The sequence below is a fragment of the Acinetobacter sp. YH12205 genome (assembly GCF_013418125.1).
GTDB lineage: Bacteria > Pseudomonadota > Gammaproteobacteria > Pseudomonadales > Moraxellaceae > Acinetobacter > Acinetobacter towneri.
The window spans coordinates 230,687-343,810 of sequence record NZ_VPCQ01000001.1 but is presented as its reverse complement, the minus strand read 5'-3'; the positions used below and the strand labels follow the sequence as shown (position 1 = coordinate 343,810).

Annotated in this window: 122 protein-coding genes and 6 pseudogenes (2 of these 128 only partly in view); 88 read left to right on the top strand and 40 right to left on the bottom strand. The window is 42.3% G+C overall.

Features of this window, described 5'->3' with window-relative positions; translation table 11 throughout:
- From aroB to FTU92_RS01620, 9 genes and pseudogenes are all read left to right on the top strand, one after another.
- Positions 1 to 878: the 3' portion of a 3-dehydroquinate synthase gene (gene aroB / locus FTU92_RS01660; protein WP_180095416.1), read on the top strand. Its footprint begins 202 nt before the window's first position; 878 of the gene's 1,080 nt are visible here — the last part of the coding sequence; its start codon lies off the left edge, out of view; it ends in the stop codon at positions 876 to 878.
- A gap of 10 nt (positions 879 to 888) precedes the next feature.
- A complete protein-coding gene (locus tag FTU92_RS01655) occupies positions 889 to 1,734 on the top strand; it encodes a hypothetical protein (RefSeq protein WP_136143922.1) in 846 nt (281 codons plus the stop codon).
- 543 nt (positions 1,735 to 2,277) lie between these two features.
- Positions 2,278 to 6,753: a glutamate synthase large subunit gene (gene gltB / locus FTU92_RS01650; RefSeq protein WP_180095413.1), complete on the top strand. Its 4,476-nt coding sequence runs from the start codon at positions 2,278 to 2,280 to the stop codon at positions 6,751 to 6,753.
- Positions 6,754 to 6,844: 91 nt separating this feature from the next.
- Complete coding sequence (locus FTU92_RS01645) at positions 6,845 to 8,266, top strand: FAD-dependent oxidoreductase (protein ID WP_180095410.1); 1,422 nt, start codon at positions 6,845 to 6,847, stop codon at positions 8,264 to 8,266.
- A gap of 291 nt (positions 8,267 to 8,557) precedes the next feature.
- Positions 8,558 to 9,148 carry a LemA family protein gene (locus tag FTU92_RS01640; protein ID WP_019836149.1) on the top strand — a complete coding sequence of 197 codons (591 nt, stop codon included), beginning with the start codon at positions 8,558 to 8,560 and terminating at the stop codon, positions 9,146 to 9,148.
- A gap of 19 nt (positions 9,149 to 9,167) precedes the next feature.
- Entirely contained in the window at positions 9,168 to 10,271 is a 1,104-nt protein-coding gene (locus FTU92_RS01635; protein ID WP_180095407.1) for a YgcG family protein, read from the top strand.
- Positions 10,265 to 10,825 (top strand): TPM domain-containing protein, encoded by a 561-nt coding sequence (locus FTU92_RS01630; protein WP_180095404.1) that lies wholly within the window; start codon positions 10,265 to 10,267, stop codon positions 10,823 to 10,825. Before FTU92_RS01635 ends, FTU92_RS01630 begins: the two co-directional genes overlap by 7 nt.
- Positions 10,826 to 11,421 (top strand): annotated as a pseudogene (locus FTU92_RS01625) (hypothetical protein); the annotation flags it as partial. It lies immediately after the preceding gene.
- 3 nt (positions 11,422 to 11,424) lie between these two features.
- Positions 11,425 to 11,784 (top strand): hypothetical protein, encoded by a 360-nt coding sequence (locus tag FTU92_RS01620; RefSeq protein ID WP_180095401.1) that lies wholly within the window; start codon positions 11,425 to 11,427, stop codon positions 11,782 to 11,784.
- A 22-nt stretch (positions 11,785 to 11,806) separates the two neighbouring features.
- Here the strand turns inward: FTU92_RS01620 and FTU92_RS01615 are convergent, their stop codons facing one another.
- From FTU92_RS01615 to FTU92_RS01605, 3 genes are all read right to left on the bottom strand, one after another.
- Positions 11,807 to 12,244 carry a pilin gene (locus FTU92_RS01615; protein WP_180095398.1) on the bottom strand — a complete coding sequence of 146 codons (438 nt, stop codon included), beginning with the start codon at positions 12,242 to 12,244 and terminating at the stop codon, positions 11,807 to 11,809.
- 351 nt (positions 12,245 to 12,595) lie between these two features.
- Positions 12,596 to 12,739, bottom strand: coding sequence for a type II toxin-antitoxin system Phd/YefM family antitoxin (locus FTU92_RS14020; protein ID WP_373687279.1), 144 nt, complete (start codon positions 12,737 to 12,739; stop codon positions 12,596 to 12,598).
- A 119-nt stretch (positions 12,740 to 12,858) separates the two neighbouring features.
- Positions 12,859 to 13,128, bottom strand: a complete 270-nt coding sequence (locus FTU92_RS01605) for a DUF1778 domain-containing protein (RefSeq protein ID WP_180095395.1) — start codon at positions 13,126 to 13,128, stop codon at positions 12,859 to 12,861.
- A gap of 288 nt (positions 13,129 to 13,416) precedes the next feature.
- Between FTU92_RS01605 and FTU92_RS14015 the strand changes: the two are divergent.
- From FTU92_RS14015 to FTU92_RS01590, 4 genes and pseudogenes are all read left to right on the top strand, one after another.
- A pseudogene (locus FTU92_RS14015) lies at positions 13,417 to 13,539 on the top strand (type IV pilin accessory protein); the annotation flags it as partial.
- Positions 13,540 to 13,692: 153 nt separating this feature from the next.
- A complete protein-coding gene (locus FTU92_RS01600) occupies positions 13,693 to 15,324 on the top strand; it encodes a PglL family O-oligosaccharyltransferase (protein WP_180095392.1) in 1,632 nt (543 codons plus the stop codon).
- Positions 15,325 to 15,542: 218 nt separating this feature from the next.
- On the top strand, positions 15,543 to 15,785 hold the full coding sequence (locus FTU92_RS01595) for a type II toxin-antitoxin system ParD family antitoxin (RefSeq protein WP_004974509.1): 243 nt from the start codon (positions 15,543 to 15,545) through the stop codon (positions 15,783 to 15,785).
- Complete coding sequence (locus tag FTU92_RS01590; protein ID WP_070153485.1) at positions 15,778 to 16,071, top strand: type II toxin-antitoxin system RelE/ParE family toxin; 294 nt, start codon at positions 15,778 to 15,780, stop codon at positions 16,069 to 16,071. Before FTU92_RS01595 ends, FTU92_RS01590 begins: the two co-directional genes overlap by 8 nt.
- Before the next feature lie 165 nt (positions 16,072 to 16,236).
- Here FTU92_RS01590 and bfr read toward each other — a convergent pair whose 3' ends face one another.
- From bfr to gmk, 6 genes are all read right to left on the bottom strand, one after another.
- Positions 16,237 to 16,701: a bacterioferritin gene (bfr, locus tag FTU92_RS01585; RefSeq protein WP_131260631.1), complete on the bottom strand. Its 465-nt coding sequence runs from the start codon at positions 16,699 to 16,701 to the stop codon at positions 16,237 to 16,239.
- A 513-nt stretch (positions 16,702 to 17,214) separates the two neighbouring features.
- Positions 17,215 to 17,409: a bacterioferritin-associated ferredoxin gene (locus FTU92_RS01580; RefSeq protein WP_167846362.1), complete on the bottom strand. Its 195-nt coding sequence runs from the start codon at positions 17,407 to 17,409 to the stop codon at positions 17,215 to 17,217.
- 172 nt (positions 17,410 to 17,581) lie between these two features.
- The gene (locus tag FTU92_RS01575) at positions 17,582 to 17,965 is read right to left on the bottom strand and encodes a RidA family protein (RefSeq protein WP_004809961.1); all 384 of its coding nucleotides are present in this window, start codon (positions 17,963 to 17,965) and stop codon (positions 17,582 to 17,584) included.
- A 122-nt stretch (positions 17,966 to 18,087) separates the two neighbouring features.
- Positions 18,088 to 20,190: a bifunctional (p)ppGpp synthetase/guanosine-3',5'-bis(diphosphate) 3'-pyrophosphohydrolase gene (locus tag FTU92_RS01570; RefSeq protein ID WP_180095388.1), complete on the bottom strand. Its 2,103-nt coding sequence runs from the start codon at positions 20,188 to 20,190 to the stop codon at positions 18,088 to 18,090.
- A 222-nt stretch (positions 20,191 to 20,412) separates the two neighbouring features.
- Positions 20,413 to 20,694 carry a DNA-directed RNA polymerase subunit omega gene (gene rpoZ / locus FTU92_RS01565; protein ID WP_004809957.1) on the bottom strand — a complete coding sequence of 94 codons (282 nt, stop codon included), beginning with the start codon at positions 20,692 to 20,694 and terminating at the stop codon, positions 20,413 to 20,415.
- A 76-nt stretch (positions 20,695 to 20,770) separates the two neighbouring features.
- Positions 20,771 to 21,394: a guanylate kinase gene (gene gmk, locus FTU92_RS01560; RefSeq protein WP_180095385.1), complete on the bottom strand. Its 624-nt coding sequence runs from the start codon at positions 21,392 to 21,394 to the stop codon at positions 20,771 to 20,773.
- Between the two features lie 133 nt (positions 21,395 to 21,527).
- Here gmk and ispH point away from each other — a divergent pair, with 133 nt between their 5' ends.
- The 12 genes from ispH (at position 21,528) to rplS (ending at position 32,325) form a co-directional block, all read left to right on the top strand.
- Complete coding sequence (gene ispH / locus FTU92_RS01555; protein WP_180095382.1) at positions 21,528 to 22,478, top strand: 4-hydroxy-3-methylbut-2-enyl diphosphate reductase; 951 nt, start codon at positions 21,528 to 21,530, stop codon at positions 22,476 to 22,478.
- A gap of 164 nt (positions 22,479 to 22,642) precedes the next feature.
- A complete protein-coding gene (locus FTU92_RS01550) occupies positions 22,643 to 23,092 on the top strand; it encodes a Tfp pilus assembly protein FimT/FimU (RefSeq protein ID WP_180095379.1) in 450 nt (149 codons plus the stop codon).
- A complete protein-coding gene (pilV, locus tag FTU92_RS01545) occupies positions 23,092 to 23,640 on the top strand; it encodes a type IV pilus modification protein PilV (protein WP_180095376.1) in 549 nt (182 codons plus the stop codon). The genes FTU92_RS01550 and pilV overlap by 1 nt, the downstream gene beginning before the upstream one ends.
- Before the next feature lies 1 nt (position 23,641).
- The gene (locus FTU92_RS01540) at positions 23,642 to 24,679 is read left to right on the top strand and encodes a PilW family protein (RefSeq protein WP_180095373.1); all 1,038 of its coding nucleotides are present in this window, start codon (positions 23,642 to 23,644) and stop codon (positions 24,677 to 24,679) included.
- Positions 24,676 to 25,443 carry a pilus assembly PilX N-terminal domain-containing protein gene (locus FTU92_RS01535; RefSeq protein WP_180095369.1) on the top strand — a complete coding sequence of 256 codons (768 nt, stop codon included), beginning with the start codon at positions 24,676 to 24,678 and terminating at the stop codon, positions 25,441 to 25,443. Before FTU92_RS01540 ends, FTU92_RS01535 begins: the two co-directional genes overlap by 4 nt.
- Positions 25,444 to 25,458: 15 nt before the next feature.
- A complete protein-coding gene (locus FTU92_RS01530; protein WP_180095366.1) occupies positions 25,459 to 29,091 on the top strand; it encodes a pilus assembly protein in 3,633 nt (1,210 codons plus the stop codon).
- 10 nt (positions 29,092 to 29,101) lie between these two features.
- Positions 29,102 to 29,554 (top strand): type IV pilin protein, encoded by a 453-nt coding sequence (locus tag FTU92_RS01525; protein ID WP_131260621.1) that lies wholly within the window; start codon positions 29,102 to 29,104, stop codon positions 29,552 to 29,554.
- Positions 29,548 to 30,015, top strand: a complete 468-nt coding sequence (locus FTU92_RS01520) for a type IV pilin protein (RefSeq protein ID WP_180095363.1) — start codon at positions 29,548 to 29,550, stop codon at positions 30,013 to 30,015. Before FTU92_RS01525 ends, FTU92_RS01520 begins: the two co-directional genes overlap by 7 nt.
- Positions 30,016 to 30,153: 138 nt before the next feature.
- Positions 30,154 to 30,411, top strand: a complete 258-nt coding sequence (gene rpsP, locus FTU92_RS01515) for a 30S ribosomal protein S16 (RefSeq protein ID WP_004974526.1) — start codon at positions 30,154 to 30,156, stop codon at positions 30,409 to 30,411.
- A 28-nt stretch (positions 30,412 to 30,439) separates the two neighbouring features.
- Positions 30,440 to 30,988, top strand: coding sequence for a ribosome maturation factor RimM (rimM, locus tag FTU92_RS01510; RefSeq protein ID WP_096901260.1), 549 nt, complete (start codon positions 30,440 to 30,442; stop codon positions 30,986 to 30,988).
- A gap of 42 nt (positions 30,989 to 31,030) precedes the next feature.
- Positions 31,031 to 31,780 (top strand): tRNA (guanosine(37)-N1)-methyltransferase TrmD, encoded by a 750-nt coding sequence (gene trmD / locus FTU92_RS01505; protein WP_154320275.1) that lies wholly within the window; start codon positions 31,031 to 31,033, stop codon positions 31,778 to 31,780.
- A 173-nt stretch (positions 31,781 to 31,953) separates the two neighbouring features.
- Complete coding sequence (gene rplS / locus FTU92_RS01500) at positions 31,954 to 32,325, top strand: 50S ribosomal protein L19 (RefSeq protein WP_004974529.1); 372 nt, start codon at positions 31,954 to 31,956, stop codon at positions 32,323 to 32,325.
- Between the two features lie 68 nt (positions 32,326 to 32,393).
- Here rplS and FTU92_RS01495 read toward each other — a convergent pair whose 3' ends face one another.
- The 3 genes from FTU92_RS01495 to FTU92_RS01485 form a co-directional block, all read right to left on the bottom strand.
- On the bottom strand, positions 32,394 to 33,362 hold the full coding sequence (locus tag FTU92_RS01495) for a triacylglycerol lipase (RefSeq protein ID WP_179994092.1): 969 nt from the start codon (positions 33,360 to 33,362) through the stop codon (positions 32,394 to 32,396).
- Positions 33,363 to 33,538: 176 nt separating this feature from the next.
- A complete protein-coding gene (locus tag FTU92_RS01490) occupies positions 33,539 to 34,456 on the bottom strand; it encodes a triacylglycerol lipase (protein WP_257218727.1) in 918 nt (305 codons plus the stop codon).
- 413 nt (positions 34,457 to 34,869) lie between these two features.
- Positions 34,870 to 35,901: a lipase secretion chaperone gene (locus FTU92_RS01485; protein ID WP_180095357.1), complete on the bottom strand. Its 1,032-nt coding sequence runs from the start codon at positions 35,899 to 35,901 to the stop codon at positions 34,870 to 34,872.
- 142 nt (positions 35,902 to 36,043) lie between these two features.
- Here FTU92_RS01485 and truB point away from each other — a divergent pair, with 142 nt between their 5' ends.
- Both truB and FTU92_RS01475 read left to right on the top strand, forming a co-directional pair.
- Positions 36,044 to 36,949: a tRNA pseudouridine(55) synthase TruB gene (gene truB, locus FTU92_RS01480; RefSeq protein ID WP_180095468.1), complete on the top strand. Its 906-nt coding sequence runs from the start codon at positions 36,044 to 36,046 to the stop codon at positions 36,947 to 36,949.
- A 208-nt stretch (positions 36,950 to 37,157) separates the two neighbouring features.
- Positions 37,158 to 37,616, top strand: coding sequence for a hemerythrin domain-containing protein (locus tag FTU92_RS01475; RefSeq protein ID WP_104852619.1), 459 nt, complete (start codon positions 37,158 to 37,160; stop codon positions 37,614 to 37,616).
- A gap of 13 nt (positions 37,617 to 37,629) precedes the next feature.
- Here the strand turns inward: FTU92_RS01475 and FTU92_RS01470 are convergent, their stop codons facing one another.
- Both FTU92_RS01470 and serA read right to left on the bottom strand, forming a co-directional pair.
- On the bottom strand, positions 37,630 to 38,508 hold the full coding sequence (locus tag FTU92_RS01470; RefSeq protein ID WP_004974539.1) for a DMT family transporter: 879 nt from the start codon (positions 38,506 to 38,508) through the stop codon (positions 37,630 to 37,632).
- A gap of 160 nt (positions 38,509 to 38,668) precedes the next feature.
- Entirely contained in the window at positions 38,669 to 39,901 is a 1,233-nt protein-coding gene (gene serA / locus FTU92_RS01465; protein WP_180095354.1) for a phosphoglycerate dehydrogenase, read from the bottom strand.
- A gap of 341 nt (positions 39,902 to 40,242) precedes the next feature.
- On the opposite strand from serA, the gene FTU92_RS01460 reads away from it, so the two are divergent.
- The 4 genes and pseudogenes from FTU92_RS01460 to FTU92_RS01445 all read left to right on the top strand — a co-directional run bounded on the left by FTU92_RS01460 (position 40,243) and on the right by FTU92_RS01445 (position 43,881).
- On the top strand, positions 40,243 to 41,652 hold the full coding sequence (locus tag FTU92_RS01460; RefSeq protein WP_004974544.1) for an FAD-binding oxidoreductase: 1,410 nt from the start codon (positions 40,243 to 40,245) through the stop codon (positions 41,650 to 41,652).
- Positions 41,653 to 41,850: 198 nt separating this feature from the next.
- Positions 41,851 to 42,222, top strand: a complete 372-nt coding sequence (locus FTU92_RS01455) for a hypothetical protein (RefSeq protein ID WP_004974545.1) — start codon at positions 41,851 to 41,853, stop codon at positions 42,220 to 42,222.
- 138 nt (positions 42,223 to 42,360) lie between these two features.
- Positions 42,361 to 42,470 (top strand): annotated as a pseudogene (locus FTU92_RS01450) (pirin family protein); the annotation flags it as partial.
- 181 nt (positions 42,471 to 42,651) lie between these two features.
- Positions 42,652 to 43,881, top strand: a complete 1,230-nt coding sequence (locus tag FTU92_RS01445) for an MFS transporter (RefSeq protein ID WP_178319399.1) — start codon at positions 42,652 to 42,654, stop codon at positions 43,879 to 43,881.
- Positions 43,882 to 44,004: 123 nt separating this feature from the next.
- On the opposite strand, the gene FTU92_RS01440 is transcribed toward FTU92_RS01445, so the two are convergent.
- The 4 genes from FTU92_RS01440 to FTU92_RS01425 form a co-directional block, all read right to left on the bottom strand.
- Positions 44,005 to 44,301, bottom strand: coding sequence for a DUF3817 domain-containing protein (locus FTU92_RS01440; protein ID WP_004974548.1), 297 nt, complete (start codon positions 44,299 to 44,301; stop codon positions 44,005 to 44,007).
- Positions 44,302 to 44,641: 340 nt separating this feature from the next.
- Complete coding sequence (gene sodC, locus FTU92_RS01435; RefSeq protein WP_154320285.1) at positions 44,642 to 45,184, bottom strand: superoxide dismutase family protein; 543 nt, start codon at positions 45,182 to 45,184, stop codon at positions 44,642 to 44,644.
- 163 nt (positions 45,185 to 45,347) lie between these two features.
- Positions 45,348 to 46,487: an AI-2E family transporter gene (locus FTU92_RS01430; protein ID WP_131260611.1), complete on the bottom strand. Its 1,140-nt coding sequence runs from the start codon at positions 46,485 to 46,487 to the stop codon at positions 45,348 to 45,350.
- A gap of 108 nt (positions 46,488 to 46,595) precedes the next feature.
- Positions 46,596 to 47,240, bottom strand: coding sequence for a ParA family protein (locus FTU92_RS01425; protein ID WP_004974554.1), 645 nt, complete (start codon positions 47,238 to 47,240; stop codon positions 46,596 to 46,598).
- Positions 47,241 to 47,355: 115 nt separating this feature from the next.
- On the opposite strand from FTU92_RS01425, the gene FTU92_RS01420 reads away from it, so the two are divergent.
- Positions 47,356 to 47,829: a Holliday junction resolvase-like protein gene (locus FTU92_RS01420; protein ID WP_004974557.1), complete on the top strand. Its 474-nt coding sequence runs from the start codon at positions 47,356 to 47,358 to the stop codon at positions 47,827 to 47,829.
- Here FTU92_RS01420 and FTU92_RS01415 read toward each other — a convergent pair.
- Positions 47,826 to 48,452, bottom strand: a pseudogene (locus tag FTU92_RS01415) (class I SAM-dependent methyltransferase). The gene FTU92_RS01420 and the pseudogene FTU92_RS01415 overlap by 4 nt on opposite strands.
- A 171-nt stretch (positions 48,453 to 48,623) precedes the next feature.
- Here FTU92_RS01415 and FTU92_RS01410 point away from each other — a divergent pair.
- Both FTU92_RS01410 and FTU92_RS01405 read left to right on the top strand, forming a co-directional pair.
- Complete coding sequence (locus tag FTU92_RS01410; protein ID WP_179991508.1) at positions 48,624 to 49,190, top strand: hypothetical protein; 567 nt, start codon at positions 48,624 to 48,626, stop codon at positions 49,188 to 49,190.
- 9 nt (positions 49,191 to 49,199) lie between these two features.
- A complete protein-coding gene (locus tag FTU92_RS01405) occupies positions 49,200 to 49,610 on the top strand; it encodes a protease inhibitor I42 family protein (RefSeq protein ID WP_180095351.1) in 411 nt (136 codons plus the stop codon).
- Positions 49,611 to 49,759: 149 nt separating this feature from the next.
- Here FTU92_RS01405 and FTU92_RS01400 read toward each other — a convergent pair whose 3' ends face one another.
- The gene (locus FTU92_RS01400; RefSeq protein ID WP_136144551.1) at positions 49,760 to 50,092 is read right to left on the bottom strand and encodes a HopJ type III effector protein; all 333 of its coding nucleotides are present in this window, start codon (positions 50,090 to 50,092) and stop codon (positions 49,760 to 49,762) included.
- Between the two features lie 234 nt (positions 50,093 to 50,326).
- Between FTU92_RS01400 and crcB the strand changes: the two genes are divergently transcribed.
- On the top strand, positions 50,327 to 50,704 hold the full coding sequence (gene crcB / locus FTU92_RS01395) for a fluoride efflux transporter CrcB (RefSeq protein WP_180095348.1): 378 nt from the start codon (positions 50,327 to 50,329) through the stop codon (positions 50,702 to 50,704).
- Between the two features lie 213 nt (positions 50,705 to 50,917).
- On the opposite strand, the gene FTU92_RS01390 is transcribed toward crcB, so the two are convergent.
- Positions 50,918 to 51,166 (bottom strand): type B 50S ribosomal protein L31, encoded by a 249-nt coding sequence (locus FTU92_RS01390; protein ID WP_004974599.1) that lies wholly within the window; start codon positions 51,164 to 51,166, stop codon positions 50,918 to 50,920.
- A 278-nt stretch (positions 51,167 to 51,444) separates the two neighbouring features.
- Here FTU92_RS01390 and FTU92_RS01385 point away from each other — a divergent pair, with 278 nt between their 5' ends.
- Positions 51,445 to 51,726 (top strand): type II toxin-antitoxin system RelB/DinJ family antitoxin, encoded by a 282-nt coding sequence (locus FTU92_RS01385; RefSeq protein ID WP_136144463.1) that lies wholly within the window; start codon positions 51,445 to 51,447, stop codon positions 51,724 to 51,726.
- Entirely contained in the window at positions 51,726 to 52,046 is a 321-nt protein-coding gene (locus tag FTU92_RS01380; RefSeq protein ID WP_131260605.1) for a type II toxin-antitoxin system PemK/MazF family toxin, read from the top strand. Before FTU92_RS01385 ends, FTU92_RS01380 begins: the two co-directional genes overlap by 1 nt.
- A gap of 158 nt (positions 52,047 to 52,204) precedes the next feature.
- Here FTU92_RS01380 and FTU92_RS01375 read toward each other — a convergent pair whose 3' ends face one another.
- The 3 genes from FTU92_RS01375 to FTU92_RS01365 all read right to left on the bottom strand — a co-directional run bounded on the left by FTU92_RS01375 (position 52,205) and on the right by FTU92_RS01365 (position 55,513).
- Positions 52,205 to 53,503: an AarF/ABC1/UbiB kinase family protein gene (locus tag FTU92_RS01375; RefSeq protein WP_180095345.1), complete on the bottom strand. Its 1,299-nt coding sequence runs from the start codon at positions 53,501 to 53,503 to the stop codon at positions 52,205 to 52,207.
- Between the two features lie 145 nt (positions 53,504 to 53,648).
- Positions 53,649 to 55,013 (bottom strand): MATE family efflux transporter, encoded by a 1,365-nt coding sequence (locus FTU92_RS01370; protein ID WP_373687278.1) that lies wholly within the window; start codon positions 55,011 to 55,013, stop codon positions 53,649 to 53,651.
- A gap of 38 nt (positions 55,014 to 55,051) precedes the next feature.
- Positions 55,052 to 55,513: a DMT family transporter gene (locus FTU92_RS01365; protein ID WP_131260603.1), complete on the bottom strand. Its 462-nt coding sequence runs from the start codon at positions 55,511 to 55,513 to the stop codon at positions 55,052 to 55,054.
- A 122-nt stretch (positions 55,514 to 55,635) separates the two neighbouring features.
- On the opposite strand from FTU92_RS01365, the gene hemW reads away from it, so the two are divergent.
- The 4 genes from hemW (at position 55,636) to FTU92_RS01345 (ending at position 59,713) form a co-directional block, all read left to right on the top strand.
- Positions 55,636 to 56,790 carry a radical SAM family heme chaperone HemW gene (gene hemW, locus FTU92_RS01360; RefSeq protein WP_131260602.1) on the top strand — a complete coding sequence of 385 codons (1,155 nt, stop codon included), beginning with the start codon at positions 55,636 to 55,638 and terminating at the stop codon, positions 56,788 to 56,790.
- Between the two features lie 141 nt (positions 56,791 to 56,931).
- A complete protein-coding gene (locus FTU92_RS01355) occupies positions 56,932 to 58,041 on the top strand; it encodes a DNA cytosine methyltransferase (RefSeq protein ID WP_004974609.1) in 1,110 nt (369 codons plus the stop codon).
- Positions 58,025 to 59,113 (top strand): HpaII family restriction endonuclease, encoded by a 1,089-nt coding sequence (locus tag FTU92_RS01350; protein WP_131260601.1) that lies wholly within the window; start codon positions 58,025 to 58,027, stop codon positions 59,111 to 59,113. Before FTU92_RS01355 ends, FTU92_RS01350 begins: the two co-directional genes overlap by 17 nt.
- A gap of 81 nt (positions 59,114 to 59,194) precedes the next feature.
- Positions 59,195 to 59,713 carry a DinB family protein gene (locus tag FTU92_RS01345; protein WP_004974616.1) on the top strand — a complete coding sequence of 173 codons (519 nt, stop codon included), beginning with the start codon at positions 59,195 to 59,197 and terminating at the stop codon, positions 59,711 to 59,713.
- A gap of 194 nt (positions 59,714 to 59,907) precedes the next feature.
- Here the strand turns inward: FTU92_RS01345 and FTU92_RS01340 are convergent, their stop codons facing one another.
- Entirely contained in the window at positions 59,908 to 61,731 is a 1,824-nt protein-coding gene (locus FTU92_RS01340) for an acyl-CoA dehydrogenase C-terminal domain-containing protein (RefSeq protein WP_004974621.1), read from the bottom strand.
- Between the two features lie 225 nt (positions 61,732 to 61,956).
- Here FTU92_RS01340 and FTU92_RS01335 point away from each other — a divergent pair, with 225 nt between their 5' ends.
- Positions 61,957 to 64,350 (top strand): hypothetical protein, encoded by a 2,394-nt coding sequence (locus FTU92_RS01335; protein ID WP_180095340.1) that lies wholly within the window; start codon positions 61,957 to 61,959, stop codon positions 64,348 to 64,350.
- 102 nt (positions 64,351 to 64,452) lie between these two features.
- On the opposite strand, the gene aroE is transcribed toward FTU92_RS01335, so the two are convergent.
- The 3 genes from aroE to hemF form a co-directional block, all read right to left on the bottom strand.
- Complete coding sequence (gene aroE, locus FTU92_RS01330) at positions 64,453 to 65,241, bottom strand: shikimate dehydrogenase (protein WP_104852603.1); 789 nt, start codon at positions 65,239 to 65,241, stop codon at positions 64,453 to 64,455.
- Between the two features lie 96 nt (positions 65,242 to 65,337).
- The gene (locus FTU92_RS01325) at positions 65,338 to 65,544 is read right to left on the bottom strand and encodes a hypothetical protein (RefSeq protein ID WP_004974627.1); all 207 of its coding nucleotides are present in this window, start codon (positions 65,542 to 65,544) and stop codon (positions 65,338 to 65,340) included.
- A gap of 318 nt (positions 65,545 to 65,862) precedes the next feature.
- On the bottom strand, positions 65,863 to 66,807 hold the full coding sequence (gene hemF, locus FTU92_RS01320) for an oxygen-dependent coproporphyrinogen oxidase (protein WP_179989898.1): 945 nt from the start codon (positions 66,805 to 66,807) through the stop codon (positions 65,863 to 65,865).
- Between the two features lie 231 nt (positions 66,808 to 67,038).
- On the opposite strand from hemF, the gene hemN reads away from it, so the two are divergent.
- On the top strand, positions 67,039 to 68,412 hold the full coding sequence (gene hemN / locus FTU92_RS01315; protein ID WP_096901232.1) for an oxygen-independent coproporphyrinogen III oxidase: 1,374 nt from the start codon (positions 67,039 to 67,041) through the stop codon (positions 68,410 to 68,412).
- A gap of 44 nt (positions 68,413 to 68,456) precedes the next feature.
- On the opposite strand, the gene ribA is transcribed toward hemN, so the two are convergent.
- Positions 68,457 to 69,059 (bottom strand): GTP cyclohydrolase II, encoded by a 603-nt coding sequence (ribA, locus tag FTU92_RS01310; protein ID WP_004974633.1) that lies wholly within the window; start codon positions 69,057 to 69,059, stop codon positions 68,457 to 68,459.
- A 308-nt stretch (positions 69,060 to 69,367) separates the two neighbouring features.
- Between ribA and dxs the strand changes: the two genes are divergently transcribed.
- The 8 genes from dxs to FTU92_RS01270 all read left to right on the top strand — a co-directional run bounded on the left by dxs (position 69,368) and on the right by FTU92_RS01270 (position 78,161).
- Entirely contained in the window at positions 69,368 to 71,278 is a 1,911-nt protein-coding gene (dxs, locus tag FTU92_RS01305; protein ID WP_180095337.1) for a 1-deoxy-D-xylulose-5-phosphate synthase, read from the top strand.
- 104 nt (positions 71,279 to 71,382) lie between these two features.
- Positions 71,383 to 72,213 carry an inositol monophosphatase family protein gene (locus tag FTU92_RS01300; RefSeq protein ID WP_019836885.1) on the top strand — a complete coding sequence of 277 codons (831 nt, stop codon included), beginning with the start codon at positions 71,383 to 71,385 and terminating at the stop codon, positions 72,211 to 72,213.
- A gap of 485 nt (positions 72,214 to 72,698) precedes the next feature.
- Complete coding sequence (locus FTU92_RS01295) at positions 72,699 to 74,549, top strand: DEAD/DEAH box helicase (RefSeq protein WP_004974640.1); 1,851 nt, start codon at positions 72,699 to 72,701, stop codon at positions 74,547 to 74,549.
- A gap of 389 nt (positions 74,550 to 74,938) precedes the next feature.
- Positions 74,939 to 75,757 (top strand): ABC transporter ATP-binding protein, encoded by an 819-nt coding sequence (locus FTU92_RS01290; protein WP_180095334.1) that lies wholly within the window; start codon positions 74,939 to 74,941, stop codon positions 75,755 to 75,757.
- Entirely contained in the window at positions 75,754 to 76,533 is a 780-nt protein-coding gene (gene mlaE / locus FTU92_RS01285; protein WP_180095330.1) for a lipid asymmetry maintenance ABC transporter permease subunit MlaE, read from the top strand. Before FTU92_RS01290 ends, mlaE begins: the two co-directional genes overlap by 4 nt.
- Positions 76,533 to 77,210: an outer membrane lipid asymmetry maintenance protein MlaD gene (locus tag FTU92_RS01280; RefSeq protein ID WP_180095327.1), complete on the top strand. Its 678-nt coding sequence runs from the start codon at positions 76,533 to 76,535 to the stop codon at positions 77,208 to 77,210. Before mlaE ends, FTU92_RS01280 begins: the two co-directional genes overlap by 1 nt.
- A gap of 15 nt (positions 77,211 to 77,225) precedes the next feature.
- Positions 77,226 to 77,861 (top strand): phospholipid-binding protein MlaC, encoded by a 636-nt coding sequence (locus FTU92_RS01275; protein ID WP_004974651.1) that lies wholly within the window; start codon positions 77,226 to 77,228, stop codon positions 77,859 to 77,861.
- Between the two features lie 12 nt (positions 77,862 to 77,873).
- Positions 77,874 to 78,161, top strand: coding sequence for a lipid asymmetry maintenance protein MlaB (locus FTU92_RS01270; RefSeq protein ID WP_004974653.1), 288 nt, complete (start codon positions 77,874 to 77,876; stop codon positions 78,159 to 78,161).
- Between the two features lie 100 nt (positions 78,162 to 78,261).
- On the opposite strand, the pseudogene FTU92_RS01265 reads toward FTU92_RS01270, so the two are convergent.
- Positions 78,262 to 78,402 (bottom strand): annotated as a pseudogene (locus FTU92_RS01265) (transposase domain-containing protein); the annotation flags it as partial.
- Here FTU92_RS01265 and FTU92_RS01260 point away from each other — a divergent pair.
- Positions 78,391 to 78,864 (top strand): annotated as a pseudogene (locus FTU92_RS01260) (transposase); the annotation flags it as partial. The pseudogenes FTU92_RS01265 and FTU92_RS01260 overlap by 12 nt on opposite strands.
- Before the next feature lie 45 nt (positions 78,865 to 78,909).
- On the opposite strand, the gene FTU92_RS01255 reads toward FTU92_RS01260, so the two are convergent.
- Positions 78,910 to 79,923, bottom strand: coding sequence for a CorA family divalent cation transporter (locus tag FTU92_RS01255; RefSeq protein WP_096901036.1), 1,014 nt, complete (start codon positions 79,921 to 79,923; stop codon positions 78,910 to 78,912).
- 154 nt (positions 79,924 to 80,077) lie between these two features.
- Here FTU92_RS01255 and FTU92_RS01250 point away from each other — a divergent pair, with 154 nt between their 5' ends.
- Both FTU92_RS01250 and FTU92_RS01245 read left to right on the top strand, forming a co-directional pair.
- A complete protein-coding gene (locus FTU92_RS01250) occupies positions 80,078 to 80,680 on the top strand; it encodes a TIGR00730 family Rossman fold protein (protein WP_179995236.1) in 603 nt (200 codons plus the stop codon).
- Between the two features lies 1 nt (position 80,681).
- On the top strand, positions 80,682 to 81,095 hold the full coding sequence (locus FTU92_RS01245; RefSeq protein WP_180095323.1) for an NUDIX domain-containing protein: 414 nt from the start codon (positions 80,682 to 80,684) through the stop codon (positions 81,093 to 81,095).
- A gap of 74 nt (positions 81,096 to 81,169) precedes the next feature.
- Here FTU92_RS01245 and FTU92_RS01240 read toward each other — a convergent pair whose 3' ends face one another.
- A complete protein-coding gene (locus FTU92_RS01240; RefSeq protein ID WP_180095321.1) occupies positions 81,170 to 81,805 on the bottom strand; it encodes a ComF family protein in 636 nt (211 codons plus the stop codon).
- 18 nt (positions 81,806 to 81,823) lie between these two features.
- Complete coding sequence (gene recG, locus FTU92_RS01235) at positions 81,824 to 83,869, bottom strand: ATP-dependent DNA helicase RecG (RefSeq protein ID WP_167846341.1); 2,046 nt, start codon at positions 83,867 to 83,869, stop codon at positions 81,824 to 81,826.
- 36 nt (positions 83,870 to 83,905) lie between these two features.
- Between recG and FTU92_RS01230 the strand changes: the two genes are divergently transcribed.
- Both FTU92_RS01230 and FTU92_RS01225 read left to right on the top strand, forming a co-directional pair.
- Positions 83,906 to 84,727: an NAD-dependent epimerase/dehydratase family protein gene (locus FTU92_RS01230; protein WP_180095319.1), complete on the top strand. Its 822-nt coding sequence runs from the start codon at positions 83,906 to 83,908 to the stop codon at positions 84,725 to 84,727.
- A 68-nt stretch (positions 84,728 to 84,795) separates the two neighbouring features.
- Positions 84,796 to 85,497 carry an IS1 family transposase gene (locus FTU92_RS01225; RefSeq protein WP_004282345.1) on the top strand — a complete coding sequence of 234 codons (702 nt, stop codon included), beginning with the start codon at positions 84,796 to 84,798 and terminating at the stop codon, positions 85,495 to 85,497.
- Between the two features lie 78 nt (positions 85,498 to 85,575).
- Here the strand turns inward: FTU92_RS01225 and plsB are convergent, their stop codons facing one another.
- Positions 85,576 to 88,140, bottom strand: coding sequence for a glycerol-3-phosphate 1-O-acyltransferase PlsB (gene plsB / locus FTU92_RS01220; protein ID WP_180095317.1), 2,565 nt, complete (start codon positions 88,138 to 88,140; stop codon positions 85,576 to 85,578).
- Between the two features lie 304 nt (positions 88,141 to 88,444).
- Between plsB and FTU92_RS01215 the strand changes: the two genes are divergently transcribed.
- A complete protein-coding gene (locus FTU92_RS01215; protein WP_096901357.1) occupies positions 88,445 to 89,317 on the top strand; it encodes an acyl-CoA thioesterase II in 873 nt (290 codons plus the stop codon).
- Between the two features lie 165 nt (positions 89,318 to 89,482).
- Complete coding sequence (locus tag FTU92_RS01210) at positions 89,483 to 90,724, top strand: dicarboxylate/amino acid:cation symporter (RefSeq protein ID WP_004974680.1); 1,242 nt, start codon at positions 89,483 to 89,485, stop codon at positions 90,722 to 90,724.
- Positions 90,725 to 90,802: 78 nt separating this feature from the next.
- Here FTU92_RS01210 and FTU92_RS01205 read toward each other — a convergent pair whose 3' ends face one another.
- The 6 genes from FTU92_RS01205 to FTU92_RS01180 form a co-directional block, all read right to left on the bottom strand.
- Positions 90,803 to 91,216, bottom strand: a complete 414-nt coding sequence (locus FTU92_RS01205; protein WP_019836869.1) for a VOC family protein — start codon at positions 91,214 to 91,216, stop codon at positions 90,803 to 90,805.
- Between the two features lie 216 nt (positions 91,217 to 91,432).
- Positions 91,433 to 92,275 (bottom strand): ribosome biogenesis GTP-binding protein YihA/YsxC, encoded by an 843-nt coding sequence (yihA, locus tag FTU92_RS01200; protein ID WP_131260590.1) that lies wholly within the window; start codon positions 92,273 to 92,275, stop codon positions 91,433 to 91,435.
- 130 nt (positions 92,276 to 92,405) lie between these two features.
- Entirely contained in the window at positions 92,406 to 92,849 is a 444-nt protein-coding gene (locus FTU92_RS01195) for an Rrf2 family transcriptional regulator (protein ID WP_004974689.1), read from the bottom strand.
- 92 nt (positions 92,850 to 92,941) lie between these two features.
- Positions 92,942 to 94,153 (bottom strand): NO-inducible flavohemoprotein, encoded by a 1,212-nt coding sequence (hmpA, locus tag FTU92_RS01190; protein WP_004974691.1) that lies wholly within the window; start codon positions 94,151 to 94,153, stop codon positions 92,942 to 92,944.
- Between the two features lie 239 nt (positions 94,154 to 94,392).
- Positions 94,393 to 95,976, bottom strand: coding sequence for a helicase HerA-like domain-containing protein (locus FTU92_RS01185; RefSeq protein ID WP_180095315.1), 1,584 nt, complete (start codon positions 95,974 to 95,976; stop codon positions 94,393 to 94,395).
- 51 nt (positions 95,977 to 96,027) lie between these two features.
- Positions 96,028 to 97,218, bottom strand: coding sequence for a PLP-dependent transferase (locus tag FTU92_RS01180; RefSeq protein ID WP_180095312.1), 1,191 nt, complete (start codon positions 97,216 to 97,218; stop codon positions 96,028 to 96,030).
- 148 nt (positions 97,219 to 97,366) lie between these two features.
- Here FTU92_RS01180 and FTU92_RS01175 point away from each other — a divergent pair, with 148 nt between their 5' ends.
- From FTU92_RS01175 to FTU92_RS01030, 30 genes are all read left to right on the top strand, one after another.
- Positions 97,367 to 98,110 carry a type 1 glutamine amidotransferase gene (locus tag FTU92_RS01175; RefSeq protein ID WP_180095310.1) on the top strand — a complete coding sequence of 248 codons (744 nt, stop codon included), beginning with the start codon at positions 97,367 to 97,369 and terminating at the stop codon, positions 98,108 to 98,110.
- A 424-nt stretch (positions 98,111 to 98,534) separates the two neighbouring features.
- Positions 98,535 to 98,846: a 30S ribosomal protein S10 gene (gene rpsJ / locus FTU92_RS01170; protein ID WP_000070912.1), complete on the top strand. Its 312-nt coding sequence runs from the start codon at positions 98,535 to 98,537 to the stop codon at positions 98,844 to 98,846.
- Between the two features lie 59 nt (positions 98,847 to 98,905).
- Positions 98,906 to 99,544, top strand: coding sequence for a 50S ribosomal protein L3 (gene rplC, locus FTU92_RS01165; protein ID WP_026438075.1), 639 nt, complete (start codon positions 98,906 to 98,908; stop codon positions 99,542 to 99,544).
- A gap of 11 nt (positions 99,545 to 99,555) precedes the next feature.
- A complete protein-coding gene (gene rplD, locus FTU92_RS01160; protein WP_004974702.1) occupies positions 99,556 to 100,158 on the top strand; it encodes a 50S ribosomal protein L4 in 603 nt (200 codons plus the stop codon).
- Entirely contained in the window at positions 100,155 to 100,475 is a 321-nt protein-coding gene (rplW, locus tag FTU92_RS01155) for a 50S ribosomal protein L23 (protein WP_004974703.1), read from the top strand. The genes rplD and rplW overlap by 4 nt, the downstream gene beginning before the upstream one ends.
- An 11-nt stretch (positions 100,476 to 100,486) precedes the next feature.
- Complete coding sequence (rplB, locus tag FTU92_RS01150; RefSeq protein ID WP_004974706.1) at positions 100,487 to 101,311, top strand: 50S ribosomal protein L2; 825 nt, start codon at positions 100,487 to 100,489, stop codon at positions 101,309 to 101,311.
- A 19-nt stretch (positions 101,312 to 101,330) separates the two neighbouring features.
- Positions 101,331 to 101,606, top strand: a complete 276-nt coding sequence (gene rpsS, locus FTU92_RS01145) for a 30S ribosomal protein S19 (protein ID WP_004673001.1) — start codon at positions 101,331 to 101,333, stop codon at positions 101,604 to 101,606.
- Positions 101,607 to 101,617: 11 nt separating this feature from the next.
- The gene (rplV, locus tag FTU92_RS01140) at positions 101,618 to 101,947 is read left to right on the top strand and encodes a 50S ribosomal protein L22 (protein ID WP_001982638.1); all 330 of its coding nucleotides are present in this window, start codon (positions 101,618 to 101,620) and stop codon (positions 101,945 to 101,947) included.
- A gap of 1 nt (position 101,948) precedes the next feature.
- Positions 101,949 to 102,701, top strand: a complete 753-nt coding sequence (gene rpsC, locus FTU92_RS01135; protein WP_004974711.1) for a 30S ribosomal protein S3 — start codon at positions 101,949 to 101,951, stop codon at positions 102,699 to 102,701.
- A gap of 3 nt (positions 102,702 to 102,704) precedes the next feature.
- Positions 102,705 to 103,118 carry a 50S ribosomal protein L16 gene (gene rplP / locus FTU92_RS01130; RefSeq protein ID WP_004691317.1) on the top strand — a complete coding sequence of 138 codons (414 nt, stop codon included), beginning with the start codon at positions 102,705 to 102,707 and terminating at the stop codon, positions 103,116 to 103,118.
- A complete protein-coding gene (rpmC, locus tag FTU92_RS01125; protein WP_004650482.1) occupies positions 103,118 to 103,315 on the top strand; it encodes a 50S ribosomal protein L29 in 198 nt (65 codons plus the stop codon). Before rplP ends, rpmC begins: the two co-directional genes overlap by 1 nt.
- The gene (gene rpsQ / locus FTU92_RS01120) at positions 103,312 to 103,569 is read left to right on the top strand and encodes a 30S ribosomal protein S17 (RefSeq protein ID WP_004974714.1); all 258 of its coding nucleotides are present in this window, start codon (positions 103,312 to 103,314) and stop codon (positions 103,567 to 103,569) included. The genes rpmC and rpsQ overlap by 4 nt, the downstream gene beginning before the upstream one ends.
- Positions 103,570 to 103,660: 91 nt before the next feature.
- Positions 103,661 to 104,029, top strand: coding sequence for a 50S ribosomal protein L14 (rplN, locus tag FTU92_RS01115; protein ID WP_001982634.1), 369 nt, complete (start codon positions 103,661 to 103,663; stop codon positions 104,027 to 104,029).
- Positions 104,030 to 104,038: 9 nt separating this feature from the next.
- Entirely contained in the window at positions 104,039 to 104,356 is a 318-nt protein-coding gene (gene rplX / locus FTU92_RS01110) for a 50S ribosomal protein L24 (protein WP_004974717.1), read from the top strand.
- Positions 104,357 to 104,372: 16 nt separating this feature from the next.
- Complete coding sequence (gene rplE, locus FTU92_RS01105; protein ID WP_004974719.1) at positions 104,373 to 104,909, top strand: 50S ribosomal protein L5; 537 nt, start codon at positions 104,373 to 104,375, stop codon at positions 104,907 to 104,909.
- A gap of 9 nt (positions 104,910 to 104,918) precedes the next feature.
- The gene (rpsN, locus tag FTU92_RS01100; protein ID WP_004825185.1) at positions 104,919 to 105,224 is read left to right on the top strand and encodes a 30S ribosomal protein S14; all 306 of its coding nucleotides are present in this window, start codon (positions 104,919 to 104,921) and stop codon (positions 105,222 to 105,224) included.
- Between the two features lie 12 nt (positions 105,225 to 105,236).
- The gene (rpsH, locus tag FTU92_RS01095; RefSeq protein WP_004974720.1) at positions 105,237 to 105,632 is read left to right on the top strand and encodes a 30S ribosomal protein S8; all 396 of its coding nucleotides are present in this window, start codon (positions 105,237 to 105,239) and stop codon (positions 105,630 to 105,632) included.
- A 16-nt stretch (positions 105,633 to 105,648) separates the two neighbouring features.
- Positions 105,649 to 106,182: a 50S ribosomal protein L6 gene (rplF, locus tag FTU92_RS01090; RefSeq protein WP_004974722.1), complete on the top strand. Its 534-nt coding sequence runs from the start codon at positions 105,649 to 105,651 to the stop codon at positions 106,180 to 106,182.
- 14 nt (positions 106,183 to 106,196) lie between these two features.
- Complete coding sequence (rplR, locus tag FTU92_RS01085; protein WP_004281497.1) at positions 106,197 to 106,547, top strand: 50S ribosomal protein L18; 351 nt, start codon at positions 106,197 to 106,199, stop codon at positions 106,545 to 106,547.
- Between the two features lie 2 nt (positions 106,548 to 106,549).
- A complete protein-coding gene (gene rpsE / locus FTU92_RS01080; protein ID WP_004974725.1) occupies positions 106,550 to 107,047 on the top strand; it encodes a 30S ribosomal protein S5 in 498 nt (165 codons plus the stop codon).
- A 6-nt stretch (positions 107,048 to 107,053) separates the two neighbouring features.
- Positions 107,054 to 107,230: a 50S ribosomal protein L30 gene (rpmD, locus tag FTU92_RS01075; RefSeq protein ID WP_004786899.1), complete on the top strand. Its 177-nt coding sequence runs from the start codon at positions 107,054 to 107,056 to the stop codon at positions 107,228 to 107,230.
- Positions 107,231 to 107,233: 3 nt separating this feature from the next.
- Positions 107,234 to 107,674 carry a 50S ribosomal protein L15 gene (rplO, locus tag FTU92_RS01070; protein WP_004974728.1) on the top strand — a complete coding sequence of 147 codons (441 nt, stop codon included), beginning with the start codon at positions 107,234 to 107,236 and terminating at the stop codon, positions 107,672 to 107,674.
- Positions 107,675 to 107,719: 45 nt separating this feature from the next.
- Positions 107,720 to 109,039 carry a preprotein translocase subunit SecY gene (secY, locus tag FTU92_RS01065; RefSeq protein ID WP_171257418.1) on the top strand — a complete coding sequence of 440 codons (1,320 nt, stop codon included), beginning with the start codon at positions 107,720 to 107,722 and terminating at the stop codon, positions 109,037 to 109,039.
- Positions 109,040 to 109,059: 20 nt separating this feature from the next.
- Positions 109,060 to 109,176, top strand: a complete 117-nt coding sequence (gene rpmJ / locus FTU92_RS01060; protein ID WP_000867907.1) for a 50S ribosomal protein L36 — start codon at positions 109,060 to 109,062, stop codon at positions 109,174 to 109,176.
- A 107-nt stretch (positions 109,177 to 109,283) separates the two neighbouring features.
- On the top strand, positions 109,284 to 109,640 hold the full coding sequence (gene rpsM, locus FTU92_RS01055) for a 30S ribosomal protein S13 (protein ID WP_004974734.1): 357 nt from the start codon (positions 109,284 to 109,286) through the stop codon (positions 109,638 to 109,640).
- 19 nt (positions 109,641 to 109,659) lie between these two features.
- On the top strand, positions 109,660 to 110,046 hold the full coding sequence (rpsK, locus tag FTU92_RS01050; protein ID WP_001040166.1) for a 30S ribosomal protein S11: 387 nt from the start codon (positions 109,660 to 109,662) through the stop codon (positions 110,044 to 110,046).
- Between the two features lie 12 nt (positions 110,047 to 110,058).
- Positions 110,059 to 110,685 (top strand): 30S ribosomal protein S4, encoded by a 627-nt coding sequence (gene rpsD, locus FTU92_RS01045; protein WP_004974744.1) that lies wholly within the window; start codon positions 110,059 to 110,061, stop codon positions 110,683 to 110,685.
- Between the two features lie 17 nt (positions 110,686 to 110,702).
- Complete coding sequence (locus FTU92_RS01040; protein WP_004974745.1) at positions 110,703 to 111,710, top strand: DNA-directed RNA polymerase subunit alpha; 1,008 nt, start codon at positions 110,703 to 110,705, stop codon at positions 111,708 to 111,710.
- An 18-nt stretch (positions 111,711 to 111,728) separates the two neighbouring features.
- Positions 111,729 to 112,094 carry a 50S ribosomal protein L17 gene (gene rplQ, locus FTU92_RS01035; RefSeq protein ID WP_004974746.1) on the top strand — a complete coding sequence of 122 codons (366 nt, stop codon included), beginning with the start codon at positions 111,729 to 111,731 and terminating at the stop codon, positions 112,092 to 112,094.
- 201 nt (positions 112,095 to 112,295) lie between these two features.
- Positions 112,296 to 113,124, top strand: partial view of an NAD(P)/FAD-dependent oxidoreductase gene (locus FTU92_RS01030; RefSeq protein ID WP_179989874.1) — the 5' portion only. Its footprint extends 662 nt past the window's final position; only the first 829 of its 1,491 coding nucleotides appear in the window; it begins with the start codon at positions 112,296 to 112,298; the stop codon falls past the right edge of the window.

The window sequence follows — 113,124 nt, the reverse complement described above, 5'->3', positions numbered from 1 at the left end:
TGCCTGATGGAGAAAAATACAAAGATATTCAGCATCTCACTCTTATTTTTGATGCCTTGCTGGAAGCTGGTTTTAACCGTGATTGTACGGTGCTGGCTTTGGGCGGTGGCGTGATTGGCGATATGGCAGGTTTTGCTTCGGCAAGTTTTCAGCGTGGAGTGTACTTCATTCAAGTACCGACCACTTTATTGTCGCAGGTCGATTCAAGTGTCGGTGGCAAAACAGGGATTAATCATCCGCTGGGTAAAAACATGATTGGCGCGTTTCAGCAACCCCAAGTGGTGTTGGCAGATATGTCGCAACTGAATACTTTACCTGAGCGCGAGTTGTCTGCAGGCTTAGCCGAAGTCATTAAATATGCGCTTTTGGGTGATGTCGAGTTTCTAGAATGGCTTGAAACGCACATGGAAGCATTAGTGGCGCGTGATCCTGCTGTACTGGCAGAAGCGGTATATCGTTCATGTGCACATAAAGCACGTATTGTTGCTAATGATGAAAAAGAGCAAGGTGAACGCGCTTTATTGAATCTTGGGCACACCTTCGGACACGCGATTGAATCTTATTTGGGCTATGGTAAATGGTTACATGGTGAAGCTGTTGCGACAGGGATGGTGATGGCAGCCGATTTATCACAGCGTATGGGCTGGATTTCTGTCGCAGATGTAGAGCGTACAAAAAATATCATTTCTCGTGCCAATTTACCGATAGTATGTCCGCAAATTCCACTGGATCAGTTTTTGGCTTATATGGCACACGATAAAAAAGTGCTGAATGGTCAATTACGTTTGGTGCTCATGAAGCAATTGGGTCAAGCCATCATCACCAAAGAGTTTGACTTAGAATTGATGAAACAGGCGATTTTAGCCAATCAAGCATAAAAGGCAGCATATGACAGCACTGCGTACACACTGGCAAAAAATTCAACAGTCAATTTGGTTGCTGGGCGCGGTGCTGTGTTTATTGGCGGCACTGATTTTTTGGGCGGTGACAGACCGTGAAGAACTGGTTGAAATTGAAAAACAACCAGAGTCTGAAATTGAATTACAAATTCAACCCGAGAAGGTTGCTGCAACCACCTATTTGGGTGGCTTGCAAGAAGAAGTCAGACCTTTGGAACTCACCACGCGTTTAACGGCTTCTGGTTTGCATGAGGCTGAGTTTCGCGGTACTAAATTTATTCAGGAACAAAAAAATAATAGCACGATTGAACTGTTTCGGGTCAATGATGAAAACATCATTAAAAGTTTTATTAAAAAGCAAACAGATCGGAGCAAGCTGTTTTATATCCGTTTAAGCGGTGAGGGGCAGGCTGAACAATATGTGATGTTATATGGCAGTTTTGGCAATAAACGCGACGCTGCACAGACTTTGACCGCATTGCCATTCAAATTTCCTGAAACGATTCAGCCTGTTGTGGTGCAATTTGCTGACTATCGTCCTTATGTCAATGATTTAGGGGCGGATGAAATGGGGCTGAGCACTAAGCTATATGCGGTAAATTTACGTCCAGCAGCTGTGCCTAAAATAGATGAAAGTGCTTTGGCACGTCCACCTGCAACCACAACGACTGCACCGACTACGCAGGCAGTTGCACCGCAAAATAGTACCACCAGCACTACAATTACCCGTCGTGATCAGGAGGGTAATGTCGTTGATGTACAAAAATCACAAAGTGGTACAGCACCTGCTCAGCCAGATGCACCTGAACCTGAAGTGCGCGATCCTTTTAACTAATCATAAACACTTCCAATATTCTTTTAGCTTCATTTTAGTCATTCAAACCATCGCTTGCCTTTATTTGTTCTATTCTTTTTGTCTATGATTCGCATTGAGCTATTCTGGCTCAGTTGCACCAATTTGATCTAAAAATACTATTCTTCTCATACATAAATGCGTTCTAAAATGGCGCAGCATGGTGTATAAAAATAATGAAGTGCACAAAAACAGTGCGAATTTGACTTAAAAATGTGATTTTATTTTACATTTATGCGGTGAATGCTGAAATTTGGTTATGGTTGAATAAAAAAATAAAGTTGGCATTGTTTTTGCTTTTATTGGTGCGTGAATTGAGTTGTTGTCCCTATTTTGGCGCAAAAAATTCAATGATTGTGCGAAACTGTCAAATTTGCCTGCTACATTCAAGTGTAAAAGTTGCGTAAATGAGAGATAGGTCATTTACTCTAAGTTGATGTTTAGAGTTGTAAATTGAGTTAAATCGCAAAAACAGATTGTTTAATTGGCCCAATTGGGCAAGTAAAAGAAGGGTACGCTATGCACATGCCATCGCCTAATACTGTAGCTCCCACTCAAGGTTTATACCAACCAGATGAGTTTAAAGATAACTGTGGTTTCGGTTTAATTGCCCATATGCAGGGTGATGCAAGCCATGATCTCGTCAAGACTGCCATTCATAGTTTAAGTTGCATGACCCACCGTGGTGGTATTGCCGCAGACGGTAAAACGGGCGATGGATGTGGTTTGCTGTTGGCAATGCCAAAGCAATTTTTCCGCGAAGAAGCAAAACGCTTAAGTGACATTACCCTGAGCGAAATTTTTGCAGTGGGTACGGTCTTTCTGAACCTTGACCCTGCCTTAGCGACATATGCCAAAAATATCCTGACCAAAGAAATTGAAGCAGAAGGCTGTAAAGTATTGGCTTGGCGTGTGGTGCCAACCAATAATGAGGCATTGGGCGAAATTGCCATGCAGTCTTTGCCTGCTTTTGAGCAAATTATTGTCAATTGCCCATTGGGTGTGACTGAGGTTGAATTTAACCGCAAATTATTCTTGGCGCGTCGTCGTGCCGAGCAGCAATTGACTGCCGATCCATATTTTTATGTGACCACGCTATGCTCAACCGTGATCAGCTATAAAGGTTTGATGATGCCTGCAGCTATTGCAGACTTCTATACCGACCTTGCCGATGCGCGTTTGGCATCACATATTGTGGTGTTCCATCAGCGTTTCTCGACCAACACTTTGCCACGTTGGCCGTTGGCGCAGCCGTTCCGTTATTTAGCACACAATGGTGAAATCAATACCATTACTGCCAATCGTAATTGGGCAATGGCACGTACCCCTAAATTTGAAAATCCATTATTACCGGGTTTGACTGAGCTTACGCCAATTGTAAACCGTACAGGTTCAGACTCATCTAGCTTAGACAACATGCTGGAAATTCTAGTGGGTGGCGGAATGGATTTATTCCGTGCCTTACGCATGTTGGTTCCGCCTGCATGGCAGAACGTCGAAACCATTGATGCCGATTTACGCGCTTTCTATGAATTTAACTCTAAACATATGGAAGCGTGGGATGGCCCTGCAGGTTTAGTGATTCAGGATGGTCGTCATGCCATCTGTATGTTAGACCGTAATGGCTTACGTCCTGCACGTTGGGTGATCACTAAAAATGGCTACATTACTTTGGCCTCTGAAATTGGGGTGTGGGGTTATGAGCCTGAAGATGTAATTTCTAAAGGACGTGTTGGTCCTGGTCAAATTTTGGTGGTGGATACCTTTACTGGCAAAGTGCTCGATACGCAGGATGTAAATAACCATCTGAAAAGAATGCGTCCTTATCGTGAATGGTTGCGTGAAAATTCAATCCGTTTACAAGGTAGCCCAGAGCTTGAAGAATATTTGTGTGATCAGGGTTTAAAAGGTGATGCCTTAAAAGCTGCACAAAAAATGTTTATGGTGACCTTTGAAGAGCGTGATCAATTATTGCGTCCAATCGCAGAAAGCGGTCAAGAAGCCGTGGGTTCCATGGGTGATGATACGCCAATGGCAGTATTGTCGCGTCAGGTACGCCATGTGTCGGATTATTTCCGTCAGCAGTTTGCGCAGGTGACCAATCCACCGATTGACCCATTGCGTGAATCGATCGTGATGTCTTTGGAAACCTGTTTAGGGCGTGAACAAAACGTATTTGAGCAAGGTCCAGAACATGCCGACCGCTTGATTATCTCAAGCCCTGTGTTGACCAACTCCAAAATGCACCAAATTCGCACTTTGGGCCGTAAAGGCTATGAAATTGCCGACATCGACCTGAACTATGCCGAAAGCGAAGGTTTGCAAGCTGCAATTCAACGGATTTGCGAAACTGCTGCACAAGCGGTGCGTGAGGGTAAAACTTTATTGGTACTCACCGATAAAAAAATCCGTGAAGGTTACTTGCCTGCCAATGCGGTCATGGCGACTGGTGCGGTGCATCACTACTTAATACAAGTCGGTTTACGTACCGATGCCAACATTATTGTGGAAACAGGCTTTGCCCGCGATCCGCACCAATTTGCAGTATTGCTCGGTTTTGGTGCAACTGCGGTGTATCCATATTTGGCTTATGATGTGATCAATGACTTGATTGCCAAAGGCGAGTTATTGGGCGACCCTGTCTGTGCACAAAGCAATTTCCGCAAAGGCATTGAAAAAGGCTTGCTCAAAGTCTTGTCCAAAATGGGGATTTCAACTGTAGCCTCTTACCGTGGTGGTCAGTTGTTTGAAGCAGTCGGCTTATCAGCCGAAGTGGTGAATACTTGCTTTATTGGTGTACCAAGTCGTATTCAAGGGGCTACCTTTGCCGACCTTGAAAATGATCAGAAAAAATTGGCAGATACTGCATGGAAATCGCGTAAGCCAATTGATCAGGGCGGTCTGCTGAAATTTGTATTTGGCAAGGAATACCATGCCTTTAACCCAGATGTGATTAATGCCTTACACAAAGCGGTGCGTTCAGGCAATTATGCAGATTTTAAAGAATATGCAGAAATCGTGAATAATCGCCCAATCGCAACCATTCGTGATCTATTCAAGTTAAAAACAGACAATTCCATTGCCTTAGATCAAGTGGAATCGGTTGAACAAATTTTACCGCGATTCGACTCTGCGGGCATGTCTTTGGGTGCGTTGTCACCAGAAGCGCATGAAGCGATTGCGATTGCCATGAACACTATTGGTGGGCGTTCAAACTCAGGTGAGGGCGGTGAAGACCCTGCGCGTTATGGCACGATTCGTAACTCGAAAATCAAACAGATTGCTTCGGGACGTTTTGGGGTCACACCTGCTTACTTAACCTCTGCAGAAGTGTTGCAGATTAAAGTGGCACAGGGTGCAAAACCAGGCGAGGGTGGTCAGTTACCGGGTGGTAAAGTGAATGGCTTGATTGCCCGTTTACGTTACTCTGTGCCGGGTGTAACTTTGATTTCACCACCACCGCACCACGATATTTATTCGATTGAAGACTTGTCACAATTGATTTTCGATTTAAAGCAAGTCAATCCGCAAGCCATGGTATCGGTCAAACTGGTGTCTGAACCGGGTGTGGGTACCATTGCAGCAGGTGTCGCTAAAGCCTATGCCGACTTCATTACCATCTCGGGTTATGATGGCGGTACCGCAGCATCGCCACTGTCCTCTATTCACCATGCAGGTTCACCGTGGGAGTTGGGTTTAAGCGAGGCGCATCAGGCATTACGTGTGAATGACTTGCGTGGCAAAGTTCGTGTGCAAACCGATGGTGGCTTAAAAACTGGTTTAGATGTGGTGAAAGCGGCAATTTTAGGTGCGGAAAGCTTCGGCTTTGGTTCAACCCCAATGATTGCCTTAGGTTGTAAATACTTGCGTATCTGTCACTTAAATAACTGTGCAACAGGGGTAGCAACGCAGCAAGATCATTTGCGTCAGGAACACTATATTGGTGAACCACAAATGCTGATCAACTTCTTCACTTTCATTGCGGAAGAAACCCGTGAATGGTTAGCTGCACTGGGTGTTGCTAGCTTGAAAGACTTGATTGGTCGTACCGACTTGCTAGAAATTTTACCGGGTGAAACCGAAAAACATGCGCACTTGGATTTAAGCGCCTTGTTGGAATCGCACCCTGCGGCAGAAGGCAAAGCGCAATACTGTCAGGTTGAAGGCAATGCGCCATTTGATAAAGGCATCTTGGCTGAAAAAATGATTGCAGAGATGTTGCCTGCAATTGAAGCAGGTACAGGGGGCGAATATTACTTTAATGTGAGCAACTGTGACCGTTCAATTGGTGCGCGTATTTCAGGTGAAATTGCGCGTCGTTATGGTAACTTGAGCATGGAACATCATCCTGTCAAATTGAACCTTACGGGTACTGCGGGACAATCTTTAGGTGTTTGGAATGCAGGTGGTTTGCATATCAAACTTGAAGGCGATGCCAATGACTATGTGGGTAAAGGCATGGCGGGGGGAAGAATTTCCATCTTCCCACCAAAAGGTTCGCCTTTCCAAACTCAAAATACAGCGATTATTGGTAATACCTGCCTCTATGGTGCAACCGGTGGTAAATTATTTGCTGCAGGTACGGCAGGTGAGCGCTTTGCGGTGCGTAACTCAGGTGCCTTCGCTGTGATTGAAGGGGCAGGCGACCACTGCTGTGAATATATGACTGGCGGGATTGTCACGGTATTGGGCAAAGTGGGACATAACTTTGGTGCGGGTATGACTGGTGGTTTTGCCTATGTACTGGATTTGGATAATGACTTTGTAGACCGTTACAACCACGAACTGATTGAGCTGAATCGTATTTCGACTGAAGCGATGGAAGAACATAAAGCATTCTTAGGACGTATTTTAGATGAACATATTGCCGAAACAGGCAGTGCGTGGGCGTATAAGATCCGTCATGAGTTTGATTTCTATAGCCGTAAATTCTGGTTGGTAAAACCAAAAGCTGCCAACTTGCAGACTTTGTTGAAAACCACCCAAGCAGATCCACAATAATCCACGACTCAGCATTCGGCAGATGTGGATAACTTTAGACTTATACCCAGTGTAAATGTCGCGTTATCCACATCCACCTACGGAGAAAGACATGGCAGAACGCCTACATAATGACTTTCAATTTCTGGATGTAGCACGCCAAGATCCAGAGAAAAAAGATCTCGATGTCCGCAAAAATGAGTTTGTGGAAATTTATAAACCGTTTACTGCAGAAGTGGCGGCCAATCAGACCCATCGTTGTTTGGGCTGTGGTAACCCGTACTGTGAATGGAAATGCCCTGTGCATAACTACATTCCGAACTGGCTTAAACTGATTTCGGAAGGCCGTATTTTTCAGGCAGCTGAATTGTGTCATCAAACCAATACTTTGCCTGAAGTTTGTGGACGGGTTTGTCCACAAGATCGTTTGTGTGAAGGCGCATGTACCTTAAATGATGGTTTTGGTGCAGTCACCATTGGCAATGCCGAAAAGTACATTAACGATACAGCTTTTGCCTTGGGCTGGCGTCCAGACATGTCGCATGTGAAATGGACCGATAAAAAAGTGGCGATTATTGGTGCAGGCCCTGCAGGTTTAGGCTGTGCCGATATTTTGGTGCGTAATGGCGTCAAACCGGTAGTCTTTGACAAACGCCCTGAAATTGGTGGCTTGCTTACCTTTGGTATTCCAGAGTTTAAAATGGAAAAAGACGTGATGAAACGCCGCCGAGAAATTTTTTCTGGTATGGGGGTTGAATTCCGTTTAAATACTGAAATTGGTACAGATATCACCATTGACCAATTGCTTGCAGATTACGATGCGGTATTTATGGGTATGGGCACATACACCTATATGAAAGGTGGCTTTGCCGGTGAAGATTTAGATGGCGTTTATGATGCGCTGGATTTCTTGATTGCCAATGTCAACCGTTGCCAAGGCTGGGAAAAAGACCTTGCAGAATACATCAGTGTTGAAGGCAAAAAAGTGATTGTACTGGGTGGTGGGGATACTGCCATGGACTGTAACCGTACTTCTATTCGTCAAGGTGCGCAGGAAGTGACCTGTGCTTATCGTCGTGATGAAGCCAATATGCCAGGTTCACGCCGTGAAGTGACTAATGCACGTGAAGAAGGGGTGAACTTCTTATTTAATCGTCAGCCGATTGAAATTGTCGGAGAAAATGGCAAAGTCACAGGTGTAAAAGTGGTAACAACTCAATTGGGTGAGCCTGACAGTCGTGGTCGTCGCAGCCCAGAGCCTGTTCCAGGTTCCGAAGAAATTTTAGCTGCTGATGCGGTATTGCTTGCTTTTGGTTTCCGTGCCAGCCCTGCAGATTGGTTTGCCTCTGCCAATGTTGGGGTAGACGGTTCAGGTCGTGTAGTGGCAGCAGAACAGCAAACATTTAAGTTCCAAACGTCTAACCCGAAAATTTTTGCAGGGGGCGATATGGTGCGTGGTTCTGATTTGGTCGTGACTGCAATTTGGGAAGGTCGTCAGGCGGCAGAAGGTATTTTAGATTATTTAGAGGTCTAAACGAGTTTGTTTTGCTTAGATCTTGAAAGGGCTGAGTTTTAAGGAATTCAGTCCTTTTTTATTGGATATTTTATCCAGTTCATCTTCTTGTGGAATATATTGCCATCACTGATTCATATAAGGTTTAAGAGTGGAAACTTCAATATCAATTCAATCTGCTGTTCAAGGTTATTGTTGGATGTAAACAGTTTGGTGATTCGCTCGATTAAACAAAATACACAAACAGGTCAGAATTTCACGTTAGAATGGAATCATTTCAAACAAATACAAAGAAAATTTAGAGGTTAATTTATGAATTTCACAAAAAAAACCATGCTCGCAGTGGCTTTAACCAGTACTTTGACATTAAGCGGATGTGGCTATAACACCTTACAAGTGAAAGATGAAGCCGTGACTGCTTCTTGGTCAGAAGTCCAAAACCAATATCAACGCCGTGCCGATTTAGTGCCAAACTTGGTGAATGTAGTCAAAGGCTATGCCAAACACGAAGAACAAGTCTTGACTGAAGTCACTCAGGCACGTGCCAATGTCGCAGGCTTAAAAGTGGATAAGTCGGTATTAGAAGACCCTGCGTTATTCCAGAAATATCAGGAAGCACAGGCGCAAATGACCAGTGCCTTATCACGTTTAATTGCGGTGTCTGAAAATTATCCAGACTTAAAAGCCAATGAGCAATTCCGTGATTTACAAGTACAACTAGAAGGCACAGAAAACCGTATTGCCGTGGCGCGTAACCGTTACATCAGCACAGTGCAAGACTTTAACAGCTATGCACGCCAGTTCCCGCAAGTAATGACCGCCAAAGTGATTGGCATGGACACCAAACCAAACTTCAGTGCCGAGCAAAGCGCACAAACTGCACCGAAAGTTTCGTTTGAATAACGCCTAGGAGGATGTCTGGATGCTGCAATCGCACAGCAAGATCTGTATAAATCTAGCGCAGATGCTGCTGCTCATGGCAGTTATGTGTTTCAGCTGCTTGGTATATAGTGAAGTTGCCACTGCAACCGATGAAACTGCCGAAGCTGTGGTGCTGGGTAAAATTGTGCAGCAACAGCATCCTCAAAATGCCAACCCTATCCCAGATCTTGCAAACTCACGCCAGTCTACATCGAGCACTCAACAAGCACCTATAGAAACACCCGTTCAGCAACCGCAAATTGCCAATGATATGGCAGAGGGTGAATCTATCCGTGCTTTACCGACCTTGAATCAGCCCGTGGTCGATCAAGCCAATTTGCTCACTGCTGCAGAAAAACAGCAAATCAGCCAGCGAATTTTAAATTTACATCAACACGCCAAAGCACAAATTGGGGTGGTAATTGTACCGACCACAGGGCAGGAAGATATTTTTGATTTTGCCATGCGGGTCGCAGAACAATGGCAGCTTGGTTCTGCCAAGCAAGACAATGGTGTGTTGATGGCAATTGCAGTCAATGAGCGCCGTATTCAAATTTTAACAGGTTATGGTTTAGAGGGCGTGCTGCCCGATATTGTGGTCAGTCGGATTATTAACCAACGTATTACGCCGTATTTTAAACAAGCGCAATATGCACAAGGCATAGATGCAGGCGTGGCAGAAATTGAACGGATTTTAAACCTAGACCCCGAAGTTGCTGCACAGGCGGCGCAAGAACTGAAACAGCGTCAGGAACAAGCCTTGCAAGAACAACAGGCGCGTGAAAAAACCTTGAGCACTGCTTTATTTATTTTAATTGCAGGGGTAATTGGCTCACTGATTGTCGGAAAACGCTTAAGTGCTTCAACTGCTGCCGTAGCAGGAACAGTGGCAGGTTTAGTCAATGGTGTCGGCTTAATCACCAGTTTAATGATTGGCGCGGGAATTTTCTTTTTACTCATCACTGCCATTGCACAGACCATTTTCCAAATTTTCTTGTCCTCTGCAGGGCGTGGAGGCGGACGTGGTGGCGGTGGTTTTGGCGGCGGTGGCTATAGCGGCGGCGGTGGTGGCTTTGGTGGGGGAGGAGCATCAGGATCATGGTAACCACAACAGATACAACAGAAATTATTACTCAACCGAAAATGGACATTGCAGCGCGTCCGAGTATAAAGCGTTGGCTGAAGCATTTCTTTTATTTACCTGCCACCAAACGTTTTTTTAATGCGCAGGATCAACATGCCATTGCAGAAGCGGTGACTGCAGCCGAGCATGGGCATGTGGGTGAAATTCAGGTGGTGATTGAAGGTTGTTTACCCTCGCGGTTGGCGTATGCGGTAGATACGCATATTCGTGCACGCCAATTATTCGCAGAATTGGGGGTTTGGGATACCCAACTGAATAGTGGAGTATTGCTGTACCTGAATTTGTGTGAGCGCAAAGTGGAAATTGTGATAGACCGTGGCATTAAAACCGCAACCACGCAACAGGTGTGGGATGAAGTCTGTGCGCATATTGTGCAAGGTTTGGCACAGCAGCAGTATCGGCAAGCGGTAATAACAGGTGTGCAAGAAATTGGTGAAATTTTGGATGTGTTTTATGACCGCCAGCTGCTAGATCAGCAAAATGAATTGGGCAATGCGCCGATTATTTTGGGCTGATTTGGCGCTCGTTCAGGTATTTTGGGTTGGGTACTTTGTCTGTTCAATATAAGCATTTAACTGAAGCAATGACGTTGTATTACCGTAATAATGCGGTATTTGCACCAAATATTTTAGTGAGTGACAGTCAAAAAGAGTTTATTCAAGAACTGGAATATCAGCGCTTGGTGCATTCTTATGCTCAGTTTGAAGATGGTGTAATTAATAGTGCTAGCCGTTTACTTGGTGGGGCAGGAACCTATTTGCAGCTACAAAAAGACCGCGAGCAATTACTCACAGTATTTCCAAACCGTGATGAAGCGATTAAGCGCATGAAAAAAGGGGAAATTGCTTACAAACCGAGTCTTTTGGGTGCTTGTACTAATCCTGATTCTTGCGAAAAAATTTCTTTTACGGCTATTACGAGCTGTTTGAGTTGTGCCCATGCTGTGTTTGATGCAACAAGTGCTGAAAAAATACAAAAAGCGGTTCAGCGACTACAACGGCAGCGAGATATGCAAGTACAGAACAGTCTGCTATACGAGCAAATGGACAGTGATATTTTGGCTTTAAACAAAATGATTCAAAAAATTAAAACGATTAATATTGAGGTGTAAAATATGAGTGCACTTAATGATTATTACGCTGCTTTAGAGCGATTAAAAGCCAACAAACCGATTATTCTACCGAAAGGCTCTGCCATTAATAACGATACGGTTGCAATGGAAGCTGGGCGTAAACGAGGCTCGATTAAGAAGAGCCGTCATGCTGCATTAATTGAGGCTATTGAGCAAGCTGCACAGGCAGCAGGGCAAAATATTCTTTCGCCTGCCCAGCAAATTGAGCAAGCTAAAACTAAGACCAAAGCGGTGAAAAGTGATTATGAGCAGCTGAAAGAAGATTATGAAAAACTGTTGGAAAAGGTAAATTCGTTGTTATTAGAAAATTTTGAGCTAAAACAAAAAACGCATCAAATTTGATGCGTTTCTATATTAAATAATATTATTGGAACGATTGAGGTAGTAATGCGCTATCAACAGTAGTTGCTACAGTACCTTGAGATAAGACGCCATTATCACTCACAGCCATACCAATCACATCACTAGTTAATTTGCTTGAAACGCCTGTGGCATTAAATGTGTAAGTAATACCACATGTACTACCCGCAGCAGCATCACTTACGATGGTTGCTGAACCATATTTACCAGTAACAGTATCTACACCAGCAACGGCTGCAGCTGCGCCATTTTCAAAGCAAGTGCCGGCCTGTAAGTTAGTAGTAATCTGAGTTTTAAGACCGCCAGCTAAAGTAAATGCTTCAGCAACTTGAGAGCGAGCAATGTAATTCTGATAAGCAGGAATTGCAATTGCCGCCAAAATACCAATAATAGCGACAACTATCATCAGCTCGATCAACGTAAAGCCTTTTTGAGCGTTCATAACATTCTCCACAAATGTTGTTAATTTAGTTATAAGCTTTGTAAGCTATTTTAATAGTAGCACTAAACGTGCCAACTTTTATTATAGACAATTTACACAGAAAAACAGCACCTTACACATAAAAAATTTAAGACTTTTAATTCGACTGTATATTTTTGTTAAAAAGTGACAATTATTGGCAGGTTTAATTTTGTATTTTGGACAAATATTGTCATTGTGTGATTTATATCACATATATTCAGTTGTTCTTTTTTAGGTGTTGTGATGTCGTTCTCTATGTTGAAGTCTTTCGCTTGAAATTTTCTGGGTATAGTAGGGCACTATTTCTGCCATCGGCAGTGCATCTCAATCTCACTCTATACTGAGTTTATGACACGTTGTTTCAGTTGCTTCAATTTGCGCGATTGAGTCGCGTAACCGTTTTGCATTGGCAGGACTTTTGAGTAGGTACGCTGTTTCTTTAAAGGCATTGCAATCATCTAGAGTTATTATCACCACGGCTTGTTTATCTTCTCTATTAATAAGTACAGGTGCATGATCGTCTATACTTAATCGAGTATATCCGTTAAATTGTCTTGCAGCTCAGCACATGTAATGACTTTTATTTCTGCTCCTTAAAAATTTTCTTTATCTATAAGTTGAGCAGCCTGTTTTAATCGGTCAGGAACGGTATTTTGAGTGCGACATGCTTCGATAAATTGCTTGAACTGAGCATGACTTAACTGAATATGAGTGTGTTCGTGCAAAATTTGCGGTGCGTAATTTTGAATTAAATAAATAAAAAACTCACTGAGTGCAGAGTAGCCTAGAACAACGGCAGCTTGTTCTGCCAATTGCTTTGTTTTAGCATCTATATGTATTTTTATAATCTCATTGTTCGTCATTATTTATCTCCTTTTGAGCATAAAATTTTTTATATTTCGCATGACGCATAACAAACATAAAATTTTAAGGTCGGAATGAATACAAAAAATATATTTTGGTGACTACTCATTTTTAATTAGGCGGACTAAAACATGTTTTTAAAACCTCACGTATTTTTTGAGGATATGGACAAACGTGAAAAATTTGTCGTTATAAAAGCATGTCTATATGGACAAAATATAAAATGGAGTAAATGAATAGAATTCAACAGTTTGGAGCGTGTCCATATAAAGTGACTTATGCAATGAGCCAAATATCCAAAAGCAGATGCGTGGCTACCTTTAAAAGCCAATGCTGTAGATATGGTGGTATTAATCAATAAAGAAACTGCCAGTGTCATCAAAATAGTAGACTTAAGACCGTGGCAATAATTACTTAGATTAAAAATGGGGAATTTCAGTATTTCCCATGCAATTATCCCACTTCAAAAAAGGGTAGAATTCCAATCAAGCTTGCTACACAAAGCACTATCATCTTGCCAAAAAAAATATAAGATAGAGCCAGTTTTTTAGTCTAGTTTTCTTATGAAATCTGCATTGCTACTTTTGGCTGCCATCCTCATCTCCCTTGCATGGCTATTGCCCATTCACTACCGTCCGTGGGTTACCTACACAGGTGAACTTTACGCATTTTTTGCCCTGTTTGCCCTTGCAGCCTGCCTTTTAAAAGAAAAACTACAGATACCTAAAATCAGCCTGCCCTTACTAGCATTGTGCAGTGTTCCACTCATTCAGTGGGGCCTTGGCTTGGTCTACTTCTTTGACAAAGCTTTGCTTAGCAGTGTGTATATCTTTAGTTTTTGGCTGGCTATCATTCTTGGTTATAACCTCACTCAAAATAGTATTGAGCGTGAACGCATCTTTACAGGCTTTAGTTATGTGTTGTTGGGCGCGGGTAGCATCACTGCACTCATGGCGATTTGCCAGTGGCTCACACTCGATCAATACCTGCCAATGATGGTAGATATTAAAATCGGGCAACGTCCTTATGCCAACTTCGCCCAACCGAATAATATGGCGACCTTTTTAGTGATGTCGCTTATGGCATGTCTATATTTATACGAAAAACAAAAACTTAAAACCGTGTGGATTGTGATTGCTGCTGTCATGATTTTGGTCGGTGTTGTACTGAGCCAGTCGCGTACTTCATGGTTGGCGTCGCTGTGTCTTTTGACCTATTTGAGCTATCAACAATACCGTGGCGTGGTGCGGATAAAATGGGGTTATAGCTTACTGTGGTTTGCAGCATTTATCGGGCTGATTTTTATCGCACCTTCTTTCAGTCAATTACTCTCGCAAAGTGCAGATCTTTCGGTGCAATCTCGTGATGTGGTACAGCGCGCCACAGGTGATATGTCACGCTTGGCAATTTGGCAACAAATGCTCGCTGCGATTGAGCATCAACCGTGGTGGGGCTATGGTTGGCATCAAACCAGTGTGGCGTATGTCACGATTAGCGAATTTGTGCAAGGTCCTGTGTGGATTCGTAGCGCACACAATTTTATTTTGGATTTTTTACTTTGGAATGGTGTGATACTCGGCGTACCATTTTTGGCGTATTTGGGTTATTGGGGCTACCAACTGCATAAACATACCCAGTCGGTGGAATCGGTTGTGGGGATTTTAATGGTCGGTGCATTTAGCGTGCATGCCATGCTGGAATTTCCACAAAACTATGCCTACTTCTTGCTGCCTGTTGGTTTTATTATCGGCATGGTTCAATCACAACGTGTGTTCAAAAGCTTCACTTTATCTGCAATTTATTTACGCAGTACTTTTGTACTTGGCGCATTGTTGTTGATGCTGATTTATCGTGATTATGAGGTGATGGTGCCTAAATTGAATCAGTCGGTACGCTACGAACACACACCTGAAAAAATCACCCATCAAGAGCGTATTTTTGTACTAGAAGAATTTAACCGCCGCATTGCGTGGATTCGTTTAAATCCGTATAGCCTACAAACGCCTGAACAATTACAGGGTATTCAGGAAATTGTATTGAACTATCCAACCCGCTACGATTTATTGAAATATGCGCGGGTCTTGGCGTTTAATGGCTATGAAGCAGAAGCCAAAAAGCAATTATGGTTGTTAAGCACTTTGTGGCAGGTCAATGTAGATTATGCGACTTTATTGGATGAGGCAAAGCCGCGCTGATTTGTGTAGCGCAAAGAGGGGGATTTGAAAATAGTGAGCCAAATATGGTGAAAATTTTCAATGTTGAAAATCTCTCCCAACTTCTCTTTAAAAAGAGAGGGGGTATTCATTATAAAATTGATTTCATGTGCGAAAATTTAAAGAGATGCTGAACTTTTGTTCAGATAAAGGGAGTTGTGTTAGAATTGTATGATCTATTCAAACAATAAGGCATGCTGATGGCGAGAACTACAAGTGTAACAATTGGCCCACAACTCGATAACTTTGTGAGCAAACTGATTGAATCTGGACGTTATGGTTCAACCAGTGAAGTGATGCGATCTGCACTAAGATTATTGGAGCAGCAAGAAAATCAAACTGCAGCTTTAAAGCAAGCGATTGAAGCAGGTGAGAACAGTGGAGAAAGTACACTTAGCCTAAAAGATATTGCGGCTCAAGTGAAGCAGAAGCATCGTGTATAAGCTATCAAATTTAGCTGTCGACGACTTCACTGCTATTTATGAATACACCTTACTTAATTTTGGTGTAGCTCAAGCTGACCAATACACGCAACATTTGGAAAATACCTTTCATTTGTTAGTGAGTTCACCGCTGATTGGTTATGCATGTGTAGATATTGGCGAGGGAATACGCCGTCACGATCATCATCAACATGCTATTTTTTATAAAAAACAGGATTATGGAATTTTTATTATTCGGATATTGCATCAACAGATGCAACCCATGAAACATTTTTTTGCGTTATAAATACTTTTTTATAAATCCAAGAATTTAAAATGCGCATAAGTAAAATATATTGATATTGAGAGCTTCTTCATTAGAGATAGGCAAGATACTGAATTTTAGGTAAAGTGCCCCAAAAAACAAAAGACTGGAAAACCAGTCTTTTGAGTTATCTAAACCAGATGAATCTTAGAGTTGGCTTTGAATATAGTTTTCAATACCCACAGTTTCAACCAAATCAAGCTGTGTCGTTGCCCAGTCTAAGTACTCTTCTTCTTTCTCTAGAATTTCCTGAACCAAATCACGGGTTACATAGTCCAATTGCTGCTCTGCCAAAACCACCGCTTTTTGAATCGCTTCAATATTTTCTTGGACTTTACGCACATCGCAGTTCAAAACTTCAACTGTATGCTGACCGATATACAATTTGCCCAAGTGTTGTAAGTTTGGCAGCCCTTCTAAAAATAAAATACGTTCAATAATTTTGTCAGCATGTTTCATTTGACGAATCGACTCTTTATATTCAGCCGAGCCGAGTTGTTCAATGCCCCAATCATTAAACATACGTGAATGTAAAAAATATTGGTTAATCGCAGTCAGGTGATGATACAAAACTTGGTTGAGTTGATTAATCACATCACGATTGCCTTTCATTGCAGCACTCCATCAACAATTTCTGCCTTAAACCGCTTAAGGCAATCTATATTTCTATCTTAAACAAGACTGGGCAAAATGGCGAGTGATTTAGGGGCTATTTATACTTCATAAATGGTTTGCGCTGTCGGCTAAAACTGAGCAGATCAGGCATGAAACGAAGGGAATAGCGAGACTATTGCCAAGTTTCATAACGCAATCTGAGAAAGTTTTAGCCACAGCCTTTCAGGACAAGCATATTTTTTGCTGCTATTGCGTTATGTGCCAGTCATTTAGAATGACTAAATTTCCTGTCCCATGCCTTATATCAGCTAAAAAAATATGCGTAGTCGCAAACATAGATGAAATATAAATAGACCCCAGACCGCAAATGAAAATCGCAATCAAAAACAATTAGCTAGGCAATGTGGAAAAATGTAAGCCAAGAAAAACCCGCTGTAGTCGAAAGCGGGAGAGGAAACACTGAGTAAAAATTATAATACTGAAATGCGGGAGAGCAATAAAACGGCAGCTTTAGGCAGCAACGGCAAGACGAGACGCAATTTGTGCAATTTCATCGCTAATGATGGTGCGAGTTTCAGGCGCACAGCGACCACAACAGGTGCCCAAGTCAAACATATCGCGAATTTCACGATAGCTGTCTGCACCATTGGCAACGGCTTCTTTAATGTCTTGATCTGTAATACCACGGCATAAGCAAACGTACATGAATGCAACCACAATAATTGAAATAAGATAAGAGTTATTATTGATAATTATTATCGTTTGTCAATAAAAATCATTTGAAAAGTCATTTATTGTAATTGGGTTTTTGAATTAAAAAATGCCACTTAATAGGTGGCATCGTTTATTTGTTTTTAAGTATTTGAATGATAATGACTTATGAATTGATAATCACAACGCCATCCATTTCAACTAAAGCACCTTTAGGTAAGCTGGCCACACCTAAGGCTGCACGCGCAGGGTAAGGTTGTGCAAAATATTCACCCATAATCTGATTGACCAATTGGAAGTGTGATAAATCCGTCAGGAAAATATTGAGCTTGGCAATATCGGCCAAAGAGCCACCCGCCGCTTCGCAAACGGCCTTTAAGTTATCAAATACGCGGCGAATTTGCGCTTCAATGCCTTCTACCAATTCCATGCTGTACGGGTCTAAACCAATTTGACCTGATAAATAAACGGTATTGCCCACTAAAATAGCTTGTGAGTAAGTACCAATTGCTGCAGGTGCATTTTCAGTATGGATGACTTGGCGAGACATTGATTTCTCCTAAAATAATTTATAAACATCATAGACCATCAGACTGCATCACAGTAGTCTTATTGGTAACTAATGCGAAAAGTAGTGTCTGTACTGTGTAGGCAAATTGCCTTGCCAAGCCCTTAACAGGCTTTGGCTTCTTCGGCAATGCTAATTGGACGCGCTAAACGGCTAATCCGTGGGAAACCGTAGTGCATACGCAAATCACGAATAATTTTGGCAATTTGCTTACGGTTATTGACCACAATATTCACATGAGTCTTGCCATCGTGGCTGCGTACCATTTCCACACCCGTTTTGGCCTTACGGCATTGATAGATCAAATCGGAAATTTGTTCGTCATTCATATCCATATCAATGCTGAGGTAAGCGGTAAAACTCACGTCATCGACATCTTCAGAAGTCCATTGTAGTGGCATGATGTTTTCAGGATGTTGATGTTGCTCATGCAGTAAGTTATTGCAACGCGCACGATGCACAATCAAACCGCGACGTGACAAGTTGCCCTGAATCGGGTCGCCCAGCACAGGATTGCAACAGTGTGCATATTTCACGTCAATGCCTTCTGTGCCTTGAATCAGACGGTCAGAATGTTCGCTGCTGTCCTGATCGAGAGCGTAAATGTGGTTCGCCACCAACTGCGGTAATAAATCACCGACTGCAATTTGCTCAAATAAACGGTCTTTGGAGTCGATATGACGCCATTGCAACACATTTAACCAATCTGCTTCGGTTAGGTCTTGAATCGAGTGATTAAACAATTTTAGCGCACGGTTCAGCGCTTGCTGACCCACCAAACGCTGTTCTTCAATATCTTGATCGCGCAGAATGTTTTGTAAGGCACGACGGGCTTTTTGGGTATTAATAAAACTCAGCCAGTCTGGGTTTGGTGTGGCTAAAACATCGGTGATGATTTCGACCACTTGCCCGCTGATGAGTGGCGTCGAAAGTGGTTTGCTTTCACCATTAATTTTTGTACCGACTGCGTGGTTACCTAAGAACAAACTGGCTGCATAGGCAAAATCAACAGCGGTGGCACCTTGCGGCAATTCATGTAAATGTCCGTGCGGGGTATAAACATGAATTTTCTCTTGGTGCAGATAATCCAGTAAATCGCTAAATGTAGTTTTGGCACATTCACCATCAATCAACACATTCAAGCTTTTCATAGAGGCTTGAATGGCAGAACGGCAGGCTTGCGGTGCGTTTTCACCCAAGACTACGCCAAAACGTGCGGCTTTACGCATCAATTCAGTTTGAATGGTGAGTGATAAGGTGGTTTGTTCACCTTTTAGACGCATCATGAGTGATTGGTTACCCCCTGGCAGGGGGCGACGGATATGATCTTCATAATGCAAGACCTGAAAGCTGTCACGTAAAATATCGGCCAAACGGTCACAGTCAGCAATGCTTTGTAAAATAATTTCAAACGCATGGCTGTGGGTCAGTTCTTGTAGATCAATATCGTTTTTAACAAAGTGGCGCAGTAATTCAATATTGTTATTTTTCTTTTTAATCCGACCGGTAATTTGATTGTCTTGGAGTAGGTCGGCAAGGTTTTGTTCCCATTTGGACTGGTATTCACAGCGTTTTGGCTTGGTGTGTAAAAGGGCGGCTTGCACATCGTTATACATATCTAAATCTAGGTTTTGATAACACAGATGTTCAAGGTTATCCGCCATTTCATTCATACCCACGATACGTGCCATAGGTACAAACACATCAAAGGTTTCTTGGGCAATGCGTGCGCGTTTGTCTGGTCGCAGCGCATCTAAAGTGGTCATGTTGTGATAGCGGTCTGCCAGTTTCACAATAATGACACGTGGATCCTGTAAGGTCGCTTGCAGAATTTTACGGAACGATGCGGCCTTGTTGTATTCCTTATCGCTGGAATGGCTAAGTTTGGTCACACCATCGACTAGTTCGGCAACGGTACGCCCGAATTTCTCCGTGATGTCATCTTTGCTGTAGTCGGTATCTTCAATGACGTCATGCAATAGGGCAGCAATGAGCGTGTCGGCATCCAAACGCATGTGCGCCAAAATACAACTCACCGCAATCGGGTGTAACACATACGGTTCACCACTTTTACGGGTAACGCCATCATGCGCATGTTCGGCATAATCGCAAGCCGTAAGCACCTGTTCGACTTCACTTACACTCAGGTAAGGTTCGATCATGGCTTGAAGCTGTTGTTTGGCTTGGCTAACCATCGTGCCTGGCATATAACACCCTTTAAAATACAAGTGATAACGAATCTACAGTTAGACCTTATAATGAAAAGCATATTGCATGACTTGTCAATTTTTTTTGTACCAAAACATAAGGTCATTAGACCATTTAAAATTAGGTCTTAATCCTTATGTTATAACGGTTTTTAGCGCAAGATTAAAGTTCAGACAACAAAAAAGCCTAGTAAAAAACTAGGCTTTTTCAGAAAGTCGTTCTTATTGGAAAGAAAAACCATCTAAATTCAAGTTATTTGCTGAAAGTGCGAGGTCAAGACTCGAAGTTTGATAATCTTGATCACGTTGTTTCAAAATGTCTTTAGAAACGTGACCTTCTGCAATTTCACGTAATGCCACTACAGTTGGCTTGTCATTGTCCCACTCTACAGTTGGCTCAATGCCTTGACGTGCCAATTGACGCGCGCGCTTGCTTGCCACTAGTACAAGCTCAAAGCGGTTGTCTACATGGTCTAAACAATCTTCAACGGTAACGCGTGCCATAAGAATTCTCGTTCGAATAATAAATTTAAACAGACTGTGCAGTATAAGGTGCTTTGTCTATAGACTCAAGTTTTAATCACACCGTTGGTGGGCTAATTAATTTCTGAATCAACTCTTGATGACGGTTGGCTTGTTGTGCCAAAACCAATCGGTTGGCAATAATAACCGCTTCTAAATCATGCAGTGCCTTATTAAAGTCATCATTAATAATCACATAGTCAAAATTGACATATTGCTGCATATCTTCCACCGCACAGCCTAAACGATGCTCAATCACTTCAACGGCATCGGTGCCGCGGTTAGACAAGCGCTCACGTAAATCGAACTGGCTTGGTGGGAGAATAAAAATTTGCTTCGATTCAGGAAAAAGATTGCGCACCTGCTGCGCACCTTGCCAGTCAATTTCCAGTAACACATCGTGACCTTTGGCTAACTGATCTTTCACTGTGGCTTGGGCTGTGCCGTAATAATTACCAAACACTTCTGCGTACTCAATAAAACCGCCTTGTTCTACCAAGTCGATAAAATCTTGTTTTTGCGTGAAGTGATAATGCACACCATCGAGTTCGCCGGGACGTTGACCACGTGTTGTGTGAGAAACTGAAACGTGTAAATTATTCACACGCTCAAGCAGGGCTTTAACGAGGGATGTTTTGCCTGTTCCTGAAGCGGCAGAAACGACAAACAATAGACCCGACATGATATTTTTCCTGATATGATAAAATATCTTCTCTATTTTAGAGTAGACGCCCCTTAAACAAAATAGCCAAGATGGCTTTTGTTGGCATAAATTTTAAACATCCCACCTATTTAACTTCAACATAGAGGGTTCTATGGAAATTGTATTGGCGAATCCACGTGGTTTTTGTGCAGGTGTAGACCGAGCAATTGCGATTGTAAATCGTGCCCTTGAGTGTTTTAACCCACCTATTTATGTGCGTCACGAAGTGGTTCACAACAAATTTGTGGTAGATGACTTGCGTCAGCGCGGTGCGATTTTTGTCGATGAGCTGGATGAAGTACCCGATGACAACATCGTGATTTTTAGTGCACATGGCGTATCTAAAGCAGTGCAGCAAGAAGCGGAGCGTCGTGGCTTAAAAGTGTTTGATGCCACTTGTCCGTTGGTCACCAAAGTACATATTGAAGTCACCAAATATGCGCGTGAAGGCACAGAGGCGATTTTAATTGGTCACGAAGGCCACCCCGAAGTTGAAGGGACGATGGGTCAGTACGACAAGAAAAATGGCGGTGAAATTTATTTGGTGGAAGATGAAGATGATGTGGCTGCACTTGCGGTTCAGCATCCAGATAAAGTGGCTTTTGTGACACAAACCACGTTGTCAATTGATGACACTGCCAAAGTCATTGATGCCTTGCGCCAAAAATATCCAAATATTCAAGGGCCACGTAAAGACGATATTTGCTACGCCACTCAAAACCGTCAGGATGCAGTGCGTGACTTAGCCAATCAGTGTGATGTGGTGTTGGTGGTTGGTTCGCCTAACTCATCCAACTCTAACCGTTTACGCGAACTTGCAGAGCGTATGGGGAAACAAGCCTACTTGGTGGATAATGCCGATGAATTAAACCAAGCATGGTTTCAACCGAATACAAAAATTGGGGTGACTGCGGGCGCATCTGCACCTGAAATTTTAATTAAACAGGTGATTCAACGCTTGCAGGATTGGGGCGCAACAGCACCTGAAGAGTTGGCTGGACGTGAAGAAAACATTACCTTTAGTTTGCCCAAAGAGTTACGTATTCCTGTAATACAGGCTTAAACTGCGAAGTACATAACACTCTAAAAAATTGATGAAAAATAGGCAGATAACTGTTGCATGACGGTTATCTGCTTTTTTATGCCTTTTATCATGAAGTGTGAGGGTTTTGTAAAGTTGTTCGCTACTATTTTCAATAGGGCAAAGTCTGTGTCTTGGGGGGGAGTATGCAAAGAAAAGAAAACGGGTTCACCTTAATTGAGTTGATGGTGACGATTGCGGTGATAGCGATTATCGCGATGATGGCGGCTCCTGCATTCAGAGACATGATGCTCCGACAAAATTTAAATAGTAGTAGCCAAGAGTTAATTGCTGTATTGACTCAAGCAAGGGCAAAAGCCGTGCTTGAGCGTAGAGTAGTAGGGGTGCAGCTCAGCACAGCTCGGTTGGATACTCCAGTTGGAAATACTGAAGACGAATTAAATTGGATGCCGAAAGGTAATGCAATATTAGTTTCAAGCCCTACTTCAATCGAATTTGCAATTAACGGGAGTGTTCGGGGGGCGAATAGCGACACAACTTTTAATATCTGTAATGAGGCAGGTGGATCTATTTCAAGAATTGTGAGTATTTCTAGAATGGGGACGATTCAACAGGTTGCAGAGGGGACTTGCTAATGAAAACAATGAGTCAGCAACGTGGTGTGGGTTTGGTTGAAATCTTGGTGGCATTACTTATTCTTGCATTAGGTTTATTAGGTTTTGTGGCATTGCAATATCGAGCTATTGAGGCTTCGTCTGAGAGCACCTATAGAGTGCAAGCTGTAAATATTGCAAGAGACTTGGCTGAAAGAATCAGGGTGAATCGTGGGGGAGTGGGGGAGTATGTTTGTGAGTTTAGGAATGCAGATACATCTATTACCTGTCCTGCGGGGCAAGCAATTGCAACACAAGCCACTTTAAGAGCTTTTGCAAGGAACTGTATTGAAGAAAATTGTAACTCTACAGAAATGGCTGATTTTGATGTTGCGCAAGTCGCTGTAAAAGCAGAAACGATAGGTATGACAGTGAACATGTTGCCTTGTCAGGGTAATGTTAATGAGCGTCAGTGTATTTATGTGGCGTGGAATGATACAAGTGCAACCAATGGGGATGGTGCTGACGATTGTACAAATGGCGCTGCCTATAATGCTAATTCTACTTGCCTAATTATGGAGGTGTATTGAGATGATCAAGCAGAAGGGTTTTACTCTGATTGAGCTCATGATTGCACTTGCTTTAGGTTTAGTGATTACTGCATCTGCAATTTTATTATTTTTCACAGGACAGAAGGGTTATTTTTTGCAGCGAGGTATGGCTGATGTGCAAGATAATGCCAACTTTGGTCTAAATCAAATCACAAAAGATATTCGTTTAGCAAATTTAAATGTAGATCAAGCTGTAATTAATGACCGTACTTCCTATGGTGGCGTGGTTTTAACCTCTTCTATAAATGCTGATAAAGACAATTCAACTCCAGCAATTCCGCTGAGCAATTTATTTAGAACAATTACTGGTAACTCTGCAAATGCAAATTTACTTTCTAGAAGTGCTTTGCATGACTCAAATGTAGAGTGTGCTTTAGATTCTGAAGGGTGTGATCTTGGCGATGACTTAATGAGTGATCAATTGGTGATCCAATATAGACCTCAATATATAGAAGTGGATGGTGAATGGTTTGGTGGTTTTGATTGTGAGGGAAACCCTATTCAGTTTGCTATAACTTTACCTAAAAGAATTATTGTACAGCGTTATTTTTTGCGGACAGACACGAATGCTTCTGCAGATGAGCCGAACCAAACTTTGGCGTTAGCCTGTGATGCTGGTTGGTATGCTGAGCCACATGTGAATGCGAGTGGCACACGAGTAAACCCAACAGCTGTAACGGGTTTTGGCGGAGATGGTGAAATTATTATGAAGCGAGTGGATCATTTTCGTGTATTGCTAGGAATAGAAAACAATAGTCGTTATCAATATGTTCCAGTAGATGAGTATATGGCACTCGCTGCACCTAAGCCACGTATTCTATCGTTACAGATAGGCGCATTAGTGCGTTCTGCGCAAACGGTTGGGCGTGATAATTTAATTAGAGATGACCAGCAATTTAGAGTGTTAGACCAAACAGTTTCGGTCACAGTGCCTACAAATACTAATGCAAGATATGTTCGTCAGGTTGTTTCTCAGACTGTTGCATTGCGCAACACTTTTGGAGGGCGTGGGCAATGAAGTTTAGACAACAGGGCTCTACCCTGATTATTGTTCTGATTTTTTTGGTGGCAATTACCATTATTGGAACTTTAGCGATTCGTCAAAGTATGGTTGGGTTGAATATCGCAACCAATAGTCAGGTGCAACAATTACTTGTACAAAACTCTGATGCAGCTTTTTTTAATGTAGAAGAAGAGCGTAATTTACTTCGCAGTTTGGCTTCTAACGGCATGTTTGGATTTATAGATACGCCGAATAGAAAGGATATGGAAATGGTGTTTTGTTTTAGAGGAACAAACACTGATTTCTTTAACTTAAATCAGGCAAGTTTAATGCAGTGGCGTGAAGGCGATACGAAGCCAACCAACAATATGATGGGGACCAATGGTTATTGTGATGTTGAAAAAGCAGGTAATTTTTTTACCAGTGGTCGTAGAGTAACAATGACTCAGGTTGCGGTTAAGTTTCCAAGTAGTATGCCTGACACAGATCCTTTTTTTGGTGCACTTTATAACACTGATGAGGAGGTATTAAAGCGTCTGGAGGCGGTGAAAGTTGTAAAAGTATTTGCTGTGTCTATTACGCCTGGCATTAGCAATGTAGATCGCACTCGTATTAACGAATGCTTACAACAGCGTATGAATGAAGTGACGATTCCTGATGGTACAACAGTGAATGAAAATGCACCTGAGAGATTAAGTGTAACCGAGTGTCTAGACAGTTTAAATATTCCTTTTGCCTCACATGTCAATGAATATGTTATTGCTCAAGACTTTAGTTAATATTGGAGTAAGAAAATGAATAAAATGAAGAAAAATGCTTTGCACAAAGCTTATATTCGGACTCTACTTGCCACCAGTATTAGCGCCGTGGTGACGGGTACAACTTTAAGTGGTATTGCACAGGCAAGTGATATTGATATTTATCAGACTGCAAGGTCTGGTGATATTACATTAATGTTTTTGCTGGACTTATCAGGAAGTATGGACAGAAAAGCAGGAGGTGGAGGGGGGGCATGTGACCTGCCAAAAGGGGTGAGTGCTGGCACAATAAAGTCTGCGACAGAAACATACATTGCTGGTGCACCAAGTTATATTCGGCAATGGTGCCAGAATGGCAGTTCAAACAGTGCACACCGCTATTATGATCGTATTACGCGTGTAAAAGATGGGATGTTTGATTTGTTATATGGGAATGCAGAAAAAAATATTGAGCGATTGGATGATACAAAAGTTATTGGATTAAGTACCTTTCAAGGAAATACAGGACGGGTGCGTATTCCAGCAAGACCATTAGGTGAGCTAGTTGGGTCGAAAACCCAAAGACAATTGCTTCTTGAGACGATAGCGTCTTCTGACTTTCAGGCCACAGGGCGAACTCCGACAGCAAATGCATATGCAGAAGCTGCTGCATATCTATTGGGTACAACTACAGGTAAAACAGAAGGTGGTATACTTGGTAGATTGCCAACAGGGTATCCTTCAAGATTTTACAAGTGTCTATTGCCTACAACTACAGGAGGGTGTGGTGGATATTCAAGTACGTACACTTCTACTCCTGATTTCGATTATTATATTACTTCTGGTGGTTATTATTATCTTTATAAAGAAAAAATTGCAGATTCAGCTTATAGCGGTTTTTCATCATCAGATCCTTTGACTAACAATGGAAGTAATTATCTTCAACCTAACTCCTTGAGACAGACTGAAGAGATGAGGCAGTGTAGTGGTCAAGGTATATATGTATTAACTGATGGTGAACCCAACCAAAGTTCAGTGAGTATTGCGAGTAGTTTAATGGGGCGTGCACTTGATAATACAAATTTTAATTGTGATGGGAGCTTATTATCAGAAGTTAACAACCCAACTTATGGAACTGATGGGGCATGGAGCTGTATTGGCAAGTTCTCACAATCTTTATTAGACGCTACGTCTAACCCGAGTTCGTTGACCATTAAAACAGCTGTTGTTGGTTTTGGGTCGGCATTCAACTCAGTAAGTTCTTACGATAAAAGTTTATCTCAAGATCAAAATTTACAAAACGTTAATAATGCGAATTTGTCAGGGAATAGTTTGGCAAATGATATTAAGAATGCTGCACGTTGGGGAATTATTGGAGAAGGCGGTTGGTATTCAGGTAATGAGTCACAAGATGTCGTAAATAGCGTAAATGATTTTATTAGCAGCTTAAGTAAAGAAATCCCTTCGGTTACCACAGGTTCACCTACAATTCCTGCGGATGCGCTGAATCCGTCCGTATTGCAAAACAATGCTTATTTCCCACAATTTCAACCTACACCAGAAAAACCAACTCAATCATGGTTGGGGAATTTGAAAAAATACTTGGTACATAGCTCAGGGAAATTGGTGGGTAAAAGTGGAGCAAGCATTTTTGATGATCGTGGAGCGATTAAAAAAGATGTAAGTGATTATTGGACTTCAGATGTTACGACCTCAGGAGGTGTGTTAGAACAGCTTAAATTACGTAGTAATCCGACAGCACCAGCAATAGCTTCTCGTAAATTACTCACAAACCGTACTTTTAATACAGCAACTTCTGCGTTTGAAAGCGGTACGAATCTACAACGTGTCAATTTAGATTATTTAACTCAAGATGACACAAAAAATGATCCATATAGAGGATATTTAATGTCTCTCTTAGGATATAAGCTGTCTGAAAGTCAACTCAATAATCCAAGCACGATAAGTAATTTGGGTGCCGTGGAAGAGCTTCGACAATTAGGTGCTGTAATGCATTCATCTCCTGTTTTATTAACAACAGAGGGTGAAATTAAGTTTATAGATAACAAGCTTGATACAACCGAACGTAAAGACTTTGTCTTATTTGGTACAACGCAAGGTTTATTACATGTTGTAGATGCCAAAACAGGTGATGAAAAATTTGCTTTTGTACCAAATGAAATGCTTGAGAGTCAAAAAGAAGCTTTTTCAATACCAGAGTTATCTAATGGTGGTTTGAGCAAACTCTATTATGGGGTTGATGGCCCTTGGACGGCTTATACTGAATATGCTGTCAATTCAACAGGTAAATTGGTTGTAGGAAAAGGTGCATATAGCCAAGAAGGTAAATTGAATGTATATGGCGGCTTACGCATGGGTGGGCGTAGCTATTATGCACTCGATTTACAAGATATGAATAATCCTAAACTCAAGTTTCATATTAATCCTGATGCTGTAACCTCAGGGCCTTTAAGCTACATGGGACAAAGTTGGTCTAAACCACGTTTGGCGTGGGTAAATTGGAATGGAAAACGAACACAAGTGATGTTCGTTGGTGGCGGCTATGATGCTGGTTATGAAAATGATGAATATGTGCAGAACAATAAACGCGGTGCTGGTGTTTATATGTTTGATGCCGACAATGGAGAACTCTTGTGGTGGGCGAGTGCTAATGCAGGATCCAGTAGCAGTGCTTCAACAGATTCGGGTGTGATAAGAACACATCATGATGATTTAAAATATAGTGTAGTCAGTGAAATTAGAACGGTCGACCGTGACAGTGATGGTTTAACTGATCATTTATATTTTGGTGATCTGGGTGGGCAGGTATTCCGTATTGATTTGGACAATAAAACGAAGACTTTAGGTGCTTTTGCAAAAAGTCCTGTGCGTCTGTTGGATTTAACAGTCACAGATGGGAAGAAAACACGTTTTTATGATATGCCTGCTTTTTCCTTATATAAGTCAACGACTGGGGAAACTTTTGCAGTGATATCTATAGGCAGTGGTAATAGAAGCTCACCTTTAGCTGAATATACCAACGGCTTAGGATATAGCGAAGACGCAATATTTAATATTTATGATAAAGATGTTGCTAATCGAGATCTATATAAGACAGGTTATAGCTATACCACACAAAATATACGCAAAAATAACTTGGGTTTAATTACTGAAAGTGATCGTAAAAATAATTCGACTTTAAAAGCACCATATACGAGTAGCAACGGTTGGTATTATCCATTCCAATCTTTTAAAGTACAAAGTGAAAAAGTATATGGTACGCCAGTGGCGATGAAGTCGGTGTTGCATGTTTCTACTTTTGATGGATCTAAGCCTGGTATTTCGGGTGACTGTGGGGCAGGTGTGAAAGGAGAAAGTTTTGTAACTCGTTTTTGTCTACCTTACGGGCAATGTGAACCAAGTAAATTTGGCAATGATTGGTTTAGTAAAGATAATCAGGGCCCTGGTATTCATACTATTGCAGTAATTGGTGGTGGTACAGGTGGTGGCACTGGTGGCGGTACTGGTGGTGGTACTGGTGGTGGTACTGGTGGTGGAAGTGAGAAAAATTATTGCTTGAATGCAGATTCAATCAGAGTTTATAACCAGTCTGGAAGTAGTGATGGGGAGCCAACTCAAGTTTGTCTAATTCCTCAACGCTGGTATGAAAAAATTAGTTCGATTAGGTAGGGGCAGATATATGAATAATGCATTATCTATTCAGAAAGGTTTTACCTTAATTGAGCTGATGGTTGTAGTTGTGATTGTTGCAATTATTGCAGCAATCGCTATTCCAAGTTATCAGGAATATGTGCGTAGAGCAAATGCTGCACAAGCACAGCAAGAGGTGCAGCGCTTAGCAAGTGAACTTGAACGTTGGAAATCACGTAATTTTAATTATTTAGGCTTTAATCTTACTCCCAATGCTGTTCAAAACTACACTTTTGAGGTTCGAGATGGTGCTGCCGGAAATCCAGCTCTTACAGCAACAGCAGCAAGCGGGACGAGTTGGGTGATACGTGCTGTGCACAATGATGGTCGAAACTTTAGCTACTTAATGAGTAGTAATGGAATTCGTTGTAAAAATAAAACCAGCAGCAATGTGACGTTTACAGAATGTGGGACAGATACAACAGGGAGTGAGGCATGGTAAAAAAACACTTCTCTGGATTTACGTTGATTGAACTTATGATTGTGGTGGCAATCGTTGCTATTTTGGCAGCAATAGCTTATCCCTCTTATCAGGAATATGTACGTAAAACAAAACGTGTTGAAGCTCAAGCAGAGCTTATGGAGCTTGCTAGTAAATTACAGCGCTACAAAGTTGCCAATTTTACGTTTATACAAGCTGATGGAAATCCAATTACATTGGCAAATATTGGAGAAACAGTTCCATTAACAATTCCACGCCAAGGACAAGCACTTTATACAGTTACTCTGACTGGAGTAACTGCAAACACGTGGACTTTAACTGCAACACCAACAGGATCACAAAGTACGGATGGTCATTTGGTATTAAATCATCGTGGGCAGCGCTGTTGGACCAAGGGTTCTGATAAGAATAGTGGTACAGCTTGTGTTCCATCTGCAACTTCCAATTGGGACGGCAAATAAATTCAAACCTGCGGATAAATACGTTTTGATCTTTCATTCAGGGCAAAATTCACGTAAAATACTGCCCTCTATGAAAGGGGTTTGAAATGTATCGATGGTCGATACAGGGATAATCCGTAAAAACTATAAGGTTGTATCATGGTAGTTATTCGTCTTACTCGTGGTGGTGCTAAAAAGCGTCCATTCTATCAAATCGTTGTAACTGACAGCCGCAATGCGCGTGACGGTCGTTTCATCGAGCGTATTGGTTTCTTCAACCCAACAGCTCAAGGTAAAGCAGAAAAACTTCGTTTAGATGCTGACCGTTTTGCTCACTGGGTTGCACAAGGTGCTCAACCTTCTGAACGTGTTGCTTCTTTAGCTGCTCAAGCTAAAAAAGCTGCAGCTGCTGCATAATTTTTACAAATTAAGTAGTAGGTAGCCCATGACACCAACACAGAATGTGCCCGAAGATCGTATTCAGATTGGACAGCTACGTTCAGCTTATGGATTAAATGGGTGGCTCTGGGTCTATTCCAATACAGAACCCATGAGCAACATATTTGACTACCTGCCTTGGTACATTGAAACCAAAGCAGGTTGGCAAATGGTCGATGTAAAACGTTGGAAACCACATGGCAAAGGCTTGGTGGTCAGCTTAAAAGGTGTGAGTGATCGTACCGCAGCAGACAACTTGGTTGGCGCAAATATCTGGATTTCAAAAGCGCAACTGCCTCAACCAGGCGTGGACGAGTATTATTGGTCTGATTTAAAAGGTCTAACAGTGTTAGGTCTGGACGATGACGAACAAGAAGTGAACCTCGGTCAAATCCATGAACTGTTTGAAACAGGTGCCAATGACGTGATGGTAGTTCGCGCAACTGCCGATAGCGTCGATAGCGAAGAGCGTATGATTCCATGGCATAAAGATGTGGTACAACGCGTTGATCTCGAAGCGGGTCGCATCTACGTAAATTGGGGCGTAGATTATTAATCCATTCAGGATTCGCAGAGCAGGAAAATAGAGGAGTCTGCGGTGTTTTTTGCAGTCATTACGCTTTTTCCTGAAATGTTTGAAGCGATTACAGCTTACGGTATTAGCGGACGTGCAGCAAAACGTGAATTGATGCAAATTCATTGCATTAATCCACGTGATTATGCACAGGGCAACTACAAAAGGGTGGATGAACGTCCATTTGGTGGTGGTCCAGGTATGGTGATGATGGCAGAGCCTTTGGCGCAAGCAATCCAGCATGCCAAACAGCTTGCACAGCAAGCAGGAGCAGTTCATGTACCTGTGGTGTATATGTCGCCACAAGGTAAAACCTTAAACGAAACTGCAGTACAACAATTCGTTGAATATGATGGATTAATTGTATTGTGTGGTCGTTATGAAGGGGTCGATGAGCGTTTAATCCAAAACTATGTTGATCAGGAATGGTCAATTGGAGATTACGTTTTATCGGGTGGGGAGCTACCTGCAATGGTGTTGTTGGACAGTATTATTCGGAGACTTCCAGGTGCTATGTCTGATGAGCAATCTCATGTGCAAGACTCATTTGTGGATGGTCTTTTAGATTGCCCACAATATACCAAGCCAGACCATTTTGAAGGTTTGGATGTCCCCGAAGTACTAAAGTCGGGACACCATGCCAATATTGAAAAATGGCGGTTTTTGCAGCGTTATCAACGGACTTTAGAGCGTCGACCTGAGTTGATTGAAAAAGTTGAGTTGAGCAAGCAGCAAAAAAAATGGCTAAAAGATTCGCAAGGACAGACCAAGTAATCGGTTTGTCTAAGCAAAATTGCTACAGACAGTGTGTTTGTAGTTTTTAAATAGGCTCTTTATGCATTGAAGCGGTCAGGCATAAAGGGAAAGTCAATCGGGTCTATGCGCTTTAGCCTCTATACCCAGTGGAAATCAGACCTCTTCTGACCCACACATATTGGAGATACCCCATGAGTGGTAAGCATCCTTTAGTACAAGCTGTTGAGAATGCACAGCTTAAGCAAGACATCCCAGCTTTTGCACCAGGCGATACAGTTATCGTTCAAGTAAAAGTAAAAGAAGGTGATCGTGAACGTCTTCAAGCATTTGAAGGTGTTGTAATTGCGAAGAAAAACCGTGGTTTGAACTCTGCGTTCACAGTACGTAAAATTTCTAGCGGTGTTGGTGTTGAGCGCGTTTTCCAAACTCACTCTCCAATCGTTGCGAAAATCGAAGTGAAACGTCGTGGTGACGTTCGTCGTGCTAAACTTTACTACCTACGCGAATTGTCTGGTAAAGCTGCACGTATTCGTGAGAAATTACCAGCACGTAAACAAGGTTAATTTTAACTTTGCTTTACAGCTAAAAAATGCGCCGTTTAGGCGCATTTTTTTATGTCTGCTATTTGAGTTTATAAACCTTGTAGTTTTAAGCGATTGGCATGTTGACGATACACATCAACAGGATCTGGTGCAAAAATATCTTTCATGCCCAAGAGTTGATTGACTTCATCTAAGTGGTTCCAATAGTAGTTATCACGAATGGTTTTACCAAATTTGGCGCTGCAGCGTGATACCAAACCATCATTATCACGACCATTATCAATCAACAAACTGGTCGCCAACATGGCTGAGTCTGGATCAAGTAAATTAGTGACAGCCGTATTGCCCGTAAATGAATAGAACTGGATGCCTTTTTCTTGATAAGCGCCCTCACCACAACTTGTCGTTGGCATACCCATTGGGAATTTGCTGTTAAATTGTGCAGAACCAGCCAAAGTTAAGCTTTTTGCACTCGCCAACGAATCATGTGGATAGCTGTTTGGATCTAAACCTTGTGCCCAAGTGATGGTTTTGGAAACTAAATTGACCATGTCGATTAATGGCTTTTCAAGTGGTGTGCCTTGTACTTTTAAAATAAAGTCAGCTACAGGCGAGCCTTTGTTAGGTGAACCGACCGCAGTCAGCGATGCGACTTTAGACGGCATCACGCCTGCAACATAACGAATAGTGGGCCCACCATGTGAGTGACCAATTAAGTTGACTTTGCTTGCACCTGTAATTGCAAGAATTTCATCGACCTGTTGTGCCAGTTGTTCCCCACGAACTTCGGATGAGTTAAAAGGAGATACACGGGTTGCCCAAGCGTTTGCACCGTTACGTGCTAAATTGGGTAAAATTTGGTACCAATAATCGACACCTAACTGATCTCCACCAATATTGATAAAGCCTGCCATACCGTGAGTAAACACAATCGGATATTTGGTTTTGGCATAACTGGAGATCACGAAGTTAGATTTGACCTGTTCTGCATTGGATGCGTGCGCGGTACTGAAGGTACTAGCCGCAATTAAGCCTGCAATGAATAATCCATATTTCATATAACATCCTCTATTTTATTGTGCTTTCCTAGCATGACAATATCTATTGTCAAATATCATTATTCAGGAAATTTGCTAGATTGCAAGTTCTGAATGATTCATGGTTATTGAACTTCTTGCACTTGAGTTTCAAGCACAGGAAGATGGTTTTGCCAAGATTGAAATGAGCTTTACTATTACAAACCTTGTAATTTCAATCGGTTGGCATGTTGTCGATACAGTGCAACTGGGTCAGGTGCAAACAAGCCCGTTAAGCCAAACATCATGTTGGCAAGGTCGGTATGATTCAGTCGGTAGTTGTCACGAATGACGTGTCCAATGTGGGTACTACAACGTGCGACCATGCCATCGTTGTCTAAATTGGCATAAGACAGTGGGCCGAGTTGCATTAAAACAGTGTCAATATCTAGTAAATTGGTGGCTTGAGCGACACCTGTCCATGAATAGTAATGAATTCCGCGATCTACTTTGGCACCGCTGCTGCTGCAATTTGCGGCCAAGGCTGTGGTTGGAAAACGACGGTTAAAATCTGCAGACGCTGTTTCGGTTAAAGAAGCCATCGATGCATCAAAATCGACAGGCATATCTGGCTGTTGCTGCGCCCAAGTAATGAGTGGAGCCACCATGTAGTCGCCTAAAATATTAAACGCGGTGCGTGATAAACGATTATTTTGAATATCATCGGCAACTTTGGAGCCACGGAATGTTCCTGCAACACCGGTAATTGATGCCACATATTCAGGTTTGGTGGCAGCCACATAACGTACTGTTGGGCCACCATGTGAGTGACCAATTAAATTGACTTTGGATTTGCCAGTGATTGCCATGACTTCTTCGACTTGGGCAATCAGTTGCTCACCTCGAAATTCAGTACGATGTGCAGGGGAGAGTTGTGCGGCAAATACGGTTGCGCCATTACGTGCCATATCTGGCAAAATTTGATACCAATAATCCATATTAAAGGTTTCATTGCCAATGCGTGACCATCCGAGCCAGCCGTGTACCATAAGTAATGGATATTTGGTTTTGGCATAGTCAGATTTGGCCTGTTCCTGAATAGGCAACACGCTTGGAGCAGCTTGAGCGACACCCATTGAACCGAGCAAGCAGCCAGTGACAGCCAATGTAATTGCCCGTATGTTAGAGATGATGGTCATAAAACAATCCTGTGTTCTTTATTTTTATTACAAGTGAAGTGGTGGCTTCGCTTCCCTCCTGAAAGCTCAGATATGCAAATTGCCGTTGCTTACGGCACATTATTGTGAGTCATTCTCGACTATTTTTTGTACGCTCAGGTATTTTTTCATGCGTAATTTAGAAAAACATATCATTTGGGGACAGTTATTGCGCATTGTCCCAGAGATTTGTAAATCTACATGCATATTGATATCTATTTAATATTTATAGACATTTGTATATTAAATCGTTGTGGTGAGTTTGTACTAAAACAGCTTTTCAGGCATAAAAATAGGGCATGTTGAATGCCCCAGTTTCCTATGTAGATATGTTAGTCAGCAAAAGGTAATTTTCCACCTTGATCATGTACCTGTTCAAAGGTTTCTAAACGCAATTGCTCTTGTGGATTTTGAAAATGCTGTCCGCGTAATTGTTTCACGGCTTGTTGCTTGGCTTGATCATTCATTCCACTTTGCATGATTTGATCACGCGTACTTAAATAATCCTCTACTCGTGATTTCCACTGACTGCGTTGCCCATCTAATTGTTCTAAACGCTGAGTTGCTTCAGGACCAACCAGATTTAAACGCATTTGGCGGATTTCAGCAGCAGAACCACCACGTGCTTTAATTGCTGCGGTTAAACTGCGCAAATCCTGTAAAGTATTTAACTGTTCTAAATTCTCCTGCCAATCTTGCGGGAGTTGTTTAAATAATTCTTGTAATTTCTGCGCTTTTTCAGCTTCGGACAATTTTTTATCATCCATCACCGCCATACGTTTTAAGGTGTATTCGTGGTAGATATCTTCCGTACCAAATAAACCTTCAATTTCATAATCTGAAAAATACTGTTTACGCAGGTTTTGCATATTGCTAAAAATGCTGCGGTAATATTGCGGATCTTCCTGACTCAAGTTCGGTGTTTGCAGTTGCCCCAACGCATTTCTGTAGTCTAAATAACGCTGCCATAAATCTAAAATTTGCGATAAAGCAGGCTCTTTATGGCTTTGCGTAATATAGGCTTTAAAATCTGTACTGATTGCTTCAAGGCTCTTTTCGCCATATTGGGTAATAAAATATTCAAAACAATTGCGGGTTTGTTCATTAACGATCAGGCGGTTGCTTGAATCTAGTCGGAGCTGACAATTGATTTCGGTATCTTGCTGGCTTGGACTTAAAAATGACGCAGCAGCGTTATTGTGCATGGCCTGCTGCATGCGTATCTGTTCAGCACTTTGTGTATCTGCAGTCTGTTCATGAGAAGTAGATTCAGATGTGCTTGACTGCGGCATCAGCCAATACACCAAAGCGGCGATGGCTAGAATCACAACAGCTAAAACAATCCATATTTTATTTTTCTGCATTCCGATGCACCTGTTTCATCCGTTTTATTTTTTTAATCGGGTTTCAATATGCCATAAAAGTTGGTAGCTGTTCTAGAAAAGTTGTCATTTATCTCGGCAGATTGTTACCATGACGCAGTTTTGCTTTGACTTACTTTTTGCTATGAAATCATCTGCGGCTAAAATTCAGCGTCGTGCCATTAGTGGTGTGTTTTTATTAAATAAACCTTTGGGCATCAGTTCCAATGCGGCTTTGCAAAAAGTACGCTGGTTGTATCGGGCGCAAAAAGCAGGGCATACGGGGGCATTAGACCCATTGGCTTCAGGTTTGTTGCCTATTTGTTTAGGTGAGGCCACCAAGTTTTCACATTATTTACTCGATTCTGTAAAACGCTATCAGACCACCATTCAATTCGGGCATAGCACCACGACAGGTGATGTAGAAGGTGAAGTCTTGTTACAGCAAGTTGTGCCAGCATTGAGCCAAGAAAAAATTGAACAGGTTTTGACGCAGTTTCAGGGCGATATTATGCAAGTTCCGCCCATGTATTCTGCCTTAAAAAAAGAAGGTCGTCCGTTATATGAGTTAGCTCGTCAAGGCATAGAAATTGAACGTGAAGCGCGCCCAGTTACCATTTATGCGATTGAGTTACTGTCCTTTACCGAAAACAGTATCACGCTGGATGTTACCTGTTCCAAAGGCACGTATATCCGTGTGTTGGGTGAAGATATTGCCAAAGCTTTAGGTACTTATGGACACCTGACTTATTTGCATCGGATTAAAACGGGGCATTTTGACCTGATTCCAAGCTATAGCATTGAATATTTGGAAAGTTTAAGCGAAGCAGAACGTGAAGCCTTATTGCTGCCTGCGTATGCGCCTGTGCAGCATTTTCTACACATTCAAGTCCCTGAAGGACGCGCTGAATATTTTAGTCGTGGCATGGAAAGTAATATTGACCATCCTGCAGCAGCGCAAGTGTTGGTCTTTGATGGTGAAAAGTGTTTAGGTTTGGCTGAAATTACAGATAAAAAGCGCTTGGTACCGAAAAGGGTTTTAAATCTCTAAATTTTGCTCAGATACATAACTTGAATAAAGTGGGTAAGTGAATTAAAGCTTTCTATACAAATAGTTGCAGGAATTTGGATTGATCCTCTATATAGTAGCTAGAGGATTAAAAAACGAAATCAAAACTGACTCCAAAACCGATGTGGATGTGCGAGTAGATTCTTATCAATCTGTTCGCCGCGCATGGGTTAAAAATAGAGGGCTGCACATGAATATTTTTGAAGCTTTACGCCAAAGTCACGACATCCAACGAGATTTAGCCCGCCAACTGACGCAAACTTCAGGTGATAGCCCTGAACGTAGAGCGGTATTTGAACAACTTAAAAATGAATTATTTGCGCATGCAGTGGCAGAAGATCGCTATTTTTATATTCCCTTAATGATGACTGATGCGGGTTTAAATATCACTCGCCATGCTTTGGCAGAGCATCATCAAATGGATGAATTACTCGAACAATTAACCGAAACGGAAATGAGCAACACGGGTTGGCTGGCAATTGCCAAGCAACTGTCAGATAAAGTGCATCATCATTTAAAAGAAGAAGAACATGGCTTTTTTCAGCAGGCAGGCAAAATTTTGTCTGAACAGCAAAAACAAAGTCTAGCCAAGCAATATTTGGCAGAATATGAAAAATACCAACAGATGTCTAAAGACAGTTTGGTTTAAGCATTTTTCTGATTTAAACATTCTGCGGCTGTTTGGATTTTTTTACTGCTCTAAAAGTAACGCCCACCGAAGCTAACATAATGCAGCATAAGGCGAGCCATTGCAGTGAAGTAATTTTCTCACCCAACAATACCAAGCCTGTCAGTGCAGCCAAAGCAGGCGATAAACTGGAAAGTGTGCCATAACTCATTTTGCTGAGTTGTTTTAAGGCCTGTAAATCCAGCGCATAAGGAATGGCCGTGGCAAGCACTGCAATGGCAAGCGCCTTGCCCCAATACTGGGTTTCAAACAGTGCGGGGGCATTATTATACAGTCCGAATGGAATCAAAGCCAAAGCCGAAATACTGATGGCGATGGTCAGCGCGTGCATGCCAATATTTTGTTGCACCACTTTTTGCCCAAAATAAATATAAAAAGCCCAGCACAATCCTGCACCTAAGGCACATGCTGCACCAAACAGACTAAAATGATCACCTTGCGCTTGCCCCCAAGGCACCATAAGAATAATGCCTAAAATTGCCAACAATACCCAGACATAATCTTTACGGTTTTGAATGGACAATAAAGCCAGCCCCAAAGGCCCGACAAACTCTAAACCCACCGCAATACCTTGTGGCAATTTGCCCAGCGACAGATAAAACAGAATATTCATTAAGCCCAAGGCGGCGCTATAGCACAATAAGTCACGCCATTTTAAGTGTGCGAGCCGTGACAGAATTTGCCATGAGCGAAACATGATTGCCACAATTACACTGGCAAAGCACAGTCGCAAAATCGTCACAGTAAGCGGGTCAAGCACCTGAAACAATTGTTTGGCAAAAGAAGCACTGATTTGATAGGAGATCATGGATAAAACCATGAACAACACCGCAGTGAGTTGGGCGTTTGGCATGGGGCAGAAAAATACTCAACAGTGTGAAAATGAGAAAGTCAGGCAGATTATAGCAAGTTTAAAAATACAGAGCTGTGGCAACTCAAATTCATGCCCATAGATCAGACATAAAAAACCACAGTACTAAGACTGTGGTTTTTTGTAGCATCAGCGTGTGGTCTTAGAACAAGACACGTACGCGAATTGTGCCTTCAACTTCGTGTAAAGTATCTAGTGCTTCTTTAGATGCAGTCGCATCAACATCCATCACTAAATAACCGACATCACCTTTGGTCATAAGTGACTGACCAGAGATGTTGATGCCGTGTTCAGCAAACAAGTTGTTGATTTTAGACAATACACCTGGAATGTTTTGGTGAATATGCAATAAACGGTGCTTGCCTTCAGTCAATGGCAGTGCAATTTCAGGGAAGTTCACTGCAGACAAAGTCATACCTTTATCTGAATATGCAACAAATTTCTCTGCCACTTCTAAACCAATGTTCGCTTGCGCTTCCATGGTCGAACCACCCACGTGCGGTGTTAAAATCACGTTTGGTAGGTTACGTAGTGGGGAAACAAATTCTTCACCATTGGCTTTTGGTTCTTTCGGGAACACGTCAACTGCAGCACCTGCAATATGACCAGACTTGATGGCATCTGCCAAATCTTCAATCACCACACAAGTACCACGTGCCGCGTTAATGAAAATTGCGCCTTCTTTCATTTGTGCAAATTGTTCTTTTGCCATGAAATTGCGGGTAGAGGGTACATCTGGAACGTGTAAAGAAACCACGTCAGCATTTGCCAATAATTCGCCCATAGAGCCAACTTGACGTGCATTACCTAACGGTAACTTGGTCACAGCATCATAATAAATGACCTGCATACCCAAGCTTTCAGCCAATACTGAAAGTTGAGAACCGATTGAACCGTAACCCACGATACCTAAAGTTTTACCACGTGTTTCAAATGAACCTACAGCAGACTTGTTCCAGCCACCTGCATGTGTATCGGTTGATTTTTCAGGTACGCGACGTAGCAATAAAATTGCTTCAGCCAATACCAATTCTGCAACCGAACGGGTGTTTGAATAAGGGGCATTGAAAACTGGAATACCACGTCCCATTGCTGCAGTTAAGTTCACTTGGTTTGTACCAATACAGAAACAACCTACCGCAATTAGTTTGTTCGCAGCTTCAAAAACTTCTTCAGTTAGCTGTGTACGTGAACGAATTCCGATGAAATGCGCATCTTTAATCGCTTCTTTTAACGCATCGCCCTCAAGCGCTGTTTTACGATAATCGATGTTGGTATAACCCGCTGCATTTAACACGTCGATTGCGTTCTGGTGTACGCCTTCTAACAACAAGAAACGAATTTTATCTTTAGGTAGTGAAAGATGTTGGCTCATTACGGCTCCGCTACAAAGGCCAAATTTAGTGGCGGTATGATAACATAGGAGATGGGTCAATATACATTTCCTTTATGACCAAGAGTGCAGGTATTTTTTGTCAGATATAATCTCTTTCAGAAATATTGCCCAAAATTACCCTGTTCTTACCACGTTATATTATCGGAATTGCCAATATTCACAGGTTTTTCAAAAAAATCGCTTATAATAAGCGGCACACATGAAAGCCAACCCACGCTGTTGCTTTGATGCACATATTTAGTCTGCAGTATCTTCAAATTGATCAAGATATGCAGACAGTCGCTTTTCTTCCTGTTTAATTCTTGCTAGGTCTGCAAACGATGAATGCTCCAGTCGCTTTAACCCCTGAGTTATTGACCCAATTAACGGCAATAGTCGGTGAAAACCGTATTAAAACGGATGCCGATAGCCTCCAAAACTGGGGTCGTGACCATACAAAGCATTTTGATCCGAACCCATCGGTCATCGTTTTCCCATCAAGCACAGAGCAAGTACAAGCCATTGTAAAACTGGCGAATCAGTTTAATGTGGCCATTACTCCATCGGGCGGACGTACAGGTTTATCTGCGGGTGCGGTGGCAGCCAATGGTGAAATTGTCGTCAGCATGGACAAGATGAACCAAATCTTGGAATTTTTCCCTGCAGACCGTATGGTACGTGTGCAAGCGGGTGTGGTGACTGAGCAACTACAAAACTATGCCGAAGAACAAGGCATGTATTATCCAGTCGATTTTGCATCTTCAGGTTCTTCACAAATTGGCGGTAATATTGGTACCAATGCGGGCGGTATTAAAGTCATTAAATACGGCATGACCCGTAACTGGGTGTTGGGTCTGACTGTGGTAACAGGCAAAGGAGATATCCTGCGTCTGAACAAAGGCATGATCAAAAACGCAACAGGTTATGCGCTGCAACATTTATTTATTGGCGGTGAAGGCACACTTGGCTTAGTGACCGAAGCTGAAATTAAGCTAGAACGCCAACCGCAAGATTTGCAAGTGATGGTGTTGGGCGTACCTGATTTTAATTCGGTGATGCCTGTATTACATGCTTTCCAAGCTAAAATTGATCTGACTGCATTTGAATTCTTTGGTGAATTGGCGATGCAAAAAGTCTTGGATCATGGTCATGTGCAACGTCCATTTGAAACCCAATGTCCATTCTACGTGTTACTTGAATTTGAAGCGCCATTTGAGCCAATTATGGACAAGGCGATGGAAATTTTTGAACACTGTATGGAACAAGGCTGGGTGATGGATGGCGTATTGAGCCAAAGCCTAGACCAAGTTGAAAGTTTATGGCGTTTGCGTGAAGACATTTCTGAGTCGATTGCACCGTTTATTCCATATAAAAACGATATTTCAGTATTGATTACTCATGTTCCTGCATTTATTCAGGAAATTGATGCAATTGTGGCAGAAAACTATCCTGACTTTGAAATTTGCTGGTTCGGCCATATTGGTGATGGTAACTTGCACCTGAACATTCTTAAACCTGCCGATTTAAGCAAAGACGAATTCTTTGCCAAATGTCAGGTGGTAAATAAGTATGTATTTGATACTGTGAAGAAATATGATGGTTCTATTTCTGCAGAACACGGTGTAGGCATGACCAAAAAACCATATTTGGAATATTCACGTTCGGCTGAAGAAATTGAATATATGAAAGCGCTGAAAAAAGTGTTTGATCCTCAAGGCATTATGAATCCAGGCAAATTATTTGATTTGTAATTCATTGCGCCTTTCATTTATTCGCGTGGTCAGATTTTCGTGAATGAGATGTAGCAAATTAATTGTAGTGAATTGAAAAACGCATCCTTGAGATGCGTTTTTTATGCTTTCGTTTTAATTTTACATTTCTATGCTAGCGTTTTTGCGCTAACAGGGCATCATAGAAGCATAAATAATAATCAACATTTTGGAGGAGTTATGTTGCGTTTAATCACGGTTTCCGCATTGGGTGTTGCGTTATTGTCAGGCTGTGCGACTACACAGAATATTATTTCACAAGTTACGCCTGCAGAAACACCTTTGGCGCAGGTACTCAAACAACGTCCAGATTTGCGTAAAGAATTGGCTACCGTTGAAATTCGTCAATACTTTAACCGTGTCGAAGCACCAACTGCGGCAGAAGTAAAAATTACCGAAACAGGCTTAATGGATGATTCGGTACGTTCAATTCGTAGTATTTATCACTTTAAAAATATTAATGGACAATGGCAGCAGGGTGATGTGCAAACCGCTTACTTATGCGCACGTGGTAAAAATACCAAGACTTTCCAAAGCAAAAAATGTCCTTAAATTGCTGTAGGGCTTAGGTAAATCTTGCATGATGTTCTAAAAATGCAACAAAGCGTCTGTGGATAATACTCGTGTTATCCACAGCTTTTATTTAGGATGACTTCATTCGATTCAAAAACGTGTGAGCGCAGCATGTCCATCAAAACGCTAGCATTTCTACACTGTAATGATCGCCTCATTGCCGTGGGTAGTTTTATCCTGTACTTTCGGTATTTTCATATTATGAATTGGGCAATACCGTATCGCCTTAACCCGCTGAAGGAGGTGATGCCTAACTTGGTCTGATGTCACATCAAGTGCCGCAATTTATTTAACGGACTTAAAAAATGCGCCATAAATTTGCCATTCAACTCTGTTAAACTGCAGCTCAATTTTCTATTTTTATGGGCTAAACGCGGCTGACTTGCATCGTTTTGTCCTTTATAACTCATGCCACAGCAGCAAAAAAATACCATTCAACGTGCCACACTCATGTTTCCCTTGGCTTTGGTCTTGTTTGAGTTCGCGGTTTATATTGGCAATGACTTGGTTCAACCCGCAATGTTGGCCATCACACAAGATTTTGGTGTCAGTAGTGCATGGGCAGCTTCGTCCATGTCATTTTATTTGCTGGGGGGTGCTTGTGTGGCGTGGTTATTGGGGCCACTCTCTGACCGTTTGGGACGCAAAAAAGTATTATTGGGCGGCGTGGCATTTTTTACCCTAACCTGTTTATTGATTTTATTGACTCAGAACATTGAAAGCTTCCTTGTTCTTCGTTTTTTTCAAGGTTTTGGTTTGTCAGTCATTAGTGCAGTCGGTTATGCGGCTATTCAGGAAAACTTTGCAGAACGTGATGCAATTAAAGTCATGGCGCTCATGGCGAACGTCTCTTTACTTGCTCCCTTGCTCGGCCCAGTCTTAGGTGCATTTATGATTGAGCATGTTTCTTGGCATTGGGGTTTTATCGGCATAGCACTGTTGGCATTTTTGAGTTGGTTTGGACTGAAAGCCAAAATGCCTGAAAATCAGCAGCGTATTCCCAAACCTCCATTTCGAGATGTATGGGATGATTTTAAACAAGTTTTTCAAAATACCAGATTCTTAGGTTTGACATTGGCGCTGCCCTTATTGAGCATGCCTTTAATGTTGTGGATTGCGTTATCTCCTGTGATGTTGGTGGAAGAGTTAGGCTTTAGTAGTCTGCAATACGGTTTGGCGCAGTTTCCTGTTTTGGGTGGTTTGATTTTAGGCAATCTGGTACTGATGAAAGTCATTGACCGTTTACCTTTAGGAAAAACAGTCTTGATTGGTTTACCTTTAATGTTGTTGGGTAGTGTGCTGATCGTATTGGGGGCAATTTGGCAAAGCTATTTTGTTTGGTGTTTGGTGATTGGTATGAGCTTGATTAGTTTTGGTGAGGGAATGAGCTTCTCAGTCTTATACCGTTTCGCCTTAATGTCATCGGAAGTGTCTAAAGGTACTGTTGCTGCTAGTGTTTCAATGATATTGATGCTGTGCTTTTTTATTGTGATTGAACTGGTGCGTGTTTTATATATGCGGTTTGATATTTGGGCGTATAGTTTGGCTTGTTTGGTGCTGATAACGCTCTGGTTTAGTTTGCCACGCATGATGCTTAAACAGGTGATGCAGGAGCGAGTTGCTGCAGGGCAGTTTTAAGGGGTTAAATTTTTCAGCTGCATCATAAAACAAGGTGATGTGGCATCACCTTGCAAACATTTGATTTATAAATTAAAGTTGAGAAAATGTGTAATATGATGAAAGCTGAAAAGGACTTGCAGATTAAGCTTGTACTGGTTGTTCCATCTTTTTCAATTTAGCATCAAAAACAAATGGGCCAAAAGGTAAAATTGAAGCAATTAAGCCCAAAATAAACATTTTAAGAGACCATTTTTGTTTTTCACAAACCACAAAAAGCACCACTAAAAATGCGATAAACAATACGCCGTGTCCCATACCTACATATTTCACTAAAATTGGGTTATCGAACATATATTTCATGGGCATAGCAATAAATAACAACAATAAGAATGAAATACCTTCTAGGAACCCAACCCAACGTAATGTTTTAATGTTCATGCCCAAATCTTTTTCATGTCGATAAAACAGCAGTGTAGCGCAAATAGTGACAATCGCAAAGACGAGCTGTTGGGAGCTCTGCACATTGATGAGCTAGATACGATGGCTGCAAAATTGAGCTAATTTTTTGCAAATTAGTAGCAAGTTATTCAAAAACGAGTAAGTGTGGTTATGAAAGACGACCGATATAAAGCAAGAAGACCTGCATTGAGCGTCGTTTGAGAATAATCCTCAAAAAGATAAATTTTACTTTTTGCGGATAAGTCGAAAGGCATGTGTATAACCCTTAACTTATCCACAATTGGTAATAAATGTTTTATTGAAAATGCATCATGCTAGCTTAAATAATCCCACAGGCAATTCGCTCACCGCCGCCGCCCAATGGTTTTGGATGGTCGGCATAGTTATCACCGCCTGCATGAATCATCAAGGCCAATCCTTCAACTTGTGCCAATGTTAAACGGGGTGCAATCACGGTCACTTTGGCTGTTCCGTCGTTTGCAACACTTAAAGCCGGTAAGTCCCCTAAATGTCCTGTAAGCGGTGTACCATGATTCGGGATATTTTTGGGATTAAAATGTCCGCCCGCTGCTAAAGCAGCAACCATTTTTCCATCTTTTTCTGCTGCTGCACATGAACCTTTTTCATGGATATGAAAACCTCGTTCCCCTGCAGGGAGTTGTTGGAGTTGGGTGTGAATGACTAAGCCTGCTGCACTGTCACGCAGTTCGACTGTACCTAATTCTTTGCCAATACCTTGTGCTGAAACAGCATGCATTTTCACTAATTTTGATTTTTCTTGTGTGGTTGCGGTGGTGCTGCAACCCATAAGTACTAGGCTGCTAAAAGCAGCAAGACTGGCAAATTTGAGTATTGAGCGCATAAAAGACATCCTGTTTGTTGTGCATAATATTTAGGGATGTCTTGATTGAAGCAAAGTTAGCTCCGTTACAATACAACGTTTGCGTAGTAGTATGTATGTACTGTGTTGAGCTGATTTATTCAGATCAACACAGCCATGTGAGCAATATGATCAGTAAAACAGCTTAATCAAGCTTTGAATTGGATGATGAATCGTCTTCAGGGAGATCATGCGCAAGCGTGGCTTTGGGCAACATTAAAGCTTCGGGCTGGTTGTTTTCATGCAACCATTCACGCCAAATGGCCAGTAACACGGCCAAAATCACAGGGCCAATAAATAGACCAATTAGACCAAAACTGGCAATTCCACCTAAAACTCCAAACATGATTAACAGGAATGGAATTTGAGTTGCACCTGAAATCACCAAAGGACGAATCACGTTATCGGCAGTGCTGACCACACATACGCCCCATGCCATCACGCCAATCGCTTCCATCGTATGCCCTTGGCTAAATAACCACAGCGAAACCGAACCATAAGCTAAAGGTGGGCCAAACGGAATTAAGGCAAATAAGAAAGTCACAATGGTTAGCACCATTGGGTTAGGTACCCCAGCGACAAAATAGCTCACGCCTGCGAGTAAAGCCTGCGCAATTGCAGTGAGTCCAACGCCATAAACCACAGCACGTGTGGTTTCAGAAATAGTATCTAAATAGTGATGAATACGTGGCCCAATCACCATTTCTAGCGCTTTGCTGACTTGATGCAAGATGGTGTGACCATCGCGGTAGAAAAAGAATAATGACAGCAGGGCAAAACCCAGTTTGATCAGGTTTTTGCTGACTTCATTAATCACCACTTTACCGTAATTCAAATGCCCTTGAATCCATAAGGAAATGGATTGCACAATGCTGTTCGGATCGTGATTAATTTCTTTAAGGGTGCGGGTGACTTCTTTACCAATAATAGGTAAATTGCGAATGAAATCAGGGACATTTAAGTGTCCGGAAAAGACCTGTTTTTGTAATTCGTAATATAAGTTGCGACCTTCATGTTGCAGGATAAAAATGGCAAAAGTGAGTGGAATGCCGACCACCAACGTGACCATCAGCATCATTAAGGCTGCGCTAAGCGTAGGACGATGACCGCATAAACGTAGCACCGACTGATATAGTGGCCAGCTCATATAGGCAATGATTGCTGCCCAAACAACAGGAACAATAAAATATTTGAGTATGTGAAAACCCAAAAAGATCAGGACAAAAAACAGTCCAAACAATAAAATTTTTTGTAATGTTGGCGCGTACTGTTGCACTGAATTCACTGAAACATTCCTAAGGTCATGTGCCATATTAACTGAAAAAAAAGCTCCCGAAAACGAGAGCTTGGTAAGTTCTGGTGAATAAGTTCTAAACGGTGGCGATTCTAGGCTTTAAAACCATTGAGCAGGGTCATCTACAATGGCATTCAGTACAGGCTGCCATTGATCTTGCATTTGCAGATAAGTTTTTTGGGTTTTATCAAAAATACTTAAACCTTGCATTGCCAATTGTCCATAGGCTGCACGTTCTGAAATCCATGCCACAGGCTGTTGCTCGATTTTCTGGAAAAAATCCTGAATATCTTTAGAGCTGGCAGAGTTGGGTTTGACCCGATTGGCCAACAGCAAAATTTGGACTTTGCCTTTACGAATCCGCTTAATGTCTTGTAAGTGTTTTAAGAAGCGACGGGTGGAGTCAATGTCAAAAAATGAAGGCTGTAGAGGTGTGATAATGGCATGTGCTTCGCTAATCAGCTGCTCGGCATGCTCACCCGATAACGCACCAGGTGCATCAATAATTAAATATTCAATGTTTTTGGGTGCATCGCCAATCGACTTTTCATGACGCCAATCTAAACTTTGAATTGGAGCGGCTGTTTCTGGTCGTTGTTTTAACCATTGCAGCGCAGATTTTTGATTGTCGGCATCCGCCAAAGCAACTTTATAGCCTTTTTGTGCAAGCGCAGATGCTAAACTAATAGCCGTAATGGTTTTTCCACAGCCACCTTTTTGGTTGGCAATTAATATAGTTTTCATGACCCTCGAATCGATTTTAATCTGCTCATCCCTAGCATATCATTGTTTTGTGCTCGGAATATGACAGTTGACAAAAGTCGTATCGAGTTCTGCAAAAAAGGTTTAGGAAGGTTTTATGTCAATCTGGATGGCGATGCTGATTGGTGCCTGTATAGGCGTGGTGCTGACCACCTTAATTTTAAGCAATAGCCGCAATGGACGGATTAAAGCCGAGTATGAACAATATATTGCAGAAATTGAACTGTCACATCAGCAGGCATTATTGCAGGCACAAAAGCGCAGTGTAAATACCAGTCGTGCGGTACTGAAAGGCAAAATGGCAGAGCAATTAGCACCGATTATGCCTGAATTTCAGTATTTACCGAGCGATGCCAAATTTTTAGGTGATCCTGTTGATTATATCGTGTTTGATGGCTATACCGATTATCGGGATGGCAATGGGCATGCCGAAGATATTGCAATCGTCCTAATTGATATTAAAAGTGGTGGCGCACGTTTGACCAAAGGTCAGCAAGCAATTGCGCAGGCCATTCAGCAGGGCAGACTGCGTTTTGAAACCATTCGGATTGATTTTGAGGATTGTGATTAAAGAGGTTTATGTACTCGCGCCAATAACATGCGCTGTGCAAGACTGGGGATATCTGCAGCATCAACATATTGGATTTCACCCAACTCAAAACCAGTTTCCAGTAGGGCAATTTCAATGTCACGGTTTAAGTGACAGCCATCTGCAACTTTCTTTTGAATTGGTGTGAGCAGATGTTGTAAACGCTGAACATTCAAATTTTGTCGATTTAAAACGTGTTCTACGAGGTGCAAAGTACCGCCTGGTTGCAAGACGCGATAAATCTCTCGCAGGCTTTGTTCTAGGTCTGGAATACTGCACAAGGTCCACGTGGACACCACATGCTGCAATTGATCATTTACAAAAGGCAGTTGTTCTGCACTTGCGGTAATCTGCTCAACCACGAACGGTGCTGCATCAATTCATTGCTGCGCCAATTTGAAAACTGCTGCATTGGGTTCTAAGGCATACACGGTATCTACACTTTGATAAAAAGGTAAATTTAAACCTGTGCCAAAGCCAATTTCCAAAACTTCGCCCGATACGCCAAATAAAAGCTCACGTCGTAAATCCATTAAGGATGGAGTTTGCATGACCTGATTCAGCAAGTGCGGGAAAATATGTTTTTGATAAAATTTATAGAGCATGTGCAGATCTAATTATTGATTTTTATGCCGATAAGCTTAGCTGAAATTACAGGGTTTTTGCCATGTCAGAATGAGCCAATGACTGCATTTTGTTACCAATTTCAACTATTGTATTCATGATCTGTGATTAAGATAAATATAGATAGATGAATTTAATAGGCAGATTTTAAGATGAACACGCATATTTCGCTAAAACTCACGGCATTGTTACTGACTCTGGCTTTGCCATGTTCCGTCTATGCTGCGGTCGAGCGTAATATTGCCAAAGGCTTGCCTCCTGTCGTGAAAGGTCAGTCGATTGAAGTGTTGCAACCTTTTAAGGGTGATTTTCGAATTTTGGGTTCAAAAACCTATCAGGATGATGCCCAAGCCAAATTTTCTCCGATTGATTATGCGGTGAGTTGGGGTTTATTTGCTGAGCCTGAAATTGCCCGTCATATTACCGTCAATCAATATGACCGCTATTTAAACTGGAAAATAGACCGTTTACCTGTGCCTGCAGAACAAGCCATGCAAATGGTGTCTAATATGCATATCATTCCTGCCAACCCAAAAATTGCCAAAGACATTCAAAAAGTAAAACGTGGTGATTTGGTGCGTTTAAAAGGTGAGTTGGTTGAGGTGAAAGATCAGGACTTGGTTTGGACATCATCTCTCACACCAACCGATACGGGGGATGGTGCTTGTGAAGTATTTCGCGTTAGTTCGATTCAGTGGATTGAAAAGGTTAAAAGTTAGGACAGGGTGATGAATTGCTATTTGCGCATGAGTTTGAGTGGATGTGTTGTGGCATTGGGCTTAAGCGCATGCACAGGTATGAATTCAAGCATTGATGGGCAAACTTTTAAATTTACAGCGCAGCAGCAATGTCCCGCATTGTTAGAGATGGATGTCGGACAAACTTTAGAATTACAACTGAATGAAAACCCAAGTACAGGCTATCAATGGAGTTTGGTAGAGTCACTGAAGCTATTTGATGTAGAAAGTATTTATCATACTGCTGAAGCTTCATCTTCTGCTCAAGTAGGGCAAGGTGGACAAAAAATATTTTATTTTCAGGCAGTCAAGGCTGGTCAGGAATTGCTCCACGTGAAACATGCCCGTGCATGGGAAAAAACCGCAATACAAGAATGGCAATGTCGGGTGCGTATTTCTTGATATGTTTGATTATGCTAAACAGCTTGAATTGTTGTGAGATTTAGCAGCAAAAAATCTATAATTTTCTTAAAATAAAAAGCCGTGTGAGGCTGTTTATAATCAGTATCGCACGGCTTTCCTATCTAAATTTAAAACTAAAATACTAAAAATTATTTGGCGCTGAGTGCTTGTCCTTCAAATTGGATGCCATCCCAACCATGTTGCATAAACTGGCGAATATTTTGGTGGTCACTGCTTGTCGGGTTTGCACGTACCGAGGCATAGTGTTCTGCAAACAAACTGAGGGTTTGTGCCTGATCTAAACCTTTTAACTGAGCAAAAGAAAACACTTTGGCGCTGCCCTGATTTTCAGTGGCCGCATTGTTTTGTTGTCCATTTTTAAATGCGGTTGGGGTGTGGTTATAGTGTGCTTCAATGAATGCAATCACATCGGCAAATGTTGCACTGCCTGCCTCAACTTGAGCCAATAATTCTTTTGCCATGACATCCTCCACATGTGCCTAAATTGAAATAATATGCAGACTAGCGCAATTTGGTTTTGAGTGGAAAACTTTTTCGTGTATTTAACTTATGTGATTTAGGAAGATGTAAAATCTGAGCAAAGATATGGATGCTTCGGGCAAGAATATCTTGAAATATAGAGAGAGATCACATGTGACTAAAAATTATGGCTGTGAGAAATACACGACATAGCCGCAAAAAGGACAGTAGAACAGATGAATTGGCTATTGGTGGCAATTGGTGGTGCATTGGGGGCAAGTTTACGTTATGCCGCAAGCCTGTATTTATTTAAATCGGCACAGCATTTTCCATGGGCAACGTGGTCGGTCAATCTGTTTGGCTGCTTTTTGGCAGGTGTATTTTTTGGATTGAGTCAGAAATATCCTGTGTTGCAGCAGGAAGCCCGCTTATTACTGATGGTAGGTATTTTAGGTGGCTTTACCACTTTTTCCAGTTTTAGTTTGGAAACTTGGCAACTCTTAAGACATGGACAGCAAGGTATGGCGTTTAGTTATGCGCTTTCCAGTGTGGTTTTGGGAGTGATGTTGCTGGGATTGGGTTTTTATGTGATTCAACAGTTTTTAAAACATTAGATTAGGGTCTGTACCAAATCAATCGTTGAGTAGAAAAATCCATTAGATAAAAATTATAAATAAAAAGAAGCCCAAGCTGGAGGAGAGTGCTTGGGCTTTGAAGATAGAGGATATCCCATCGTTTCGATGAGCAATCTTGCTATGTTTAAAATATAAAACAGAAAACTTAACTGAATATGAAGTGATTGTGAGATTTTGCAATAAAGCTCAAGCTTAGCGTTTGAAACGTGCAAAGCGTTTGTTGAAGCTCGCGACACGTCCTTCATTACTGGTTTGACGTTGTTCACCTGTGTAGAACGGATGCGATGCGCTTGAAATATCCAAAGTCACATAAGGATATACCTTGCCTTCATATTCTTTACTTTGGCTGCTTTGCAAGGTGCTGCCAATCACAAAATAGGCATTGGCGTTGGTGTCGTGGAATAAAACTTCACGATATTCTGGGTGGATATTCGGACGCATGAGATTTCTCCAAACTAAATGTGTAATTTGTGAAATGTTATAACATAACAATTAATTTGGCAAATAAAACCCACATGCATTCTTTCTAGTGAGTTTTACATCAAAAATTATCCAATCCCTTTTTAAACCTGTTGTATAAGGGCTGTCATTGAGGGAATAGTGTCTGCACAGATTAAATAATTTTTTCTATTGGAAGTGAAAAGGCATCGTAAGAACAAGTTTGACCCATGCCATTTTAAGGCATAAAATGGCATTCAGTGGTATGTATGGAGTAGATGATGACAACATTGGTAAAAAAACGGGTTCAATACACGGTTGATCAGGCAATTATGGAATCGGCAGAATACATTATGACAAAAGTTGGTCTGACGCCTGCCACTGTAATGAGCATGGTTTACGCTGAAATTGCACGAACTGGAAAAATACCTGTCACGACTCAAGTGAGTGACGAGGATTTGAATACAGCAAGATTAATCGCGATGAGCCATAATGTTCCTAGTGTAAAAGTGTCTAGCGCTGCGGATACTGCTGCTTTTTTAGAAGATGATGGCGGCTACTAATGACCCAACAACTCTATTGGGCTTATGTTGGCTTTACAGATATTGCCGAGGGTAAGACCAGACCTGTGTTGTATATTCGCCAAACGGACACCGACTATGTTGTATTCCGTTTAAGTAGTCAGTACGAAAATAAGTCTGCTTTTATTAAAAGCAAATATGTGGAAATTAAAAACTGGCAACAGGCTGGTTTAAAAAAGCCATCGTGGATTGATACAGTACAAACATATCAGCTGCCTATCCAAAAAACACAACTCACTTATATTGGACAACTGTCTGCCGATGATCTGGAATGCTTAATCAAACACCTTGAAATTCAATAATTTGAATTTCATCGTTTCAACTTGAATGAATCGGTTTAGATAACAAAAAATCCTCCTACATTTGGGAGGATTTTTTGTCTGGATTATAATTTTAGTTACGGAGCATAAAACAGATTGGGCTTTATTTTCAGCATCCTTTGCTGAGTCCAAAGTTGAGTCTAAGCTCGCGGTGGAACCAACTCCTCAAAAATATCAATTAAATTATCATGTACTTTTAAATGAATTAAATTCCAATAATGCCCTGAAACAGTTCGATTCACCATTAAGGTATCGGGAGAAGGCTTAAACACATCCCAATATTTCAATGAACTTTTGACCAACTCAACGCCATCATGATGGGCAGAATTTTCAGCAAAATCATAATGTGTGGTTAGCGGACGCATCAGCACTTCTAACCATTGCAAATATAAATCTTCAGGGAATTTACCCAATGCAGAAATTGCCTGCAGTGCATCTAGATGCTGTTCAATTTCGGCAATATCTTGCGCACGCGCAGCATGAATCAGTTGTCGAAAATGATGCACTACATCATTCGATAGAGTTTTGACGCCGCCGTAATCATAAATCACCACAGAACCATCTTGGCGGAACGCAAAGTTGCCCGGATGCGGGTCGCAATGAAAGCGTTTTAAATAAAAGATTTCTTGACCCATGGCACGCAATAAACGTCGTCCCAAAGTGTTGCGGGTACGCTGTGACCATGTGCTTGCCGTTTCTATATTTTCACCTTGTTCCAAACTTAAGGTGAGAATATGCCGCGAAGAATAGTCTTTAAACACTTGTGGGATAATAATTTTATCATCCAAAGCCGCGTGAAAGGTACGCGCTACTTCTAGGTTTTGTGCCTCAATCTGGTAGTTCAGCTCATTGTCTAAACTTTCCTGAATTTCCTGAAATAGACGGTCTTGTAATTTACGGTCTATTTTAAGTACACCCATTAAACGCAGTGCCAAACGGACTTGTTTCAGGTCACTTTCGCAGGCTTCATCGACCCCAGGATATTGCACTTTGACCACCACTTGCTCGCCATTGGGTAAAATGGCTTTATGCACTTGCCCAATAGATGCGGCTGCAAACGGAGTTTCATCAAAGTGTTTAAAAATTTTGTCGAGCGGTTTACCGAGTTCTTTTTCAACTTGTGCCTTAATTTCAGCAAAAGGCATGGCAGGTGCTTGGCGCTGTAATTTACTGATGGCTTTGGCAACTTCAGGCGGAAAAATATCTTTATATTGCGAGGCAATTTGCCCGACTTTCATCACCGCACCTTTCATTTCGCCTAAGGTATCAGCAATTTGGATACCAATATCTTGAAACAATTGGCTGCGTGCCGCATTTTTTTGTTCTTCATCTGCGGTGAGGTTTTTAATCGAGTTCGATACCGTTTTGGTTGCAATACTTGCTGTCATGCTCGCAAGTTTCATAAAGCGACGACCAGGTGTACGCGCCGTTTTTGCCATGCGATGTTCCTCAAGATCATCTTTACTATCTTTTGATCATAAGTGTTCGTGAGCAAAATGCCTACTTTTAATTGTTAAAGTATTTTTTGATCACAAGACCCACGTGCCAAAACGTATTTTGGCATGTAGGTGAGTAGGCTGAGGTTTATGCTGTAAATTGGCGTTCCAGTCGTTGATTGTTGAAATATAAACGGGTCAGAAGTAACACACAGGCAATGCTTAAACCGACAATCAGCCCGACCCAAACCCCTGCAGCGCCCATACTGCTGTAACGAGTTAAATACACGCCAATGGGGAACGCCACAACCCAATAAGCGAGCATGGTAATCCACATTGGACCTTGGGTGTCTTGCATGCCACGCAAACAACCCGCTGCGCTAATTTGCCATGCATCCATGAGTTGATAGGCAATCGCAAATAATAATAAAGACATCGTCACTTGCGCCACTTGCGGGTCGCGGGTGTAAATTGAAATGATTTCAGGACGGAAAAACCACATCAGTGCCATTGTAGAAAAGGCAAATACAGTTGCGGTTGCAAAACCCAAGCCTTGTACTTTACGCATGGCGTGAATATTTTGTTCACCATAATATGTGCCAATACGAATGGTCAGGGCAATTGCCAAAGACATGGGAATCATAAATAACTGAGATGTGACTGACATGGCAATTTGATGGGCTGCCAGTTTGGTTTCTCCCAAAGGACTGATTACAATGGCGGCAGTACTAAAAATACTCACTTCAAAGAAAATGGCTAAACCAATGGGCAGTCCTAACAGCAAAATACGTTTAATCCAGACCGCATCAATCGCTTCCCATTGGCTAAATACCGGCGTGCTTTGATAGGCGCGACTTTTAAAAATATAAAATGCCAAAGTTATGAACATTAACCATTGCAAAATGGCGGTGGCAAAACCGCAACCCGCACTGCCCAGTTCAGGCAGAGGCCCCCAGCCATACATAAACATAAAGTTCAGCGGAACCAATAAAACCAATGCCAACAGACTAATTACAGTCACAGGGCGTGGATAGCCCAGTGCTTCCGAATAACCGCGCAAGGCAGCATACATGGTCACGGCAGGCATCCCAAAACCAATGGCATGTAAAAATAAGCCTGCTTTGGGCTGTAAATTTTCAGGCACACCAAATAATGGCAATAGTGCAGGCATGAGCTGTAAAATCAGCCCTGCAATCACACCTAAAATAAACGCAATCCATAAAGACTGACGGGCGATGGTTGCAATTTTTTCTGGGGTACGCGCGCCTTTAGCCTCGGCGACTAAGGGTGTGGTAGCAATCATAATGCCACTGAACAGCAGCATAATGGGCATCCACAAACCGACCCCAACAGCAATAGCAGCTAAGTCGGTGGCAGACATGTGACCTGCCATAATGGTATCAATCAGACCTAAACCTGCTTGCGCAAATTGTGTGACCAAAATTGGAATCATCAGTTGAAAAAGCTGTTTTAATTCAAAACGGGTCGTGGTCACAGAATGTATATTTGACACAAAAAATCTCAATGCATGAGGTGCTTAGCGTTTGGGTATTAGCGTTGTAAAGTGAGAAGCACACCAATAAAAATCACCACGCTACCTAAAAGACGTTGCCAATTGATACTGACTTTTTCAGTGCCCAAGAACCCAAAATGATCAATCAGCATTGATGTGACCATTTGTCCAAAAATAATCACCCCAGATAAAGTGAGTAAACTTAGTTTTGGAGCACTATAAATACTCATGCTGATGGCATAAACCCCTAGACATCCGCCAATCCATAAATACCATGGGATGTTGAGCAAGGTGCTGAGGTTGGGTTTTTCGACTTGCTGAAAAAATACCAGTATGGCTAAAACTATTGTACCAACCAAAAAAGAGAAAAGGGCAGCTTGTAACGGAGAATATAAATATTCACGCAATTGGCTGTTGATTGCAGTTTGAAAGGCCATTGCAATCCCGATGCCCATCGCCAGTGGCAAAATTAAGAGTAATTGGCTGGATATCTTCATCATTTTCACATTTTTTCTTATTAAACAGATTCTAGTCTAAAGCAAATTCTAGGGAATACATCAGTGTCCTGCTGTAGTCATGTTAAAATCTGTATCACTGTTTTGATTTTGCATTGAGTCTGTCTTTGAATCCACTTCAACCCATTGATATTCCTTTATCTTTATATATTCACATGCCGTGGTGCGTGCGTAAGTGTCCGTATTGTGATTTTAATTCACATGCTGTGCCTGACGGTAAGTTGAGTTTAGATTTAGAACAGGAATATCTACAGGCTTTGCTGGAAGATTTTAAAACCCAGACTCAGTTTGCGCAGGGGCGGAAAATTCACAGTGTTTTTATTGGCGGTGGCACACCTTCGCTAATTTCAGCACAGGGGTATCAATGGTTATTTACACAGCTGAAAGCCGTGCTAGCTTTTGAAGATGACTGCGAAATTACGTTGGAAGCTAATCCGGGAACAGTGGAGCATGATCCCTTTGCAGATTATTTGGCTGCAGGCATTAACCGTTTGTCGATTGGCGTGCAGAGTTTTAATACTGAGCATTTAAAAAAATTAGGGCGTATTCATTCTAATGATGATGCGATTGCCGCAATTGGCTTGGCGCGTGAAGCGGGCTTTCAGCGAATTAATGTCGATTTAATGCATGGCTTGCCTGAACAGACTTTGCAGCAAGCACTGCAGGATTTAAAACTGGCAGTGGAACATGGTGCAACGCATATTTCATGGTATCAATTGACTATTGAGCCTAATACTGTTTTTTTCCGCACTCAGCCAATTTTACCTGTAGATGATGTCTTGGAAGAAATTCAAGCGCAGGGTGAAGCCTATTTAACTGCGCAAGGTTTTGTGAATTATGAAGTGTCTGCATGGCGTAAAGAGTTGCCGTCTGCACATAATTTAAATTATTGGCAGTTTGGCGATTATTTGGCGATAGGTGCGGGGGCGCATGGCAAAGTGACTTTGCATGATGGTGTGTATCGCTTCCAAAAAACCCGTTTGCCGAAAGATTACTTAGCCAAAGTACCTGCGGAAAACTTGCAGTTTAAAGCAATTGCAGCCGATGAGTTGCCATTTGAATTTATGATGAATGCACTGCGCCTGAATGATGGGGTTGAGGCAAACTTGTATACTGCCCGCACAGGTTTAAACTTGGATGATTTGCAGGATATTTTAAATACATTGCGTCAGCGGCAATTGTTGCAGGATGATCCGAAGCGATTGGCATGTACTGCGCAAGGGCATGTGTTTTTAAATTCGGTGTTGGAAGCGTTTTTGTGATTTGAGTTCAGCTCAGGCATCTGTCCTAACGCTTATCGAATATTGTGCTAGAGCGACAGCTTGTGTCTTGCACTGCATGCTATTTAAGGTAAATTTTGTTATTGTAATGGCTTTGTTATTGTATCGCCTTGAAGGTTTGAGATGAACTCTACTAGTCCAAAAGTTTTAAAGGCTCATGGTGAATTAGTGGTAAACAAAGAGGAAAACCTTTCCCTCTTTGAATCAATCCCTTTTTATCCAGAATACCCAAGTAAATTTAAATTTATTGACCTATTCGCAGGAATTGGTGGATTTCGGCTAGCGTTACAAAATCTTGGTGGCGAGTGCGTATTTTCATCAGAAATAGACCTATATGCCCAAAAAACATATTCCGTCAATTTTGGTGAAACGCCTTATGGTGATATCACTTTAGAGTCTACTAAAAATGCGATACCTGATCATTTCGATATTTTATGTGGAGGCTTCCCTTGTCAGGCTTTTTCAATTGCAGGTAAAAGATCTGGATTTGAAGATACACGCGGTACGCTATTTTTTGACGTTGCGGATATTATAAAACGGAAACAACCTAAAGCTTTCTTTTTAGAAAATGTTAAAGGCTTAATTAGTCATGATAAGGGAAATACACTTAAAACTATTTTAAAAACATTAAGAGATGATTTAGGTTACTACGTTGCTGAGCCTCAAATTATAAATGCTAAAGATTTTGGTGTTCCCCAAAATAGAGAGCGAATTTTTATTGTAGGCTTCCATAAAGATACTGGAATTCAAAATTTCTCTTATCCACAACCATTAAATAAAAAAACCTGTTTTGCCGATATAAAGGAAACTCAGGTTGTACCTACTAAATATTACTTATCTACACAGTATTTAGATACCTTGGAAAAGCATAAAGCTCGACATGAAAATAAAGGAAATGGTTTTGGTTACGCTATTATTCCAGATCACGCAATTGCCAATGCCATAGTTGTAGGTGGAATGGGGAGAGAGCGTAATTTAGTTATAGATCATAGAATTACAGACTTTACTCCAACTACTAGAATTAAAGGAGAGGTAAATCGGAAAGGTATTCGGAAAATGACGCCAAGAGAATGGGCACGGTTGCAGGGGTTTCCAGATCATTTCAAAATCGTGGTTTCAGATGCCTCAGCCTATAAACAATTTGGAAATTCTGTTGCTATTCCAGCGATACAGGCAACTGCAAAAGAAATATTAAAAGCATTGAAGATTGGTGAGTATGATTACAGCAAATAAGGGGGAATGGAGTGAACTCTATGCCCTTTTTAAATTACTATGTGATGGGGAGTTAAGTGCGGGTGATGAAAACTTAAATAAAATAAATAATTTAATTTATCCTGTAATTAGAATTTTACGTCAAGAACATCATCATTTATTCACTTATGTACCGCATAAATCAGAGGGTATAGTAGAGATTTTGCGGGGTGAAGATGTTTTTCAGATACCATTACAGGAACTCAGAGATATTACTCAGTTTTTGCTGGCAGAATTACAGAAAAAGCAAACGGCATCATTTACTATTCCAGATGTGGAAAACTTTATATCCAGATACCAATCAAATAAGATTAAAGCAAAATCTAGTGCGAAAAGTGATATTAGAATCGTAATTTATGATGCAAAAATTGGAACAATGCCTGAATTGGGATTTAGCATAAAGTCAAAATTAGGTAAACCATCCACATTGTTAAATGCAGGAAAGACAACAAATTTTATTTTTGAAATAAAAAATATTTGCCTAACCGAAAAAGAGATTGAAGATTTTAATCAGCTTGCATTGCCACAACCAATTATTAAATCTCGTATAGCACATTTAAAAATGTTGGGAGCCGATATTAAATTTTCCCATTTAAATAATGCTGTATTTGAGAATAATTTAATTTTGTTGGATAGTTTACTACCAAAAATTATGGCAGAAGCTATATTTAAATATTACACATCAACTCTTAATTCAGTTAAAGATATTTTTAATGAAATTTCTTATGAAAATCCAATGAAATATTCTTTTGAACATCAGCATCCTTTTTATCAGTTTAAAATTAAAAAATTATTGTGTGAAATAGCAATTGGAATGATGCCTGGTACAGTTTGGACAGGTAACGAAATTGATTCTACAGGTGGATATTTAGTAATTAAAGAAGATGGCGAGATCATTTGCTATCATCTGTATCATCGCCATGAATTTGAAGAGTATTTATACAATAATACAAAGTTTGAGATGGCAAGTAAAACCAAGCATGATTTTGGTCAATTATTTCTAAAGGACAATAAATTGTATCTGTCTTTAAATCTACAAATTCGCTTTAAATGATTAAAAATATATCTTTTATCTTAATATAGTTTGAACTTTTGATTCAATTTTCATAATAAAACTCAAATAGGATAATTTTAAATGGATTTAAAAACGTTTGAGTTACTTGCCCGCTATAATCTTTGGGCAACTCAAAAACTAAATCAGACTTTGCTATTGGTTTCAGATGATGATTTTTTCTTGGATCAGGGCTTATATTTTAAAAGTATTTTTGGCACTCTGAATCACTTGTTGGTCGGTGAGCATCATTTGTGGTTTCCACGTTTTGCTTTGCACCACTCACCAATTTTGCCATTAGATAGTATTGTGGAAACCAACAGAACACAGCTTGTTGAGCAACTTGAAAAGAAGGCTGAAAACTGGATTTATTTTTTAAATCAGGTGGATGAGAATGTTTTTCATCAAGAGCTGCACTATAAAACATCAACTGGCGTGGAGATGCACTTACCCTATGCTGCAACCCTAATGCATGTGTTCAATCATGCAACTCATCATCGTGGGCAAATTACCGCGGCTTTAACCGCAATGGGATATGTCTGTCCTGAGCTTGATTTAATTTATATGTTGCTAGAAGACAAGGCTAAGAAGCGAATTGAATGAAACGACTAGAAATTTTATGTCTAGTGATTTTAATTTTTCTGATTTTATATCTGATTCAGTGGGTATTTCATGGTTTTCCAACAGCACATTAAAAGTAATTTTAATTGATGTGTAGATTCGAGTACTGACTTTCTGAAGTAAACACCAAAAGAGCGCATTACGCGCTCTTTTGATTTACATCTGCTGAGAATATTTTAGTAGTCAAAACTAAAATGTTCTGGTGCTAATGCAGTCATGGTTTTAGATGGATTGACCATTGCTTCTGCATGACCTTGGGTACGTGGCAATAAACGCTCAAAGTAGAAATCTGCAACTTTGATTTTGGCTTTATAGAACTCAGGTGTTTCCTGACCATTGCCTTCAGCCAATTTGGTCGAAGCCACAGCCGCTTGTTGCGCCCAGAAATAAGCCATCATCACATAACCAGAGAACATCAAGAAGTCTACTGAAGCACTGGATACGATGTCACGGTCTTTACGTGCTGCCAACATAATGCGCACGGTTAATGCGTTCCATTGAGCACATAGCTTGGTTAAGTCCCATGCAAAACGACGCATGTATTTGTTACGTGCATGCTGACCACAGAATTTCAAAATTTCAGCGGTGTAGTCACGAATCACTTTACCTTTAGAGCTTAACAACACTTTACGACCAATCAAGTCGAGCGCCTGAACGCCAGTTGTACCTTCATATAAGGTAGAAATACGTGAATCACGTACAATTTGCTCCATGCCCCATTCTTTAATATAGCCGTGACCGCCGTACACTTGCATGCCGTGGTTGGCAGCTTCATAACCCATTTCAGTTAAGAAGCCTTTTAAGATTGGGGTATAGAAACCTAAATGGTCATCATGCGCTTCAAAAGCTGCAGTATCACCACGCATTAAAGCGTCGTTCATTTTATCTGCCAATTGTGCAGCATGATAAATCATGGCACGACCACCTTCTGCTACGGCTTTTTGCGTTAAGAGCATACGACGTACATCGGCGTGGTGAATGATTGCATCAGCTACTTTTTCAGGGTCTTTTTTACCTGACAGCGCACGCATTGACATACGTTCTTTGGCATACGGCAATGCACCTTGGAATGCCAATTCTGCATGGCAAATCCCCTGAATTGCTGTACCAATACGTGCAGTATTCATAAAGGTAAACATGGCATGTAAGCCTTTGTTTGGTTCACCAATCAAATAACCCACGGCATTGTCAAAGTTCAGGACTGCAGTTGCAGACGCGCGAATCCCCATTTTGTGTTCAATAGAGCCACAAGTGACAGGATTACGCTCACCCACCGTACCTTCTGCTGTTGGCAAGAATTTCGGTACGATAAATAATGAAATACCTTTTGTGCCTGCAGGCGCATCTGGGAGGCGTGCTAACACAATATGAATGATGTTTTCAGTCAGGTCATGTTCGCCTGCAGAAATAAAGATTTTGGTACCTGAAATCGCATACGTACCATCGGCTTGTGGTTCTGCTTTGGTTTTTACCTGACCTAAGTCGGTACCACATTGTGGTTCAGTCAAACACATGGTGCCTGACCAAGTACCTGCAACCAAGTGCGGTAAATAGGTATCTTTTTGCGCGTCTGTACCAAATTGCATAATGGTGTTGATACAACCCACGCTTAAACCTGGATACATTTGGAATGACCAGTTTGCTGTACCCATCATTTCAGATTTGATGAGGTTTAGCGACATTGGCAGGTTTTGACCGCCGTATTGTTCAGGGTAAGACAGACCTTGCCAGCCACCTTGCACAAATTGGTCATAGGCTTCTTTAAAGCCTTTCGGTGTGGTCACATTGCCATTTTCAAAATGACAGCCTTCTTCATCGCCTGATTGATTGAGTGGAGAAAGTACATTTTCACAGAAATCTGCTGCACCTTCCAAAATCATATCGACTGTATCTGCGTCCGCAAGTTCACCGTTAGAAAGATTTTTGTAATGGGTCGGGTAATCAAGCACTTCGTTCATTAAGAAACGAATATCGTGTAATGGGGCTTTATATGCTGGCATAGTCTTAATCCTAATTTAGAAATAGTTTTGGATTATCTGTATCGATATGTTGATTATTCACACTCATGATCAAAAAACATTGATAAGAATAGCGAATAAAAATGTCAGAAATGCGAATACTGAAAATTATTCACCTTACAAAAACGAATGAAGTGTTATGTTACAATGTATCATAATCTGTACGTTTGAACAGACCAATCTATAATGAATATAAGGTGTTTAGCAATGAAGATACAATTAAAATATTTATCTTTATGTCTTTTTAGTTTAGCTGCTACAGGTTGTTCGCAGCATGTCATTAAGACCAATTCCAATCAGACGGTAAGTATAGAACAAAAGGCAATTACGGGGTTAAATGCCATCTTTGAAACACCTAGTTATGATTTTCAGGGCAAATTACGGGTACAGAGCAATTTAGTTGAAGCAACACCAAAAGTAACGGATATTGCTCCTACCACACTTGATCCTGTACTTAAAAAGCAATTAGATCAGTATTTAAAACAGCAAAAAGTCCGTTTAAGTACACAAGAAAAACAAAACTTATATACGGCAATGGCTAAGGAACAAAACTCTGCTTCCTATGCTGCAGGGGCAATCGAAAAATCGAGTCCTTTTAATTTTCTGTTGAATGTATTGAATGATACTGAGTTTAGCTACGATGGCTCGGTGCATTATCGGCAAAAAATTGCTGCTTTGAATGTGGCAGCACGCTATGAAAAACCGACACTTTTGGTGCAAATGAAAGTACCGATGGTGGTCGATTTTAATGAATATAAGTTCTATACCAACTATTTTTCTTTGTTGCCTTATTTGGTGAATAAAGACAGTCAAAATGACTTTGCCTATATCGACTTTTCTAAATACAAAGCCGATTTTGAGCGGATTAAAGTGGCACAATTTGCCGAATACTTAAAAGCCATGAATGCGGTGCCGTATGTATTGGCAGATTCTAAACATATTCAAAAGTTATCTTTAACTGCACAAGAACGTCAGCAAAAAATTAGTGAAAAAATTCGTTTGAACAGTAGTTTGGAAGATATGTTGCTGCAGCTTGCCATGTTTGATCAGGTCAATGCACCGTATTTGCAACAGACTGTATTGGGGCAGGCGACCACAACCGAAGATGCTGCTGAACAAGCTGAAATTACGCAAGATACATCGGCCAAAGAAAGTGTTGAAGACTACTTGAAACACAATGAAACTGCTGAAGATTATGGCATGAGCCAAGAGGCTTTTGTGGCGTATCAAGCCACCCTTGCTTTACGTGATTTGGTCAGTCAGAAAATTTATGCAACTGAAACGACAGTGAGTAATGTGGCAGATTATTCAGCAGATGCCAGTGAAGATGCCATGATCGCAGCTGAACAAGCCGTTCAGGCAGCGGCTGCTGAGCAGGCAGAAGATTCAGCAAGCACCGCAAGTATGCTAAGCGAACAAGACTGTCAGCGTTTGATCGAAACAGCAAAAACAGCCAAAGTTGGAGATTTAACCTACTGTGCTTATGCCTATGAATTAGAAGCATTTAGCCCAAGTCGTGCTGAGCAGGCACAATCGGTTTTAGATGAGCACTTTGCTTCACCGCAAGAAAAGCTAGCTAAAGTTTTTGAACCATACCGTTCGGAACAATTGGTCGATGCCGCTGCTTTCGCAGCTTTGTGGCAAAAACATCAGGCTGAAATTCAACAGATTATGAATGCTACACCTAAAGATAAAAAAACACCGATGCAAATTGATGTGGCTTTAGATGATCAGGGGCGTGCTGCAAAAATTGATTATGCACTGCAATTTAAACGCGAAAATTACGGCACAATTCATGTGTATAACGATGTCAGCATTGCGAATTATGGGCAAGCCAGCAAAATTGACCGTAGTGCGCTGCGTCAAGCCAAATCCATTCAAGAAGTCAGTAAAGACTCAATTTTAGAAAAATGGGTGACAAATTTAGGGCGTACCTTGGAGCAGGAAACTGCAGAAAATAAAGATAAGACCACTGCAAAACCCGCCTTAAGTTATGATGAAGAATTAGCGCAGTTGGCACAAAAAACCTATCAACAAACAGAATCTTTTAGTCAGACTTATCAGACTTTATTTTTAGTGCACATGGCAGCAGAGCAAAGTACGTGGGTAAAAAATCTTAGTCCACAAACCTTGCAGGAAATGGCAGAAGTGTATGCCTATTGGTTCAGTGATGAGCGCTACTATGACCCGAAAGGTGCCGCGCTAAAACGGATTGAAGCTTTACAAGCCAAGCATCATTTAGAAGAAGATGAGCAATTTAATAATGCAATTGGTCGTCGTATCAATAATTTGACTGAAGATGCAGTCGATGAAAATAAAGTCGCACTTGAATGGCGTAAGCTGAAACAGCAATACAAGCAACCACAACAGATATTTGCTCAGCAATATTTAAAAGCCTATGAAGCAGCTTATGATTGGGATGTGCCTGACTTGGAGAATTTAAAGAAAACGGCACACATTTTGGGGCAGACGTATGTTGATCGTCAGCAGGGCAAATTGAGCCAAAATTCAATTCGCACTTTAACTGAAGATCAGGCTGAACAGATTGATTATGAGTTATATATGGATGTGTATGAAGATATGCAGAAATTTGTAAAATAAACCGTGGGTGAAAAATGGGCAATCAGCGTTCAACAAGATTGCCCAGTTTAAATAAAAAAATAGCCCTTTGCTGCTCAAGGGCTATTTTTATTTGGTGATGATTTAGAGGAAATCTTTTAATTCAGGTTTCACGCCATTCCAAATATAAAAAGATTCAATCGCCTGTCCGACCAGCATGCCAAAACCTTCCGATGTCGGTACGCCACGCGCTTTGGCTTGTTCTAAAAAGCTCGAAGGTTTGCCATAAGCCATTTCATAAGCAAAATTAAACTGCAAACACTCAGGCAAGGTGAGGGCATCTCCCGTTAAGCTGGCAGACGTCGCATTAATGGCTAAATCAAATTGACCTGTTAAATCGGTAAGTGCCATGGCTTGTAATTCTGCTTGCGGTACGGCAGCTTGTAGGTCAGCAACCAGTTGTTCAGCACGGGCAAGGGTGCGGTTGGCAATCACAATTTTTTTTGCGCCTGCTTGTACCAACGGATAAATTACCCCGCGGGTTGCACCACCAGCGCCAATAATCAAAATATCACTGTGCTCTAAATTCCAGCCCAAAGCACGAATGGCATCAACCAAACCCTGACCATCGGTATTGTCGCCATGCAAAACACCATCTTGCATCCACAAGGTATTGACTGCTTTGGCAATTTTGGCACGTTCGGTTAATACGCCACATTGGGCAAATGCTTGCTCTTTAAAAGGCACGGTTACATTCATGCCTACACCGCCCTGATTAAAAAAGTCTGCAACACTGTCTCTAAAACCATCAAGAGGGGCAAGGCGTTTGCTGTATTGCAGGTCAATGCCTGTTTTTTCTGCAAAGGCATGATGCAGTTCAGGAGAACGTGATTGTTCAATTGGGTTGCCAATCACGGCAAATTGTTTGCGCATTTGCCAAAATCCATATGCTGAAATGTGCATCAATATACGTCAAATTCAGCGCGGACTAAAGCCTATGGCGGTATAAAACGGTGGGAGTCTTTGGACTTAAGGATTACAAATCTCTAAAACGGTTTCTAATACCAAAATAGTGGCAATCACGAACATGGCAATGCCCGCTAAAATGCTGCTACTAATGGCTAAGCCATCTGAAAGATGACTTTCAAAAATAAAGGTCATGCAAATTGAGCCAAGTAACATGGCAAAGGTTGCCCAAAATAAAAAGATTTTGTGTTTGAACAGCGGGCTAAACATGCGGATCTCCTGACAGATGTGGCGCAGTGTGACATAAGGCTTTGACAGTTTGATGAATTCGCCTTTGACTCATGGTTTGATGTATGGATAGTTAAATCCTATTTGTGCATGGTCGAATAGGGTGCGCGGTCACATCATCTATTAAAATCCATCCGCACTATCATGACAGTTAATTCATGCTGTGCATATTTATTGATTTGAAAATAAGCAATAAAGTTTGTAAGTAAAAAAGCGATTCGTGGAAGAATCGCTTTTTTGAACCTTGAATGTGATCTTTTTTACACTGCGATGTACGCAAGGTTTCACCAGTCGCGAGCTTTAACTCGTCTTGAGATTTAACCAATCGCGTGGTTTTAAGTAATAGTCGGTGAGTTTTTTCTCTGCGGAATCTTCTGCCCATTCAGGACGGTACGACCATCCCGCCAAGTTTGGTAAGCTGACTAAAATGGACTCAATCCGTCCGCCTGTCTGCAAGCCAAATAAAGTGCCGCGGTCGTAAACTAGATTGTATTCCACATAGCGTCCACGACGGTAAAGCTGGAACTCACGTTGTGCTTCGGTATAGGCTTTGTCACGATTACGCTCAAAAATAGGCAGAATTGCAGCCAAATAACCATTACCCACCGCCTGAATATAGTTGAAACAGGTGTCAAAGTCCCATTGATTCAGATCATCAAAAAATAAACCACCCACGCCACGCTGTTCATCGCGGTGCTTTAAATAAAAATAGTCATCACACCATTGTTTATGTTCTGCATAGACTTGATTGCCAAAAGGGGCACATAAGTCATGTGCTGTTTGGTGCCATGCCACTACATCTTCATCATTTGGATAAAATGGTGTCAGGTCAAAACCACCACCAAACCACCAAATTGGCGGCTGTCCTTCAGGTTCAGCGACAAATAAACGCACATTGGCATGTGAGGTGGGTACATTTGGGTTTTTCGGGTGAATCACCAATGACACGCCCATCGCCTGCGCAGGTGCGCCTGCAATATTTGGATGACGTTCAGTTGCAGAAGCAGGCAGTTTGGAAATATTGATGTGCGAAAACATCACTCCGCCTTTTTCAATGACTGTACCGTTTTGTAAGACGCGGGAACGACCACCGCCACCTTCATGACGTTGCCAGTCATCAATTTCAAACTGTGCGCTTCCACCACCTGCCTGTTCTTGTTGTTCTAAAGCCGCACAAATTCGCGCCTGCAAATCGAGAAGAAATTCACGTACACGTTGAATATCCGCGTGAGTAGGATGCGACATGGCCACCTCAGCATAAAAATAAAATGGCTTACATCAAAACATAAAACTGTCTAAAAATTAAGGGGTTTATCCAGTTTGCTGCAAATCGCTCATGCAATTGCGCAAGGTGCTTTGTATTTCAGCATGTATTCCGAGCAAAAGACTAGGTTGATTTCCATGCACAAGCTCAGCACAATAGTTTTAACAATCTAAATTTTAGTCAGCAGCAATTAACTGAATGGGGCAGAGTGGATGACACAGCAGGCAAATTCTTTAATTCAAAAATACAATGTGCCTGGACCACGTTATACCAGTTATCCAACCGTACCTTATTGGGATGATGCTACCTTTTCTGCCGAGGCGTGGCAGCAAACGCTGAAGCGTTCGTTTGATGAATCTAATGCCAGCGAAGGCATCAGTCTGTATATTCATTTGCCATTTTGCGAAAGCCTATGCACTTTTTGTGGCTGTCATAAACGCGTCACCAAACGCCATGAAGTCGAGCAACCGTACATTCAGGCGTTATTAAAAGAATGGGACTTATATTGTCAGTTGCTCGAAAGCACTCCCATCATTAAAGAAATTCATTTGGGCGGTGGCACACCAACTTTCTTTTCTGTCGAACATTTGACGCAGCTCATTCAAGGCATTCTGGCAAAAGCCAAAGTGGCAGAACAGCACGAATTTAGTTTTGAAGGTCATCCCAATAACACCACCCGCGAACATTTACAGGCCTTATATGACTTGGGTTTTCGTCGGGTCAGTTATGGCGTGCAGGATTATAATGAAAAAGTGCAGCGCGCCATTCATCGGATGCAGCCTTTTGAGCATGTGCAACGTGTGACCGAGTGGGCGCGTGAAATTGGCTATGATTCTATTTCACATGATTTGGTTTTTGGTTTGCCCTTTCAAAATCTAGACGATGTACTGAATACCATTGAGCAGACCCAACGTTTAATGCCAGACCGTTTGGCATTTTACAGTTATGCGCATGTGCCATGGATTAAAGGCAATGGGCAGCGTGGTTTTAAAGATGAAGATGTACCTAAAGATGAATTAAAACGTCAGTGCTATGAAGAAGGCAAACAGCGTCTTTTGGCCTATGGTTATCATGAAATTGGGATGGATCACTTTGCCTTAGAACGTGATGGTATGTATCAGTCGTTTAAAAATGGTACCTTGCACCGTAATTTTATGGGCTATACCGCATCTAAAACGCAGCTTATGATTGGCTTGGGTGTTTCATCTATTAGCGACAGTTGGTATAGCTTTGCGCAAAATGAAAAAAGCATTGAAGATTATTATGCCCGTTTAGCCTGCAATGAAATTCCTGTGTTTAAAGGGCATGTGCTGGATCGGGAAGATTTGGTAATACGTCAGCATATTTTAAATTTAATGTGCAGCTTTGAAACGTCGTGGGCCAGTCCAGAATTGGCATTTCCTGAAATTGAGCAAGTGCTGCAACAGTTACAGGAAATGCAGGAAGATGAATTACTGCTCATTCAAGATCAGCACATTCAGATTTTGGAAAAAGGTAAACCTTTTGTGCGCAATATTTGTATGGCCTTTGATTTGCGTTTAAAACGCCGTATGCCGAATAATCGTATTTTTTCGATGACGATTTAAGTAAGTTGAGTAGAAATTATTTAATTCAAAAATTAAAAGGTGACTCAGAAGTCACCTTTATCATACATGTGCGCCATGCGTTCGTGTTTGGTTTGCAAATATTCTTCATTGAATGGATTTAGACCCACAGTTAAAGGCACACGGTCTACCACCGTAATCCCTTGTTCCTGTAATGCTTGAATTTTCAAAGGGTTGTTGGTGATTAAGCGCACAGCTTTAACCTGCAAATGATCTAGCATAATGCTGCACATATCATAGCGACGTGCATCGGCAGGTAAATTCAGCATTAAATTGGCATCCACCGTGTCATGTCCTTGATCTTGCAGGGCATAAGCACGAATTTTATTGGTCAAGCCAATCCCGCGACCTTCTTGGCGTAAATATAAAATCACACCTTGTCCTGCGTCATTAATCAGACGTTGAGTGGCTTGAAGCTGTGGGCCACAGTCGCATTTTAAAGACGCGAAAGCATCGCCAGTTAAACATTCTGAGTGAATCCGTACCAGAACGGGCTGGGTTGGCGCAGTGTCCAAACCTTTGGATAATGCCACGTGTTCTTCGCCAGTTTCAGGATCTTGAAATACCGTAATGTTGAATTCACCAAATGCGGTCGGTAATCGTGAGGTTGCGACAAACTTAATCGGCACTGTTTAACTCGTGAAATAGTCGATAAATTGTTTAAAGTATAGCGTAATGCTCAGACATTAGTAGAATAGCAAACACGAATTTATACAGAAGATTTTCTTTTTTGTATAAAGCACACGATAATGGTTGATAAATAGTTAGATTATTCAGGATAATCTACGCACCCAACGTGTGCCCAACTGAAATCATTGCTCAAAACTACACCGCTAGAAATGTGGCTGATTGAAGGTGATACCATTCGGTTATATGATCGAGTAATTCCCATTGACCTAGCTTAGGATTTGCCAGGCTTTAGAAGGCTTTGCCACATATGCTGTATACAGAAATTCCAACTCAACGCCCTGTAACACCATTGCTCGATGCGATTGACCATCCGCAGCAATTACGTTTACTCGCGCAAAGCCAGCTTCCTCAGGTGGCAGATGAGTTACGTCAATTCATTTTGTATGCCGCAGGTCAAAGTGGAGGACACTTTGGCGCAAACTTAGGCGTGATCGAACTGACCGTTGCGCTGCATTATTGCTTTAATACCCCACACGACCGCTTAATTTGGGATGTCGGTCATCAGGCTTATCCGCATAAAGCCCTGACAGGACGCCGTGAGCAACTCACCACCATTCGTGCCAAAGATGGTTTGGCTGCATTTCCTGCACGTGAAGAATCTATTTTTGATACCTTTGGCGTTGGTCACTCCTCAACAGCTATTTCTGCTGGTTTGGGGATGGCGTTGGCACGACGTTATCAGCAAAACCCATGTGAGGTTGTTGCCATTATTGGCGATGGTGCTATGACAGCAGGTATGGCTTTTGAAGCCATGAATGATGCAGTGGCTCACCAAGCCGATATGATGGTGGTGCTGAATGACAACGATATGTCAATTTCATGCAGCACAGGCGGCTTTGCTAAACATCTTGCTGCTATTTGGGAACGTGGTGAATCGGTTTATGTCAGTGAAACTGGCGAAGCTTACGTGCAGCCACATCCGAAATGGACGTATAACTCGCGTTTACACTGTGCTGCCACTGAAGCTGCAGACAATTTATTTAAAGCGATTGGGTTTGATTATTTCGGCCCTTTCGATGGACATGATGTTGAACAACTCACACACGTATTCAATGCGCTGAAAAAACGTAAAGGCCCACGTTTAATTCACGTTTATACCAAAAAAGGCAAAGGCTTTGCGCCTGCAGAAGCCGATCAAATTAAATATCACGCCATTGGTAAAATTCATGCCAAAGCTGCACCAGTTAGCGCACCTAAATATTCTGATGTATTTGGGCAGTGGTTATGTGATCAGGCAGAACAAGATTCGCGTTTATTGGCAATTACGCCAGCCATGTGCGAAGGTTCGGGCATGGTGCAATTTGCCAAACAATTTCCTGAACGCTATTTTGATGTCGCGATTGCCGAACAGCATGCGGTGACTTTGGCTGCGGGTATGGCCTGTGAAGGTTTGAAGCCTGTGGTGGCGATTTACTCTACCTTCTTGCAGCGTGGTTATGACCAACTGATTCATGATGTCGCTTTGCAAAATCTGGATGTTACTTTTGGTATCGACCGTGCAGGTTTGGTGGGTGAAGATGGCCCGACCCATGCAGGTGCTTACGACTATGCCTATATGCGTACCGTACCGAATATCGTGATTATGGCACCAAAAGACGAAAATGAATGTCGTCAAATGCTGCACACGGCTTATTTATATAACGGCCCTGCAGCAGTGCGTTATCCACGCGGGCATGGTTTGGGTGTCGAAATTCAGCAGCAGATGACTGCAATTCCATTAGGACAAGCTGAAATTGTGGCGCAGTTCAATCCACAATATGATGACTATATTTCAGTGCTGGCTTTTGGTAGCCGTGTGCAAGCGGCAGTTGAAGCGGCTGAAGCGTTTGCTCAGCAGCACGATGTCGCAGTACGTGTGGTGAATATGCGTTTTGTGAAGCCATTGGATGAAAAACTGTTAGCTGAGATTGCAGACAGCACAGCATTATTCGTCACTGTAGAAGAGCATGCGATTATGGGTGGTGCAGGCAGTGCCGTGAGTGAATACTTGGCGAAGGCCCAGATTGTCAAACCGATTATTCATTTAGGTTTAGAAGATAGCTTTATGCAACAAGCGACACATGGTCAAATGCTGCAACAGGCAGGTTTAGATGCACAAGGCATTGAAAAATCAATGCAAAATGCTTGGCAAAAACTGCATCAATCTATATTGAATTAATTTTTAGCAACACTTCTTCCCCAAAAGCCTCAATATTTGCTAAAATATTGGGGCTTTCATGCATTATTCTTTATCAAACTCTTCAAATTTGTAGTGGGTGTTCAATGGAACCTATGGTGGTGATGGCTGCGCGTGCGGCTCAAACAGTTGGTCAAGAGCTTTTAAAAGCGCATCAGAATCGTCATAAACTCGATCTACAAGTCGAAGAAAAAGGCATTGATGGTCCTGTAACGCGCGTAGATCGTTACCTCGAGCAATTGACCATTGATACATTACGCAAAAGTTATAAAAATCACAGCTTCCTGGGCGAAGAATTTGGCATGCAGGAAGGCAAAGGTCACGATGCCGACTGGTGTTGGGTGATTGATCCTTTAGATGGCACGCTAAACTTTGTTCACGGTTTCCCTCATTTCTGTATTTCGATTGCAGTGCAACACAAAGGTGTGACACAGCACGGTGTTATTTACGATCCTGTAAAAGATGAGTTGTTCTCTGCGAGCCGTGGCCGTGGTGCGATGATGAATCAACGTCGTATTCGTGTAAATGTAAAAGACAGTTTAGACAACACCTTCTTGGCAGTGGGTCATGCTTATCGTGCTAAGCGCGATGGCGAAATTGTTTCTTATGCCAAAAACCATTTTGAAAGTTTATTGAATGTGACAGAAGCAGGCGCTCAATACCGCCGTGCAGGTTCTGCTGCATTAGACTTGGCTTATGTGGCTGCAGGTCGTTTAGATGGTTATTTTGAACTTGGCTTAAAACCGTGGGATATTGCTGCGGGTGAGTTAATTGTGAAAGAAGCGGGCGGTACTGTGGTCGATGCACGTGGTGGCAGCGACTCTATGGAAAATGGGCAAGTTTTGGCATGTTCAATGAAAATGTTAAAACCACTTATGAAAGCGGTTGTGCCTGCTTGGGGCGAAGCAGCGAAATAATCAGCTGATCATATTTATACTTAAATAAGACACTTAGCAAAGCTCTCATCCTGAGGGCTTTTCTTTTACCTAACGGTCTAAAACTGCTGGTTTTAAATCTGTTGTTATCGTCCATATACTAGCCATAAAAGCAGAATCTATCACTGTTTACACAAAAAACTGCAAAAGTCGATTAAATAAGGTGACTTTTAAAATAATCCTGCTATAATCTGCGCACGCACTTAATTTCTGTTCATTACCTGAACATTTCTCTTCTAATCATTGTGTATGCGCGTGCGGTCCAAAGAGAGGACGATATCTCGCGCCCCAATCGCTAAAGCGATTCCTTCAGGTTAAGCCGTAATCATGCGTGCGTTATATCACATCGTCGTTACTCGGATCGCCGCTGAATCTTAAATTGTCAGCGATAATTGCTGTACCGCTTTTTGCCGATGTCCATCTGACTTTATTTAATGGAGCACCCATTTTTCAGGGTGAAAATCTCTATGAGCAAAACTTTTGCTGATTTTTCTTTACATGAATCTTTACAACAAGCTTTAGAAGGCTTGAACTTTACTACGCCGACTCCTGTTCAAGAACAATCGATCCCAGCGGCACTTGAAGGTAAAGACTTATTGGTATCTAGCCAAACAGGTTCTGGTAAAACTGCTGCATTTTTACTCCCAACTTTAAACGCGCTTGCTAATCATGATACTTTCGTACCATTTAAAGAGCGTATGAAAGCTATTACTCAGCCGTCAATTTTAGTGCTTTGCCCAACACGTGAATTGGCTCAACAAGTTAGCCAAGACGCGATTGCATTTGTACGTCACATGAAAGGTGTACGTATTGCAGCAATCATGGGTGGTATGCCTTTTGGTAAGCAAATCCAACAATTAAAAGGTGCGCAAGTGGTTGTAGCGACTCCAGGTCGTTTACTTGACTTGGTGAACCGTCGTCAAATCAAACTTGATAAAGTTGATGCCTTAATTGTAGACGAAGCTGACCGTATGCTCGATTTAGGCTTCTCTGAAGACCTAGAAGCGATTAGCGATTTAGCTGCTAACCGTAAGCAAACCTTGATGTTCTCTGCAACTTTTGCAAGCCGTATTATCACACTTGCAGAACGCATGATGAATGAGCCTGTACGTATTGCGATTGAAACAGGTCACTCAACGAACATGGACATCACCCAGACTTTACACTGGACTGATGGTTTCGAGCACAAGAAAAAATTATTGTCACACTGGTTATCTGATGAAGGTGTAGATCAAGCGGTTGTATTCGCATCTACTCAAGAAGATACCGATATGCTGGCTGAAGAATTGGCTGAAGCGGGTCACTCGGTTGTTGCACTACACGGTGCAATGCCACAAACCGTTCGTAACCGTCGTTTACGCAGCATTCGCGAAGGCCGTGCAAAAATCTTGGTTGCAACAGACGTTGCAGCACGTGGTTTAGACGTACCAACTATTTCTCACGTGATTAACTTCGGTTTACCAATGAAAAATGAAGACTATGTACACCGTATTGGTCGTACAGGTCGTGCGGGTCGTACTGGTAACGCGATTACTTTGGCAACTTACCGTGAGCGCGGCAAAATCCGTGCGTTGGAAGATTTCTTAGATGCACGTTTAAGCGTTTCTGAAATTGAAGGCTTAGAGCCATCTCCACCTCCAGCACGTTCTGGTCGTGACGGTGGTCGTGGTCGTCGTGATGGCGGTCGCGGTGGTCGTGGCGGTTTTGGTGGCGGTCGTCGTTTTGAAGGCGAAAGCAACTTTAAACGTCGTGAAGGTGGTGATGATCGTCCACGTCGCAGCTTTGATGACAAACCACGTGGTGAACGTCCTGCATTTGGTGAAGATCGTCCGCGTCGCGAGTTCAACTCAGACCGTCCACGTCGTGAAGGTGGTTTCGGTGATCGTCCACAGCGTTCATTTGAAGACCGTCCACGTCGTGAATTTAATTCAGATCGTCCACGCCGCGAAGGTGGTTTTGGTGATCGTCCACAGCGTTCATTTGATGATCGTCCACGTCGTGAATTTAATTCAGATCGTCCGCGTCGCGAAGGTGGCTTCAACGATAAGCCGCGTTTTGATGCGAATGATGACAACCGTGGCAACCGCGTAGATTACAAACCACGTCGTGAAGGTAGCTTCGGTGATCGTCCAAAACGTGATTTTGGTGATCGTCCTGCACGTCGTGAAGGTGGTTTTGGTGACCGTCAACCACGTTCGTTTGATGATCGTCCTAAGCGTTCTTTTGGTGGCGAAGATCGTCCACGTCGCGAGTTCAATTCAGATCGTCCACGCCGTGAAGGTGGTTTTGATCGCCCACGTCGTAAATTTAACGACTAAGACCGCTATAGTCATTTGTATAAAGAAAAACCAGTGCTCAGCACTGGTTTTTTTATGTTAAATATTTTTGTTTTAGATAAATAAAATGTATAATAAGTCACGTTTTTAACTCTATTTGCTAATTATGAACATCAATAGCTTACGATTGCTCATGCAGACGAGAGAGGGAATGATGCCGTATATTGGTTTAGCACTCATCTTATGCAATTTAATGTATTATATTATTTCTTCTTACTTTTAAATTGTTGCTGTCCTAAAAGTGATTTAAATAACAATAATAAGACTGCTTGAACAATACGTGCACAGTTTTTAAAAATTTGCTAGATAACATTTTGCGCTTCAATCCTTTATAGTATGCGTGCTGAAAAAATGCAGGAAGACCCTCAGCTATGAATAATCCAATGCCTCAACATGAGCCGTCATTGATTGAAGTCAATGAACTGAGCTTTAAACGAGGGAAACGTGTCATTTTCGAAAATGTCAGTTTAAAGATTCGCCGTGGTCAAATTACTGCCATTATGGGACCTTCAGGTACTGGTAAAACCACGTTATTACGTTTGATTGGTGGTCAGTTGACTCCCGATCATGGTGATATTTTTCTGGATGGAAAAAATCTTGCGCAAATGTCGCGTCAGGAGTTGTTTGCTGCGCGCGCACGTATGGGCATGTTATTCCAAAGCGGTGCGTTATTTACCGATATGAGCGTATATGAAAACGTCGCGTTTCCATTGCGTGCACATACCCAGTTGCCTGAACATTTAATTGCAGAACTGGTGGCTTTAAAACTTGAAGCAGTCGGTTTGCGTGGCACAGAACAGCTCATGCCTGCAGAACTCTCAGGCGGGATGAACCGTCGCGTGGCATTGGCGCGTGCGATTGCGTTAGACCCTGAATTGATCATGTATGATGAACCATTTGCAGGGCAAGACCCGATTGTAAAAGGTGTGTTGACTCGTTTAATCCGCTCGTTGCGTGAAGCGTTGGATTTAACCACTATTATCGTCTCGCATGATGTTGGTGAAACTTTATCAATTGCCGACTACATTTATATTATCGCGGAAGGCGTGATTCAGGGCGAAGGTACACCTGCAGAATTAAAACAGAATGAATCGGCATTTGTGCGTCAGTTCTTAACAGGCGCTGCCGAAGGGCCAGTCGATTATCAATTTAGCCATCGGGCTTATTTAAGTGATGAGGTGCGTTCATGAATGCTATTGCCGCATTAGGTCAACGCGTCATTGAGCGTGTTCGTGGCATTGGTGTCGCCACCCAAATGTTGTTGCAAATTCTATTTTCAATGCCAACCCTACTTGGGGTGAAGCTGTTCCTGTACCAAATGTACCGTGTTGGCGTGATGTCATTATTGATTATTGCGGTGTCGGGTTTATTTATTGGTTTGGTATTGGGCTTACAAGGCTACTCCATTTTGGTCAATATTGGTTCGGAAGCCATGTTGGGCACGATGGTGTCTTTGACTTTGTTGCGTGAGCTTGCACCTGTAGTGGCTGCACTGTTATTTGCAGGACGTGCAGGCTCTGCCTTAACTGCAGAAATTGGTTTGATGAAAGCCACAGAACAATTGGCCAGTATGGAAATGATTGGGGTAGACCCACTCAAGCGTATTGTGTCACCACGTTTATGGGCAGGAATTGTCAGCCTGCCAATGCTCTCCATTATTTTTGCTGCGGTTGGCATTATGGGCGGCAAAATGGTTGGGGTCGATTTTCTAGGTGTCGATGAAGGTTCTTTCTGGAGCGGTATGCAAAGCAGCGTGCAGTTCTATAAAGATATTTTTAACGGCACAATTATTAAAAGTTTTGTTTTTGCATTAATTTGTACTTGGATTGCAGTATATCAAGGCTATGCCTGTGTTCCAACATCGGAAGGCATTGCGACGTCGACCACACGAACCGTGGTGTATTCTTCATTATGTGTTTTAGGTTTTGATTTTGTGTTGACTGCGGTCATGTTCGGAGGTGTTTAATGAAATCACGTACAAGTGAGCTGGCCGTAGGTGTATTTGTCATTTTGACAGGCATTGCATTGTTTTTCTTGGCCATGAAAGTCAGTGGATTGGTGGGTACCAATTTGCGCGACAGTTACAATATGACAGCAACATTTGACAACGTGAATGGTTTAAAACCACGCGCCAAAGTTACTATGAGCGGTGTCACCATTGGTCGTGTCAATGATATTACTTTAGACCCTGTATCGCGTTTGGCTACAGTTGAATTTGAACTAGATGGCAAGTTGACCAGTTTTAATCCTGAACAACTAAAAACAGTGCAAAATTATGCGCTTGAAGAATTGCGCTACAGTGCAGAATACCAAGAAGCAAATCCTCATCAACAAAAAGAAATGGAACAACAACTGTTGGGTAACATGAAATCCATCACCAGTATTGATGAAGATGCTTACATAATGGTAGCAACCAATGGTTTATTGGGTGAGAAATATCTCAAAGTGGTTCCAGGTGGTGGTTTGAACTTTGTGAAGCGTGGCGAAAGTATTGCCAACACGCAAGGCACCATGGATTTAGAAGATTTAATCAGTAAGTTTATTACTGGCGGTGCAGCGAAAACATCCAACGCAGCGTCAGACGCAGATAAAGACACAGCGACAGCTGAAACAACAGATGCAGAAGTGTCATTTGTTGAGTAATGAAGGAGATTGTCCGTGAAAACACTTTTAAAGCAAACTCTGGCGGTAAGTGTACTTTCAACCATGTTGGCAGGAACTGCATTTGCTGCACCTGCAGAAGCGCCACCAGCTTTTGTGAAAAAAGTTGCCGATAGCTTGATTGCACGTTTAAAAGCAGATCATGCTAAATTGCAGAACAATCCAGCATTGGTCAAAACGATTGTGCGTCAAAACCTTGATCCGTATGTAGATGCGCAAGCATTTACCCGTATTGTGATGGGTACTTATGCGACGAACCAATACAGTTCAGCAGCACAGCGCGCGCAGTTTGAGAAAAACTTCCGTGAAACCTTAATTGAGAATTATGGCACAGCGTTTGCGAAATTTAGCAACCAAAGCTACACCATGCGTCCTTATAAGGCGACCAACAGCAAGAACCCAGTGGTGACCATTGACTTCTTGCATAATGGTGAAAAAATTCCTGTGTCATTCCAGTTGGCAGACAAAGGCAGCCAATGGAAAATCCGTAACATTAACGTGTCGGGTATTGATTTAGGTTTGCAATTCCGTAACCAGTTTGCAGCGAACGTGAAGCGTAATGGCGGCAATATTGATAAAGCCATTGCAACCTTTAAGCCAGATGCAGAAGCTGCGGTTGAAAAGAAAAAATAGGTTAGGTGTGGCGTGATTGAATTATCAAATCAGGAATTATGTGTTTCTGGAAAAATAGATTTCAGTAATGCAGAGCAATATTACCAAAAAGGTCTGCAGTTGATTCGTCAGCAGCAGTTGCCTCTGGTGGTCAATTTGGCGCAGCTGGAACACGGAAGCACTTTGGCTTTGGCCGTTTTGGTGCAATGGTTGCGTCAGACGCCTGAAGCCAAGGGCTTACAGTTTAAAGCGGTTCCTGAAAAAATGATGAAGATCATTCAAGCCTGTCATTTGCAAGATGATTTGCAGCTAATCGTCTAAAACTGAAAAAACCATCAAAAAAGCACCTTCTTGTAAGGTGCTTTTTTATTGCGTTTAGTTTCCCGCTTTATTCGTAAGCATCCGGTGAAGCTTATTTGAGTCAGGCAGGCTTCCACTTATGCGGTAGTAATTCTTCAACCTGGATTATTTTCTGTGTCGGCAGTCTTTTCAACACATCACTTAAATAGGCATAAGGGTCCAGTCCATTCAGTTTTGCTGACTGGATTAAGGTGCTGCAATTGAGGCTAGACTGATTATTGCGGTGGTTAAAGATATTAATGAAAAGACAGTTGCAAGATGGTCATTGATCAGCAATGTACCAACCGAGATTACCGCAGTGGAATTGACGACTTGGTATTACTGGCGTTGGTCAATCGAATGTTATTTCAAACTTCTCAAGCAAGCAGGCCATGATATTGAGTCATGGCTTCAGACTACGCCAGAAGCGATTTTAAGGCGTTTGCTGATCAGTTGCATGGCTTGTGTGTTGACGTGGAGAGTGCAGCGTTGTACAGATGAACAAAATCAGAAAGTCCGTGCATTTCTGACTAGGCTTTCAGGTAGACAGCAGAAAAGAGGCAAGATAGAGAGTGCGCCTGCCATATTGGCAGGACTCTCGATTTTACTAAATACTCTTCAACTGCTCTCAGAATATTCAATAGATGAACGGAATGAAATCGCAACCATTGCACTAGGTACCTAAAGATGTGTAGATACCTATGCCTAAAAAGAGAGGGAATAAAAGGCATCAAATCCATTTTTTCCATCTAAAGTAAATTAATGGGCCAATAAAGAAGCCAATTAAAATAATACTGACCACTATAAAACTGGTGGTGCCTTTGGCAAAAGGTAACACGTCGGTGTTCATACCATAAACACTGGCAACTAACATCGGTGGCGCTAACATACTCGGCAAAATCGAGAATCGACGAATCGTGTCGTTCTGTTCGGTGTTAATGAAGCCTGAAGTGGTATCGAGCAAGAAGCGCACTTTTTGGAATAAGAAGGCATCGTGTTCGACCAGTGAGCGTACATCTTCACTGAGTTCTCGAATGTCGGCATCGTAAATATGACTACCCAACGCACGCGGACGTGCCAAAAAGGTCAGGACACGACGTAAATCAATCAAACACAATTGCGCTTTTCCAAGCATGTCTTCTAATTGTGCCAGTCGGGTAATCATGTCATCGAGGTCTAAAATTTGCTCACGATGACGGTTATTCAGAACTTCTGTGGAATACTTTTCCAAGTCCTTGTGGATATCTTCTAAGATATCCGCAAGTTCGTCCAGTTTGGCTTCAAGCAAGCCTAAAAGCACCCAAGTCGGGTCTTTATAGTCAATTTCGTAGTCGTTACGTCGTGCACGCGCCCGAAATGCCCGAAACGCCACTAATTTTTCACCACGTAGGGTAAACAAGTGTTCTTTATGTAAAATAAAGGCGACGGTTTGCACAGTGGCTAAAATACTGGAATTGTCTTCAGTTTCGCCATCGACTTGATAGTTTTTATTTTTAGTTAAAAAATAGGTACTAATGTGTAAAATACCGTCATCATCGCGGTAGAATCGCGCTGAAGATGAAATATCTTCCAAAGATTTTAAGGTCGGTAAATTTTGTGAGTATGCGTCTAGTACCCATTGCTGTTCTTCTTGTGAAGGGGCAATTAGGTCAATCCAGACCAGATCTGGATGCAAATCAAAACCACCGTTAATGGTGGCATCTTCCAGACTACCGCGCTCTGTGGCATAAAAGGCTTCAAGCATTCGTCTTTTCTCCTTGCGCAGTATGGGTTTTGTGGATGGGTGTATTTTAGACAAGGATCTTACTAAATACACTGCTCAGAATGCTATTTTATTTAAAAATCTCCCTGAAGTTTAATTTTATGGCATGACAGCCAGATAACATGGTGAAAAAATGATGTCGTCAATTGCTATTTTCTGTGGTTCTGCCCCAGGAAAAGATTCAGTTTTTGTTGAAAATGCACGAAAAGTGGGTGAAACACTGGCTGCACAAGGCAAAACTTTAATTTATGGCGGTGGGCGCTCAGGCTTAATGGGTGTGGTGGCAGATAGTACCTTGGCCGCAGGTGGTCGTGCAATTGGCGTTATGCCTGAAAGTTTGGCAGAGCATGAATTGGCGCATCCGCATTTGACCGAATTACATATTGTTGAAAACATGCATGCTCGCAAAATAAAAATGTCAGAATTGGCACAGGGCTTTATTGCTTTGCCGGGTGGTTCGGGAACTTTAGAAGAAATTTTTGAGCAATGGACGTGGGCACAATTAGGAATTCACTCGAAGCCCTGCGCTTTTTTAAATGTAGATGGCTTTTATGATGATTTGCTAAAGTTTTTAAGACAGACCTCTGAAAAAGGTTTTACTCAGCCACGTTTTTGTGAGGCATTGATAGTATCGAATTGTATTGACAATATTTTGCAGCAATTTGAACAATACCGTGTTCCTGAAATGAAATGGGAAGTGCCTGAGCTAGAGTGGGTACAGCAGGAATTGGCGAAATAGAATGGCTGAGATCAACAGCAACATCATTACTGTTGCAGCTGCAATTATTTTAAATGTCAAACAGCAGTTATTGGTGGTGCGTAAACAGCATACCGCGTGTTTTATGCAGGTCGGTGGCAAATTAGAACCCAATGAAGCGCCTGAAACGACCATGTTGCGAGAAATTGCCGAAGAAATTGGCTGTCAGGCGCAAATTCAACAATTTATTGGACGCTATGAAACAGCAACGGCCAATGAGCCCGACTGCCGTTTGGTCAGTTATGTGTATTGGGTTCAGCTTGATCAGGCACCAAAAATTGCTGCTGAAATTGCCGAAATGAAGTGGGTAGATTTGGATGATCAAGATACTTTGTTGGCACCGCTGACCCGTGAAGTGGTGATGCCGTGGTTAAAACAATATTTACAACAAAATTAAGAGCAGTTGATCATTCTTCTATATTTTAAGTTCAACTTTTTAATGCGTTGAGCATATTCAACCGAATAGTTTTTTTATTCAGCACGGGCCAGACAAACCGCCTCGACTTTTTGACAGCCGAGCTTGAGCAACTGCTGTTTGAGTGCATGAATTGAACTGCCCGTCGTGACCACATCATCCACAATTAAAACCCGACGAAAACGGATTTTAGGCGCATTCTGAATTTGAAATTGCTGTTGGATGTCTTCCAATCGTTCTAAGCGACTTAAGCCTTTTTGCGCGTGCTGTTGTAAGCGGGTCACAGGTTGCCAAATCGGGACATTTAAATGCCGCGCTAGTCCTTTTGCTAACAATAAAGATTGATTGTAGCCGCGTTCAGTCAAGCGGGCAGTGGAAATTGGCATCGGTACAATGGCTTGGATTTTAGGATAAGACAGTTGTTTTAGCGCGCCTACTAAAAGCAGTTGGTAATGTAACTGCTGTTCATATTTAAATTGTTGAATGATGCGATTAATTGGATAGTGATAATCAAAAGTGACTTGAATCTGCATTTCTTGTCGTTGTACCGCTTGGCTACGCCACGGCAATTGTTGCCAACAGGTTTGACAGACCGAATGTTGCCATTGCGTGTCGCTATGGCAGAGCTGACACGGTTGCAGTTGGCGCAGCCATTGTATGCCGCATTGTAGTAGATTGATCGGCTGAGTCATCTTAGGACTGCAATCCGTTTAAACATAGGCATAACGTGGTGCCTCAGGCAGCCAGCGTTTTAGCAAAGCTTCGGCATGTGTAGGATAATCGTTTAAAATTTGCTGTGCCACATGATGCGCCTGTGCCAACAAATGATCATCCCGTTCTAATTTAGCCACCCGAAAGCCCATATCTCCCGTTTGTTTGGTTCCCAAGAGTTCACCTGGGCCGCGCAGTTCTAAATCTTTTTCTGCAATCACAAAACCATCGTTGGTTTCGCGCATAATCCGCAAGCGTTCTTGTCCATTTTGCGAAAGTGGATTTTTATACAACAGGGCACAAAAACTGGCTTTGGCACCCCGTCCGACTCGTCCACGTAGCTGATGTAGCTGTGAAAGTCCTAAACGCTCGGCATTTTCGATCACCATAATTGAAGCATTCGGTACATCGACCCCGACCTCAATTACTGTGGTGGCAATCAGCAACTGTAATTGATTGTCTTTAAATTGCTGCATGACGGCTTGTTTTTCATCGGCTTTCATTTTGCCGTGTACCAGCCCAATATTCAGTTCAGGAAAGCGTTCTTTAATTTCAGCAAAAGTCGCCTCGGCAGCTTGCGCATCTAAGGTTTCCGACTGTTCCACCAAGGTACAGACCCAATAGGCTTGTTTGCCTTCGGCACAATTGCTGGCAATGCGTTGTAAGACTTCTTCACGCCGATCTAGCGGAATAGTCACCGTTTGAATAGGTGTACGTCCTGGCGGTAGTTCATCAATCACCGAAGTGTCCAAATCGCCATAGGCGGACATGGCTAAAGTTCGCGGAATAGGCGTTGCAGTCATCACCAATTGATGCGGTGTAGTGTGATTGGCACCTTTATTGCGCAAAGCCAGACGTTGATCGACCCCAAAACGGTGTTGTTCATCAATAATCACCAAACCTAATTTGGCAAATTGCACATTGTCCTGAAATAACGCATGTGTCCCAACCACCAAATTGGCGCTACCATCTTGAATGCTCAGTTCAGCCGCTGCGCGTGCTTTGCCTTTTTGTTTGCCAGACAACCATGCCACTGTTAAGCCCAATGGTTCAAACCATTTTTGAAAGTTCAGATAATGTTGTTCTGCCAAAATTTCAGTGGGTGCCATCAGCGCGACTTGCCAACCTTCTTCTAGCGCATGACACGCTGCGACTGCAGCGACCAGCGTTTTACCTGCACCTACATCACCTTGTACCAAGCGCAGCATGGGTTTATTACGCTGCAAATCCTGCATGATTTCTTGCGAAACCCGTTGCTGTGCGCCTGTCATTTGAAATGGCATGTTGCCGAGTAACGCAGGCGCTAGTTTTTGACTTGGGGAAAAGGCAGGTGAGGCAATTTGCTGAATATAAGCCCGTCGGGTCAGTAAACTGACTTGATGCGCCACCAATTCTTCAAAAATCAGGCGTTGCTGTGCAGGGTGAGAGCCTTGTGCCAATTGCAGCATATTGGCATTTAAAGGTGGATGATGAATATAATCCAACGCCTGTTTGAGTGCATAGCCATTGGTCATTTTTTCAGGCAGGAGTTCAGGCAAATCATCACTATGCTGTGTCAAGGCCTGTTTGACGTATTCACGTAATTTGGCTTGGGTCAGCCCATCGGTGCTTGGGTAAATGGCAGTCAGTTGGGTTTTAGGCAGTGGGGTATGTTCAGTAATCAGTTGTAATTCGGGGTGATACATTTCCAGACCACGCGCCCCAACCCGTACTTCGCCAAATACTCTTAAACGATTGCCGAGTTTGGCACGATCTGTAATACCTTTATAAATATGATAAAAACGTAAGGTGATTTTTCCAAATTCATCTTCTAAATTGACCGCCATCGACTTGCGTTTACCCGGTGGAAAATCGACCCCTTTAACCACACCTTCGAGTAAATAGCTGCGCCCCACGTTTAATTGGTTCATGGGAATGATCGTGCTACGATCTTCATAGTCACGCGGTAGATGAAACAGCAAGTCATCTGTGGTGAAAATATTTAGTTTTTCGAGTAATGCAGCAGAGGCAGAGCCTACCCCTTGCAACTGATGGACTGCAGCCATGTCCCCTCAACTTTAAATGCTATGATTAGGTGCTGAATGCATATTCTATTTATTGGTTATGGTAAAACATCGCAGCGTGTTGCAAAACAACTATTTACGCTCGGTCATCAAATTACCACAATTAGCCGCAGTCCGAAAACAGATCCTGATATGACGCATCTGCTTCAGGATATTCAACAGCTCGATTTATCACAGATTCAACCTGTAGATGCCGTTTATGTATTGCTTGCACCGTCTCGGAATACCGCTTTAAGTTCTATAGAAGCCTATCAACAGACTTATGTAAATTCTGTGCCGCCGATCGTCGCTGCGTTAAAAGATTATCCTGTAAAACGAATTATTGTGGTGTCATCTACACGGGTGTATGGTGAAAATGCAGGTGAATGTATTGATGATGATACTGTGCCTAAGCCGAGTGATGTGCAAGGGCAGTTGTTGTTGCAGATGGAACATTTGTGGCAACAGGCTTACCCTGAACAATGTGTGATTGTGCGTCCTTCGGGTATTTATGGCGCATCGGTTGCACGCATGCTTAAACTTGCAGAAAGCACGAAAAGTTACCCAAATATACATTGGTCAAATCGAATTCATATTGATGATTTGGCGGGATTTTTGGCACATTTACTTCACGTGGAACATTCTGAAAAATCATATATCTGCACTAATAATCAACCACAGCCTTTGCATGAAATCATTTTAAAACTTCAGCGTGCATATGCTTTAGCTGAGTTGGTGTTGGAAAGTGAGCAGGAAACGGGGAAAAGGATTTTTGCTACGCGGATGGAAAAAACTGGATTTCAGTTAGAACATGTAGATTGCTTTGAGGATTATGTAAAGTTATTCGCTGAAATAGAATAGTAAAAGTTCCGGTGGTGTTTCAAAAAGTATGCTGAAAAAAACAATATGGCTTTTGATAAAATAGAGGTATGAAAATAACGCTACAAATCAAATGTCCTACCTGTCTAAGTAACAATATAAAGAGAAATGGCATCAAAGTAGATGGGAAACAAAACCATCAGTGCAAAGATTGCAAACGTCAGTTTATTGGTGATCATGCATTAAGCTATCAAGGGTGTAACTCAGGTATTACCGGCAAGATATTACATTTAATGGTCAGAGGAAGCGGTGTAAGAGATATTGCTGAAGTCGAGCGTATCAGCATTGGCAAGGTATTACGAACCTTAAGTGAATCGATCTATCAGATTCAGCCTAAACAAAGCCACTACGAATGTCTTGAAGTCGATGAACTTTGGACTTTTGTAGGGAATAAGAAAAATAAACAATGGCTTATTTATGCCTACCATCGAGAATCTGGAGAAATTGTTGCTTATGTTTGGGGTAAGCGGGATTTAGCAACGGTTCAACGTCTTAAAGCTAGACTTAAAAAGCTTGGGGTTCAATATGCTCGAATTGCGAGTGATCATTGGGATAGTTTTATCACAGCATTTCAATGTTGCAAGCAAGTGATCGGTAAGTTTTTTACCGTCGGTATTGAAGGTAACAATTGTAGAATTCGTCATCGAATCAGGCGTGGATTTAGGAGAAGTTGCAACTTTTCTAAAAAGCTCGAAAATCATTTTAAAGCCTTTGATTTGACTTTCTTTTACCTTAATAACGGATTTGTTTAACGCTAGCATACTTTTTGAAACACCACCAAAGTTCCTTCTCCTGCGCCATATAGGGTGCAAGAGAAGGAACTTTAAAAACTACTTCTTTTTTCGTTTTAAGCGTTTCTTCGCTTGTTGTGCAGCCAGTGCGTCTAAGGCTTCACGCAACTCTTCATCACTGAAGGTGGTGATGTGTTGTAACATTTGCAAAGTTACATCATCCAACACCAAATTGGCATATTGTGCGACGTTTTTAAAATTGTCATCAAACACAATCGCATTGTCACTGTTGGTGCTGATATAACCTTGCTGGGTCAATACTTTAATAAAGCTCTGGAACAAGGCTTTGTCAAAGAATTCAGGTGAATTGAATTCATACAGCACTGACAAACGCTGACCGACCAAATGGCTCAATTCTTCGACCTGACGTGCCGAAATATTGCCTGAGCCGCGTTGTGTAATCAGCGCCAGCGTCATGTAATAGCGCTCTAAACTTTGCATTACAGGTGCAGCCAAGACCACCAATTGGTTGTGATCTTCACTGTTTGGAGCAGGAGAAATCAAATTGCCTTCTGTATCTTCAGAAATCAATTTGGCCTGAATTAAAGCTTCTACATAAGCACAAATCCGTTCTTTGAGTTCCTGATCTTGCCATTTTAAGAATAGCTCAGCTTTCAGGAACGGATACAAGGTGCGAATGACATTGATGAGATCGCCACGACGAATAGAACCATTGTGTTTCACTAACGCAGCAATTAATGATGGCAAGACAAAGGCATGCAAAATATTGTTGCGGAAGTAGGTGAGTAACACTGCCTGATTGTCTTCAATCGCGATAATATCGCCCAGAACATGTTGCACGCGTTTAATCAGTTTGAGTTTTAAGCCGTAGGCAATAATTTCTTTGCCTGACAATGGCGTGACTTGAGTGCGCTCATCATAAGGCAGGGCAGTGAGCAGATTACGGTAAGTGTCTAACTGCTTCACACAAATTTCTTCATCCAAGGTATGTTTTGGTGTTGCCAGTAAAATCAGTGATAACAAGGATACTGGGTTAATCACTGCAGCACGGTTAATGTTTTCCAAAATCGCATGTGCAGATGTGTTTACTGCATCTGACACTTGTGGCGGAATTGGATCATCATTTTTTTCAATGCTGATATGTTCTGCATCGTGTTGTTTCAGTACTTCATCTAAAAATACAGGTTCGCCAAAGTTGACATGCACCTTGCCAAAAATCCGTTCAATCTTGCGCATGGTTTTTAAAATGCCGATGAGCGATTCAGATTCTTTTGGCTTGCCTTGCATTTCGCCCACATAGGTTGAGCCTTCCATCAGGCGCTCATAGCCAATATATGTTGGTACAAAAGCAATCGGTTTAGCACGACCACGTAAGTGACTGTGAATGGTCATGGCCAACATGCCCGTTTTAGGGGGTAACAAACGGCCTGTACGTGAACGTCCACCTTCAATAAAGTATTCAAGCGGTGTGTTACGCGACAAAATACTGAATAAATATTCTTTAAAGACGGTTGTGTATAAGCCGTTGCCACGGAAAGTACGACGGATAAAAAACGCACCGCCACCACGAAGCAATTGACCTACAAATGGCATATTCAGGTTATCGCCCGCAGCAATGTACGGCACCATCATGCCGCGTTTGTAAATCACATAAGACAGCAATAAATAGTCGATATGACTGCGGTGACATGGGGTATAGATAATTTCATAGTCTTTGGCCAGTTCGCGCACGGTACTAAAATTATGCACTTCCACGCCATCGTACAATTGTGTCCATAAGCGGGTCAGTGCCATATCGGCAAAGCGTACCGCTGCATGAGAGTAGTCCGACACGATTTCATTTAAATAACCAATCGCACGACGCTCGGCTTCAATCACGCTAATTTTACTGCGTAAACTTTCACGACGAATGGCATCTTGCACATCGGGAGATTTAATCAGACTGAGCATGACATTGCGGCGGTCAGACAAGTCTGGGCCAAGTACGACTTCACGTTGTCCATCTAAGTAATTATTTAGAGTGTTAACAATAAAGGTCGCAGGCGACAGGTTCGGATGCTCAGTTTTGGCATGTTCAATTAAAGCGCGTAATGATTGTGGCTCGTGAAATTCCAAATAAGACTGACGACCATGCACCCCAATATTCATTAACTGCTTGACTGTGCCAGGCGTTGCCCACGTATCGGTAAACAGTAGTTTAAACCACGAATCCTCTTTGTCTGGAGAACGTCCCCACAACACGGTCACAGGTACCAATTCAATATCAAGTTCTGGGTGTTGTTCTAATTGTTCAATTAAACGTAACAAGCGTGGCGGAAAAGCATAAGGTGGTGGATTGAGTAGGTTGTTCTCATCGTGATGCTGTAAAAACAGAATCGAGGCTTTTTCTTTATGTGAACCCATCACCAATGGATCAAGCGCAGGCGTGAGTTTTAAGCGACGTGTTTCGCCATCGACCACCAAGGCATTGCTGCGTGAGTGATTTTGCAATACGTAGCAAGTTATCTTGGTGCGAGTGGCATTTGAGTCTACACTTTGCGCATCCTTGACAGGGACTTCACCCAAAACATGCGGTGTCACCACAAGGTCAAGCAGCTTACCAGAAAGCTGACGATACATTTGACCAAAACCACGCTTGGACATACTCACTCCTACTTCATCACCTAAGTCCCTAGCCAGTAGGGAATTTATTTTGCGTCATTGTATCTAATAATCGCGCTGCATTTTTAGATAATTTGCATGAATATTGTTAGATTTTATCGTTAAAAATCGTATTTTTAGCAAAATTGATCGGCTAAGTTGTGACACAGCGGTCAGTCTTTGATGGGTAAAAGATGCAGAATCTATGGCAAAATAGCAGGCTTAAAATAGTCAGTTTATTTTGACGATTTATTTTTTCATCGACTTCGATCCCGCATCCCCAATTTCCGCCATACATAGGTTAGTTATGAACGCACTCACACAAGAGCTGGTTGAACTTCTTTGTTTAGAAAAGTTAGAAGAAAATATCTACCGAGGTATCAGTCGTAACTTGGTGGGTAAACGTGTTTTTGGTGGACAGGTTTTGGGACAGGCTTTACGTGCTGCATCTTATACCACTGATCGTCCTGCGCACTCCTTACATGCTTATTTCTTGTTTGGTGGAGATGTCAACGCACCCATTATTTATGAGGTTGACCGCTTACGAGATGGTAAAAGTTTTTCTAGCCGTCAGGTGCGTGCCATTCAACATGGACGTACTATTTTTACGGCAATAGTGTCGTTTGCGCCATTGGAAGAAGGCTTGAACTATCAAATTTCAGAGCCGAATTATCCCGCCGCTGAACTTTTAAAAAATGAAGCTGAATTAAAACAGCATATTGTTGAATTTGTACCTGAAAACGTTCGCGCCAGTTTTATGCGTGATCGTCATGTTGAAATTCGTCCAATTAACCCGAGCAATCCTTTTTTACCCCAGCCTGAAGCGCCTGTTTATGCGCACTACATTCGTACCCATGACAGCATTTCACCAGAGGTGGATGAAGTGTCTTTGCATCAGGCAATTGCGGCATTTTATTCAGACTTCACGTTAATGACCACAGCACTGCGTCCGCATGGTTTGAGCTATTTATCACCAAGTTTGCAGTGTGCCAGTATTGACCATGCCATGTATTTCCATAAACCGTTCCGTGTGGATGACTGGATGCTGTACGACATGGAAGCCACCATTAGCACTAGTTCGCGTGGTTTGAACTTTGGGCGCATGTGGCAAAATGGTGAATTGGTGTGTAGCACCAGTCAGGAAGGCTTGATTCGTTTACGTGAAATCGAAACGCAATAAAATATAGCCTTTAAAATCTACATTCATCAGCCGACATTCATGTCGGCTTTTTTACATCCTGAAGCACGATCTGAACCTAATCAAAGTGCGCTAGAAAAATAATACTCGATTCAATTTCAGCCACATGGCATAGTCCACACATCACATTAAAAAACTCAATTGCGTATGAGCCTCAATACACAAATTCTAATTGCCGCAATTTTGGGTGTGGTGTTTGGTTTTATTCTGAATCTATTTCCAGACAGCACATTTTTTAGCGCCAGTTTGTATGGCATTGGTTTAATGAGCAGTATTTTTATTGGTTTACTGAAAATGCTGCTGATCCCACTAATTTTTAGCTCAATTGTGGTCGGTGTGTCGAACTTACAGGCTGTAGGGCAATTGAGTCGAGTCTGGAAAATTACGTTGGCGTGTTGTGTCACCACCACGACTTTGGCTTTAATTTTAGGTTTGGCGTGTGCGCATTTATTTGCAGTGGGTAAAGGCGTAGATATTGTGATGTTTCAAGATGCTATGGCGCAGCATCAAAGCCCAGACACGCTTACGCCGTCTTCGTTTTTTACCAATTTCATTCAAAACACCTTAATCAATCCGTTTAAAGCTTTTGCCGAGGGTAATGTTTTGGCAGTGGTGATATTTGCCTTATTGGTGGGTGTGGCGCTGGTCAAAGGCGGGGAGCACTTTAAAACGGTACGTAAACTCAGTCAGCAATTTTTTGAAATTATGATGTTGATGATTGGCTGGGTAATGAAACTGGCACCTTTGGGGATTTTTGCTTTATTGGCTAAGTTGGTTGCAACCGAGGATATTTCAGTCCTGAGTCGTTTGGCAGAGTTTGCTGCAGTGGTCACGGGCACCACGATTTTTCATGGTGTGGTGGTCTTGCCTTTGCTGTTGTGGATATTTGGCAAAATGGATCCGATCACCTTTTTTAAAGGCACACGTGCTGCCTTAATTACGGCTTTTGCCACCAGTTCCAGTTCTGCCACTATGCCACTTTCGATGAAATGTGCGCAGGAAAATTTAGGTGTGCGTCCGCAAACTGCAGGCTTTGTGATCCCGTTAGGTACACAACTGAATATGGATGGAACGGCATTGTATGAAGCTGCAGCGGCTTTGTTTGTTGCCAATTTAATGGGGCTGGATTTAAGTTTAGGACAGCAATTAATTGTCTGTGCCACAGCCATGATCGCTTCTTTGGGCGCGCCTGGTATTCCAAGCGCAGGTATGGTGACGATGATTATGGTATTACAATCGGTGGGCTTGCCTGCAGAAGCGATTGCGATTTTATTGCCGATCGACCGTTTGTTGGATACTGTGCGTACTGTGGTCAATGTGCAGGGCGATATGATGATTAGTGTGGTGGTCGATCGGCATACTCGTGATGACCCTGCACTGCATTCCTGATAATGGGTTTAAAATCGAATCAAGTTTTCAGCATCATCCTGTTTTATTGTGCTATGTAAAGACATGAGCCAAAGCAGATTAATCCCAACATGGGCTGTAGGCCACTTCCCAAATATGACCATCTAAGTCCTGAAAATAACCTGCATAACCGCCGTAAAAGGTGCTCTGTGCAGGTTTTAAAATTTTCGCACCTGCATTTTTTGCTTGTTTCAATACCTGATCGACCTCGAGTGGGCTATGTACATTATGTCCTAAAGTGATTTGTGCAGCACTGCTGGCTGTACCTGTTAAGCCTGTATCTTGTTGTAAACTTTGTTTAGACCATAAAGCCAGTTTTAAGCCTGCTTGCAGTTCAAAAAAGACCACCGCACCTTGTTCAAATTCCTGTCCAATAATGCCTTCAGTTACAAGTCCTAAGCCGTCGCGGTAAAAATCGAGTGCACGTTGTAAATCTTCTACCGCTAAGGTAATCACTGAAATGTGTGCCTGCATGTTTGATCTCCTTATCTTATGTAATTGTTTAAGCGTTTAATTGTTATGATCTTGACAGTAGGGCATTTCTGGCTGCGTTGTAAAGTGCAACTTTGGTGGAGAGGGAGATTGTGATTACGGCGTAAAACTGAAAGTGGACATACAAATAAAAAGTCCTATTCGAGATTGAGCGAATAGGACTTTATGTTATATACCAATAGTCAGTAATTTAACGGACTATTTGGTTTCGGTATCAGATGCGGTTAAATCGTCAGTTTCTAAAAATTCAGGCTGATCAACATCAACATCAACATCATCGCCAGTCGCTTCTGGAATGCTGTCTAAATCAAATTGATGCGCTTGTTCTAAGGTAAAGTTCAAACGTCCGCCCATCACACTCGCAAGTTCTTCCAAACCTTGCTTATTGAGTGATGAAAACAATTGAATCGAGAAATCTAGTTTCATCTTTTTCAACTGCTGTTTGACTTCAAGCAATACTTTATTGGCAGGGCCGCGGTTGAGTTTGTCCGATTTGGTGAGCAATACATGCACGAACAATTTACGCGAATACGCCCATTCCAGCATCATCACATCAAAGTGCTGTAAGGGATGGCGAATATCCATCAGTAACACCAAGCCTTGTAAACTTTTACGATGAATCAAATAATTTTCGAGTTCTTTTTGCCACACAATTTTCATGGCTTCAGGTACGGCTGCATAACCATAACCGGGTAAATCGACCAAACGCTGTTCGGGGTTGCCCAAACTAAAGAAGTTGATCATTTGAGTACGACCCGGTTTTTTAGAAGCACGTGCCAATTGTTTTTGATTGGTTAAAGCATTAATTGCACTGGACTTACCTGCGTTGGAGCGTCCTGCAAAAGCCACTTCGTAGCCAGTATCTTCTACACATAAATTCAGTTTAGGCGCACTCATTAAAAACTCGGCTTTACGCAGCCAGTTTAAGGCGCGAACAGAGTATTCAGTAATGGCAGGGTCTACTTTTTTCTCGTAGCTAATTTTCTGCCGTGGCTGTGCTGCTGCCTTACTGTTTTTCGATTTTCCTCTGCTATGGTGCATAACTTAACTTCAATTCATGGTCTACAAACAGGCATTATAAAGCAAGTCATACAGGCAAGCGACCTTTGCGCCCTGAATGCCCGAAAAAAGCAACATCTAGGATGATATTGCTTTGACCGTTTAAGTTACTTTAAAGATGAATCAGCGGGATTGGAGATTGTGTACTGAACTGTAAATTGGGTACAGGCTGTAGCACTTCACCCAAGCTGTATTGATCTAAGCTTTGATAAAACTGTTCCATTGCCTGATTGAGAATGCCTTTTAGTCCACATTGCGCACGCAGCACGCAGGGCGGGGTATTACACTCTACAATTTGATTTTCACCTTGCAGGATTCTCACCACATGACCTAAACGCAAAGGCAATGCTTCAGGATGCAAACGAATCCCGCCACCTTTACCACGAGTGGTAATTAGCCATCCTTGCTTACCCATAAAGTGAACGATTTTTACCAGATGGTTCTGGGAAACATGCAAATCCTGTGCAATTTCCGCAATGGTATAGGGTACATCTCGAGGACGCGAGATATACATTAAAATACGCAGCGCATAGTCGGTGAATTTATTTAATTGCATGATCGCACAGATGTTTTTTTTAAATACAAATAAATTAAGGCTAGTCTAGCATAACTAGACTAGCCTTACCTATTAGCTTTTAATGCTTTAGATTAGTGGCGAACACCACCTGTACCAAACGCTTCGCTATGGATTTGCTCATCTTTGATGCCACGCGCAAGTAAAGCTTTACGCTGTTCTGCCATGAATGGCATTGGACCACATAAGTAGTAATCTGCATCGGCTGGTAACAGCGCTGCATCTACAGTGCTGAGGTCTAAACGACCTGCAACATCGTAATCTTGACCCAGTACATCACCTTCGTTCGGGAACTCATACGCAGTCAACGTATGAATACGTGGACATTTTGCAGTTAAGTCTTGGAGATGCTGTTTCATGGCATGTACTTGTTTGCTACGACATGCGTGAATAAATGTCACAGGTTGTGGCACATCTAAAGTCACCAATTGATTCAACATTGCAATCATTGGTGTTAAGCCAACGCCGCCACTAATGAAGACATTGCGTTTGTTGCTGTCGATGAGGAAGAAGTTACCTGTTGGTGCAGATACTTCAACTTCAGAACCTTCTGGTAATTGGTGCAATACGTTCGATACCCAACCTGCAACTTTATCTGCACCATTGCCTGGCTCACGTTTTACAGAAATACGTAAGTAATCTTGTTGTGGGCTAGTCGATAGCGTGTATTGACGTGGTTGCTTCAAGCCAAGTTCAGGTACAAATACGCGTACTGAAATATATTGACCTGCTTCGTATTTTGGTAAATCGCCACCATCTACTGGCTCGAAGTAGATTGAAGTGATTTCGTCACTTTCTACAACTTTCTTGGCAATTTTGAAATTACGCCAGCCTAACCAGCTGCCTTTAGTTTGTTCGTGTTGTTCGTAGATTGCACGTTCAGCATTAATAAACACTTCTGCTAACTGACCATAAGCAGCTGCCCATGCATCAATTAGAGGATCTTCCATTGAAATATTTAATACTTCGCTAATAGAGTGAAGTAGGTTTTCGCCCACAATATTATAGTCAGGTGCTTGAATGTTTAAGCTCACGTGTTTGTGGGCAATCAATTCAATCACAGGCGCAAGCACAGAAGGATCTTCAATGTTTTCAGCATAAGCCAATACAGCACCTGCAAGCGCTTGAGCCTGCGCACCACTACGTTGGTGACCCATGTTAAAGGTTTCTTTTAGATCAGGATTATTCCCCAACATGCGGTTATAGAAATAACCAGTCAGTGCGACACCATTTTCACGGAGTACAGGAACAGTTGCTTTTACAAGGTCAATTTGCTGTGGAGTCATGTTCGATCTCTCATGGCTGTTATTTATAAGATGTATTCAAAATACATCTTATAAATAAGGATTGCAAACATTTTTTTGTGAAACCTTAAAAAAAATATGGATTATAAAAATATCCCATTATTTTTAAAGTTTTTATGGGGTTTGTAGATGTGACAGCGAGAGGTTTGTAAGTGTTCATTTAGGTTTTGGATGGTGCATCCATGAATGAAATCTATACAAACCTCATCGTTTATAACATGCTATTTCTTACCAAATAATGACCCTAACAAACCTCGTACAATTTTCTGCCCTGTAGAACCGCCTAAGCTGCGTGCTGCGCTTTTGGCAAAGGTACCCACAATATCTTGAGTCAGTTTTTCACGCTGTTTGGCAGCGCGTTCTGCTTCTTTTTGCTGTTCGCGGGCTAGACGTTCTTGCTCGCGCGCTTGTTGTTTGGCCAGTGCCTCGGCCTCTTTAGCCTCTTGCTTGGCGCGAGCTTCAGCTTCTTTGGCTTCAATTTTAGCTTGTTCTGCTGCTGCGGCTAGTTGCTGACGTTGTTCAACTTTTTGTTGCAGCATTTCATAAGCACTTTCACGATCTAATTGCTGCTCATACACACCTGCAATAACACTCTGGCTGATACAGGCTTGACGTTCTTCTGTGCTAATTGGGCTAAACGATGAGTAGGGCGGCATTACCCAAGCGCGTTCTACAATTTGCGGTGTGCCTTGTTCATCTAAGCAACTAATTAAGGCTTCACCTACCGCAAGTTCGGTAATGGCTTGTTCAACTTTAAAGTCTGGGTTGGCACGGAATGTATCTGCGGCAGTTTTTACTGCTTTTTGGTCTTTGGGTGTAAAAGCACGTAAGGCATGCTGAACACGGTTACCCAATTGTCCCAATACGCTTTCAGGCAAGTCCAGCGGGTTTTGGGTCACAAAATAAATCCCCACGCCTTTAGAGCGAATTAAGCGTACCACTTGTTCAATTTTTTCTTGTAGCGCGCTGCTGGCATTGTCAAATAACAAGTGTGCTTCATCAAAAAAGAACACCAGTTTTGGCTTGTCCATATCGCCCACTTCAGGCAATTGTTCAAACAGTTCTGATAACATCCATAATAAAAAGGTGGCGTACAGTTTTGGCGTGTTCATGAGTTTGTCTGCAGCCAAAACATTAATATTGCCGCGTCCCTGACTGTCAGTTTGAATAAAATCCAAAATATCCAAACTCTGCTCACCAAAGAATTTATCACCGCCCTGATCAGCTAAAGCCAGTAAATTGCGCTGAATCGCACCCAAACTGGCTGGAGAAAGATTGCCATACTCAGCTTTAAATTCACTGGCGTGTTCGCTGACATAGGTCAGCATGGCTTTTAAATCTTTAAAATCAATCAGTAATAAACCCTGATCATCGGCAATACGGAATACCGCAGACAACACGCCCTCTTGGGTGTCATTCAGGTTCAGCATTTGCGCCAATAATAACGGGCCAATTTCAGAAATGGTGGTACGAATCGGATGACCTTGTTCGGCAAATAAATCCCAAAACACCACAGGAGATGCTGCAAACGGAATGCTTTCGATACCTAAGCTCTTAATACGTGCATCAAACTTTGGGCTGCTGCTGCCTGCTTTGGCTAGACTGGAAACATCGCCTTTGGCATCGGCTAAAAATACGGGTACACCAATTCGTGAAAAGCTTTCTGCCAAGACTTTTAAGGTGACGGTTTTACCTGTACCTGTTGCACCTGCAATTAAACCGTGGCGGTTGGCAAACTGTGAATGTAAAACCACGTCTTGTTGAACGTCGGCAGTTTTTTTACCAATAACGATTGCTGTACTCATATTTTTATCCTGATTTATATAGCTATTGTTAAAATGATGATCTGTGCTGCATTAGTCGCTGAAGCGTTGTAAGGCATTTTGAATATCTTGAATTAAATCTGCAGGATGTTCTAGCCCAATACAAAAACGCACCAATAATCCTTCAGCCAAGTGAGAGTGCTCTAGGGTACGCATGGACTTGAGATCGTAAAGCATCACTAAACTTACGGGGCCGCCCCAGCTAAAGCCGAGTTTAAATAAAGATAGTGCATCACAGAATTGGCGTACAGCGGCTAAATCATATTCAGGCTTAAAAATCACACTGACCAAACCTGCGCTGTGTCCATCGCGGCAAATTTCTTTCCAATACGCATGCCCCGCAGATGTGGCATCAGCAGGATGCAACACCTGAGCAAATTGTGGTTGTAGTTTCAGCCAGTTCAGTAACTGCAAACAGCTTTGCGCTTGGTGTTCATAGCGCAATTGCATTGAGGCTAAGCTACGTTGTACTTGCGCAACATCATCGCCCGATACACAAATGCCTTGGATGGCATGCATACGAAATAATTGATGATGTAAATGTTGATCACGGGTCACCACAGAACCCATTAATATATCGCCACCACCACTTGGGTACTTGGTTAGGGCATGGACACTTATATCGACACTTAAATGATCGTCACCAAAATCGAAAGCATTAAAAGCAAGCCCTGCACCCCAAGTGTTATCTAAGGCTGTGAGCATATGATGTGCTTTGGCTTTTTTGACTAAGGCGCTCAAATCGGGAAATTCCAACGTGACCGAGCCTGCGGCTTCCAGCCAAATCAGTTTGGCTTTTGCAGAGGGTTGAAAGCTATCGACATCAATTGGATTGTAGACTTGAACGGTGATGCCGTAACGCTGCTCTAAATTGCGTAAATGCTCCATGTTTGGGCCGTAAATATTGTCAGCCACCCAAACTTCATCGCCTTGACTTAAAAAGCAGGAATTCACCAAATTAATTGCTGATAGTCCGCTTGGTGCGAGTAAGCAGTATTCACCACCTTCTAATTGCGCAATCTGATCAGCGAGTGTGAATGTAGTCGGTGTGCCATGTGTGCCATAGCTATAATCATAAGCATCAGTCCAGTGTCGATTAAACAGTACATCTGTGTTTTCAAAGATAATGGTCGATGCACGAAATAGGGGAGGCTGTACCGTTTGAATATATTGTGGGGCACGTCTTGGTGCATGAATTAAAGCAGTTTGAGCATTTTTCTTCACAGGTTCACTCAGAAAATAAGCAAATATTGAGTTTAGCTTAAGAGAAATACTGGCTTTAGGCTATAAAAAGCTGCACTACAAGACATACCTTGAACTTGGCGCTATTTTTGCAGAAGCTGAAGTATAGAAAATACAAAGGATGATCCAGATGAAAGCACCACTAAGCGTGCATTATTTTCAGCATAGTGCAGGTGAAGGTTTTGGAAGTTGCTATGACTATTTAAAGCAGATGGGGGCGCATATCACTGCAACCGAATTTTTTGCTTTACCGCCTGAGCAAAATATTGAAATTGAAGCTCTGCCCAAAGTTGAAGAGATTGACCTGTTAATTGTGATGGGCGGTGCCATGAGTGTAAATGATGAAGTACATTATCCATGGTTAAAAACAGAAAAACGCTGGATTAGGCGTTATTTGGCGATGGGTAAACCTGCAATCGGTTTGTGTTTAGGTGGGCAGATGATTGCCAATGCGTTGGGTGCAGCAGTGAGTCCTAATCCTGAACAGGAGCGCGGTTGGCATCCTGTCTATAAAGTCGAAAATATACCAGAAAGCTGTTTCCAAATGCCTGATCAAATCTCAGTGATGCAGTGGCATGGCGAAACTTTTGAATTACCTAAGGGCGCGGTAAGACTTGCCAGTAATGCCGCTTGCACCAATCAACTGTATCAAATTGGGAAAAACGTACTAGGATTTCAGTTCCATCCAGAAATTACCCCACGGGCTTTGCAGTTGTTTTTGGACAATGCTGAAATGAAACCTGCATTTTCAGGCATGTATGTACAACCCGCGCATGAATTAAAACAGATGTCTGCAGCACAATTTCAGGCAGGCAACCAATTAATGAATCGTGCAATAGATTATGTTTTAATACAAAGCAAACTTAGGGAATAAAGTCATGGATTGTGCTGCTAACACAGAAATGAAAGTTAGTCATGGTGAGGATGATTTGCGCTGTCAAGGTAGAGGAAATGGTCAAAAAGCAGATTGTCTAAATTTACACTCAATAATTGGATAGGAATGCTGCTTAACTCATATATAAAGTGCTAATCGTATATTTTAAAAAGAGAAATCGGCAGAGCGTGAAAAATAAAGCAATAAAGCCAAAAAGAGATTTGCTTATGCATTAAACAATCGTTATAATGGGCGACCCTTTATGCAAGGGGGTTAACTGCGAAGAAAGTAGTTAACATCGTGACAGTCGTGGCATCGATCATGACCTTAGTGATAATTCACTGCCTTTGACACTTGCCTTAAATTAGTGGGGTGAGATGCGTCAAGGGTGATTCTTTATATATTTGGCTTGGAGTTAACTGGTATGTCTAACCAGAGAATTCGTATCCGTTTGAAGTCTTTTGATCATCGTCTGATTGATCAATCTGCTCAAGAAATCGTAGAAACCGCTAAGCGTACTGGCGCACAAGTTTGTGGTCCAATCCCGATGCCAACTCGCATCGAACGCTTCAACGTTTTAACATCACCACACGTAAACAAAGATGCACGCGACCAGTATGAAATCCGTACTTACAAGCGTTTGATCGACATTGTTCAACCTACCGATAAAACTGTTGATGCGTTGATGAAATTAGATCTAGCAGCTGGTGTTGATGTTCAGATTGCATTGGGTTAAGGCTTTCGGTTAATTAACACTCTAAGTTAATTAGGCCGCTTTTTTAGAGGTTTATGCACATGGCTATTGGTTTAGTCGGTCGCAAGTGCGGTATGACCCGTATCTTTACAGATGCTGGTGTTTCTGTACCTGTTACAGTGATTGAGGTTGATCCTAACCGCATCACTCAAATCAAAACGCTTGAAACAGATGGTTATCAAGCAATTCAGGTTACTACTGGTGAACGTCGCGAATCTCGCGTAACTAACGCTCAGAAAGGTCACTTCGCTAAAGCGGGTGTTGCTGCTGGTCGTTTAGTTCAAGAATTCCGTGCTACAGAAGCTGACCTTGAAGGTCGTGAAGTTGGCGGAACTATCGGTGTGGATTTGTTCACAGTAGGTCAGATCGTTGACGTAACTGGTCAGTCTAAAGGTAAGGGTTTCCAGGGTGGTGTTAAGCGTTGGAACTTCCGTACTCAAGACGCTACTCACGGTAACTCTGTTTCTCACCGTGTTCTAGGTTCTACAGGTCAAAACCAGACTCCTGGTCGCGTATTCAAAGGCAAAAAAATGGCTGGCCATTTAGGTGCTGAGCGCGTAACTGTACAGGGTCTTGAAATTGTATCTATCGACACAGAGCGTTCAGTTCTTGTTGTTAAGGGTGCGATTCCTGGTGCGACTGGTGGTGACGTAACTGTACGTCCTACGATCAAGGCTTGAGGGGAAATAACGTGAATTTAAATACTGTTTCCGGCTCTGCTGTTGAGTTATCTGAAGTTGCGTTCGGTCGTGAATTCAATGAAGCACTTGTACACCAAGTTGTTACGGCTTACTTAGCTGGTGGTCGTCAAGGCTCTAAAGCTCAGAAATCACGTGCAGACGTTGCTGGCGGTGGTAAAAAACCATTCCGTCAAAAAGGTACTGGCCGCGCTCGTGCTGGTTCTATTCGTAGCCCAATCTGGGTTGGTGGTGGTAAAACTTTTGCTGCTCGTCCACAAGATTGGTCTCAAAAAGTTAACCGCAAAATGTACCGCGGTGCAATGCAATGTATCTTAGCTGAACTTGTTCGCCAAGATCGTCTTGTATTGGTTGAAGAGTTTGCTGTTGAAGCTCCTAAAACTAAAGAGTTGCTTGCAAAACTTAACGACTTGAATGCAACTCGCGCATTGATCGTAACTGAAGCTGTAGATGAGAATCTATATCTTGCAGCGCGTAACCTTCCACACGTTGATGTGGTTGATGCTACTGCAATCGATCCTGTTAGCTTGATCGCGTTCGACAAAGTTGTAATGTCTGTTGCTGCTGCTAAGAAAATTGAGGTAGAACTCGGATGAACAACGAACGTTTATATCAAGTCCTACAAGGACCTGTATTTTCAGAAAAAGCACAAGTTTTAGGCGAAACTGCTGGTGTTCAAGTATTCAAAGTTGCATTAAATGCAAACAAACTTGAAATCAAAAAAGCAGTTGAGCAATTATTTGGTGTGGAAGTTGTTAAAGTTAACACGACTATCACTAAAGGTAAGACTAAGCGCTTTGGTCGTACATTAGGACGCCGTTCTGATGTTAAAAAAGCATACGTCACCCTGAAAGCTGGCCAAGATGTTGAAATGGCTGACTTGGGCGATACCGCTGAAAGCGCAGCGGAATAAGGACGAAATTTATGCCGATTCAAAAATGTAAGCCAACGTCTCCAGGACGTCGCTTTGTAGAGAAAGTCGTTCACGACCATCTTCACAAAGGTGCGCCTTATGCGCCGTTGGTAGAAGCTAAAAAACGTACTGGTGGTCGTAACAACAACGGTCACATTACTACACGTCACGTTGGTGGTGGTCATAAGCAACACTACCGTATCGTAGACTTCAAACGTAACAAAGATGGCATTCCTGCTGTTGTAGAGCGTATTGAATACGATCCAAACCGTACTGCACACATCGCATTGTTGAAGTATGCTGACGGTGAACGTCGTTATATTATTGCGCCTAAAGGTTTACGTGCTGGTGATCAAGTTCAATCTGGTAACGATGCTCCAATCCGCCCAGGTAACTGCTTGCCACTTCGTAACATGCCAATCGGTGCTACTCTTCACAACATCGAACTTAAAATCGGTAAAGGTGCTCAATTAGCGCGTTCTGCTGGTACTTCAGTTCAATTGTTGGGTCGTGACGGTTCATACGCTATCGTTCGTCTACGTTCAGGCGAAATGCGTAAAGTGCACGTTGAATGTCGCGCTGTGTTAGGTGAAGTATCTAACTCAGAAAGCAACCTTCGTTCACTTGGTAAAGCAGGTGCTTCGCGCTGGCGTGGTGTTCGTCCTACCGTTCGTGGTATGGCAATGAACCCGGTTGATCACCCGCACGGTGGTGGTGAAGGGCGTACTAAAGGTATCCAACCTGTAAGCCCATGGGGTCAAAAAGCTAAAGGGTACAAGACACGTACCAACAAGCGTACGACTAAGATGATTATTCGCGACCGTCGCGTTAAGTAACAAGTAAAGGAATCTGACAATGCCTCGTTCTCTGAAAAAAGGCCCATTCGTCGATGCGCACTTGTTCGCTAAGGTTGAAGCGGCAATCGCGGCTAATAACCGTAAGCCGATCAAAACTTGGTCGCGTCGTTCGATGATCCTCCCAGATTTTGTTGGTTTAACAATTTCTGTTCACAATGGTCGTAACCATGTTCCAGTGATTATCTCTGAACACATGGTTGGTCATAAACTCGGTGAATTCGCGCCAACTCGTACCTATCGTGGTCACGGTGTTGACAAGAAGTCTAAACGTTAATAGGTGCTATGATGGAAGTAACTGCTAAATTACGCGGTGCCGCTATCTCGGCACAAAAAGCACGTTTGGTTGCAGATCTTATCCGCGGCAAATCTGTTGCGCATGCACTTAACATTTTAAACTTCAGCAACAAAAAAGCTGCTGTTTTAGTTAAGAAAGCATTGGAATCTGCAATTGCAAATGCTGAACACAATAACAGTTTAGATGTAGACGACCTTAAAGTATCTACGATTTACGTTGACGAAGGCATGAGCCTTAAACGTATTATGCCACGTGCTAAAGGCCGTGCAGATCGTATTACTAAGCGTACTTGTCACATCACCGTTAAGGTAGGGGTTTGATATGGGTCAGAAGGTTCATCCAATCGGTATCCGCCTAGGTGTTGTGAAACGTCATAACGCTAACTGGTATGCGAATCCGAAACAATACGCTGAATACTTGCTTAAAGACCTTCAAGTTCGTGAGTTTTTAACTAAAAAACTTAAGAACGCAATGGTAAGCAATATTCTTATCGAACGTCCAACGGGTGCTGCTAAAGTAACAATTAGCACTGCGCGTCCTGGTATCGTAATCGGTAAAAAAGGCGAAGACATTGAGAAATTACAACGCGAATTAACATCTATTATGGGTGTTCCTGCGCAAGTAAGCATCAACGAAATTGACCGTCCAGACTTAGATGCACGTTTAGTTGCTGAAGCAATCGCTTCTCAATTAGAAAAGCGTGTAATGTTCCGTCGTGCTATGAAGCGTGCGGTACAGAACTCTATGCGTGCTGGTGCTAAAGGTATCAAAGTTGAAGTTTCTGGTCGTTTAGGTGGCGCAGAGATTGCACGTACTGAATGGTATCGTGAAGGTCGTGTACCTTTGCATACACTTCGTGCGGACATCGACTATGCAACTATGCGTGCTGAAACTACTTACGGTACGATTGGCGTTAAAGTTTGGGTATTCCGTGGTGAAATCTTGGGTGGCATGAAACAAGTCATGAACCCAGCACCTGCTGAAGAACGTCCAGCTAAACGCGGTCGCGGTCGTGGTGAAGGTCAAGAGCGTCGTGGTCGTCGCAATGATCGTTCTGCTGAAAAAGGAGAATAATCCATGTTGCAACCTAAACGTACTAAATTCCGTAAGGTGCAAAAAGGCCGTAACACTGGCTTAGCGCACCGTGGTAGCTCAGTATCTTTCGGTACTATCGCTCTTAAATCAGTTGAACGTGGTCAAATGACTGCGCGTCAAATTGAAGCGGCACGTCGTACAATCAGCCGTCGTATTAAGCGTGGTGGTAAGATCTTTATCCGTGTATTCCCAGACAAACCAATTACTTCTAAGCCTCTTGAAGTGCGTATGGGTAAAGGTAAAGGTTCTGTGGAATATTGGGTTTGTCAAATCAAACCAGGTAAAGTCTTGTACGAAATTGATGGTGTGAACGAAGAATTGGCACGTGAAGCATTTACGCTTGCTGCTGCTAAACTTCCGTTTAAAACCACTATCGTGACTCGGACGGTAATGTAATGAAAACTAAAGATCTACGTGAAAAGTCGGTAGAAGAGTTGACAGCTTTGCTTGATGAGCAACAGCTTAACCAATTCCGTCTTCGTATGGCGAAAGCAACTGGTCAATTGGGTAAATCGCATGAAGTTGCGCTTACTCGTAAAACTATTGCACGCATCAAGACCCTCCTTACCGAAAAACAGGGGAACGGGCAATGAGTCAAAATACAGTCCGCACGTTAACTGGCAAAGTTGTAAGCGACAAAATGGAAAAATCTATTGTTGTCCTTATTGAACGCCAAGTTCAACACCCGTTGTATGGCAAATTGATTCGCCGTTCAACCAAATTACACGCTCATGATGAGAACAATACCGCCAAGATTGGTGATGTTGTAACCATCAAAGAAAGCCGCCCAATGTCTAAAACTAAGTCATGGACTTTAGTTGAAGTTGTTGAAGCTGCTGCTGAGTAATTAACGTTCTTGTTGCATCATCGGTCAATTTCGAGTACTCTTTGAGCCTTTCGAAATTGTGACCGGTGATGCTCGGTTTTGGAGTAGGGCAATGATTCAAACCGAAACGATGCTTGACGTAGCTGACAACAGTGGTGCTCGCCGCGTACAATGTATTAAAGTACTAGGTGGTTCACATCGTCGTTATGCTTCTGTTGGCGACATTATTAAAGTTACTGTAAAAGAAGCTATTCCACGCGCACGTGTTAAAAAAGGTGACGTGATGAATGCTGTTGTTGTACGTACAAAGTTCGGTATTCGTCGTCCAGACGGTTCTGTGATCCGTTTTGATGATAACGCTGCTGTTATTTTGAATAACAACAAAGCACCGATTGCAACTCGTATTTTCGGACCAGTGACTCGTGAACTTCGTACTGAACAGTTCATGAAAATCATTTCATTGGCTCCTGAAGTTCTATAAGAGGCAATCATGGCTAAGATTAAAAAAGGCGATCAAGTAATTGTGATCGCAGGTAAAGAAAAAGGCAAACAGGGTACTGTTCTGTCAGTTTCTAATGACCGTGTTAAGGTCGAAGGTCTTAACTTGGTTAAGAAGCACCAGAAGCCAAACCGTGCTACGGGCGCTGAAGGCGGTATCGTAACGCAGGAAGCTTCGCTTCATATCTCAAACGTGGCAATTTTTAATGCTACAACCCAAAAGGCTGACCGTGTTGGTTACCAAACGATTGATGGCGTGAAAACTCGCGTTTATAAATCGAATGGTGAATCAGTGGCGGTGGCGAAGTAATAGGTTGAAATAGGCAATGGCCAGACTTAAAACACGTTACAACGACGAACTTAAGGCTCAATTACAAGAACAATTGGGCGTTAAGAATGTGATGGAGATCCCTCGCATCACTAAAATTACCATCAACATGGGTGTTGGTGCTGCAGCTGCTGACAAGAAATTGTTAGATGGCGCTCTTTCTGATATGCAAGCTATTGCTGGTCAAAAACCAGTTTTAACATTAGCTCGTAAATCAATCGCTGGTTTTAAAATCCGTGATGGTTGGCCGATTGGTTGTAAAGTTACTTTACGCGGCGAACGTATGTACGAATTCTTAGACCGTTTGATCTCTATCGCGATCCCTCGTATCCGTGACTTCCGTGGTTTCTCTTCGAAATCATTCGATGGTCGTGGTAACTACTCTATGGGTCTCAAGGAACAAATCATGTTCCCTGAAATCGATTTCGATAAGATTGATCAAATTCGTGGTATGGACATCACCATCACTACGACTGCTCGCACCGATGACGAAGGCCGTGCGCTTATGCGTGCATTCGGCTTCCCGTTCAAATAAGAGGTCGATATGGCTAAGAAAGGTATGATTAATCGCGAATTGAAACGCGAAGCTACTGTTGCTAAATACGCTGCAAAACGTGCTGAATTAAAAGCAACGATTGCAAACGTAAATGCAAGCGATGAAGAGCGTTTCGAAGCGATGATGAAATTACAAGCATTACCACGTAATGCGTCTCCAGTACGTCTTCGTAACCGTTGTGGTTTAACTGGTCGTCCTCATGGTTACTTCCGTAAGTTCGGTTTAAGCCGTAACAAATTACGTGACACAGTAATGCAAGGTGATGTACCGGGCGTTGTTAAGGCAAGCTGGTAAGGAGCACTATAAATGAGTATGCAAGATACCGTTGCCGACATGCTAACGCGTGTTCGTAACGCTCAAATGGCAAAGAAACAAACTGTTTCTATGCCTAATTCTAAGTTGAAGGTTGCTATTGCAAACGTACTTCAACAAGAAGGTTATATCGCAAATGTAGAAGTGGCTGACAACGAAGGCAAACCTACATTAACGATTACTTTAAAATACTATGAAGGCAAACCAGTTATCGAAACTGTGAAACGCGTAAGCCGTCCAGGTCTACGTCAGTATCGCGGTAAAGATGCACTTCCAAGCGTTAAGCAAGGTTTAGGTATTGCAATCGTTTCTACAAGCAAAGGCATCATGACTGATCGCGCTGCACGTGCTGCAGGTATCGGTGGTGAAGTTATTGCTTTTGTTTCTTAATAATAGGTGATTCCTCATGTCTCGTGTGGCTAAAGCCCCAGTAACTGTACCTAACGGTGTTACAGTTACTCAGAACGGCCGGCAGGTCGAAGTGAAAGGCAGCAAAGGTACATTGTCTTTCAACCTGCATGCGCTGGTCGAGCTAAAACAGGAAGACGGTATTTTAGCTATTGCTCCTAAAGCTGAGTCGAAAGACGCTTGGATGCAAGCTGGTACTGCTCGCGCTGTGCTTAACAACCTTGTAAAAGGTGTGAGCGAAGGCTTCGAACGTAAGTTACAATTGATTGGTGTTGGTTATAAAGCTGCGGTAAAAGGTAACGTTGTTAACCTTAACCTTGGTTTTTCACACCCAATCGATTACACCCTTCCTGAAGGTGTAACTGCAGAAACTCCAACTGCAACTGAAATTATCCTTAAATCTGCTGACAAAGCAGCTTTAGGTCAAGTTGCTGCGGATATCCGTGGATACCGTCCACCAGAGCCATATAAAGGTAAAGGTGTTCGTTATTCGGATGAAGTTGTTCTTCGTAAAGAAGCTAAGAAGAAATAAGGCGCGAGGTTCTTATGAACGAAAAGAAACAATCCCGTTTGCGTCGTGCGAAAAGCACACGCTTGCACATCCGTGCATTGGGTGCGACTCGTTTGTGTGTAAACCGCACGCCGCGTCACATCTATGCTCAAGTTATTTCAGCAGATGGTGGCAAAGTTTTAGCGCAAGCTTCAACTTTAGATGCTACTTTACGTGCTGGTACAACTGGTAACGTTGAAGCAGCTCAAAAAGTAGGTGCTTTAATTGCAGAACGCGCGAAAGCAGCTGGCGTAACTAAAGTTGCGTTTGACCGTTCTGGTTTTAAATATCATGGTCGTATCAAAGCCTTGGCTGATGCTGCTCGTGAAAACGGCTTGGAGTTCTAATCATGGCTAAAGTTGAACAAAACGAAGGTCTTGTTGAAAAGCTGGTTGCCGTTGATCGCGTAGCCAAAGTTGTTAAAGGTGGTCGTATCTTCTCTTTCACAGCATTAACTGTTGTGGGTGATGGTAATGGTCGCGTAGGTTTTGGTCGTGGTAAAGCACGTGAAGTTCCAGCTGCTATTTCTAAAGCACTTGAAGCTGCACGTCGTAACATGATCACTATCGAATTGGCAGATGGTACTTTACAACACCCGATTCATGCGCGTCATGGTGCAAGCCGTGTTTACATGCAACCAGCATCTGAAGGTACTGGTGTAATTGCGGGTGGTTCTATGCGTGCAGTTTTAGAAGCTGCAGGTGTACGTAACGTATTGACTAAATGCCGTGGTTCTACTAACGCTGCAAACGTAGTGAACGCAACTTTTAACGGTTTGCGTGACATGACAACTCCTGAAAAGGTTGCTGCGAAACGTGGTCTTTCAGTAGAACAAATTCAAGGGTAATCAATCATGAAAACGATTAAAGTTACCCAGACTAAATCTGCATCGCACCGCTTGAAAAATCACAAGCTTAGCCTTAAAGGTTTAGGTCTGCGTCGTATTGGTCATACTGTAGAAGTGCAAGATACGCCTTCTAACCGTGGTATGATCAACCAAGTCTACTATATGGTTAGTGTAGAGGAATAAGCCATGACTCTGCGTTTAAATGAACTTGCACCTGCAGAAGGTGCTAAGCGTGAAGCCCGTCGTCTAGGCCGTGGTATCGGTTCTGGCGTTGGTAAGACTGGTGGTCGTGGTATCAAAGGTCAAAACTCACGTAAGAGCGGTGGTACACGTCCTGGATTCGAAGGTGGTCAAACTGCGTTATATCGTCGTTTACCTAAATTCGGTTTCACTAGCCAAATCGCTTTGAAAACTGCTGAAGTACGTTTATCTGAGCTTGCTAAAGTGGAAGGCGACATCGTTAGCCTTGAAACTTTAAAAGCAGCGAACGTTGTACGTAAAGATATGGCTCGTGCTCGTATCGTACTTTCTGGTGAAATTACTCGCGCATTCACTATTCAAGGTGTTGCTGTGACTAAAGGCGCTAAAGCTGCTGTTGAAGCGGCTGGCGGTAAAGTCGAGGAGTAATCCCCAGTGTCTATGTCTCCTAGTTCTTCAGGTCATGTTCACATGATGAAAGGCCAACCATTTCACGTGAAATACCGTGAAATTATACGCCGAATGATGTTTCTCATTGGTGCGTTGTTGGTATTTCGACTAGGAGCGCATATTCCAGTACCAGGCATTAATAATGCCGCACTTGAACAATTGTTTAATGCAAACCAAGGTACAATCCTTGGTTTGTTTAACATGTTTTCGGGTGGTGCATTAGAGCGGATGTCGATTCTTGCTTTAGGGATCATGCCATACATTTCTGCTTCGATTATCGTACAGTTGATGTCTACCGTGGTTCCTTCGCTTGAAGCTTTGAAAAAAGAAGGCGAGCAAGGCAAACGCAAAATTAATCAATATACGCGCCAAGGCACATTGTTTCTTGCACTTGTGCAAGCGATTGGGATGTGTGCAGGTCTGATTGGTCAAGGTATTACCTTAACGTCAGGTCTGGCTTTTTACGTTCCAGCTGTGACCTCTTTGGTTGCAGGCACAATGTTCTTAATGTGGTTGGGTGAACAAATTACCGAACGCGGAGTGGGCAATGGTATTTCCATGATCATTTTCGCAGGTATTGTTGCAGGCTTGCCTAATTTAATTATGCAATCCTTCACATCTATTGACAGTGGCCAGTCAAGCCTGATTGGTTTGGCAATTTTTGGTTTATTGTCTTTGGGTGTACTTGCAGCAATTGTGTTTATTGAGAAGGCGCAGCGTCGTATTCCAGTAAACTATGCTCAAAAACAACAAGGTCGTCGTGTATTTACTGCTCAGCAAACGCATTTGCCATTAAAAATTAATATGGCAGGTGTGATTCCAGCAATTTTTGCCAGTTCATTGCTTTTGTTCCCAGCGAGCTTAGGTCAATGGGTCGGCAGTGCGGACCCTAATGCTGGATTAATCAAGCGTAGTCTACAAGACTTGGCATTGGTATTGTCGCCTGGACAACCGTTGTATTTGGTGCTCTTTGGTGCGTTAATTATCTTTTTCTGTTACTTCTACACTGCGCTGGTTTTCAGCCCTAAAGAAGTTTCGGAAAACTTGAAACGCAGCGGAGCTTATGTGCCTGGTATTCGCCCAGGTGAGCAAACTGCTCGTTACTTAGATCATATTCTCAGTCGTTTGACCTTTATTGGCGCGATTTACATCACTGTAGTCTGCTTAATGCCGATGATTCTACAAAGCTCATTTGGAATTCCATTTAGCTTAGGTGGTACATCATTATTAATCGTTGTAGTGGTTGTGATGGACTTTATGGCTCAGCTTCAAGCACATCTCACCTCGCACCAGTACGATAATCAAACGTTAATGAGAAAAACGACTGCTCATCCTAAGGGATAAGCGCACTTAGAGGTTTCATCATGAAAGTACAAGCTTCTGTAAAGAAAATTTGTGGTAGCTGCAAAGTTATCCGTCGTAATGGGGTTATTCGCGTAATTTGCAGCGCAGAACCTCGTCATAAGCAGCGTCAAGGTTAATTTGATTAAGACCTGTTGATTTCAGTAGGCTAATTAGGTTATTATCCGCCCCTCAAGATTTTTGTGGGGCGGTTGATTATCTTAACTGCCTTTTTGGAGAAAATTGAATGGCTCGTATTGCCGGTGTAAACATTCCGGATAACAAGCACGCTGTTATCTCTCTCACTTATATCTTTGGTATTGGTCGCCACACTGCTAAGACTATCTTAGCTGCTGCTGGTATCGCACCAACAACAAAGATCCGTGAATTAGATGACGCTCAGCTTGATGCGATTCGTGCAGAAGTTGCTAAGGTTCCGACCGAAGGTGACTTACGTCGCGAAATTTCCATGAACATTAAACGTTTAATGGATTTAGGCTGCTACCGCGGTCTTCGTCATCGTCGCAGCTTGCCTGTCCGTGGTCAACGCACCAAAACTAACGCACGTACCCGTAAAGGTCCGCGCAAACCGATTAAGAAATAAGATTTCTGGAAGCTAAAAGATGGCTAAAGATACTCGCACACGCAAGAAGGTCACTCGTACCGTCTCTGAAGGTGTTGCACACATTCACGCTTCTTTTAATAACACCATTGTGACCATTACCGATCGTCAAGGTAATGCACTGGCTTGGGCTACCTCAGGTGGACAAGGCTTCCGTGGATCACGTAAATCAACTCCGTTCGCTGCTCAGGTAGCTGCTGAAGTTGCTGGTAAAGCTGCTTTAGATTACGGTTTGAAAAACTTGGACGTCCTTGTTAAAGGTCCTGGTCCAGGTCGTGAGTCTGCGGTTCGTGCATTAGGTGCAGTGGGTTATAAAATTAACAGCATTACCGATGTGACTCCAATCCCTCACAACGGTTGCCGTCCACCTAAAAAACGTCGCGTGTAAGGAGAAACATTCATGGCTCGTTATATTGGTCCAAAATGCAAACTCTCTCGCCGCGAAGGGACAGACCTGCAACTAAAATCTGGCGTTAAACCATTTGACGTCAAAACTAAAAAACACGCTAAAGCTCCTGGCCAACATGGCGGGGCTCGTGGTGGTAAGCAATCTGAGTACTCACTACAATTACGTGAAAAACAAAAAGTACGTCGTATGTACGGTGTTTTAGAGCGTCAATTTAGTAACTACTATAAAGAAGCTGCTCGTGTGAAAGGCGCAACAGGTGAGAACTTGTTGAAATTGCTCGAAAGCCGTCTTGATAACGTTGTTTATCGCATGGGTTTTGGTTCTACACGTGCAGAAGCTCGTCAGCTTGTATCTCACCGTAGCATTACTTTAAATGGTCGTCGTGTTAACATTGCGTCTATTCAAGTTAAAGCTGGTGATGTAATTGCAGTTCACGAAGGTGCAAAACAACAATTACGTATTAAAAACGCAATTGAATTGGCTGCTCAACGTGGTATCCCTTCATGGATGGAAGTTGACCATTCTAAATTTGAAGGTACGTTTAAAGCTGCACCAGATCGTTCTGATTTACCTGCTGAAATCAACGAAAGCTTGATTGTAGAATTGTATTCTAAATAATCCTTGAGGTAGCAATAATGACGCGTACTGCAAATGAGTTTCTTACTCCGCAAGCGATCAAGGTCGAAGCGGCAAGCGGGACCTCGGCAAAAGTTATTCTAGAACCATTAGAGCGTGGCTTTGGTCACACTCTTGGTAATGCTTTACGTCGCATCCTTCTTTCTTCTTTACCTGGCGCAGCTGTGGTAGAAGTTGAAATTGAAGGTGTCGAGCACGAGTACAGTACTTTGGAAGGCTTGCAGCAGGACATCGTCGAGCTCTTGCTGAACCTGAAAGGATTGTCTATTAAGCTGTTCGATCAAAATGAAGCTTATTTGACATTGGAAAAACAAGGTCCAGGCGATGTAACTGCTGCAGACCTTCGTTTACCGCATAATGTTGAAGTGGTTAACCCTGAACACTTGATTGGCACTTTAAGTGCTACAGGCAATTTAAAAATGCGCCTGAAAGTTGCTCAAGGTCGTGGTTATGAAACATCTGATTCACGTTTCCCAGAAGGCGAAACTCGCCCTGTAGGTCGTTTGCAGTTAGATGCTTCTTATAGCCCAATCAAACGTGTGTCTTACATCGTAGAAAATGCGCGTGTAGAACAACGTACTGACCTTGACAAGTTGATCATTGATCTTGAAACCAATGGTACAGTTGATCCAGAAGAAGCGATCCGCAAAGCGGCAACAATCTTGCAACAACAAATTGCAATTTTTGTTGATCTTCAGAAAGATCAAGCTCCTGTTGCTCAAGAGCCTCGTGAAGAAGTTGACCCAATCTTGCTTCGTCCAGTAGATGATCTAGAGCTTACTGTTCGTTCTGCTAACTGTTTGAAAGCAGAAAATATTTACTACATTGGTGATCTTGTACAGCGTACTGAAGTTGAGCTACTTAAAACGCCTAACTTGGGTAAAAAATCGCTTACAGAGATCAAAGATGTTCTGGCTTCTAAAGGCTTACAGCTCGGCATGCGTTTAGAGAACTGGCCACCGGCTAGTCTCCGTATGGACGATCGTTTCGCCTATCGTAGCCGTTAATTAAGTAGGACTATCACCATGCGTCATCGTAATAGTGGTGTGAAATTAGGCCGTACAAGCAGCCATCGCAAAGCGATGTTCCAAAACTTGGCTAATTCTTTGTTCGAACACGAGTTAATCAAAACAACTGTTCCTAAAGCAAAAGAATTACGTCGTGTTGCTGAGCCTTTAATCACTTTAGCTAAAAACGATACAGTAGCAAACCGTCGTTTAGCGTTTGCTCGTACTCGTTCAGCAGCAACTGTTGGTAAATTATTTACCGTTCTTGGCCCTCGTTACAAAGAGCGTAACGGCGGTTATCTACGTGTTCTTAAAGCGGGCTTCCGTGCGGGTGATGCTGCACCGATGGCTTACGTTGAGCTTGTAGATCGCGAAGTTAAATAATTTCGCTAAGAATAACGCACGTTGTTCAGAAAAAGACCGGTTTTACCGGTCTTTTTTTATGAAAAAAATATATTGAATCTCAATAAATGATGAAATTGTCCCGAATTGATATAAATTTTAGTAACTTTTGCTAAACTTGACATTGTGTATTGTCAAATTTATGCTTTAATAAAAAACATCATTCAAGCTGGACAATAAAACATGGATAAGCAGGTTGATATATTAATTATTGGGGCAGGGATTTCGGGCATTGGTGTAGCAGCACATTTAAGTCAAAACTGCCCACAGCGTTCTTTTGAAATTATTGAGCGTCGTCAAAGTTTTGGTGGCACTTGGGATTTATTCCAATATCCGGGCATTCGTTCAGATTCGGATATGTCGACTTTTGGTTATAATTTTAAGCCTTGGAAAAAAACCAATGTACTTGCCGATGGCGCATCTATCAAAGACTATCTAGAAGAAGTCATTCAAGAAAAAGCCTTACACTCAAAAATTCATTTTCAGCATCGTGTGTTATCTGCCAATTATGACTCTCAAACACGTAAGTGGATGTTACGTATAGAAAATGCAGTGCAACAGATTGAAACTTGGGTGGCTAATTTTGTTTTAGGTTGCACAGGCTATTACAATTACGATCAAGGTTTTCAGCCTGACTTTCCGAATCAACATGCGTTTAAAGGTACATTTATTCACCCACAGCATTGGCCTGAGAATTTAGATTATCGTGGTAAAAAGGTCTTAATTATTGGTAGTGGTGCAACCGCCATTACCTTAGTACCTGCTATGTCAAAAGGTGGTGCAGCGCATGTCACCATGCTACAACGCTCGCCGACTTATATTGCTTCAGTGCCTGCAATGGATTTTGTTTATCAGCAAATGCGTAAAGTTTTGCCTGAAGATGTTGCTTACAAAATCACGCGCGCACGTAATATTGGCATGCAACGCGCAATTTATGCTTTAGCACAAAAGCAGCCGAAATTACTGCGGACTTTGTTGCTGAAATCTATCCAAATGCAGCTCAAAGGCAAGG

Bases quoted from the DNA above. Each gene is read 5' to 3' on its own strand.
- FTU92_RS01210 (WP_004974680.1), top strand. From the start codon at position 89,483: ATGAGCCTCAATACACAAATTCTAATTGCCGCAATTTTGGGTGTGGTG.
- FTU92_RS01600 (WP_180095392.1), top strand. From the start codon at position 13,693: ATGAAATCTGCATTGCTACTTTTGGCTGCCATCCTCATCTCCCTTGCA.
- FTU92_RS01495 (WP_179994092.1), bottom strand. From the start codon at position 33,362: ATGAAATATGGATTATTCATTGCAGGCTTAATTGCGGCTAGTACCTTC.
- rpoZ (WP_004809957.1), bottom strand. From the start codon at position 20,694: ATGGCACGCGTTACCGTTGAAGATTGTTTAGACCATGTAGACAACCGC.
- FTU92_RS01350 (WP_131260601.1), top strand. From the start codon at position 58,025: ATGATTACAGCAAATAAGGGGGAATGGAGTGAACTCTATGCCCTTTTT.
- recG (WP_167846341.1), bottom strand. From the start codon at position 83,869: ATGGCTGCAGTCCATCAGTTGCAAGGGGTAGGCTCTGCCTCTGCTGCA.
- aroE (WP_104852603.1), bottom strand. From the start codon at position 65,241: ATGCGCAAACAATTTGCCGTGATTGGCAACCCAATTGAACAATCACGT.
- FTU92_RS01645 (WP_180095410.1), top strand. From the start codon at position 6,845: ATGGCAGAACGCCTACATAATGACTTTCAATTTCTGGATGTAGCACGC.
- rplW (WP_004974703.1), top strand. From the start codon at position 100,155: ATGAACAACGAACGTTTATATCAAGTCCTACAAGGACCTGTATTTTCA.
- rplV (WP_001982638.1), top strand. From the start codon at position 101,618: ATGGAAGTAACTGCTAAATTACGCGGTGCCGCTATCTCGGCACAAAAA.
- FTU92_RS01385 (WP_136144463.1), top strand. From the start codon at position 51,445: ATGACAACATTGGTAAAAAAACGGGTTCAATACACGGTTGATCAGGCA.
- rpsK (WP_001040166.1), top strand. From the start codon at position 109,660: ATGGCTAAAGATACTCGCACACGCAAGAAGGTCACTCGTACCGTCTCT.
- FTU92_RS01440 (WP_004974548.1), bottom strand. From the start codon at position 44,301: ATGAACATTAAAACATTACGTTGGGTTGGGTTCCTAGAAGGTATTTCA.
- rplN (WP_001982634.1), top strand. From the start codon at position 103,661: ATGATTCAAACCGAAACGATGCTTGACGTAGCTGACAACAGTGGTGCT.
- FTU92_RS01250 (WP_179995236.1), top strand. From the start codon at position 80,078: ATGTCGTCAATTGCTATTTTCTGTGGTTCTGCCCCAGGAAAAGATTCA.
- pilV (WP_180095376.1), top strand. From the start codon at position 23,092: ATGAAAACAATGAGTCAGCAACGTGGTGTGGGTTTGGTTGAAATCTTG.
- FTU92_RS01635 (WP_180095407.1), top strand. From the start codon at position 9,168: ATGCTGCAATCGCACAGCAAGATCTGTATAAATCTAGCGCAGATGCTG.
- FTU92_RS01205 (WP_019836869.1), bottom strand. From the start codon at position 91,216: ATGCAGGCACACATTTCAGTGATTACCTTAGCGGTAGAAGATTTACAA.
- FTU92_RS01400 (WP_136144551.1), bottom strand. From the start codon at position 50,092: ATGGCAAAAGAATTATTGGCTCAAGTTGAGGCAGGCAGTGCAACATTT.
- FTU92_RS01175 (WP_180095310.1), top strand. From the start codon at position 97,367: ATGAAAGCACCACTAAGCGTGCATTATTTTCAGCATAGTGCAGGTGAA.
- gltB (WP_180095413.1), top strand. From the start codon at position 2,278: ATGCCATCGCCTAATACTGTAGCTCCCACTCAAGGTTTATACCAACCA.
- FTU92_RS01335 (WP_180095340.1), top strand. From the start codon at position 61,957: ATGAAGATACAATTAAAATATTTATCTTTATGTCTTTTTAGTTTAGCT.
- mlaE (WP_180095330.1), top strand. From the start codon at position 75,754: ATGAATGCTATTGCCGCATTAGGTCAACGCGTCATTGAGCGTGTTCGT.
- FTU92_RS01530 (WP_180095366.1), top strand. From the start codon at position 25,459: ATGAATAAAATGAAGAAAAATGCTTTGCACAAAGCTTATATTCGGACT.
- rpmD (WP_004786899.1), top strand. From the start codon at position 107,054: ATGAAAACGATTAAAGTTACCCAGACTAAATCTGCATCGCACCGCTTG.
- FTU92_RS01540 (WP_180095373.1), top strand. From the start codon at position 23,642: ATGATCAAGCAGAAGGGTTTTACTCTGATTGAGCTCATGATTGCACTT.
- FTU92_RS01615 (WP_180095398.1), bottom strand. From the start codon at position 12,244: ATGAACGCTCAAAAAGGCTTTACGTTGATCGAGCTGATGATAGTTGTC.
- FTU92_RS01375 (WP_180095345.1), bottom strand. From the start codon at position 53,503: ATGGCAAAAACGGCGCGTACACCTGGTCGTCGCTTTATGAAACTTGCG.
- FTU92_RS01325 (WP_004974627.1), bottom strand. From the start codon at position 65,544: ATGTTTAGCCCGCTGTTCAAACACAAAATCTTTTTATTTTGGGCAACC.
- rpsQ (WP_004974714.1), top strand. From the start codon at position 103,312: ATGAGTCAAAATACAGTCCGCACGTTAACTGGCAAAGTTGTAAGCGAC.
- FTU92_RS01595 (WP_004974509.1), top strand. From the start codon at position 15,543: ATGGCGAGAACTACAAGTGTAACAATTGGCCCACAACTCGATAACTTT.
- gmk (WP_180095385.1), bottom strand. From the start codon at position 21,394: ATGTCGGGTCTATTGTTTGTCGTTTCTGCCGCTTCAGGAACAGGCAAA.
- FTU92_RS01040 (WP_004974745.1), top strand. From the start codon at position 110,703: ATGACGCGTACTGCAAATGAGTTTCTTACTCCGCAAGCGATCAAGGTC.
- FTU92_RS01420 (WP_004974557.1), top strand. From the start codon at position 47,356: ATGTCAATCTGGATGGCGATGCTGATTGGTGCCTGTATAGGCGTGGTG.
- FTU92_RS01520 (WP_180095363.1), top strand. From the start codon at position 29,548: ATGGTAAAAAAACACTTCTCTGGATTTACGTTGATTGAACTTATGATT.
- rplE (WP_004974719.1), top strand. From the start codon at position 104,373: ATGGCCAGACTTAAAACACGTTACAACGACGAACTTAAGGCTCAATTA.
- rpsE (WP_004974725.1), top strand. From the start codon at position 106,550: ATGGCTAAAGTTGAACAAAACGAAGGTCTTGTTGAAAAGCTGGTTGCC.
- FTU92_RS01410 (WP_179991508.1), top strand. From the start codon at position 48,624: ATGAACACGCATATTTCGCTAAAACTCACGGCATTGTTACTGACTCTG.
- rpsJ (WP_000070912.1), top strand. From the start codon at position 98,535: ATGTCTAACCAGAGAATTCGTATCCGTTTGAAGTCTTTTGATCATCGT.
- rimM (WP_096901260.1), top strand. From the start codon at position 30,440: ATGACACCAACACAGAATGTGCCCGAAGATCGTATTCAGATTGGACAG.
- FTU92_RS01280 (WP_180095327.1), top strand. From the start codon at position 76,533: ATGAAATCACGTACAAGTGAGCTGGCCGTAGGTGTATTTGTCATTTTG.
- FTU92_RS01240 (WP_180095321.1), bottom strand. From the start codon at position 81,805: ATGACTCAGCCGATCAATCTACTACAATGCGGCATACAATGGCTGCGC.
- FTU92_RS01390 (WP_004974599.1), bottom strand. From the start codon at position 51,166: ATGCGTCCGAATATCCACCCAGAATATCGTGAAGTTTTATTCCACGAC.
- ispH (WP_180095382.1), top strand. From the start codon at position 21,528: ATGGAAATTGTATTGGCGAATCCACGTGGTTTTTGTGCAGGTGTAGAC.
- FTU92_RS01295 (WP_004974640.1), top strand. From the start codon at position 72,699: ATGAGCAAAACTTTTGCTGATTTTTCTTTACATGAATCTTTACAACAA.
- rplC (WP_026438075.1), top strand. From the start codon at position 98,906: ATGGCTATTGGTTTAGTCGGTCGCAAGTGCGGTATGACCCGTATCTTT.
- FTU92_RS01455 (WP_004974545.1), top strand. From the start codon at position 41,851: ATGTTGCGTTTAATCACGGTTTCCGCATTGGGTGTTGCGTTATTGTCA.
- sodC (WP_154320285.1), bottom strand. From the start codon at position 45,184: ATGCGCTCAATACTCAAATTTGCCAGTCTTGCTGCTTTTAGCAGCCTA.
- rpsH (WP_004974720.1), top strand. From the start codon at position 105,237: ATGAGTATGCAAGATACCGTTGCCGACATGCTAACGCGTGTTCGTAAC.
- crcB (WP_180095348.1), top strand. From the start codon at position 50,327: ATGAATTGGCTATTGGTGGCAATTGGTGGTGCATTGGGGGCAAGTTTA.
- FTU92_RS01620 (WP_180095401.1), top strand. From the start codon at position 11,425: ATGAGTGCACTTAATGATTATTACGCTGCTTTAGAGCGATTAAAAGCC.
- hemN (WP_096901232.1), top strand. From the start codon at position 67,039: ATGACACAGCAGGCAAATTCTTTAATTCAAAAATACAATGTGCCTGGA.
- FTU92_RS01185 (WP_180095315.1), bottom strand. From the start codon at position 95,976: ATGAGTACAGCAATCGTTATTGGTAAAAAAACTGCCGACGTTCAACAA.
- rplF (WP_004974722.1), top strand. From the start codon at position 105,649: ATGTCTCGTGTGGCTAAAGCCCCAGTAACTGTACCTAACGGTGTTACA.
- truB (WP_180095468.1), top strand. From the start codon at position 36,044: ATGAAATCATCTGCGGCTAAAATTCAGCGTCGTGCCATTAGTGGTGTG.
- yihA (WP_131260590.1), bottom strand. From the start codon at position 92,275: ATGCACCATAGCAGAGGAAAATCGAAAAACAGTAAGGCAGCAGCACAG.
- rpsS (WP_004673001.1), top strand. From the start codon at position 101,331: ATGCCTCGTTCTCTGAAAAAAGGCCCATTCGTCGATGCGCACTTGTTC.
- FTU92_RS01640 (WP_019836149.1), top strand. From the start codon at position 8,558: ATGAATTTCACAAAAAAAACCATGCTCGCAGTGGCTTTAACCAGTACT.
- FTU92_RS01425 (WP_004974554.1), bottom strand. From the start codon at position 47,240: ATGAAAACTATATTAATTGCCAACCAAAAAGGTGGCTGTGGAAAAACC.
- rplX (WP_004974717.1), top strand. From the start codon at position 104,039: ATGGCTAAGATTAAAAAAGGCGATCAAGTAATTGTGATCGCAGGTAAA.
- secY (WP_171257418.1), top strand. From the start codon at position 107,720: ATGAAAGGCCAACCATTTCACGTGAAATACCGTGAAATTATACGCCGA.
- rpsN (WP_004825185.1), top strand. From the start codon at position 104,919: ATGGCTAAGAAAGGTATGATTAATCGCGAATTGAAACGCGAAGCTACT.
- rpsP (WP_004974526.1), top strand. From the start codon at position 30,154: ATGGTAGTTATTCGTCTTACTCGTGGTGGTGCTAAAAAGCGTCCATTC.
- rpsD (WP_004974744.1), top strand. From the start codon at position 110,059: ATGGCTCGTTATATTGGTCCAAAATGCAAACTCTCTCGCCGCGAAGGG.
- FTU92_RS01575 (WP_004809961.1), bottom strand. From the start codon at position 17,965: ATGTCTCGCCAAGTCATCCATACTGAAAATGCACCTGCAGCAATTGGT.
- FTU92_RS01365 (WP_131260603.1), bottom strand. From the start codon at position 55,513: ATGATGAAGATATCCAGCCAATTACTCTTAATTTTGCCACTGGCGATG.
- plsB (WP_180095317.1), bottom strand. From the start codon at position 88,140: ATGTCCAAGCGTGGTTTTGGTCAAATGTATCGTCAGCTTTCTGGTAAG.
- FTU92_RS01605 (WP_180095395.1), bottom strand. From the start codon at position 13,128: ATGACGAACAATGAGATTATAAAAATACATATAGATGCTAAAACAAAG.
- FTU92_RS01195 (WP_004974689.1), bottom strand. From the start codon at position 92,849: ATGCAATTAAATAAATTCACCGACTATGCGCTGCGTATTTTAATGTAT.
- FTU92_RS01525 (WP_131260621.1), top strand. From the start codon at position 29,102: ATGAATAATGCATTATCTATTCAGAAAGGTTTTACCTTAATTGAGCTG.
- FTU92_RS01230 (WP_180095319.1), top strand. From the start codon at position 83,906: ATGCATATTCTATTTATTGGTTATGGTAAAACATCGCAGCGTGTTGCA.
- FTU92_RS01550 (WP_180095379.1), top strand. From the start codon at position 22,643: ATGCAAAGAAAAGAAAACGGGTTCACCTTAATTGAGTTGATGGTGACG.
- FTU92_RS01485 (WP_180095357.1), bottom strand. From the start codon at position 35,901: ATGCAGAAAAATAAAATATGGATTGTTTTAGCTGTTGTGATTCTAGCC.
- FTU92_RS01345 (WP_004974616.1), top strand. From the start codon at position 59,195: ATGGATTTAAAAACGTTTGAGTTACTTGCCCGCTATAATCTTTGGGCA.
- bfr (WP_131260631.1), bottom strand. From the start codon at position 16,701: ATGAAAGGCAATCGTGATGTGATTAATCAACTCAACCAAGTTTTGTAT.
- hmpA (WP_004974691.1), bottom strand. From the start codon at position 94,153: ATGACTCCACAGCAAATTGACCTTGTAAAAGCAACTGTTCCTGTACTC.
- FTU92_RS01490 (WP_257218727.1), bottom strand. From the start codon at position 34,456: ATGGGTGTCGCTCAAGCTGCTCCAAGCGTGTTGCCTATTCAGGAACAG.
- rplB (WP_004974706.1), top strand. From the start codon at position 100,487: ATGCCGATTCAAAAATGTAAGCCAACGTCTCCAGGACGTCGCTTTGTA.
- rpsC (WP_004974711.1), top strand. From the start codon at position 101,949: ATGGGTCAGAAGGTTCATCCAATCGGTATCCGCCTAGGTGTTGTGAAA.
- FTU92_RS01445 (WP_178319399.1), top strand. From the start codon at position 42,652: ATGCCACAGCAGCAAAAAAATACCATTCAACGTGCCACACTCATGTTT.
- FTU92_RS01475 (WP_104852619.1), top strand. From the start codon at position 37,158: ATGAATATTTTTGAAGCTTTACGCCAAAGTCACGACATCCAACGAGAT.
- FTU92_RS01225 (WP_004282345.1), top strand. From the start codon at position 84,796: ATGAAAATAACGCTACAAATCAAATGTCCTACCTGTCTAAGTAACAAT.
- FTU92_RS01535 (WP_180095369.1), top strand. From the start codon at position 24,676: ATGAAGTTTAGACAACAGGGCTCTACCCTGATTATTGTTCTGATTTTT.
- rplR (WP_004281497.1), top strand. From the start codon at position 106,197: ATGAACGAAAAGAAACAATCCCGTTTGCGTCGTGCGAAAAGCACACGC.
- rplS (WP_004974529.1), top strand. From the start codon at position 31,954: ATGAGTGGTAAGCATCCTTTAGTACAAGCTGTTGAGAATGCACAGCTT.
- rplO (WP_004974728.1), top strand. From the start codon at position 107,234: ATGACTCTGCGTTTAAATGAACTTGCACCTGCAGAAGGTGCTAAGCGT.
- FTU92_RS01630 (WP_180095404.1), top strand. From the start codon at position 10,265: ATGGTAACCACAACAGATACAACAGAAATTATTACTCAACCGAAAATG.
- FTU92_RS01405 (WP_180095351.1), top strand. From the start codon at position 49,200: ATGAATTGCTATTTGCGCATGAGTTTGAGTGGATGTGTTGTGGCATTG.
- hemF (WP_179989898.1), bottom strand. From the start codon at position 66,807: ATGTCGCATCCTACTCACGCGGATATTCAACGTGTACGTGAATTTCTT.
- rplP (WP_004691317.1), top strand. From the start codon at position 102,705: ATGTTGCAACCTAAACGTACTAAATTCCGTAAGGTGCAAAAAGGCCGT.
- dxs (WP_180095337.1), top strand. From the start codon at position 69,368: ATGCTGTATACAGAAATTCCAACTCAACGCCCTGTAACACCATTGCTC.
- FTU92_RS01580 (WP_167846362.1), bottom strand. From the start codon at position 17,409: ATGTACGTTTGCTTATGCCGTGGTATTACAGATCAAGACATTAAAGAA.
- FTU92_RS01215 (WP_096901357.1), top strand. From the start codon at position 88,445: ATGAACGCACTCACACAAGAGCTGGTTGAACTTCTTTGTTTAGAAAAG.
- FTU92_RS01460 (WP_004974544.1), top strand. From the start codon at position 40,243: ATGAATGCTCCAGTCGCTTTAACCCCTGAGTTATTGACCCAATTAACG.
- FTU92_RS01300 (WP_019836885.1), top strand. From the start codon at position 71,383: ATGGAACCTATGGTGGTGATGGCTGCGCGTGCGGCTCAAACAGTTGGT.
- FTU92_RS01380 (WP_131260605.1), top strand. From the start codon at position 51,726: ATGACCCAACAACTCTATTGGGCTTATGTTGGCTTTACAGATATTGCC.
- rpsM (WP_004974734.1), top strand. From the start codon at position 109,284: ATGGCTCGTATTGCCGGTGTAAACATTCCGGATAACAAGCACGCTGTT.
- FTU92_RS01570 (WP_180095388.1), bottom strand. From the start codon at position 20,190: ATGCCAGGCACGATGGTTAGCCAAGCCAAACAACAGCTTCAAGCCATG.
- rpmJ (WP_000867907.1), top strand. From the start codon at position 109,060: ATGAAAGTACAAGCTTCTGTAAAGAAAATTTGTGGTAGCTGCAAAGTT.
- FTU92_RS01470 (WP_004974539.1), bottom strand. From the start codon at position 38,508: ATGCCAAACGCCCAACTCACTGCGGTGTTGTTCATGGTTTTATCCATG.
- FTU92_RS01655 (WP_136143922.1), top strand. From the start codon at position 889: ATGACAGCACTGCGTACACACTGGCAAAAAATTCAACAGTCAATTTGG.
- rplQ (WP_004974746.1), top strand. From the start codon at position 111,729: ATGCGTCATCGTAATAGTGGTGTGAAATTAGGCCGTACAAGCAGCCAT.
- FTU92_RS01245 (WP_180095323.1), top strand. From the start codon at position 80,682: ATGGCTGAGATCAACAGCAACATCATTACTGTTGCAGCTGCAATTATT.
- FTU92_RS01340 (WP_004974621.1), bottom strand. From the start codon at position 61,731: ATGCCAGCATATAAAGCCCCATTACACGATATTCGTTTCTTAATGAAC.
- FTU92_RS01290 (WP_180095334.1), top strand. From the start codon at position 74,939: ATGAATAATCCAATGCCTCAACATGAGCCGTCATTGATTGAAGTCAAT.
- FTU92_RS01255 (WP_096901036.1), bottom strand. From the start codon at position 79,923: ATGCTTGAAGCCTTTTATGCCACAGAGCGCGGTAGTCTGGAAGATGCC.
- rpmC (WP_004650482.1), top strand. From the start codon at position 103,118: ATGAAAACTAAAGATCTACGTGAAAAGTCGGTAGAAGAGTTGACAGCT.
- serA (WP_180095354.1), bottom strand. From the start codon at position 39,901: ATGAGCCAACATCTTTCACTACCTAAAGATAAAATTCGTTTCTTGTTG.
- FTU92_RS01355 (WP_004974609.1), top strand. From the start codon at position 56,932: ATGAACTCTACTAGTCCAAAAGTTTTAAAGGCTCATGGTGAATTAGTG.